The 85,985-nt window shown below is 26.3% G+C and carries 65 protein-coding genes, 4 tRNA genes, 1 rRNA gene and 1 riboswitch (1 of these 71 only partly in view); of the genes, 15 read left to right on the top strand and 55 right to left on the bottom strand.

What is annotated here, in order from left to right; all coding sequences use genetic code 4:
- Window positions 1–78 precede the first annotated feature (78 nt).
- The 4 genes from ACQW0Y_RS00625 to ACQW0Y_RS00610 form a co-directional block, all read right to left on the bottom strand.
- Window positions 79–609, bottom strand: a complete 531-nt coding sequence (locus tag ACQW0Y_RS00625) for a hypothetical protein (protein WP_427867271.1) — start codon at window positions 607–609, stop codon at window positions 79–81.
- A 151-nt stretch (window positions 610–760) separates the two neighbouring features.
- Complete coding sequence (locus ACQW0Y_RS00620; RefSeq protein WP_427867270.1) at window positions 761–1,489, bottom strand: hypothetical protein; 729 nt, start codon at window positions 1,487–1,489, stop codon at window positions 761–763.
- Window positions 1,490–1,678: 189 nt separating this feature from the next.
- Window positions 1,679–2,317: a hypothetical protein gene (locus ACQW0Y_RS00615; RefSeq protein WP_427867269.1), complete on the bottom strand. Its 639-nt coding sequence runs from the start codon at window positions 2,315–2,317 to the stop codon at window positions 1,679–1,681.
- Window positions 2,318–2,325: 8 nt separating this feature from the next.
- Window positions 2,326–3,036 (bottom strand): YgjP-like metallopeptidase domain-containing protein, encoded by a 711-nt coding sequence (locus ACQW0Y_RS00610; RefSeq protein ID WP_427867268.1) that lies wholly within the window; start codon window positions 3,034–3,036, stop codon window positions 2,326–2,328.
- Window positions 3,037–3,197: 161 nt separating this feature from the next.
- On the opposite strand from ACQW0Y_RS00610, the gene rpsT reads away from it, so the two are divergent.
- Window positions 3,198–3,461: a 30S ribosomal protein S20 gene (rpsT, locus tag ACQW0Y_RS00605; protein ID WP_427867267.1), complete on the top strand. Its 264-nt coding sequence runs from the start codon at window positions 3,198–3,200 to the stop codon at window positions 3,459–3,461.
- A gap of 45 nt (window positions 3,462–3,506) precedes the next feature.
- Here the strand turns inward: rpsT and rsmI are convergent, their stop codons facing one another.
- From rsmI to dnaX, 6 genes are read right to left on the bottom strand one after another with little or no spacing between them, the layout of a single operon-like run.
- Complete coding sequence (gene rsmI / locus ACQW0Y_RS00600) at window positions 3,507–4,211, bottom strand: 16S rRNA (cytidine(1402)-2'-O)-methyltransferase (protein WP_427867266.1); 705 nt, start codon at window positions 4,209–4,211, stop codon at window positions 3,507–3,509.
- Complete coding sequence (locus ACQW0Y_RS00595) at window positions 4,201–5,079, bottom strand: DNA polymerase III (protein ID WP_427867265.1); 879 nt, start codon at window positions 5,077–5,079, stop codon at window positions 4,201–4,203. Before ACQW0Y_RS00595 ends, rsmI begins: the two co-directional genes overlap by 11 nt.
- Complete coding sequence (tmk, locus tag ACQW0Y_RS00590; protein WP_427867264.1) at window positions 5,079–5,720, bottom strand: dTMP kinase; 642 nt, start codon at window positions 5,718–5,720, stop codon at window positions 5,079–5,081. Before tmk ends, ACQW0Y_RS00595 begins: the two co-directional genes overlap by 1 nt.
- Before the next feature lie 13 nt (window positions 5,721–5,733).
- Window positions 5,734–6,324: a toprim domain-containing protein gene (locus tag ACQW0Y_RS00585; RefSeq protein ID WP_427867263.1), complete on the bottom strand. Its 591-nt coding sequence runs from the start codon at window positions 6,322–6,324 to the stop codon at window positions 5,734–5,736.
- A complete protein-coding gene (locus ACQW0Y_RS00580) occupies window positions 6,324–6,617 on the bottom strand; it encodes a YbaB/EbfC family nucleoid-associated protein (RefSeq protein WP_427867262.1) in 294 nt (97 codons plus the stop codon). Before ACQW0Y_RS00580 ends, ACQW0Y_RS00585 begins: the two co-directional genes overlap by 1 nt.
- 9 nt (window positions 6,618–6,626) lie before the next feature.
- Entirely contained in the window at window positions 6,627–8,642 is a 2,016-nt protein-coding gene (gene dnaX / locus ACQW0Y_RS00575) for a DNA polymerase III subunit gamma/tau (RefSeq protein WP_427867261.1), read from the bottom strand.
- 137 nt (window positions 8,643–8,779) lie between these two features.
- Between dnaX and ACQW0Y_RS00570 the strand changes: the two genes are divergently transcribed.
- Window positions 8,780–9,292 (top strand): hypothetical protein, encoded by a 513-nt coding sequence (locus ACQW0Y_RS00570; protein ID WP_427867260.1) that lies wholly within the window; start codon window positions 8,780–8,782, stop codon window positions 9,290–9,292.
- A 1-nt stretch (window position 9,293) separates the two neighbouring features.
- Window positions 9,294–9,728, top strand: a complete 435-nt coding sequence (locus ACQW0Y_RS00565; RefSeq protein WP_427867259.1) for a bis(5'-nucleosyl)-tetraphosphatase — start codon at window positions 9,294–9,296, stop codon at window positions 9,726–9,728.
- 28 nt (window positions 9,729–9,756) lie between these two features.
- Here ACQW0Y_RS00565 and secA read toward each other — a convergent pair whose 3' ends face one another.
- The 13 genes from secA to ACQW0Y_RS00500 form a co-directional block, all read right to left on the bottom strand.
- Window positions 9,757–12,351: a preprotein translocase subunit SecA gene (secA, locus tag ACQW0Y_RS00560; RefSeq protein WP_427867258.1), complete on the bottom strand. Its 2,595-nt coding sequence runs from the start codon at window positions 12,349–12,351 to the stop codon at window positions 9,757–9,759.
- Window positions 12,352–12,446: 95 nt separating this feature from the next.
- A complete protein-coding gene (locus ACQW0Y_RS00555; protein WP_427867257.1) occupies window positions 12,447–12,638 on the bottom strand; it encodes a hypothetical protein in 192 nt (63 codons plus the stop codon).
- A 4-nt stretch (window positions 12,639–12,642) separates the two neighbouring features.
- Window positions 12,643–13,677, bottom strand: coding sequence for a carbohydrate ABC transporter permease (locus tag ACQW0Y_RS00550; protein WP_427867256.1), 1,035 nt, complete (start codon window positions 13,675–13,677; stop codon window positions 12,643–12,645).
- Window positions 13,619–14,644: a carbohydrate ABC transporter permease gene (locus ACQW0Y_RS00545; RefSeq protein WP_427867255.1), complete on the bottom strand. Its 1,026-nt coding sequence runs from the start codon at window positions 14,642–14,644 to the stop codon at window positions 13,619–13,621. The genes ACQW0Y_RS00550 and ACQW0Y_RS00545 overlap by 59 nt, the downstream gene beginning before the upstream one ends.
- On the bottom strand, window positions 14,644–16,590 hold the full coding sequence (locus ACQW0Y_RS00540; protein ID WP_427867254.1) for an ATP-binding cassette domain-containing protein: 1,947 nt from the start codon (window positions 16,588–16,590) through the stop codon (window positions 14,644–14,646). Before ACQW0Y_RS00540 ends, ACQW0Y_RS00545 begins: the two co-directional genes overlap by 1 nt.
- Before the next feature lie 12 nt (window positions 16,591–16,602).
- Window positions 16,603–17,562 (bottom strand): thermonuclease family protein, encoded by a 960-nt coding sequence (locus ACQW0Y_RS00535; RefSeq protein ID WP_427867253.1) that lies wholly within the window; start codon window positions 17,560–17,562, stop codon window positions 16,603–16,605.
- A gap of 49 nt (window positions 17,563–17,611) precedes the next feature.
- Complete coding sequence (locus ACQW0Y_RS00530; protein ID WP_427867252.1) at window positions 17,612–19,744, bottom strand: P68 family surface lipoprotein; 2,133 nt, start codon at window positions 19,742–19,744, stop codon at window positions 17,612–17,614.
- Between the two features lie 191 nt (window positions 19,745–19,935).
- A complete protein-coding gene (locus ACQW0Y_RS00525) occupies window positions 19,936–20,811 on the bottom strand; it encodes a hypothetical protein (protein ID WP_427867251.1) in 876 nt (291 codons plus the stop codon).
- A gap of 17 nt (window positions 20,812–20,828) precedes the next feature.
- Complete coding sequence (locus ACQW0Y_RS00520) at window positions 20,829–21,785, bottom strand: MAG4530 family protein (protein ID WP_427867250.1); 957 nt, start codon at window positions 21,783–21,785, stop codon at window positions 20,829–20,831.
- A gap of 450 nt (window positions 21,786–22,235) precedes the next feature.
- The gene (locus tag ACQW0Y_RS00515; protein WP_427867249.1) at window positions 22,236–23,480 is read right to left on the bottom strand and encodes a hypothetical protein; all 1,245 of its coding nucleotides are present in this window, start codon (window positions 23,478–23,480) and stop codon (window positions 22,236–22,238) included.
- On the bottom strand, window positions 23,410–27,972 hold the full coding sequence (locus ACQW0Y_RS00510; RefSeq protein ID WP_427867248.1) for a hypothetical protein: 4,563 nt from the start codon (window positions 27,970–27,972) through the stop codon (window positions 23,410–23,412). Before ACQW0Y_RS00510 ends, ACQW0Y_RS00515 begins: the two co-directional genes overlap by 71 nt.
- 168 nt (window positions 27,973–28,140) lie before the next feature.
- Complete coding sequence (locus ACQW0Y_RS00505; RefSeq protein ID WP_427867247.1) at window positions 28,141–28,974, bottom strand: hypothetical protein; 834 nt, start codon at window positions 28,972–28,974, stop codon at window positions 28,141–28,143.
- Between the two features lie 111 nt (window positions 28,975–29,085).
- Window positions 29,086–29,170: transfer RNA gene (locus tag ACQW0Y_RS00500), tRNA-Leu, on the bottom strand.
- A gap of 173 nt (window positions 29,171–29,343) precedes the next feature.
- Between ACQW0Y_RS00500 and ACQW0Y_RS00495 the strand changes: the two genes are divergently transcribed.
- Entirely contained in the window at window positions 29,344–29,829 is a 486-nt protein-coding gene (locus ACQW0Y_RS00495; protein WP_427867246.1) for a dUTP diphosphatase, read from the top strand.
- Window positions 29,830–29,877: 48 nt separating this feature from the next.
- On the opposite strand, the gene tsf is transcribed toward ACQW0Y_RS00495, so the two are convergent.
- From tsf to arcA, 3 genes are all read right to left on the bottom strand, one after another.
- Entirely contained in the window at window positions 29,878–30,756 is an 879-nt protein-coding gene (tsf, locus tag ACQW0Y_RS00490) for a translation elongation factor Ts (RefSeq protein ID WP_427867245.1), read from the bottom strand.
- Between the two features lie 29 nt (window positions 30,757–30,785).
- Entirely contained in the window at window positions 30,786–31,643 is an 858-nt protein-coding gene (gene rpsB, locus ACQW0Y_RS00485; protein ID WP_427867244.1) for a 30S ribosomal protein S2, read from the bottom strand.
- 287 nt (window positions 31,644–31,930) lie between these two features.
- The gene (gene arcA / locus ACQW0Y_RS00480) at window positions 31,931–33,163 is read right to left on the bottom strand and encodes an arginine deiminase (RefSeq protein WP_427867243.1); all 1,233 of its coding nucleotides are present in this window, start codon (window positions 33,161–33,163) and stop codon (window positions 31,931–31,933) included.
- Window positions 33,164–33,524: 361 nt separating this feature from the next.
- On the opposite strand from arcA, the gene rpoE reads away from it, so the two are divergent.
- From rpoE to ACQW0Y_RS00460, 4 genes are all read left to right on the top strand, one after another.
- Window positions 33,525–33,794: a DNA-directed RNA polymerase subunit delta gene (rpoE, locus tag ACQW0Y_RS00475; protein WP_427867242.1), complete on the top strand. Its 270-nt coding sequence runs from the start codon at window positions 33,525–33,527 to the stop codon at window positions 33,792–33,794.
- A gap of 33 nt (window positions 33,795–33,827) precedes the next feature.
- On the top strand, window positions 33,828–34,670 hold the full coding sequence (locus ACQW0Y_RS00470) for a class II fructose-bisphosphate aldolase (protein WP_427867241.1): 843 nt from the start codon (window positions 33,828–33,830) through the stop codon (window positions 34,668–34,670).
- 17 nt (window positions 34,671–34,687) lie between these two features.
- Window positions 34,688–36,022, top strand: a complete 1,335-nt coding sequence (locus ACQW0Y_RS00465; RefSeq protein WP_427867240.1) for a thermonuclease family protein — start codon at window positions 34,688–34,690, stop codon at window positions 36,020–36,022.
- 80 nt (window positions 36,023–36,102) lie between these two features.
- Window positions 36,103–36,196 (top strand) — tRNA-Ser (locus ACQW0Y_RS00460).
- Window positions 36,197–36,285: 89 nt separating this feature from the next.
- On the opposite strand, the gene argS is transcribed toward ACQW0Y_RS00460, so the two are convergent.
- A complete protein-coding gene (gene argS, locus ACQW0Y_RS00455; protein WP_427867239.1) occupies window positions 36,286–37,911 on the bottom strand; it encodes an arginine--tRNA ligase in 1,626 nt (541 codons plus the stop codon).
- 50 nt (window positions 37,912–37,961) lie between these two features.
- On the opposite strand from argS, the gene cysS reads away from it, so the two are divergent.
- Together cysS and rlmB are read left to right on the top strand one after the other, a co-directional pair.
- Window positions 37,962–39,170, top strand: coding sequence for a cysteine--tRNA ligase (gene cysS, locus ACQW0Y_RS00450; RefSeq protein ID WP_427867238.1), 1,209 nt, complete (start codon window positions 37,962–37,964; stop codon window positions 39,168–39,170).
- Window positions 39,170–39,865: a 23S rRNA (guanosine(2251)-2'-O)-methyltransferase RlmB gene (gene rlmB, locus ACQW0Y_RS00445; protein WP_427867237.1), complete on the top strand. Its 696-nt coding sequence runs from the start codon at window positions 39,170–39,172 to the stop codon at window positions 39,863–39,865. Before cysS ends, rlmB begins: the two co-directional genes overlap by 1 nt.
- A gap of 50 nt (window positions 39,866–39,915) precedes the next feature.
- Here the strand turns inward: rlmB and arcC are convergent, their stop codons facing one another.
- From arcC to ACQW0Y_RS00425, 4 genes are all read right to left on the bottom strand, one after another.
- Window positions 39,916–40,851 (bottom strand): carbamate kinase, encoded by a 936-nt coding sequence (gene arcC, locus ACQW0Y_RS00440; protein ID WP_427867236.1) that lies wholly within the window; start codon window positions 40,849–40,851, stop codon window positions 39,916–39,918.
- Window positions 40,852–40,853: 2 nt separating this feature from the next.
- On the bottom strand, window positions 40,854–41,897 hold the full coding sequence (argF, locus tag ACQW0Y_RS00435) for an ornithine carbamoyltransferase (protein WP_427867235.1): 1,044 nt from the start codon (window positions 41,895–41,897) through the stop codon (window positions 40,854–40,856).
- A gap of 276 nt (window positions 41,898–42,173) precedes the next feature.
- Window positions 42,174–42,641, bottom strand: a complete 468-nt coding sequence (locus tag ACQW0Y_RS00430) for an MscL family protein (protein WP_427867234.1) — start codon at window positions 42,639–42,641, stop codon at window positions 42,174–42,176.
- An 18-nt stretch (window positions 42,642–42,659) separates the two neighbouring features.
- Window positions 42,660–43,058, bottom strand: a complete 399-nt coding sequence (locus ACQW0Y_RS00425; RefSeq protein ID WP_427867233.1) for a hypothetical protein — start codon at window positions 43,056–43,058, stop codon at window positions 42,660–42,662.
- A gap of 119 nt (window positions 43,059–43,177) precedes the next feature.
- Between ACQW0Y_RS00425 and ACQW0Y_RS00420 the strand changes: the two genes are divergently transcribed.
- Window positions 43,178–45,001: a ribonuclease J gene (locus ACQW0Y_RS00420; RefSeq protein ID WP_427867232.1), complete on the top strand. Its 1,824-nt coding sequence runs from the start codon at window positions 43,178–43,180 to the stop codon at window positions 44,999–45,001.
- 14 nt (window positions 45,002–45,015) lie between these two features.
- On the opposite strand, the gene recO is transcribed toward ACQW0Y_RS00420, so the two are convergent.
- The 7 genes from recO to ACQW0Y_RS00385 all read right to left on the bottom strand — a co-directional run bounded on the left by recO (window position 45,016) and on the right by ACQW0Y_RS00385 (window position 52,633).
- Window positions 45,016–45,687 carry a DNA repair protein RecO gene (gene recO / locus ACQW0Y_RS00415; protein ID WP_427867231.1) on the bottom strand — a complete coding sequence of 224 codons (672 nt, stop codon included), beginning with the start codon at window positions 45,685–45,687 and terminating at the stop codon, window positions 45,016–45,018.
- Window positions 45,688–45,723: 36 nt separating this feature from the next.
- Window positions 45,724–45,827 (bottom strand): 5S ribosomal RNA (gene rrf, locus ACQW0Y_RS00410).
- Window positions 45,828–45,951: 124 nt separating this feature from the next.
- A complete protein-coding gene (gene whiA, locus ACQW0Y_RS00405; RefSeq protein WP_427867230.1) occupies window positions 45,952–46,809 on the bottom strand; it encodes a DNA-binding protein WhiA in 858 nt (285 codons plus the stop codon).
- A gap of 84 nt (window positions 46,810–46,893) precedes the next feature.
- Entirely contained in the window at window positions 46,894–48,360 is a 1,467-nt protein-coding gene (lysS, locus tag ACQW0Y_RS00400) for a lysine--tRNA ligase (protein WP_427867229.1), read from the bottom strand.
- A gap of 37 nt (window positions 48,361–48,397) precedes the next feature.
- A complete protein-coding gene (hinT, locus tag ACQW0Y_RS00395; protein WP_427867228.1) occupies window positions 48,398–48,721 on the bottom strand; it encodes a histidine triad protein HinT in 324 nt (107 codons plus the stop codon).
- An 8-nt stretch (window positions 48,722–48,729) separates the two neighbouring features.
- Window positions 48,730–50,460 (bottom strand): HinT-interacting membrane complex lipoprotein P60, encoded by a 1,731-nt coding sequence (locus tag ACQW0Y_RS00390; RefSeq protein WP_427867227.1) that lies wholly within the window; start codon window positions 50,458–50,460, stop codon window positions 48,730–48,732.
- A gap of 1 nt (window position 50,461) precedes the next feature.
- The gene (locus ACQW0Y_RS00385) at window positions 50,462–52,633 is read right to left on the bottom strand and encodes a HinT-interacting membrane complex protein P80 (protein ID WP_427867226.1); all 2,172 of its coding nucleotides are present in this window, start codon (window positions 52,631–52,633) and stop codon (window positions 50,462–50,464) included.
- Between the two features lie 221 nt (window positions 52,634–52,854).
- Here ACQW0Y_RS00385 and ACQW0Y_RS00380 point away from each other — a divergent pair, with 221 nt between their 5' ends.
- Window positions 52,855–53,616: a hypothetical protein gene (locus tag ACQW0Y_RS00380; protein ID WP_427867225.1), complete on the top strand. Its 762-nt coding sequence runs from the start codon at window positions 52,855–52,857 to the stop codon at window positions 53,614–53,616.
- 57 nt (window positions 53,617–53,673) lie between these two features.
- Here the strand turns inward: ACQW0Y_RS00380 and ACQW0Y_RS00375 are convergent, their stop codons facing one another.
- From ACQW0Y_RS00375 to ACQW0Y_RS00330, 10 genes are all read right to left on the bottom strand, one after another.
- On the bottom strand, window positions 53,674–53,976 hold the full coding sequence (locus ACQW0Y_RS00375) for a hypothetical protein (RefSeq protein WP_427867224.1): 303 nt from the start codon (window positions 53,974–53,976) through the stop codon (window positions 53,674–53,676).
- Entirely contained in the window at window positions 53,977–54,897 is a 921-nt protein-coding gene (locus ACQW0Y_RS00370) for an ABC transporter ATP-binding protein (protein WP_427867223.1), read from the bottom strand.
- Window positions 54,897–63,260: an FtsX-like permease family protein gene (locus ACQW0Y_RS00365; protein WP_427867222.1), complete on the bottom strand. Its 8,364-nt coding sequence runs from the start codon at window positions 63,258–63,260 to the stop codon at window positions 54,897–54,899. The genes ACQW0Y_RS00370 and ACQW0Y_RS00365 overlap by 1 nt, the downstream gene beginning before the upstream one ends.
- 121 nt (window positions 63,261–63,381) lie before the next feature.
- A complete protein-coding gene (gene rsmG / locus ACQW0Y_RS00360) occupies window positions 63,382–64,101 on the bottom strand; it encodes a 16S rRNA (guanine(527)-N(7))-methyltransferase RsmG (protein ID WP_427867221.1) in 720 nt (239 codons plus the stop codon).
- Window positions 64,073–65,044 (bottom strand): ribose-phosphate pyrophosphokinase, encoded by a 972-nt coding sequence (locus ACQW0Y_RS00355; protein WP_427867220.1) that lies wholly within the window; start codon window positions 65,042–65,044, stop codon window positions 64,073–64,075. Before ACQW0Y_RS00355 ends, rsmG begins: the two co-directional genes overlap by 29 nt.
- Window positions 65,045–65,186: 142 nt before the next feature.
- A complete protein-coding gene (gene mgtA, locus ACQW0Y_RS00350; protein ID WP_427867219.1) occupies window positions 65,187–67,979 on the bottom strand; it encodes a magnesium-translocating P-type ATPase in 2,793 nt (930 codons plus the stop codon).
- A gap of 193 nt (window positions 67,980–68,172) precedes the next feature.
- A complete protein-coding gene (locus ACQW0Y_RS00345) occupies window positions 68,173–68,916 on the bottom strand; it encodes an ATP-binding cassette domain-containing protein (protein WP_427867218.1) in 744 nt (247 codons plus the stop codon).
- A gap of 106 nt (window positions 68,917–69,022) precedes the next feature.
- The gene (locus tag ACQW0Y_RS00340; protein ID WP_427867217.1) at window positions 69,023–69,988 is read right to left on the bottom strand and encodes a lactate/malate family dehydrogenase; all 966 of its coding nucleotides are present in this window, start codon (window positions 69,986–69,988) and stop codon (window positions 69,023–69,025) included.
- Window positions 69,981–71,324, bottom strand: coding sequence for a glucose-6-phosphate isomerase (locus tag ACQW0Y_RS00335; RefSeq protein WP_427867216.1), 1,344 nt, complete (start codon window positions 71,322–71,324; stop codon window positions 69,981–69,983). Before ACQW0Y_RS00335 ends, ACQW0Y_RS00340 begins: the two co-directional genes overlap by 8 nt.
- Entirely contained in the window at window positions 71,314–71,649 is a 336-nt protein-coding gene (locus ACQW0Y_RS00330; protein WP_427867215.1) for a hypothetical protein, read from the bottom strand. Before ACQW0Y_RS00330 ends, ACQW0Y_RS00335 begins: the two co-directional genes overlap by 11 nt.
- Window positions 71,650–71,758: 109 nt before the next feature.
- Window positions 71,759–71,846: riboswitch (TPP riboswitch) on the top strand.
- 43 nt (window positions 71,847–71,889) lie between these two features.
- On the opposite strand from ACQW0Y_RS00330, the gene cypl reads away from it, so the two are divergent.
- Window positions 71,890–73,041, top strand: a complete 1,152-nt coding sequence (gene cypl / locus ACQW0Y_RS00325) for an ABC transporter thiamine pyrophosphate-binding lipoprotein p37/Cypl (RefSeq protein ID WP_427867214.1) — start codon at window positions 71,890–71,892, stop codon at window positions 73,039–73,041.
- A gap of 344 nt (window positions 73,042–73,385) precedes the next feature.
- Window positions 73,386–74,699: an ABC transporter permease subunit gene (locus ACQW0Y_RS00320; RefSeq protein ID WP_427867213.1), complete on the top strand. Its 1,314-nt coding sequence runs from the start codon at window positions 73,386–73,388 to the stop codon at window positions 74,697–74,699.
- A 44-nt stretch (window positions 74,700–74,743) separates the two neighbouring features.
- On the opposite strand, the gene ACQW0Y_RS00315 is transcribed toward ACQW0Y_RS00320, so the two are convergent.
- The 6 genes from ACQW0Y_RS00315 to ACQW0Y_RS00290 form a co-directional block, all read right to left on the bottom strand.
- Window positions 74,744–74,819, bottom strand: a tRNA-Lys gene (locus tag ACQW0Y_RS00315).
- A gap of 3 nt (window positions 74,820–74,822) precedes the next feature.
- Window positions 74,823–74,909 (bottom strand) — tRNA-Leu (locus tag ACQW0Y_RS00310).
- Window positions 74,910–75,038: 129 nt separating this feature from the next.
- Complete coding sequence (locus tag ACQW0Y_RS00305) at window positions 75,039–77,138, bottom strand: DUF885 family protein (RefSeq protein ID WP_427867212.1); 2,100 nt, start codon at window positions 77,136–77,138, stop codon at window positions 75,039–75,041.
- 82 nt (window positions 77,139–77,220) lie between these two features.
- Window positions 77,221–77,772, bottom strand: a complete 552-nt coding sequence (locus ACQW0Y_RS00300; protein WP_427867211.1) for a hypothetical protein — start codon at window positions 77,770–77,772, stop codon at window positions 77,221–77,223.
- Between the two features lie 219 nt (window positions 77,773–77,991).
- A complete protein-coding gene (locus tag ACQW0Y_RS00295; RefSeq protein WP_427867210.1) occupies window positions 77,992–80,724 on the bottom strand; it encodes a DUF885 family protein in 2,733 nt (910 codons plus the stop codon).
- 189 nt (window positions 80,725–80,913) lie between these two features.
- Window positions 80,914–83,634, bottom strand: coding sequence for a DUF885 family protein (locus ACQW0Y_RS00290; protein ID WP_427867209.1), 2,721 nt, complete (start codon window positions 83,632–83,634; stop codon window positions 80,914–80,916).
- 433 nt (window positions 83,635–84,067) lie between these two features.
- Here ACQW0Y_RS00290 and gpmI point away from each other — a divergent pair, with 433 nt between their 5' ends.
- Window positions 84,068–85,585 (top strand): 2,3-bisphosphoglycerate-independent phosphoglycerate mutase, encoded by a 1,518-nt coding sequence (gene gpmI, locus ACQW0Y_RS00285; RefSeq protein ID WP_427867208.1) that lies wholly within the window; start codon window positions 84,068–84,070, stop codon window positions 85,583–85,585.
- A 69-nt stretch (window positions 85,586–85,654) separates the two neighbouring features.
- Here the strand turns inward: gpmI and ACQW0Y_RS00280 are convergent, their stop codons facing one another.
- Window positions 85,655–85,985, bottom strand: the end of a protein-coding gene (locus tag ACQW0Y_RS00280) for a dimethylarginine dimethylaminohydrolase family protein (RefSeq protein WP_427867207.1). 455 nt of this gene lie beyond the right edge of the window; the window shows 331 of its 786 coding nt (coding positions 456–786); its start codon lies off the right edge, out of view; its stop codon occupies window positions 85,655–85,657.

The following is an 85,985-nucleotide window of genomic DNA, read 5'->3' as shown; positions in this document are numbered from 1 at the left end:
TATTTGTATTCGAACTATCTAGTGATAACTTAGCAGCTTTAGCTTTATCTAGAGCGTCTTGAACTTTTTGTTTTTTATCTAAGTAAAATTCAGGGGTTTTTCTTCTTCAGATGCACTATCAACTAGATTTTGAATTCTAGTTAGTTCAGAATCTAATTCATTTTTAATACTTTCGTACTTATCTTCAGCTAATTCATTTGTTGAATAATTTTGTGCTTCAGTTCTTTTAGCCTCATATTGTTCTTTAGCATCATCAATATTTGTATTCGAACTATCTAGTGATAACTTAGCAGCTTTAGCTTTATCTAGAGCATCTTGTAATTTAGCGGTAGCATCATCATAATCTTTTTGATTACTAAAAGAAGTAATAGTCGATTTTATTGTTTTTTCTTCATCTTCTAATTCCTTTTTAATTTTATTGTATTTATCATCTTTTATATCACTCGCTAAGAATACATCAATGTCAGATATTTTTTTGTTATATTTACTTTTATTTATATTTTTTTTGTTTGCATTCGAAAACAAGCTACATGTAGTAACAGTTAATGCAGCGGCAGCAATAACATTAGCTATTCCAAGCCACATTAATATTTTTTTAGATTTTTTCAATTTTAAATTTTCTCCTTTTTATTTCTTCTTTTTCATATTTTATTACTTTTTGAAAAAAAAAAAAAAAGACCTTGTTTTATAAAGAAAAAAATAAAATCCGAACACTTTTGTGCTCGGGTTTTATTATTCGAATAATATTAAATATTAATAACTAAATATTGTTTGTTAAACGTAATGAAATTAAAATAATGTTTGCAACAATTAAAATTGTTAAAATTGTAAATAATATTCAGAATGCTTTTCTGTCTTTTTTTGATGTTCCAAAAATTGAAGAATTTGATTTACATGCGCAACCTGTGCATGAGCTTTCAAAACCTGTTATAACATACTCAAATGATTTTGAAGATTTACCTTCGTGTTCTAAATGATATGTAACAACAACTGTATTTCCAACTTGTGCAATTTTTTCAACAACTGTTGTGTATTGTGATGTTGATTTAACGTCAAGTGATGAAATTTGTGAAGCTTTTCTTAATGCTACATTTTCAACAAAGAATGTTGTTTTAGCAGCTTCTTCATTTAAGTTTACTGAAACTTTTTTAGCTTTCTTAGCAGCTGGAGCTGGTTTATCAACCAAGTCTTCTTTTTCGATGTATTCAATAGCTTTTTCGTTTTGAACTTTTTCAGCTAAAATTTTGTCAACAATAACACGTGCTTTAGTAATGTTAACACTACCACGGTAAGCTCCGTTTTGGTGGAATCATACACGTGTATCATTTTTTGTTTTTTCACTAACTCTGATAAATTCTAAAACTGCATCAACAAATTCTTCAAAGTTACCTGAAATTTTTTGGTTAGCTTTTTTGAAGTTGAAAGATACTTTTTTATTTTCATCAAATTTTTCAGAGATGTAAAATCTTTCTAATGTGCTTTTTGCCATTTTGTCTCCTGTGTGTTTTTTGTGTAATATATTTTTATACGTATACAATTTAAATTTTAAAGAAAAAATAAAAAAAATAACAAATTTACATAAAATTCGTTATTTATTGACTAATTATTGCTAGAATCAATCTTTTTCAATGGATTGACCAGTAAAAATCAATGTATTGAAATCAATTATAAAAGACTGTTAATCAATCTTTTTATTTGTTAGTAATTCATATATTTTTTCAACATTTTGAATAGTCAAAATTGGTTTTAGACTCTTTTTAATTTCATACATAAAATTACATAAATCACTAACTTTGGTATATGCTAAATGACCAGGATAGTTATTAATTTCGAACTCTTTAACATTATCAAAAATTAAAACTCCTATTACCGGTAGGTTGTTTGGTAAAAGTGGTAAAATATCTTGAATATTTTTATTTAAACTTCAAAATAAATTATTAATACAGTATTTAACTTTATCAGTGTGTAAAAATCATTCACGACTATTAAAATCACCTTCTAATAAATTACCTGAATCATCTACTTGATTTAAAACAAATAGACCATAACTATTAATAATAATGTGACCAGATAAAACAAAATCACTTTTATTAATTTTATATTTTCCGCCTTCAATAAACTTACTATTATGAATAAAGTTATTTATTTTATTAACTTCTTGAAACAATAAATTTTTCTCAGAAATTGTAAACTCTTTTTCGGTGTTGGCTTTTTTCTTGTTTTTAAAATGTCGAACAATGAAATATATATCTAAAGCAAGAATAATTGCTGTAAAGCAATATATTACAATTAATATTATCACCATTTGTGTTTCCATAAAACTCCTTATTTTAAAATATAACTATTTAATTTTTTTCTAATGTCTTTCCAATTATCCAAATATTTGCTTAATAAGTTTCAGAATTCTTTTGAATGATTAGCATGAACTAAATGACAAATTTCATGATATGCTACATATTTAATCATTTCATCACTAAAATACATTAAATCAGCACAAATATTTAAAGTCTTAGTTCTAATGTTTATTGATGCCCATGATGTTTTCTTTTTTAATATTTTATAAGTTAAATCAATTGTTTTTTGCAAAATTACCTTAACTGCTTCTTCTGCAAAAAATTTAAACTTAATTAAAAGTTTTTCTTTTAAAAAATTTTTAATTTTTTCTTCTATTGTTTTGATACTATAATCTTTAGGAAGTTTTAAGTACACAAATGAGTTATTTACCTTAAAAATTATAAAATTACTTGTTATATCATAACTTATTAATTCTCCAAAGTAATAAAAACTTTGATTTTTTGTATTAATTTTTAATTTTTTTTCATTTATAAAGCGTGGATTTTTTATTGCTTTAGTAATTGACTTAACTAGAAAATTCTCAAATCTTGAAGTATCTAAGTGTTTAGGATTTAATCTAAAAATTAAATGGCCAGATTCAAATTCAAAATAAATAGCTCTAGCGGATTTGATATAAAAAATATAAATCTCGTATTCTTTATTATTTATTATTCTTTTTATAGTTAGATCAGGACTTTTCATATAAGAATATTTTAATAAAATTAAAATAATTTGCTATTAATTGATTAAAAACATTAGAAAAACTTAATTTAAGCAAAAAAACTTATTTAAATATAAAAAAAATGTTTTTTTTATGTAAAATTATGTATGCTAATTAATTTTTTAGCAAGAAAGGCAAAAAAATGGCAAATATTAAATCAAAACAAAAAGCAATATTATCTAACGAAAAAGCTAACGCACGTAACTCAGCTATTAAATCAACTGTTAAAACAGCTATTAAAAAAGCTAAATTAGCAGCATCAGCTAATGATGAAAAAGCAGCTGAATTAGTTGCTAAAGCACACCATGAAATTGATAAAGCTGTTTCAAAGGGTGTTTTACACCAAAACAATGGTGCAAGAAAAGCTAGCCGTTTAGATGCATTTATTGCTAAATCAAAAAATTAATTTTTTTGAACCAATTTATTTAAAAACCGGATAATTCTCCGGTTTTTATTTTGCATATTTATTAATCTTTACATGTTTTTCTTTTTTAATTGCAAAAACTAGAACAAACTCACCTTTGATAGGATCTTTTTTAAGTGTCTCTAAAACTTCTAAAGGAGTTCCTTCATAATCTTTTTCATGCAACTTCGTTAATTCTTTACACAAGTAAAGATTTACATTATCGCCAAACACGCTATTAAAGTCCTCTAAAGTACTTATAAGTTTATAAGGTGAAACATAAGAAACATAAATTCCCTCAGTAATCTTTTTTAGTTGATTAATTCTTTCACCACTTTTATCTTTTAAAAAACCGATAAAACTAAATGTTGAACCTAAGTTAGCTTTAATAAAAGCATGTGTGAATGCTGTAACTCCCCCGATAACATCTACAAAAATATTTTGTTTTTTAGCTTCACTCACTAAATTAAAACCAGGATCAGAAATGCATGGCATTCCAGCATCAGATATTAATGCTACATTCTTACCAGATAATATTTGTTCGATTATTTTTGGAGCTAATTGTTTTTCATTAAACTTATGATAAGCCACTAATTTTTTATTATTAATTTCAAAGTGCTTCAATAATTTTTGGCTTACTCTCATATCCTCACACAAAATAAGATCAACTTCATTTAAAATACGTATGGCGCGGAAAGTAATATCTTCTAAATTGCCAATTGGTGTACCAACTATATATAGTCTAGATTCCATAAAATTCCTCTAATTTTAATAATAGATTACTTTTTTGCAAATTAAAATTTGCTGCTTTACTTATATTATTCTTTACTTCTTTTAATAAACTAATAATTTTATATACTGGAATATAATCAAATGATTCTTGTTTAATTTTAAAATCTTTAAGAATATCTAAATCTTTTATACCTTTTTTAATTTTATAAATATCCATAAATACCATTATTAGAAAATTTAAAATTATTTCCTTATTATCATAGTTAAAATTAATGATTAATGATTGAAGAAATAAGAGTGGGTTTTTATAAGACAAACTAATTGATTTACTTAAATCGTTAAAAATAGAAATTAATTCTTCATTGTATAGAGTATTTGTTGCCTTAAAAAAACTAGCAAAAGGTTTAGAATTATCAATATTTTTTTCATCATTTTTATGATTAATTTCAATAATGAAAGCACGTGATTTAATTGTTTTAATTACTTGCGATATAAAATTACATGACATTACAATAATAGTGTTATAAGGTGGGTTTTCTAAAAACTTAAGTAAACTATTTAAGGAATGTTGTGTTCCATTTTCAATATTAGATATAAATAAAATTTTTTTCTTATTCTTAAATAAAATTGACGTTTCTGTAGTTTCATTCATTGAATCTAAAATCATTTGTTTATTAATTGTTTGATTTTGACCATCGATATAAAAATAAAGTTCACCAAATTTTATATCACTAAAATTCTCAAAATTATCATAATTTATCTGAGAAATAAAATATAAAAAATATTCATCAAAACTTTTAATGTTTTTTGATGAAAGTAAATAAACTTGACTTAATTTATTTTCCTTAAGAGAATTATCAATTATATTTTTAAAAATAGAATCGATCATTATAATACGTTTTCTTTTTTAAGAATATCTACTACTTTATTAAATAGTTCAATAATTGAACAATTAGCATCAATAATACGATATCTCTCAGGATTTTTAGCTATTACTTTTTTATAAGATTCACGCAATGAAACATAATAAGAAATATCAGAAGTTTCTAGGCGGTCCATTCCTTCGCGCATCTTAGTAATTCTTTCGACTGAAATAGAAGGTTCTAAATCAAAGAAAATTACAAAATCAGGTTCAGTTTGATTAGTTGCTATTTTGTTAATAATTTCAACATTTTCTAAAGTAGCATCACCTAAAACACCTTGATAAACATATGAGGAAGTTGTATATCTGTCAGTTATTACGTGTTTATTTTCTTCTAAAGCAGGTCAAATACCTTTTTCTAAATTTAAACGACGGCTAGTAGCAAATAAAAGTGCATCTACCATTGAACTAAATGAGTTTTCATTATCTAGAATTAATTGTCTAATTTTCTCAGCTTCTTTTGAAAATGCTGATCCTGGTTCTCTTGTAAAAACAAAATCATCAATTAAGTTCTTTGTAATTAATTCATTTTTAAGCATTTGAATAATTGTTGTTTTACCTGAACCATCCATTCCTTCAAAAGCGATAAATTTTCCTTTTCTTTGCATAAATAACCCCTTTTTATATTTTTCTTTTATTTAAAATTGCTTGTTTTAATGATATTGTATCAACTGATTCGATGGCCATTCCAAAGGGAATTCCAATTGATAATTGATAAACATTTTTGTTTTTAAATTCGTCACGAATTCTTTTTTCTAAATATTTCATTGTAATTTGGCCATTTAAATCAGTATTTAATGCCAAAATTATCTCTTCACTTTTAGCAACAACTTTTAATAAATGGTCAATTTTTTCTAATGTTTCATTGCTAATTTGTTTTAAATTGATTGAATCACTAAAAACAAAATACTTACCTTTTTCTATATCAAGTGATTCAATTTTTTCAATATCCAAACTATCCTGTACAACAAATATCTTCTTGTTTCTTTTGCTGTCTGAACAAATATCACATATTTCTTGTTTTGCATAAGCTAAACATTGAGAACAAATTTTAGTTTCATTTTTTAAAGAAATGATATCTTCGAATAATTCTTTTGTATTTTGAAGTTTGTTTTCAAGAAAAAAAACCACGATTTTATTTGCTTGTTTTTTTGAAATACCTGGAATTCTTTTTAAGGATTCAATAATTTTTTCTTTAAGTTCTAAATTCATTAAAATGGTAATCCGTTATTTGAATATTTGCTACCAATTTCATCGTAAGCAGCTTCAATTTTTTCTAGCGCTTCATTAACAGCTAACATTACTAAGTCTTGAATTAATTCAGGATCTTCAGGATCTATTAAAGCTTCATTAATAATAATTTCAGTTATTTTTCTTTGGCCATTCATTGTTACTTTAATACCTTGTTTTTCAACAACAAAAGATTGTTTAGCAACAACTTGTTCATCTTTTTCCATTTCACTTTGGATTCTTTTAGCGTTTTTTAACATTTCGTTTATATTCATATATATCTCCTATTTTTCTTGCTCTTTAACAATATCTCCGAAAAGTTTCTTTGCAAATTCAACATTTGCATTCACTTTATTTTTATACTTATCTAGTTTTGGTAAACTAAACATTTTTACTTCTTCATTTTTTAATTTAGATCAGTTTTGTTTACAATTTTGAATTGCCATTTCAACTTGTTCTTTTGTTACGGCAACAACATTTGTATATCTTCCAAAAATACTATTAATAGCTTCTATAAAATCTTCATTGCATCTTTTTAAATTCAATTCATGAACTTTAAAAATATCATCACTTCTTAAAACGATTAAATCTTCGGTTGCAAAAAATATTTTAAAGCCTTTAATTAAAGAAACAAGGTATTCGTATTCTTTTTTTATTCTTTGTTCAATCATGTTGTAATACATTGTATCTAAATCTTGTTTATTCTTTGTTCCATAATCATATAAATTAAGTTTTATATACTGGAAAATAAATGCAAGGATATTAACGTCATTTTGATCTAATTCTGGTTTTATAATATCAACAGTTTTACTAAAATTTTCATTATCAAATTCAGTAGTAATAATATCATTTAACAAATCATCATTCTCATATTCTTTTGTTGTTTCAGCAATTAAGATTTCAGAAGTTTTTTCTAAAATATTATCGACATTTATCTCGCTGATTCCATTTTCTTCTAGTTCTTTTTTTACCTCATCTATCTTGATATCTTCACTAGTTTTAAAAGAATTAGAAATACTTTTTAAATTAAAAATAGAATTAAAGTTTTTGTGATTTTCTAAATTATCTTCATTTTTATTATTATCATAATCATTAACTAATTGGAAATCATTTGTATCTTCATAAGTTTCGCTTAGCAATTCATTTTCTTTTGCTTCTTTAAAATTGCTTTTAGTTTCAACTTCTAATTGCTTATTTTCTTTATTAATTGATGGTAATGATTTATTCTTGCAAGAAGCCATCTTTAATAAATTTAATTCAACTATTTCCCTAGGAATATCACTAAATTGTGAATCCTTAATTGTTTTTTGAATAATATCAATATATTTAAATAGTAGCTCATCATCAATTTTTAATTCAATTAGTTTCTCTTTTGGGGCATATTCTAAAAGTGATTCTTGATTTGTTTTACTAAACACAAAGTAATCTTTTAATGTTTCGAAAATTTGTAGAACTATTTTTTCAACACTAGCACCATTATCGATTAAATAATTAAATTTATCTAGCATCATTTTATGTTGATTAGCACTTATACATTTTATTAAATATCAAATATTATCAAAGTCAACAATTCCATATAATTCTTCAATATCTTTTTTGGTAATCACTTTATTAGCACAATAAATTGCAATTTGGTCAGCAATACTTAATGTATCTCTAAAACTACCATTACCTAAATTAACAATTAATTTAATAGCGTCTTCTTCAGCCTGAATGTTTTCTTTTGCAAAAATATCAATTATTTGTTTAATTAATATTGGTTTATCTATTTTTTTAAAATTAAATCTCTGCACACGACTAAGAATTGTCAAAGGAATTTTTTGGGGATCGGTAGTTGCCAAAATAAAAATGGCGTGTTTAGGTGGTTCTTCTAATGTTTTAAGTAAAGCATTAAAAGCTCCTTTGGATAACATATGAACCTCATCAATAATGTAAATTTTATATTTACCTTGAGTTGGTAAATGTTTAATTTTTTCCCTTAGTTCACGAATATCATCAATCCCTGTATTAGAAGCAGCATCAATTTCGATAATATCCATATTTTGATCCACTGTTTCAATACAACTAGCACAAGGACTAGCATCGGTTCTATGTGTACAGTTTATCGCATTAGCAAAAATTTTGGCAGTTGAGGTTTTTCCATTACCATGCGGTCCACAAAAAAGATAAGCATGAGTAATTTTATTTTCTTTAAGAATATTTTTTAATGTATCAATAATATGTTGTTGACCATGCACATCTTCAAAAGTTTTTGGTCGATATTGACGATATAATGCTAAATATTTATTTGTAAGCGACATTATACCTCCTAAAATATAAATATATTTTACCAAAATTCAAACCTATAAAAGGCTAAAAGCCTTAATTTGTTTTTTATTTATTTTTAGGTATTTAAATTAAGTAAAAAATCAGTGTTTTTCCATATATAATAATTATTATGAATAAAGTTGATCGTATTATAAAAGAACAAAAACATAAAAACTTTTTTACTTTTTTTATTTTAACTATTATTTCTTTGGTGGTTGCAATATTTCAAGTAATAGCTATTAGTTTTTTAAAACACAACATGGGAAAAAGCGTGTTTATAGGCATTTTAGTTATTGTGGTTTTATCTAATATTTTAATTTTATTTACTGCTTTTAGTTATTTTCCTATCTTTAAAGAACGAAGTAATTTATCACACCAAAAATTGTTAAAAGTTAATTTTGGTTTAATTATTTCACTGATGGTTTTTGCTGTTATTTTTGTAATTTTAATTTTCCTATTAAATGGAATTAATCAATCTTTAACCAAAGCTTTTGAAGAAAAAAATATGCAAGAAATAACCAAAAACATAAGTTTTTTTAATAAAATAAAAATTATTAAGTTAATTTTAGATTCTATTTTAATTTTAAATATAATTTCATTATTATCAATTAATATTTTTATTAAAAATAAAGGTGGCATTTAAGATGAGAAACGAAAAATCTTGTGGGGCGGTAGTTTTAAGAAATAAAGGGTCTAAAGCAGAAGTTTTACTAGTACAACAAAGAGCAGGTCATTGAACTTTTCCAAAGGGTCATGTTGAAGGAAATGAAACTGAAATAGAAACTGCTTTAAGAGAAGTTAAAGAGGAAACAAATTTAGATGTTGATATTATTGAAGGTTTTAGAGAAATAACTAGTTATTCCTTTATTAATAAAGATAGAGAAAATGTAAATAAAAACGTGATTTTCTTTTTAGCAACACCGAAGAATGATGATAAAAAAAATCGTCCTGGAGAAATCGAAGTTGTTGATTGATTTAGTATTGACAAAGCTAGAGAGCAAATAACTCATGATGCAAATCGTGAAGTTTTAGAAAAAGCGCTTAACTTTTACGTAAATAATTGTTGAAAATATAAATAATAAAAAAGATGAATTAGTTTCATCTTTTTTACTGTTCTTTATTTTCTTTTAAACCTAATAAACTTTCTAATTTTATTTTAAACTGTTTTAAAACTTCTTGTTTTTCGGTCTTTAAGATTTCTTCAACTTCCTCTTCATTTTTGCCTTCAGAAATTAAACGTTTCTTTTCTGAATCAAGTAAGAAATTGATAAATTGATTTGCTGTTTCAAGGCTTTCTTCATTATTTTTAGAATCGTTGTTATTATTAACTAATCATGGAAAATCAATTTGGCTATTTGAAGAAGGAAGACCTTCATAATTATTTAGTAAATTGATACTACATTCCATAGCGATTCGATCGGTTAATTCCTTAAATTTCTTCGAACCTAATTTAGTATAAATTTGATATGGATTTTTTTGAGCATATTGAACTAAATGAGTACTACGACGTAATTTATCCATAATATTAATATGGTCTTGTCATCCGCTATCAAAAACATTTAGAATAATACTTCTTTCCGATTTAACCAAAGATGTTAAACCATATTTTTCAATAATATTTTGTCTTAAAGTGTCATATTCTTTTTTTCAAATTGAAAAAATATAGTTAATCAATTCTTCTTTATCCATTTTTCTAATTTCTTCGTTTGTAAATTTATGTTGTGTTAATAACATAAAGTTTTTATTTAAATAATTAGAAAAGTTTTCAAAATCTAGCGTGTCATTTTTTTGTACAAAATATGGGTTGTTAACAATTTGTTTTACAGCAACCTGAAACATCTTATGAATAATTGAACCTAAATCATCACGTTGTAAAATTAAATCACGTTGTTCATAAATTAGGTCACGTTGTTGTCTAATGACGTCGTCAAAGTTTAAAACGCTTTTACGGCTATCATAGTTAAATCCTTCAATTTTCTTTTGTGCGCGTAAGAAAGCTGAACGAATTGATTCACCAGGAATTGGGTCTGAACCATACTCTTTAAAGATTTCTTTTCATTTATCTTGAACAGAAAATCTTAGAATTAATTGGTCATCTAAAGATAAAAAGAATTTTGTATAACCTATATCTCCTTGACGGCCTGAACGTCCTTTTAATTGGTTATCAATCCGACGTGATTCGGCTTTTTCTGTTCCTAAAACATATAATCCACCATTTTCAATAGCTTCTTTTGTAGGTTTAATATCCGTACCACGACCAGCCATGTTTGTTGCAATTGTAACTGCACCAGCTTGTCCTGCTTTAGAAATTATTTCTGCTTCAGAAGCATCTTGCTTAGCATTTAAAACAGTATGTGGAATTCCTTCTTGTAATAAATATTCGTGTAGTATTTCTGAATCTTCAACTTGAGCAGTTCCGATTAAAATTGGTTGTTTACGTTGGTATGCTCTTTTAACTTCTTTAGTAACAGCTTGTCACTTAGAATGCATATCAACATAAATTTCATCTTTATCGTCAATTCTAACAACTGGTTTATTTGTTGGAACAACATTAACACGCATATTGTAAATATCAATAAATTCTTTTTCTTCGGTTTTAGCAGTACCAGTCATACCACTAATCTTTTTAAATAATCTAAAAAAGTTTTGATAAGTAATTGTTGCTAAGGTTTTAGTTTCTGATTCTACTTCAACTCTTTCTTTTGCTTGAATGGCTTGTTGTAAACCTTCTGAATAAGCACGGCCTTCCATAATACGCCCAGTAAAGGAGTCAACCAATTCAATTTTGTCATTTCTAACTATATATTCAACATCAAGTTTCATAACTTTATGTGCTCTTAATGAGTTTTGAATTCGATGCACTAGTTCAGAATTTTCTAAGTCATATAAGTTTTTAAAATTAAAATACTTATTTGCTTTTTCAATTCCTTGATCAGTTAAATAAACTGATTTTGATTCTTCATCAATAAAATAATCATCGTGGTTAAGAGTTCTTACAAAAAGATCGGCGATTGTATACATTGTACTTTCTTCTTGATCGCCACCAGAAATAATAAGTGGAGTTTTAGCCTCATCAATTAATATCGAATCAACCTCATCTAAAAGAATATAATCTAGTCCTCTTTGTACTTTTTCTTCTTTTGACATAACCATATTATCACGTAGATAGTCAAAACCTAATTCAGAGTGAACTGAATAAACAACATCACAAGCATATGCTTCTCTTTTTAAATTTGTATGCATTTGTGCTTTATTAATTCCAACAGTTAAACCTAAAAACTTAAATACTTGCCCCATCTCTTCAGCATCACGCTCAGCTAAATATTCGTTAACAGTTGAAACAATAACACTATTACCACCTAAAGCATTTAAATAAACTGGAGCAATCGAAGTAATTGTTTTTCCTTCACCTGTTTTCATTTCAGCAACCGAACCAAGGTCGAGAATAATACCACCAATCATTTGCACATCATATGGTCTCTTACCTAAAATTCTTTTTGTAGCTTCTCTGGAAACGGCAAAAACTTCAGGTCTGATATCATCCTGAGTTTCCCCTAGTTTAATTCTTTCGCGAAATTCTATAGTTTTATGTTTTAACTCTTCATCTGTTAATTTAACAATACTTTCTTCTAGTTGGTTTATTTTCTTTAATGTATGTTCAGCTATACGCATTTCTGTTGATTTAAATTTAAAAAATTTCATAATTTAATATTTTATATTAAATTTACTAAAAATAAGCAAATTAAAAGTAGGCCTTATTACAAAAGCCTACTTTTTTTAAATTAATTTTATGATATTTAAGTAAATAATCTTAATGTATCTTGTTGAAAAATAGTGTATACACCCTTAATCAAACCATAAATTATAAATGCTAAAGCGATAAGACCGACTACGACAACTAGTAAAATTCCAAATATATTTAAAACTTTTTTCACAACTTTTTTATTTTTTTGTTTTTTACTTAATTCACTGTAATTTTTGTAATCCATAATTTTATCCTTTTGTAGCATTTCCTTGTCTTGAAATAGCAGCCATTATTCTCTTTCTTAAAATAAAGTATACAACTATCATAGGAACAACAGCTAATAATGTAGCAGCCATTCTTACTGATAAAATAGTTTGAATTTGTCCTGGGGCTACTTCATGTTTACCTGTTGTAAATAATCACAAGTTAATTGGTGCATAATATCCTGATGTTTCACCAGGTGCTGAATCTCATAATAATGCTGGTCATGTATATGAGTTTCATGATGCTAAAGCAGTCAAAATAATAACTGTTCATGTTGTTGCTTTAACCATTGGTAGAGCAATATTGAAGAAATATTTTAATCCACTAGCACCATCAAGCATTGAAGATTCCTTAACTGAGTTAGGAATAGCCTCAAAAGCATTTTTGTACATATAAGCATTAAAGATTGATGTAGCAAACGGAACTATCATTGAAACAATTATTAATGGATTTTTTTGTCCAATTCATCCCGCTTTAGATACTAAGGTATATTGTAAAGAAATAAGTGTAATTTCTGGTATAACCATTAATGATAATAGCATTCCAAAAAATGCTTGTTTTCCTCTTCAATTTCTCATTGATAATGCATAGCCTAAAGAAATTGCAAAAAATAATCTAACTACAACTGATACAGATGTAAAACCTGCTGTAAATACTAAAGATTGTAAATATCCTTCTTTAATTGATTTCGAAAAGTTTGATCAATTAAGGCTTGTTCCTAAAAAACCTCTAAACTCTTTACCTGCTTGAATATATTTTGAGTGATCAAATGGTCATCAAGCAATTTTGAATCCTTGGTCCTCATAAAATTTAGGATCAACTAATGATTGTTCAATCATAAAATAGAATGGAAGAATTATTAATAAACTAAAAAACGTTAAAATCGAAATCTTAAATGATCAAGAAAATATTTTTCCCCATACATTAGTTGTGCTGTATGGTTTTGTCATTAATTCTTGTTTAGATTTTAAAACTGATTTTTCTCTTTTGTATCTCAGCTTTAAGCTTGTTAATAACATTTTTTTCTCCTAACTTAATTTTTAGTTTATAAATTGATGAAACTGATTTTTTTAGAGTATATGAAACAAAAATACCTAAAATAAATAGAAATACTGAGGCTGCCATGGCTCTTCCAAAACCTGTAGCCGCAAATCTTACTGATTGAAAAATATAAATTAAAAGAGTTGTTCCATTTTCAGCTATAGCTTGGCTGGCATCATTGTTATATAAGGCCAATGGAAAGACTTTAATACCATTAATAATTCCAATAGTAAATAAAAATGATATTGTTTTTTGAATTGATGGTAATGTAATTTTAAAAAATTGTTTTGAACTTGAGGCACCATCTATTGCTGAAGATTTATATAAGTCAGGATTAACCGAAAGCATTGCAGTTGTAAGAATTAAAACTTGAAATGCCAATCCTCCTCAAATACCTCTAATTAAAATAACAATAAATGGGTTTCATCTATTTCCACTACCATATAGTAATGGGAAAATAGCACCTTCTGTTGATTTACCAAATAAAGCAGTGAAGGTTAGAGAAATAGCAACTGCTCCAGTCATATATGGTAAGAAAAATACAGTTTGTCAGAAACTTCTTGCATATTTTCTTACAATCATTGAAATAGCTGAACTTATCAAAATTGAAATTGATAATCCAATAGGTAATGCAACTACTGCATATAACAATGAGTTAACAATTGCAACTTGAAATTTAGGATCATTTAAAATTCCAACTTTTCCAGATTTTGAAGATAATTCATAATAATTACCTATTGATCAACCATAAGAAGTAAAAGTGGTTTGTGATCTGAAAGAACCTATAATAACAAATATAAATGGAATAATTACCATAAAAAGTAAAACAAATATTGAAGGTAGCATTAATACAAAAGGTTTTCAAAATGGTGTTCTTGTATTTAAAATGCTTAATGCTTCACCTGTTTTTTTAATACGGTATTTTTTTCAAAAATATGTATTCATTAAATTCTTTCCTTTGAATCTACATCAAACATATGGTAAAGTTCTTCTCTTTTGATACGTAATTTAACGTTTTCCCCAATTTCATACTTAGTTTTATTACCTAAGAAAACGTTAGCAATTCTATCAATATCTTTAATATAAATTTGTGCTTGAATTTCTTTTCCTAAATATTCAACCAATCTAATGTCACCAGTGATGATTCCATTTTCATCTTCTACTAAAGATTCTCCACGGAAACCTAAATCAATTGTTTCTTTATTGTAGTTTTTAGGTGCTTTTGTTAATTTTTGACCTGCATAGTAAACATATCCATTTTTTACAGGTGTTTCAAAAATTGTCATTTCAGGCATACCTAAGAATTTAGCAACAAATTCATTTTTAGGAGTTAAATATAATTCCATTGGTGCTCCAATTTGTTGAACCTTAGCAGTTGACATACAAATAATCTTATCGCTAATAGACATAGCTTCTTCTTGATCATGAGTAACAAAAACTGTTGTTATTCCTAATTCTTGTTGAATTGAACGTATTCATTTTCTTGTTGAGATACGTAATTTTGCGTCTAAGTTCGACAACGGTTCGTCTAGTAAAAGAATTTTTGGTTTTTTAACAATAGCTCTAGCAATAGCAACACGTTGTTGTTGGCCACCAGATAATTGTGTAGGTCTTTTACCTAAATTCTTTGTAATTTCAACTCTTTGAGCAACATCTAAAACATCTCTAACAATAGCCTCTTCAATTGTTAAAACATCCTTACCTAAAATTTTAATTTCTTTTTGTATTTCTTCTGGTAATAAAAGAATTAATTCGTTTAAAGATTTCTTAAAATTAAAAGTTTTAACATTGTTTTGTTCTAGAATAGGGAACAGTAATTCTTTAACTATAGTTGAATATTCAGATTCTGTAATTTTTTTAACAGAACTTAAACGAGCTTTTATTTCCTTTATTTCTTGATTTAAAGGATCTATTTTTTGAATAGAAAGTTTTTCTTGTAATTTTTGTTTAGCAATTCTTATTTTTTCGTTGTACTCTTTTTTAGTTGAATTGTATTCTAAAACATATTGTTTCTTTAGTTCTGAAATTCTTTCTTTTAATTGTTTTTTGATATCAGAAATTGCTAATTTATTTTTTGATTTTATTTCTGAAACCTGTAAACTATAATTTGAAGTATTTTTTAAAAGTACTGATTTTTCTTTTTCTTCTTTAATAACAGAAATGTTTTTAATTAGTTCTTTATTTAAAATATCAATATCGTTTTTTGCATTATTCTTTTCTTCTTTAATATTTTTTAAAACATTTTTAGTTAAGTTTGACAATAATGCTGTTTTCTTAGTAAGAATAAAATTATATTCATTTAATTCATTATCAATGATATTATTATATGCTGTTTTTAATTCAGTTAAATAATTTCTTGTTTCTTTTGGGTTATCAATAGTGTGATATAGTTTTGTTCTAGTTTCAGAAATTTTAGCCTCAGGAACATTAAAATGTTTGAAAATTAATTCAAATATTTTTTGTTGAGCTAATTTTGATTTTTCGATTGTTTCTTCTTTTCAATGTTTATCATTCATTAATGGAAATGCGATATTGTCATAAACTGTCATATGAGGATATAACGCATAATTTTGAAATACTAATCCAAGTTCCCTTTGTTGCGGTGAAAACTTAGTAACATCAACTCCTGAGAAAAATAATTTTCCAGAAGTAGGACGTAGTAAACCTGATATTGCGTTAAGAGTTGTTGTTTTACCAGAACCAGAAGGTCCTAATAAAGTAACTAACTCTCCCTTTTCAATGACAAAAGAAGCATTATCTACTGCTAACGATTCACCAAAGTCAATGACTAAATCTTTAACTTCGATTGCAGGCACTAATTTTTTTGCTTGATAACGTTCTTTTGAAAAGCTATGAATATCACTTTGTGTTAATTCTTTTGCTTTTTTCATTTTTTTCCTTTTTTATTTTTGTTTTATTGATTTTAAAAATTCATAAATATTATTTTTAGGATTACCAAATTTTGCTCTGTTTTTCTTTTCAATGTTAAATGGATATAAAAATTGATATGCATCACTCATTAATGTTGAACCATGAGCAATATATTCTTTTGCTAAATCCATTGGTAAATTAAATTTAATGTTAATTTGTTGATTGTTTAAAGTAATATTAACACCTTCATTAACATAAAAACCTTTTTTATTAATATAACCATGGTTAAATGCACGCGCTACAAATGGTAATAAGTATGATTTAACTGAAGATTTATCAATGTTATTAAAATCACTAATAAAAGCTGTTAAGTCATTATTATTAATTCTTGGTAATGTTCATCCATTAGCTAGCATATCGATACTAAAATTCTTTTTAAAACCTTCTCCAAAAAACAAGTAAGCAATTTTTCTATCATAAGAACCATCTGTTCAATTGTCAGAAATTAATCTTACGTTAGTTCCAGGCTTTAAAATAGTATCAACATATTGACTATCTATATTTGAAAGTTTCTTTTCTCTCTCAGTAACATCTTTAACATTTTGTTCTAAAGTATCAATTAAAGGTATTCTGACTTTTACCTTATCACCGACATTAAAAGCTTTATTGCTTTCTACCAATTTATTTTCAATTAAAACCTCAACTGTATCTCCATCAAAAATTCTTGTAATCTTTCCATCAACAGCAGAAAATTTTTCTCATAATGTTTTTGAAACAATCCGCTTTTCCCTTGTTTCAAAATTTATAATTTCTTCTGTTTCAATTGTAGTATCAAAAATGCTACCAACTTCATCTATTTTTTCTTTTTCAATTACAAAAGTATTATTTAAATTTAAATTATCAAAAAATTCTTGATTCTCATTTGAACATGAAATAGCCACAAAAGGTATTGATATAATTGGAGTTGTTAGAAATAAAGATATTTTTTTCATAATTTCCTTTGTTAAAAAACAACACAATAATGTGCGTTTTTTATTTTAATTATTTAAATAATTCGTTTATTTTTAGTAAAAATTGTTCAAATGTAACTGTTTGTTTGTTTGAAACAGCTCCGGTAATTGTTCTACCAGCTGTTCCAATAGCGTCTCTTAAACTATCTGATAAAACAGATGAAACATCTTCTGCAGCTTGATATTCATTAGGATTTGTACTAATTAATTTAAAGTTTTTATAAGCAATAAATGATGCTCTATTTAATTGTTTGCCTACTTCTTCATCAGTTTGTGAAAAATAAGAAACTGTTGGAGAAATGTATGAACCATATCTATTAAATCCATCAATGGCTTTTATGTTATTAAATGTAGTAGCTTTATCACCTGATCCAAAAGTTAATGAGTTAATATTTTCTTTAAATAATCATTCCACAAATAAAGTTGTGGCTTTATCTTCTCTTTCGTTAGCATGAATTAAAACTAATGATGGACCTTGAATAAATACAGATTTCTTATCTTCAGATGATTTTACTAATGGGGTACTGATATGATAAGATTCATCAAAATTTAATAATTTATCTGATGATAATTTTTCCTCTTTAATAATTGATTTATCAATTAATACATATTTTTTAGCATTATCTTTAAAAATTTCACCCAATTGAACAACTTTTGTTTTTTGTTCATCCTGTAATTCAATTTTTTTATCTTTTGAAAGAATTAAATTATTACCATCAAAATCAGCTTCCAATAATCTTAAATTAACATTTTCATCAAATTTAGAAGTAACTTTAGTTTGAGATTCAGAATCCTTAAATTGTCTATCAAATTTGCCGACTTTTTGACCTTCAGAAAGTTCATAAGCATAAATATTGTTTGTATATTTTCCTGATTTGAATTTTAAAACAATATTTTTTGCAGTTTCTTCATCTGTTGGTTTAGATAACTTAATTGGAGGTTGAATGACGTTTTTAAGATCATTAATATAGAATGTGCTTTTTTGCTCAGCTGTTTCATTAACAAAAGTATGACCATAACCGGCAGTTGAACCAATACTAATAGCCATTTTGTGTTTGGTTAGTAAATTTGACCCATAAGATCCGCCTCCACCTATTCACAATGCTCCTGTTTCAATACCATCATAAATTGTTTTTAAAAGTTCTCTAAATAAATTATTTTGCGCAGTTCCTTTTTCTTGAAATGAATGGTAATCATAACCACCAGTTATAATATGTTCTGGAGAAGGAGTAATATATTGTTTTGATTTATCTCCCTTTGATTTTGCAACGTTCATAACATTAATTACTGATGCTAAAGAGTCAATACCAATAATAGGTTTTGTTAAATCATTTGGATATAATCTTTTAGCAGCTATTGCAAACTTAATTAATGAATCATATTCATAAAACATTTGATCAGATAAAGTTAAACTCATTTCTTTAATTGCTTTATGGGCAGCAGTAATATCTTTTGCCTTTGAATTTTCTCAATCCTTATCAACTTGAGCTGAATCGGTTGCTTGTTTTTTTTCATAAGAATCAATAAATAAATTTATTAATTTAATTTTATCTTCTCCGCTTTCGGTAACAACTCCATCAACTGCTTTTAATTCCTTTAATAACTTACCTAATACAATCATATTAATTGATTGCATTTCAGAAGAACGTGAAAATGGAATAACTCATTTTTCTTGTTTTTCAACATTTCCACCAATTTCATCATTAACGTGTTTAAAAGCTTCTTCTATTCCTAATCCATTATAAACCTCTTCAGAAACAGATAAATTCATATCATGTTGAGCTAGAATAGAAGCTGCGGTTGGATAATTAACCATAATATTTCAAAAGTCTGCTTGTTCTTTAGCATTCAATTTTGTACTTAATGTACCTGTACTATATCCGTTAGGTTGAAAATGAATTCCAACAGGTAAGTATCCTTTATTAATTTTTTCTAATTTTTCTTCATCTGAACCAGAATTTAATCACTCATTGTATGCAGCAACAATTGTTTTTAATCCAACACCTTGATTACCATTTTCTGAAAAACCAGTAGCAATCTTTAAAATTCCATCATCATGTTGTTCAAATCTTGCAGTTGATGTTCCACATGAAGCCGATGCTAAAGGAAGTGCTAAGGCTGTTAAACCACTAACCGATAGCAAAATTTTATTTATTTTTTTCACATTTCGCCTTTCATATTTTTAGTAAATTGCAATAAAAAACACAACAAGAATTAGTTAAACTAATTCTCGCTGTGAAGTTGTGAAATCTAAGTTATTAATTTTGTAATTCACATAATAATTGTATTATATTTTTTATTTATAAAATAAAAATAATTTTAATCATTACAAAAATATAGAAAGGGTTTGGTTAATTAATTATAATGATTTGTATTTTTTATTATATCTTCTCGATACTTAGCCATACTTATTTTATATTCATTATCAAATAAGCTAATATAATTGTTAATATTCCTATTTATTATTGTATATCAAATTCCATATGTTTCTTGAACAACTGTTTTTTGCGTATAGTGAATAAAAGTAATTATTTCAGTTAAATTATCCTTATTTTTTATTTTTAATCTTATATGAGTAAAATATGGTAAAACTTTTTGATAATATGTATTTGATCTACTCTCAAAATAGTTTATTACATGATGTAATATTTTAACTGTATAATCAATGCTTTTTTTACAAATATGTATAATTTTACCTACTGTTGTAGTAGACATAGCTTTTGTTACTCCATCAAAAAGCTTTGAAATTTTATAAATATGGTCTAAAGTGTCTTTATATCAATCTCCAGCATAATATTCATATCATTCAATATCTTTCTGAACTTTTTCAAAAAGTTTTGCATAATTGACAAAATTTTTAAATTTTATTTCGCCTGCATCAATAATGTCTAATTTAGTAAAAAGTTCGTTTTGTATTCTCTTAAATAATTCATTATTTATATCAATTAATATATTTTCAACATATGAACTAGTTCTAAATTTTCTATTTTTTGTTGGATTAGTTTTTTTAGGAATTCTTTCTCTTTCTATCTTTTTTAATCTTTCAATTATTTTATTTTTTTCATCTTCTGTTAAATTTTCATTATTATATTTTTTATCTAATTCGTTATCCAAAATTATTTTATCTAGTTTTTGCTCATTTTCTTCTATTGCGGCCTTAAGTAAACTTTTGGCAATTTCTATTTGTTTTTCAAATGTTTGATCTGATTGAATTTGTGTGTTAACTATCATTTAATTCTCCTATTAAATTATTTTTTCAATTTAAATAATAAATAACACCTTATATCTAAAGGGTTATATTGTAATTTTTGAGCCATGTTCTTTGAAAAAATATCAAACTCTTTTCAAAAATCTGGTTTTAAGTTGTTGTTTACATAATATTCACGAAGATTATTATTTTTATCATTATTTAATATTTCATTTCATATTTTTTCTTTATTAGATAATAACTTAGAAATTTTAGATATTCTTTCTTTAATTTTTTCATCGAAAACTTTTTCAAGATAATTTCCCTTAACAAAAAAGTTAAAAAAGTTCATATTTAATAGATTTAATCAATAATTGTTTTTAAAAATTATTTCAAGTGATAAGTTCACGTTTTTTATCTGTGTTGTAATTCTTTTTTTATAAGGAAAAAAGTAATAAACAAAATAATTACTTAATAATAAATAGTTTAATGATTCATTCACTCTTTTTATGTCTTTAAATTTATTCTCATAGTTTGAAAATAATCATATAATATCGATGATTATTGTCAATATTTTTGAATTATCTTCTTTTTTCAATAAATGTTCCATTAATTGAAACAATTTCATAGCAATTTGTCAAAATAAATTACATTTTTTTATTATTCCACTATTATCAACATATTTATCTAAAATGACTTTGGTTGGCAATATTTCTATTTTAACTTTATTACATTGACACCTAATATAAGAAATATCAAAAATATCAACTAAAAACTCAAAACTTGATATGTTTTCTCTAAATTTTTTTAAATTTGTTGTCGGGTCAGAAAAAAGCAAATCAATATCATTAGGGTTTCTTCAAAATGGCTTATTTAGAAATGCTAAGGATGCACTGCCCTGCAAAACAACGTTCTCTTTTAATTTTTCAATTATTTTAACAGTCTTATTTTTATTATATTTTTCAATTGTATTATTTACAAAAACTTTAGTATTTTTTATAAATAAGATTTTTGACAATTTGTTTAATACAAAAATATGATTAAAAAAGTTATTCTCTAAAGTTTTTCTATTAATAAAAATTACTATAGAAAAAATGAGAATAACCTTAAATAAAATAAGAAAATTTAAAATTGTTTGAATAACAATAAAATATAAATTTAAATTAGTAAATACCAAGTTTAAAACAAAAGAAATAAATAATTCTATAAAGATTATTAAAATTACAAAAATTAATCTTTTAAATATATTGTGATATTATTTGTCAATTAAGCTATTTCAATAGATGTTACTAACTCTTATTTTAAATCTGTTTAAATTCATATACATTTAATTATATATTTCACATTTTTTAAAAATTATAAAATTTTATAAACTCAAATTTTTATACATTTTTTGTACTAAATATAATAAAAAAGTAAAATCAAAGTTTTAAATTTGACTTTACTTTTTGTTATGTTTATCTAATAATTAAGATTTTAATATGTTTTGATAATCAGTTTCACTTTTTTCTAGTTGTGTTTTAATTCTTTCAATTTCAATATCTAGATCATCGTCTTCCATTTTTCATCTTTGATTATTTAAATTATTACCAACAAAAAATGTATTTAGTTCTTGATCTAGTCTATTTTTTAAATCATTAAATTTGTCACCACCGTCGATTGCATTTTGAATTAGCAAGTTATATTTTTGATGATATTCTACGATTTTATTCATTTTTTGTTGACGTTTTTTAAATGATTTATAAATGGTTACAACTTCATTATCTAATTTTGATATTTGGGTTTTATAGAATTCTTCTGTTTTTAAACTTTGTTCTTCGACTCCATCTTTTATTGATGATAATTTTTCTTCAATATTTTTAGCAAAAACCCCTGTTGGATCTTCGCTTCTAACATCTTTTTCTTGTTTTTCGGCTATCAATAAAGCTTTTTCTCAATCTTTTTTGGATTTTTCTAATTTTATTTTTTCAAAACTTTCTCTTAATTCAGAAACACCCGAATTATATAATGAGCTCTTTTTTGAAATTTCTTCCTGTAAATTCGCTTGATTAATATATTCTTTAATTTCATCAAATTTATTTTTTAAAATTTCTTTAATATTTTGATGTTCTTCACTTAATAAATCATCATCTAAATATTTTTGAACTTCTGATTTTAAAATAAATCAAAGGTTTTCAGCTTTTAAAAAATCTTCATTATCATAATTTCATTCTTCAACCATTTTTTTAACATTTTCAACAACTTGATCAATTTCATCTAGTCTATTATTTAATTCTGATTGAGACAATTTTCTTAATTCTTCTTGTTTTTCTGGAGAAACATATTGCTTACTTATTTTATTAATTTTCTTAGCTAGATTTTCAAAATCTAGTTCATAAGCTTTACGTTCAAAGCTTGTTAATCAATTATCATAAAATACAATTCGAGAATCAGTTAAGTCACGACCTATTTTTAAGTCTTTAGCCGAAAGGTAAACTGATTCTAACTGATCTATCATTCCTTCGTAGAATGTTTTATCTTTATTCGACTCATTTCTAACTATTTCTTCGATGTCGGAAATTTGTACATCTAAAACTCTTTTAATATCGTGATATAAAAATTTACTTAAATCCTTGTTTGAAAATTTTTTAACCTCTTCTAATTTATTTTGATAATCCTTGCCTAGCGGTAGATGAATTCCCTGATTCCTGGGCATCTTTTCCGGCTTTTTCATTTTGGGCATGACGTAATCATTGATTTAATTCCGCTTCTTTTTGATCAAATAATTCTTTGGTACCTGGTGATGAAATTACGTCATTTTCTATTTCGTCAATTTTACTTTGTAATTCATTTTTTATTTGTAAATATTTAGGTTGGTTAAGTTGTTCTTGAATATAATTTTGAGCATTTTGCTTTGCTACTTCATATCTATTTCTTGCTTCATTAATTTCTAAACCTAAATTATCAATATCATAACGACGATTTCTTGCATTTTGTACCGCTTCTTTTAATGCTGAAATTTTTTGATTTCAAAAGTCTTCGGTTTTAGATTCTGCTGAAGCTTCAGAAACCTCGTTTTCTATTTGCGCAATTTTACTTTTTAATTCTTCTCTAATTTCTGAGTAGTTTGTTTCAATTATGTCAGTATCTGCAAAATTATTAGCTTCATTTAATTTTTTTTCATAAAGATTTTTAAAATGGTCTTTTTCTTCAGATTCAGATGATTGTTGGTCTAAAAATCTTTTTTGATTCAAAACTTCTTCATACGCTCCAAATAAAATACTTAAAGCACTTCTTATATCATGTAAAGTATTTAATTCGTTTTCAGCATCTGCTTTTTTATTTTCTAATTTTTCTTTTAGGTTTTTGTAAATATCTTTTGTACCTAATTCAACTAGTAATTCATCTACTTTTATCTTAAGAGTATTATATCTATTAGTTAATTTAATTAACTCAATTTCTTCACTAAGTTGTGCAGCTTTATTAACTATTTCAGAAATTCTTTTTTGTAAATCGGCATTATTTAAACTAGCGTGTTTTACTAATTCATCATCATTAAATACTCTTTCAATTTCACTTTGAATTTTTGTATGAATGTCAGTTAATTCAGAATCATTTTTAGATCATTTTTCTAAAACTTCATATTTTTCTTTAACTTCAAGTAGTTTATTTCATAAAGATTCTCTAAATTGTACTTGACTTGGTGTTTCTACTAAAAGTTCATCTAATAATTTAATTCCTTGGTCAATTGATTCAGGATTTGTTTTATCTAAACTATTTTTAATTTCTTCAATTCTTTGTAATAGATAATCTCTGAAATATGCATTTCTGAACGCACCCATAATTTCTGAACGATAAGCTTTAACTTCTAACTCTTTATTTCTAAGTGCTTCTCATTTTGTTTTAGCTAATTTGGCTAGATCAAATTTTTCTTTAGTTTCTTCAATTAAATCTTCTAATTTTTCAGTTGCAGATTGATAATCTTCTTTTGAAGAAGAATCTAAAATTGTTGCTTTAATTGCATCAACTTTTGAATCAAAATCATTTTTTAATTCTGAATAATCTTGTGAACCTAATTCATTAGATAAAATTTTTGCTGCATTAACTTGTGCTTCATATTTAGCCTTAGCATCTTCTAAACTTTGATTTTCTTTATCTTTAGCTCTTTTTGCTTCTTTTGCTTCTTTAATTGCATTCTGAATTTTTAAAGTGGCTGCTTGATAGTCATTTTTAGTTGATGAAGTATTAATTCCTTGTGAAGCACCTTCAATTTCTTGACTTAATTTTTGTTTAATTTCATTATATGCACCATTTTCACCTAATTTTCCAACTAAATCTTCTGCAGATTTTTTAGCTGTTTCATAAGTAGATTTTGCTTTTGCTAATTCGGCTTGTTCAAGGTCTTTTTCTTTTTTACCTTTTTTTGATAATTCTAGAGCTTCTTCTAAAGCGGGGTTTTGTTCACTAAATCCAATATAATTACTTTTTTCAATTTTTTCTTCACAATCAAAAATTTTTCTTTCTAACTCGATTTTGATATCGTTGTAAATTTCATTTTTACTTAATTCTTGGATTAATGCTTCCGCATCTTTTTTTAGATCTAAATATTTACTAATTGAAATTAATAAAGTTTCAGCGACTGATTCAATATAAATTACTCTATTTCTTAAGTAATCAATTTTTTGTTTTCTTGCATCATGTGTTAATGCAGAAAGTGTTTCCTTAGCTTTAGGTCTAAAATTATCTTTAATTAATCATTGAACTTGATCTTTAATATAAGAGTAATATTTGGTATCAGCAATACTCTTATCTAATTTATTTGCTCTTTCAACAAGTTCATCAAATTCAGATAATCTTAAATCTTTTTCTTCTTTATCTTTTCTAGCTTGATCTAATGCTTTATTTAATTTATCAATTTTGTCTTGATAAAATTCTTTTGTTTTTTGATCTTCACTAGAATTATTTACTCCCTCTTCAACTGCTTGTGTTTTTTGTTCTAATTGATCTTTTTCATAGTTATAAATTTCTTTATCAGAATTTAAATCATTATTAGCATAATCTTTAGCTTCTTTTAATTTATCCTCATAAAGTTTTTTCATTCCTTCTGGAGAATTAAGTTGTTGATCTTTAGCTTGAATTTCAGCTATTGCTTGCGCTAAAGCATTGCTTAATTCTTGAGCTGCTGAATCATAAGAAGTTTTAGTATTACCAGAAGCCATTGCTTCTGCTAATTCTTTTTTAGAAACTAATTTATTTTTAATTTCTTTGTAGTGTTCTTTATTAATTGAGTTATCTATTTCAGATAATTTTTCATTAACTAATTTAAGTTGTTGTAAATAATTTTGTTTAGCCTCTAATAAATCGAATTCCTCTTGAAATGCTAAAATATTAGCAACAAGGTCATTTACAGTTTGTTCTAAAACTTGGTTATTTGCTAAACCATGATTCGTTAATTCATCATTAGGGAATAATTCATTAAATTTAGTATTAATTTTCGCTTTTAAATCATTTAAATGATCTTTACCTTCTACATTTTGTTTTAATGTTTCTAATTTAGCTTTTTCATCTAATAATTGTTGTCATAAATTATCTCTAATAGCAGCTTTGCTTTGAGCATGTGTTAAGAAATTATCTAAATCTCTAGTTGCTTTTTGCAATGCCGAAATATTTTCTAAATCAATTGTAGTTTGAATAGAGTTAATTTGATTTTCTAATTGGTTAGAAATTGAACCATATTTTAAATTAGCAGAAATTTCATTTTTATATTGTAATGCTTCATTTAACTTTTGTTCATATAAAGTTTTAGCTGATTCTAGTTGTTCTAAATTGTTTTTTCTTTCTTCAGTTTTTTCTTTTATAACTTCAACTAAATCTTCTAATTTTCCGGTAGCGTCTTGATAATCTTTTTTAGTTGATGTATCAGTTATACCATTTTTAATTTCAGCTATTTTTTGATCTAATTCGGCTTTAATATCTTCATATTTTGGCTTATTTAGTTCATTTGATAAATCTTCGGCTTTTTTCAATTGTGATTTATAAGCAGCTTTTACTTGATCTAAGTTTTGCATTTCGTTATTTAATTCACGTTTTGCTTCTTTAGCTGTTTGAATTGCATTTTCTAAATTAGTTATTGCATTTTCGTAATCAACTTTGGTTGAATTTTCATTTAAACCAGAATCAATATTATTTAGTTGTTCAGTTAAATTATCTTTAATATCTTTATAAATAGGATCAACGCTTAATTCTTCAATAAGTTTTTCAGCTTTTGCTTTCTTTGCTTTATATGCATTTTTAGCATTTTCTAATTCAACTAATTCACGGTCTTTTGATTCTCTATCTTGTCTTGCTGTTTCAATAGCTTCACTTAAGTTTGAAGTTGCGTTTTGGAATGATTCTTTTGTTTGATTTGTTATAACTAAATTAGCAGCTTCAGAAATCTTTTGTTCTAATGCGTTTTTAATATCGTTATATTCGGGTTTAGTTTTTAATTCTTCAACTAAAGCTTTTGCTTCTTGAAGTTTATTATTAAAGTTATTAATTGCATCTTCTAAAGTTTCATTTTGATTATCTATCGCAGTTTTTTCATTATTAGCAACTTCAATTGCTTTATTTAATTTCTCAGTTGCAGCTTTGTAATCTTCTTTTGAACTGTTGTCATTAATATTCTTTGTTGCATCAGCGATAGCTTTTTCTAATTTGTCTTTAACAGTTTTATATTTGTCATCTGTTAATTTAGATGCTAAATCTTCTGCAGATTTTTTAGCTTTTTCATAGTCTTTTTTTGCTTTATCTAAAGAACTGTCATTATTATCAATTTGTTCTTTATCTTTTTTAACTTCTTCAATAGCTTTGCTTAAATTATCAGTTTGTTTATCATAATCTTCTGCTTTACTATCTTTAGTTATATTTTTATTTGCTTCATCTAGTGCATCTTGTAGTTTTTTTCTAATATCTTTATATTTAGGATCTTGTAGTTTATCTATAAGTTCCTTAGTCTCATTTACTTTTTCCCCGAATTTCTTTTTTGAAAGTTCTAATTTATTTTCTGGGGTAGATTTTGGTTTTTTCAAAATTCCAACAACTGTGGTAGCTAGCGCTGCTGTGGCTGCTGCTGTTAAGAATGTTAAACCAATTATAATTTTCTTGATTTTTTCAATTTTACCTCTCAAATTATGTGTTTGTCTGTTGTATTTTGCAAAATATATTTTTTCAAACTTATTGTACACTAATTTTAATTTATTAAAATTTAAAAAGGCGTTTTATTGAGGGTTTTTGGCAAAAGGGGAAAAAATGTCTTTTTTTTAACTTAAAATAAGACATTTTTTGTATAAAAAAGAAAATTGTAACTTTTTTAATAAAAAAACCACAAAGCATGGTAATGGCTGTGGTGGTTTTTATCTTTTTATTAATGAAGAATTTAAATATTTAAATTCAAAATTATTAAATGAAAGTAAGTAAAAATCATTAAAACTGTTATAGTCTTTTACTTTATTTAAAATGTAAAATTCATAAATTGTAATAGAAAATGAAAGAGAAAAAATGTTTGCTAATAATATTATTAATATTCTTGTGATTGCAGAAATTGGTACATTTTCATCTTGCTTTTTATATAAAATGACAATAACAGCAATAAGAATTGAAGATACAATTAAAGGAAATAGTATATCTAAAAATACGATTCTTGTAATTGCAAATTTTCTTTGACTATTAAAATTAGGGGTAATAAATGAGTGCATTGCAAAATCGCTGTCAATTTCATTTATTAAATTTTTATATTGAGGTGAAACTAATGTATAACATAAAATATCGGCAACTAAGTTCGTAAAAGCACTTTTTGTCATTTGCTTTGTTTCTTTAGTTTTTTTGTAACGTTCATTAGGTATTTTACTATCTTTAAAGAAAACAAACTTAGATTTATTTCGCAATGAGTTAATATACGAATAGTAATGAAAATAGTCTTTGATATAAAATCTTTTTAATAAATCTAAAAAGACAAAAGCTAATAATATTGATAAAATTCCAGAAATCAAACCAGCTAAGATACTAATTGTAATATCATTAAAAAGCTTAAATCCACTATCTGAAGAATATTTATTTTCAAAAATAGCCACCATATAAGTGATTAAAAATCACACCATTGTAATTACTGAAAGTAACAAAATTAAATGTCAACTTGAATGTAATTCATGTTTTTTAATCTTTTTTAATTCTTGTTTTTTGTTGTTCATTTTATTCCTTAATTATGAAATTATTTAACACAATAATTATAATAAAAAAATACTTATATTAAATAAGTATCTTTCATGATAAGTAAATCGGTAATTTATTTTGTAATTATATGGTGCTCCAGACTCGACTTGAACCAGCACGGCTCCTAACCGGTTGATTTTGAGTCAACTGCGTCTACCATTTCGCCACTGGAGCTTTTAAAATAGCATTAATATTATAAATTATTATTAATAATCTTGTATTTTTTTTGTTAGATTTGCAATATAAAAAATAAATTTATAACTTTGTTTTTTTACAAAAAATAAGATATTAAAAAAATAATATAAATCTTAATTTTATTATTGTTAATGGATTATAATTTTTAAACTATGAATTTAAAAGAAATTTTTGAATCACAAAAAAAATTAGATAAAGCTTTTTCAGACAATATTTCAAAGAAAGACGAAAGATATTTTGACACTAAAATTGTTATCGCTTTATTAGTTGAACTTGGGGAGTTTGCTAATGAAGTTAAAGCATTTAAATATTGAAAAAAAGATAAAAGAATAAATTGAACTAAAATGCTAGAAGAATTTGCAGATGGAATACATTTCATTACTAGCATATCTCACCCTTTAGGTGTAGAACCAAATTTAACCCCTTTTATTAAGCATAAAAATTTTAGTCTTCAATTAGCATATACATATAAACTATTTACTAAACTATTAACTCACAAAGATCAAGTAAGTGCCTTAAGGGCCTATGAAGCATATCTTGGTCTTGGAAAACTTGTTAATATTAATGAAGAAGATATTATTAATTCATATCGTGAAAAAAACAAGAAAAATTACGAAAGAATAGAAAATAAATATTAAAAAATTAACCTCAAATAAAAAAGAGGTTAATTTTTATTTAAATTATTTTTATTTTGCCATTTGTTCAGCAACTTCAGCTGCGAAGTCAACAGTCTTTTTTTCGATTCCTTCGCCAACTTCAAATCTTTTAGCATTAATCAATTTTAATTTTGAATCTTCTAAGTATTGCGCTACAGTTTTGCTGTCATCCATTACAAATGGTTGGTATAGTAAAACACCTTTTTCATTTAATTCTTTTCTTAATAAACCAGCTTTAATTGATTGTTGAATTTTTTCTGGTTTATTAGCTAATGCTGGAGAAGCATCTAATCTGTCGTGAATTTCTTTTAATTCGACTTCACTTAAGCATGATTCAAATAAATGTGATGGGTTTAAAGCAGTAATATGCATTGAAATATTTCTTAATGCTTCTTGGTTTGAACCTTCACCAATAATAATTGTTGCTACTCTATTATTTGCATGTGTATATGCCGCAACAATTTCGCCTTCTTTAGCAACATATTTTAATGATCTTCTTAAAGTGATTTTTTCTCCAATTTTTGCTGTTAATAAACTTGTGTGGTCTTCAATTGAAACACCATCAATTTTAATAGCTAATAATTCTTCGTTTGTTGAAAAATCATTAGTAAATAAAGCTTCACCAATTTTGTTTGCAAGTTCGATAAATAATTCGTTTTTTGAAACAAAGTCTGTTTCAGAATTAAGTTCGAAAATAACAGCTGTGTTATCTTTAACTAATGCTCTTACAATACCTTCAGCAGCAATTCTTCCAGCTTTTTTAGCAGCCTTTAAAATTCCTTTTTCTTGTAATCAATCGATTGATTTTTCAACATCGTTATCATTAGCTTCTAAAGCTTTTTTAACATCTAAGAAACCTAAATTTGTTCTTTCTCTTAATTCTTTAATTTTATTTAAATCTACTGACATAATTTACCTCTTTTTTAGTTTAGTTAGCTTTATTTGTTTTCTTGTGTTTTTGATTCAACTGGTCTACTGAATTTTCTTTCTTTTGTTTCAGCTGATCTTGGATCTTCTGGTAAAACAATTTCTTCGTTTGATTTGTAAGCGAATAATTGTGCTTCACCTCTAGCAGCAGCAATAGCATCTGCTAAGATGGTAATAATTAAAGTTAATGATTTTGCTGAATCATCGTTTGCTGGAATTACAAAATCAACTAAATCTGGGTTCGAGTTTGTATCGTGAATAGCAAAAACTTTTAATCCTTTTCTTTTTGCTTCTCTAATAGCGATTTCATCTTCAATTGGAGATGCAACAATCATAACTTGAGGCATTTGAGCTTTGTTAGCTAATTTTCTAATACCACCTAAGTTCTTTTGTAACTTAGCAATTTTCTTGTCGTTTAAAAGACCTTCTTTTTTGGTGTAACCTTTGTAACCATTTTTTTGTAGTTCTTCTAATCTTTCTAATTCTTTAACACTTCTAAAAATTGTTTGTGAGTTTGTTAAAGTTCCACCTAATCAACGTTCTGAAACATAAACTGAGTTTGTTCTTGCAGCAGCTGCTTCAATAGCTGATTTAGCTTGTTTTTTTGTACCTACTCAAATAAATGAAATTGGTTTTTGAGCCATTTTATTTAATAGTTTGTAAGCATATTCTAATGTTTTTTGAGTTTTAGCGATATCAATAATATGAATACCAGCTCTTTTTCCGTAAATGTATTGTTTCATTTTTGGGTTTCAACGACTTACTCTGTGTCCAAAGTATGTTCCAGCTTCTAATAATTTTTCTCTTGAAACAATAACTGGTTCTGTTGAAACTGTTGTTTTTTGTTCAACTTGTTTTTGTTCTGACATATTTTTTCCTTTTTATAAAATTGTTTGTTTTTTAGCTTCCTATTATTTCTAACAATTAACACCATTTTTATTGGCACATGCAATTGAATCCATAATAGTGTTTGATAAATTAATTTAAATTGAATAATTTATCGATACTTTTTTATATATAAAAAGTACTTTAATATTTTAACATAAAATTGATTTTATAAAATACTTAAATTATTATTTATAAAATAATAAAAAATATCCCCAGCAAGTGCTGGAGATTTTTAATATATAAAATTAAATAATTTTATAGTAATTTACTATCACTTAACATCTTTACGTGATAAAGGCATTGACATACAACGAGCGTTACCCATACCTAATGATAATTGGTTACCGTGGAATGGAAGAACTTTAATACCTGCAGCTTCTAGAGCAGCGTTTGTTTTTTCGTTACGTGAGTAACCAATTACAACACCTGGTCTAATTGCTAAGTAGTTTGTACCATCGAAGTGTGTTTCTCTTTCAATTTCCATTTGTGAAGCACCTTCACCTGCGATAGGAATTAAAACTGGTTTTTTGTTAATGATTGATTGTAATAATCCTTCTAGAGGTAATCCGTTTTCAACTGGTTGTGGTTCTGCTCCACCATTTACTAAGTCGTAATCTCAGAATTTAAATACGTCATTAGCGATTGGTGAGTATAGGAATTTGTCCTTGTCTAACATTGTTAGTCATGTGTCTAAGTGCATTAAGTTTGTTCATTTTGGAACGTTAATTGCAACAATACGTTTGAATTCACATTCTTTATTAGCAACAATGTTTTTAGCTAATAAAGTAACTGTTTGTAAGTCAGTTCTTTCAGAAACACCAACTACTAATGTGTCATTGTTGTAGATAAATACGTCTCCACCTTCGATTGATAATTTTAGTGAAGGGTCGTAGTATCATGGAGTATTAATTAGTTTAGGGTGATTTGAAAATACAAATCTTGAGAATAATGTTTCACGTTGTCTAACTTTGTAACGCATGTAGTGGATTGTTACACCATTACCTACTGATGCAAATGGGTCACGTGTGAAGTATAGGTTTGGCATTGGGTCAACGATTAATTCGTGATCTGCTTCGATACCTAAATCGTATTTTGTGATCCCTGCCATCATGATTTCTACTAATTCTCTTGATGTTTTTTTAGCTTTTAAGAAGTTTCTTACAACTACTTTGTGTTCTTCTGATAGAACTGGTTCTGAGTCTTCTAAGAATTCTTCGATTAATTTATCTTTAGCCTCTTGTGATGCTAAATCATATGTTTCAGCAACTAAATCAGTTAATTCAACAACATTGATGTCGTTTGCTTTTAATTCTGCTACGAATTGTTTGTGTTCTTTTCTAGCATCGTGGCTTTCTAAGATAGCTGAGAATAATAATTCATCTAGTCTAGCTGGTGTAATGTAGTCAATTTCACGTCCTGGTTCGTGAACTAGAACTGATTCTAGTTCACCAATTTCTGAATAAACGTGAATTCCTTTAAATTTACTGTCAAATACAGACATTGGGTTTTCCTTTCAAATAAATGATGTTATTTATGTATAAATAAGCTAGTTCCTTATAATGATAAATCGCTTAATTTATACAGTTATATTATACTACTTTTTTATTTTTTCTACTTTTAGGCCTATTTTTAAAAGAAAAAAGTCTTTTTTGTTGTTTTTAAAAAATATTTTTCTTTAATTTTTTTAGTATTAAATTATTTTTTAACCTAATTATTAGTTGGAATTTATATTTTTTAAAAAATACAAACTATATTTTCACTAATTTATTTTATAATATATTAAATATTATTTTTTATAGTTATAATATACGGATATAAAATAATAAATAAAGTGATTAATTCATTACAAAAGAGGGATTATTATGGCCGAAAAAGAACAATACAAAACATTACTTGATGTTGCCGAAGAAATTTTACAAAAAAAACAAAATTTAGACTTCTATAAATTATTTGACTCAATTCAACAAGTATTATTTGAAAGATGAAGAAACGAAAATGATGAAAACGTTTCTGATGAACAAATATTATTAAGAAAACGTGGTGAGTTATACCGTTTATTAACAGTCGACGGTAGATTCTTTCACAATATTGATGGTACTTGAACAACAATAAGACCTGATTTTAAAAACTAGTCTTTTTTTATTGACTAGTTTTTTTATTTTTTTATGTTAGTTAATGCTAAAGAAATTTTAAAAAAAGCTTACAAAAATAAAAAAGTTGTTTTTCACATCAATATAAATAATTTAGAATGAACTAAACAAGTTTTACTTGCTGCAAATGATTTTAATAAACCTATCATTTTAGGTGTTAGCCCTTCAGCTGCTAAATATTTTGGTGGCTATAATGTTTGTTACGCAATTGTTAATTCATTAATCAAGGATTTAAATATTACTACAGATGTATGTTTACACTTAGATCACGGTAGTTACGAAGATTGTCTTAAAGCGCTTGAAGCAAATTTTACTTCGATTATGTTTGATGGTAGCAAAATGTCTTTTGAAAGAAATTTAGAATTATCAAAAAAAGTTTTTGAATTATGTAAAGAAAGAAATGTATCCCTAGAATGCGAAACCGGCAGAATCGGAGGAATTGAAGATAAAATAGTTAGTGAAGTTGTCTACACCAAAATTAATGAAGCTATTGCTTTTAAAGAAATTGGTATTGATATGCTTGCTATTGGAATAGGCAATATTCATGGCGAATATCCTAAAGATTGAAAAGGAATTAATTTTGATCTTTTAAAGGAAATTAATGATGCTGTTAAAATGCCGCTAGTTTTACATGGTGGATCAGGTATAAGTGACGAAGATATAAAAAAATGCATATCTTACGGTATTACTAAAATAAATATTAATACTGAACTTCAAATAGAAAATGCAAAAGCAATAAATGAGTTCATTATTAATAATAATATTATGGAAAACAAAAATTATAATCCAAGAAAACTATATAAAAAAGCAAATGAAGCTCTATACAACAAAACAAAAGAGTTATTAAATAAATTTTAATTGCGGGGAAGAAATTTATGAAAAAAGGAACTAAACTAATATTATCAGGATTGGCTACATCATTTGTTCCATTATCTGCTATTACTTTAATTCAATGTAGCAATAAAGAAGAAAATGAAATAAAAGAAATTCAAGAAAAAATAAAAAGTTTGGATAAAGAAAATCCAAATATTATTGATAGTGCGCTTTATTCTTATGCAAAAGCTGTAATTGAAAGTTCACCAAAGGAATTTTTAAGTCAAAGATCTAAATTTTATATTAAGAACCTTTTATCTTTATTAGAATTTACAAAAAATTCACCTGTTTTACTTGATAAATTACCAGAAGGTTTAGAAAAATCAGAAGAAAAATTAAGAGTAATTTATGATTTATTTTCTTTTATTGTTAATATGGAAGGCTTCTTAGAAAAAAGTGAAGTACATAAAATAACACCTGATTTTTTAGACATACGTGAAGTCTTAACTAAAAAACGAGTTTTTAGCATAGAAGAATTTGATAATGTTGTAAAAAGATTTATTGTTTTAAATAAAAAAGTTAGATCTTTAATTAATAAAAAGATTCCTAACTGAGATAATTGAAAAATTGCAATTCTTAAATTAAAATATGGTTTTCTATTTAATCCTGATAACACAATTAACAATGAAGATCTTGATAATATATACAAAATAGAACCAAGTCCAGAACCTCAACCAAATCCTCAGCCAGAACCGCAACCAGAAGATAACAATAAAGAAATAAAAATTTCAAATGAATTTATTGTTGTTAATGGCAAAGAATATCATTTTTCAAATAGATTTCAAGAAGGTCTTGTTACCGAAGTTAGATTAATAGATGTTAATGACGGCGATACAGCAAAATTTAATAGCATTTCAAGTAATGAAACAAATAAATTTAGATTTTCAGGAATTGACACACCTGAAACATGATTTAAAGATAAAAATGGGGACTTCCAGCCAACAACTGGTAAACAATATAAATATGGTACAATAGCAAAAAAATTTACTATATCTAATCTTGAAGAAGCAAAAAGAATTTGAGTTATTCCTCAAACAACAATTAGTGAAAAAAATACTGATGAAGGAAGATTTTTCTTTGATCCCTACGGAAGAATCGTCGCGATAATTATTATTGAAAAACAAAACGGCGAACTTATTTGCCTTAATAATGAATTAATTAAAAATGGTCATAGTAAAGTAGCATATATTACATTAGATTCAAAAAACAAATATTACACTAAAAATGAAAATTATTATCATTGAATTAAGAAAAGCGAAAGACAAGCAAGAGAAAACAAAATAGGAATTTGGGGTGATAATATTAAAGAAATATATCCACCAAAAGGCAAAAGATAAGAAATTTTTAAGTTTCTTATCTTTTATTTCTTATTTTCTCATGATATTAGTATATAATTTACATTGCTTAATTAAGGTATGGGTAAGTACTCAAGTGGTCGAAGAGGCGGTCCTGCTAAGACTGTAGGGGTGTATAAAGCACCCGCGGAGGTTCAAATCCTCTCTTACCCGCCATTTTTTTTATACATTTTTTTAATTTATAAAAATTGAATTATAAAAACAGCTCCGAAAAAATATTAGAGCTGTTTTTATATATTATTAAATTACATTTTTTCGGGAATATCTAAATCCATCAACTTCATCGCATCTGCTAACACTGTTTTTACTGCTTTAACTAAAGCTACGTAACTTTCTTCATTTGGTGAATCAATAACTTTAACATTTGAGTAGAATGAATTAAATGCCCCGGCTAATTTTAGTAAATATGGAGGTAATAAATTAACCTTATATGTTTTTGCCATAGTTGCAATTAAATCTGGATATTCTTTCAATTCTGAAACTAATTTTTGTGAAAACTCATCATTTAATTCGGTTGCTTTAGGATTTTCATAATTAAATTTTTGTAATAATTGAGCACAACGAGCATGTGCATATTTGATAATGTACATTGAGTTTGTTTCGTCGGCGCTTGTAACTTTTTTAATATCAAAATCAATTTTTGAATTATATGATCTTTCAATTAGGAAAAATCTAATTGCATCTTTTCCAACCTCATCCATTAATTCTCTTAATGTTAATGAAGTTCCAAGACGTTTAGACATCTTAATTTCTTTACCATCTTTCATAACTCTAATTAATTGGAATAAAATAACTTCTAATTGATCTCTACGACATCCTAAATCCTCAAAAGCAAATTTTACCCGTTCAACATAACCTGAGTGGTCAGCTCCTCAAATATCAATTATCTTACCTTTTTCAGGATCTTCTAATTGTCTAAATTTTTGTTCATGGTAGGCAATATCTGCACATAAATAAGTTGAGTCACCATTTCTTTTAATAATAACTCTATCTTTATCATCTTTTCCACCTTTTGTAGTTTGCAATCATGTTGCACCATCTTTAACATAAGTGGTTTTTAATCTTCTAATTGCTGGTCAAACTAGATCTTTTTCATATTGAGCCTTTTCTGACGTGTATAAATCAAATCAAACTCCAAACTTTTGTAAATCTTCTTCAATGTTTTTTAAAGCAATTTCTCTACCAAATTCTCTAAAGATTGATTCAATTTCTTTAGTGTATTCAACATTCTTATACTTATCTTTATGTTGTTCATAAAAGGCCTGTGCAAATTCAATATTATCTCCACCACGGTATGCGTCTTCTGGTAATTCGTATGAAGGATTAAAAATTTGTTGATATCTTGCAAAAATTGAAATTGCTAATTTATTCATTTGATTTCCGTAATCGTTAACCAAATATTCCCTAACTACTTTATGGCCGGCTTTTTCTAAAATATTACATAATGTTGCTCCAATTGCTGCATTTCTTGCATGACCAATATGTAAATATCCTGTAGGGTTTGCTGAAACAAATTCTACATTTATTTTTCCTTTATTCTCTTTTGAAAAACTTCCATATTCAGAACCTAACTCATTAATTAAATTAACAGTATCAGCTAAAACTGAATTAGATACTCAAAAGTTAATAAACCCAGGCTCAGCAACTTGGATTTCACTAATTTGTTTATACTTATTTAAATCAATATTTTTTACAATTTCTTTAGCAATTTCAGTTGCCTTTTTTCCTAATTCTTTTTGCAATGTTAACGCAATGTTTGTAGAATAATCTCCGTAGTTTTTTGCCTCTGTCAATACTACTGTTTTATTTATTTTTAATTTGTCTAAAGCTTCATTGATTGAGCTTATAATAATTTCTTTTGCCGTTTTCATATTTTATTATTATATAATAAATTTACCCTTTTTCATATATAATGTTTTTTATGAAAAAATATTATTTATGCGGTCCAACCGTTTATAATTATCCACACATTGGCAATCTAAGACCTACAGTAACTTTTGATATTATGATTCGTGCTCAAAGATATTTAGGAGAGCAAATTTTTTATTTAAACAATATTACAGATATTGATGACAAAATTATCAATAAAGCAATTGAAGAGAATAAAACTGAGAATGAAATAGCAAAAAAATACGAAGAATATTATTTAAATTTATTTGAAATTTTCAACTTAGAGAGACCTAACAAGATAGTTAGAGTAACAGATTCTTTGCAAGATATGTATGATTATATTCAAAAAATGATTGACAAAAAAGCAGCTTATCAAGTTGGTGGCAATGTTTTTTTTGATGTTTTAAAATTTAAAGAAATTTATGGTTCAGTAAGTAATCAAAAAATAGAAAACTTAATTAATGAAGAAAATAATGAACTTAACAAAAAGAATGTTCAAGATTTTGCTTTATGAAAAGAAACTGAAAAAGGAATTAAATATGATAGTCCTTTTGGTTTAGGTCGTCCAGGTTGACATACCGAATGTAGTTGTTTTATTGATAAATATTTTAATGGTGAAACAATTGATATTCATGGTGGTGGCATTGATTTAATTTTTCCACATCATGAAAATGAAAACATTCAACATTATTCTATTTATCAAAAACCAATTTCTAACGGTTGAATACACTTTGGAACACTTAACTACAAAAATCAAAAAATGTCAAAATCTATTGGTAATTTGATTTTTCCACATGACTTTATTAAAAAATATGATCCAGATACATATAAACTTTTAATATTAACAACAAACTATACTAAACCAATTAATTTGACAGATGAAATCTTTGATTCTTTACAAAAAACTATTAATAAGTTTAAAGTTATTAATAATACTATTCAATTAAAAGACATTAATTATGAAAAATATGATAAAGAAAGAGTGGATGAAGTAATTAAAGCAGCAGCTGATCTAAACTTTTCTTTTGTTTTTAAGGAAATAATGGAACTTTCAAAAAAAGAAGAAAATTTTACAACATTAGTTAAAATTATGAAATTATTAGGTTTCCAATTTCCTGATTCAAAAGTTTCACAAGAAATGAAAGACAAATATTTGGAATGAAAAACATTTGTAGAAGCAAAAGACTATGAAAAGGCTGATGAAATTAGAAAAATATTAAAGGAAAACAATTTAATTTAATGAAAAATTTTATTTATGGTAAAAATTCTGTCTTAGAAGCTTTAGAAAATAATTTTCCAATTATAAAAATCTATTTACTAAAAGGTTTAGAAAATAAATCGATTAAGTTTAAAAATATCACTTATCTTTCAATGAATGAAATGAATAAAATAACAAATGGCAACCATCAAGGCTATATCGCTGAAATCGCACCTTTTAATTATCATGATATTCATACAATTTTGAAAGATAAACCTGAAACCATATTAATTTTAGATCATATACAAGATCCACAAAATTTTGGAGCAATTATAAGATCTTCTAATGTTTTTGGAATTAAACATATTATTATTCCAAAAGATCGGAGTGTTGATGTTACCCCATCTGTTTTAAAAACATCATCTGGTGGATTTAAAAATGTAAAAATTATTAAAGTAACAAGTTTATTTGAGTCTATAGAGTTTTTGAAAAAAAATGGTTTTTGAATTTATGCAACTGCTTTAAATGAAAAAGCAAAAATTATTTCTAAAACTAATTTCAGTTTTCCTGTTGCCTTAATTATAGGTAATGAAGGTTCAGGAGTTTCTAAAACTTTATTAAAACATGCTGATGAAATAATTTACATTAAACAAGATAGTGAGGCTGTTCAATCGCTAAATGTATCAGCCGCAACTGCAGTTTGCTTATATGAAATTTTTAATCAAAAAAATAAATAATAAAATAGCCGGGATTAAAAATCCCGACTTTTTTATATATAAATTTAAAATTAATTTAAAGTAACTTTTGTACCTATTTTTTCGGCAATAATGTCTTCTAAATCTTTTAAATCTCCGATGAATGCAGCTTTTCCGCCTTCTTCAACGAATTTAATAGCAGCTTGTACTTTTGGTAACATGCTTCCTGGAGCAAATTGTTTTTCTTCGATGTATTTTTCTAATTCAGCCTTTGTTGCGTGTTTTAGATCTTTTTGATCTGGTTTTCCATAGTTTACTTTAACATAATCAACTGCTGTTAAAACGATGAAGTAATCAGCATTTGTTAAGGCAGCCATTTTAGCTAAAGCAAAGTCTTTGTCGATAACACCATCAACACCGTTGATGAAACCATTTTCATCTTTAACAGTAGGGATACCACCACCACCACCAACGATAACTGTAGCACCTGAGTTAATAGCATTTTTCATTTGGTTAATACCAACAAAGTTGATTGGTTTTGGAGAAGCAACAACTTTTCTAAATCCACGTCCAGCATCTTCAACAATAACACTATTTGGGTTAGCAACTTCTGCTTCTTCTCTTGAAGCGAAAAATGGACCAATAGGTTTAGTTGGGTTTAAGAAAGCAGGGTCTTTAGGATCTACTAAAGTTTGTGTTAAAAGATATAAAACTTCTTTTTCTTCAACACCTTCTTCTTTGAATGCATTAGTAATAGCATTTACCATATGGTAACCAATGTAACCTTGTGACATAGCACCAGCTTCTGGTAAAGGAACTAATGGTGATTTAGGGTTAACTGAAGCAGCACTTACAAAGCCGTTAAAAATCATACCAACTTGTGGTCCGTTACCGTGACCAACAATAACTTCGTGTCCAGCTTTAACTAGTTCTGCGATTTTTTTAGCAGGAATTTTAACTAGTTCTTTTTGTTCTGCTGGGTTGTTTCCTAAAGCATTTCCGCCTAAAGCAATAACAATTCTACTCATAATTAGTATCCTATTGTAGCTAGAATAACTGCTTTAATTGTGTGCATACGGTTTCCAGCTTGTTGAATTGATTTGTTGTATTTTGATTGGAATACTTCGTCAGTAACTTCCATAGCACCTGTTGCAACAACTGGGTATTTTGCACCAAGTTTTTCTTTAATTTCAGCTGAGAATAAAGTTTTGTCATCGTGGAATGCTGGTAAGCAGTGTAAGAAAATAACGCTTTCTTTTGCTGCTTTCATCATAGCCATGTCAACTTGGAAAGCACCTAATTCTTGAATACGAGGTTCAAATAATTCAAATGGTTCACCTAATGATACTCAAACGTCTGTGTAAATAGCATCTGCATCTTTAGCAGCTTCTAATTTGTTATCTGAGAATGAAACTGATCCACCGTTACGTTCAAATAATTTTTGAACTGCTTCGTAAACTGCTTTATGGTCTGGACCATTTTTAACAATTTCTCATTGTGCTTTTGGACCACACATAACAATGTGTACACCAAAGAATGCAGCACCGATCATTAATGAACGAGCAACGTTGTTTTTAATGTCACCTGAGAAAACAATTTTCTTTTCTCTTAGGTCTCCAACAAATTCTTTAAATGTTAAGTAGTCAGCTAACATTTGTGTTGGGTGTTCAGCATCGGTTAAACCGTTTCATACTGGAACACCTGAGTATTTAGCTAAAGCTTCAACATCTGATTGTTTGAATCCACGGAATTCAATACCGTCGTACATTTGACCTAGAACCATAGCTGTATCTTCAACTGATTCTTTTTTACCAAAGTTTGATCCTGTAGGTCCGATGTATGTACAGCTTGCTCCTAAATCAGCAGCAGCAACTTCGAAAGCACAACGTGTTCTAGTTGAGTCTTTTTGGAACATAATAACAATGTTTGATCCTGTTAAAGGACGGTTGTTAACATGTAATCCTTGCATTTTAGCTTTCTTTAATTCTCAAGAAAGATCTAAAAGATAGTTAATTTCTTCGGTTGTGAAGTTTAGAGCTGTATCTAAACTACGACCTTTTAAATTCATTGGCATATAATAAATCTCCTAGTATATTTGTTTATATGTTTTTTATTTTTTTTAGATAGACTTTTAATTTTTAGTGTTTTTAATTTATTAAATAAAACACGTTTAAATTATAACAATTTTTTTATCTTTTTACTTTTTTGGCTACTTTATTTATTTTTATAAAATAAATTAATGTTTTGACAAAAAAATATAATAAAAAAGTCAACAATTATACTTGTTAACTTTTCTTGAATAATTAATATTTTTAAATGTTTTTAAATCTAAAAAAAATTATTTTATTTTTTATTCGTTTAAATTTTCTTGCTTATTTTTAGATAATTCTTTATTCATTTTTTTAAGTTCTTCTAAAATAAGTTCTTCAGTTGTTAAAACAACTTCTTCCTCTTTTTCTTCTTCAATTGGTAATTTTTTAGCCTTGTGATATTCAATTGAATTTTTAATTAAATAAAATACAAATAAAGTTATAAAAATAAATGTTGATACGATAATAAATTGAATTAAAGCGGCTAAAAATTCTCCTAAAAGAATATTGCCAACTTTAATTTGTTTAACTTCTTGGACATTAAATAAAGAAGTAATGGCCGCCATAATAATATCTTTTGCTAAAGAAGATACAACAGCCCCAAAAGATGCCCCTAATAAAAGCCCAATAGCTAACATAAAAATGTTGCCGCGTTTTAAAACAGAGTTTGCATCTTTAAATGATTTTTTAAAATATTTTCTTTTTTCTTCTAATTCTTTTTTAGTCATTTTTATAATCCTTTTGTACTAATTTTCTATTGTTCTTTTTTTAGCAATAATACCAATGTTTCCAATTCAAGAAATAACTCATAATATTGGGAAAATAGTAGTAATAAATAAAATGATTTTACCAAATGTTTGTTCTTTTCAACTTGCTATTGATAAAACAATAACATCAAGAACAAAAGTTAAAAATCTTACTCCTAATCCAACTATTAAAAGTATTCCTCAAGTAGAATTTTCTTTAAATGCTTTTTTAAGGTCATCTAATAAAACTTGCATTCCGTCGTTTGCATAATCACGAGAATTATCTTGCATTATTTTTTCAAGTCCTCTATATAAAAAATAAATACTAATTGCTAAAATAATTACTAATAAAAATTTAATAACTAAATTAGCAAGTGATAATGATCTTTCTTTTGTCATTTAAAATCCTTTTCTTGTTTTTTGTTAATTATATATAACTATAATTATAATATTTGTTAAAATATTTAAAATATAATCTTATTCTTTTTAAAAAAATAATCAATTATCGGAGGATTTTTATGAAACCAACAAAAATTTTTGGTTTAGGTGGAATGCAGGAAATAGGTAAAAGTACTTTAATTATTGAGTATGACCAGCAAATTTTTATTATTGATACCGGAATTAAGTTTTGCGATAGCTTTGTTACCGGAATTAATGGATCTATTCCTGACTTTACATACTTAACCGAAAATCAACATAAAATTGAAGGCCTTTTTATCACTCATGGTCATGAAGATCATATTGGTGGAGTTCCTTATTTAGTTCAACAAGTTGATGTTAAGAAAATTTTTGCGCCAAGAATTGCAATTCAATATTTAAAACTTAAGTTTTCAGATATGAAAATAAAAACCAATGTTGAATTTATCGAAATTAATAAAGATTTAGTTGTAAACTTTGGTGAATGTTCAGTTGATTGATGAACTGCACAACATTCAATTCCTGATGCCTTTGGTGTTAGGGTTAAAACACCGAATGGTAGTTTAATGATGACTGGAGATTTTAGATTTGATTATACTCCAATTGGAAACTTAACTGACTTTTCAAAATTAAAGAAAATTGGGGAAGAAGGTTTAGACGTATTATTTTCAGATTCAACTAATGCCATGCGTCCGAACCACTCTCCTTCAGAAAGTGATATTCTAAAAGATATCAAAAAATATATGTTAGAAGCTGAGAAAAAAATTATCGTCACAGCATTTGCTTCTAACCTAACAAGAATTAAAGCAATAATTGAATTAGGTGCTTCTTTAGGAAAAAAAGTTATTGCTTTTGGTCGTTCAATGATAGATAATATTGACATTGGTCGAAGATTAGGATATATAAATGCTCCGGATGAAGTGTTTATCGATAAAAAACATCTTTCAAAATATAATGATAATGAATTATTAATTTTAACTACTGGTTCACAAGGTGAAGAAATGGCTGGTTTAGCTAAAATGTCTTACGATAAACACCCTAATGTTTCAATAAAACCAAAAGATACTGTTATTTTTTCTTCTAGCCCTATCCCAGGAAATAGATCAAAATGTGAATTACTAGTTAATCGTTTATATAAATTAGGAGCAATTATTAGAGAAAATGGTGTTGATGGATATTTACATACATCAGGTCACGCTTATAAAGACGAACATCGTAAAATTTTCGAATTAACTAAACCTAAATACTTTATGCCATATCATGGTGAATTTAGAATGAGCGTTGTTCATGGTTATACTGCTGTTGAAAGTGGGGTTAAACCAAACAATATCATTATTGCAAAATTAGGTGAAGTTTATTACTTAGAAAATCATAAGATTTCATTATCAGATGAGAAAGTGTACTTCGGTCCAGTCTTTATTGATGGAAACATTCTTTCAAAAACTAACTCACAAATTATGAAAGAAAGAATGGAACTAGGACAAAATGGTTTTGTTCATGTTATCGTTGCTATTAATAAAGAAAAGAATTTAATTTTAGGCAAACCAAGAATAGTTTCACGTGGAGCCTTCTTTGTTAAAAATTCTTTACAATTAATCGAGGAAGCAAAAAGACTTGTTCATGGTGCAATTTTATATACAATTAAAAATGAAAAAGATTGAACAATACCTAAAATTAAGCAATTAATAATTGACCGTTTAGATCCCTACTTTTATAAAAATAAGCGAAGAAATGTTGTTATTATTCCAACTATTCTACTAACAGATCAAGCCGAAGAAAAAAATGGCAAAAATGAAGAGGAAAGTAAAAAAACTAAATCTGTCAAGCAAAAAATAAAGGTAGCTAAAATTCAAAAAGAAGTTGCTGAGAAAAGAAAAGCAAAAATAAAGAAAAATAATAAAAAAGATAATGAAAAATCTGCTTAAAATTAGCAGATTTTTTATATTAAAGAACTTAATCACTCAATTATTAATAAGTTAATTTTAACACTTTCTTCTTCGTTTATATTATTCTTAAAATAATCAAAGTTTTTATTTAGCCAATATAAAGCTTTTAAAAAGTTAATTTCCTTTGTATTTTTGGAGTGTTCTAAGCAAAGAAAACCGCCTTTATAAAATTCAAAATCAATTATATTATCTTTATTTTTACATTCAACACAATGTTCAAAATTAGGTTTAAATCCAAAAACTTCAAGTAAGCATAATAATATAAAGCTAAAGCTATGATTTGGTTTTGTTTCAACATTATTTAAAAAAATATTATATCTACTAATAAATATTTCAAGGCCTTTACTATTAATTCTATTTAAAAAAAATAAAGTTTTTTCATAAATATTTTGTAAAGTAGGTTTAATCGGAAAATAAGAAATTAAAGTTGCTCTTTTAAGCGTAGAAATATGATCAATAATTTTAGGTTTAATTATTTCTAAATTTACTAAACCTAAAATTGGTAAATTTCTTATATTTTTAGATTCTACTTTTTGAATTCCTTTAGCAAATAAAAATTTAATTCCACTAGATAATAAAACCTTTACTATAGCATCATTTTCAGCAAAATTTTTAATATTTAAAATTACTCCAAGTGTTTCGTATTCTTTTTCTTCCATAACCATAATAATTTTACTTTTTAAATCTCAAAAAGAAATAAAAAAAAGCAACGACCTATCTTCCCTTACGGTATTGTCGGCACGGAAGGTCTTAACTGCTGAGTTCGGAATGGAATCAGGTGGGCCCCTTCGTTATGGTTGCTACATGTAATATTATACAGAAAAAAAATTTTTTGTTTTATTTTTAAAAAATTTTTTATTTAAAATTTAAAACATTGGCGTTCCAGTTATTTCTGCTTTTACAAAAATATAGCTTTTTTGCTATATTTCCTAACTTTTTTTGTCATTTTTAGATAGTTTAGAATGGTATTTTAAAACTTTATTCTTAAGTTTAATCAAAGCATGATTTAACGAAGATCTAGATTTAAAAATCTGGTTTTCCGCTAACAAATTAACCAAATCACTTAAACTACTATCTAAATTTGCTTTTTTTATTTTAAAGAATTTTAATTCTTCTTTTGTAAATAAATTTGTCAGTTTATTCTTAATAATATAATCATAATTTTCTAAAAACAACGTGTTTGCATTAGCTATTCTTTGTTGATTATAAATATCAAAATTGGTTATTCGATTAATATTATTATAATAATCTCTTTCAATTTTATATTCCTCTAATTGGTAATAAGAATTAATAGCTTCAATAGCCTTTAAAAAATCACATATATGATCAATTTTTTTAAGATAGATTAAAAACTTATTTTGTCTCTTAAGCAATTTAAATTCTAAATTATATTTATTTAATGTAGTCAAGCACTCTAATGCTTTATCTAAATCATAAAACTTCAATTCCAAATGGTTTGATGGACTTTCAAAGTTAGAAATAGAACCTGAGGCTAAAAATATCCCAGAAAAGTAATCTCTTTCATATTTTAATTTTAGATTGTTAAATGTATCTATATCAATTAATAAATCATTTTTATGTTCTTGAGTAAAAGAAATATTAAGATCTTCTAGTATTTTTTTTATAAAATCAAAAATGCTTTTATTATTTATTATTAATTTAAAATATAAATCCTCTTTTTTTGAAGTAGCAAAAATTCCACTTAACAAGTTTAGTTTATCTTGTTTTTTAAGTGGGCGACTAATTAACTCTTCTTTTATTTCTTGTGTAAATGTCTTATTTTCCATATTTTAGTTATATTATCTTAGCATAAATTAATAAATTGATAATAAAGAAAAAAATATGCCTTTTAACAAAGCATATTTCAATTATTATTTAATGTCTTTTAATTGTGGGAATAATAGAATATCTCTAATTGAGTCGTTTTGAGTTAAAAGCATTACTAAACGGTCAATACCGATACCACAACCACCTGTTGGAGGTAACCCGTATTCTAAAGCATTGACGAAATCTCAATCAATTTCGTTAGCTTCTTCATTGCCGTTTTCTCTTTCATCTAGTTGAGCTTCAAATCTTTCTAATTGGTCAATAGGGTCTGATAATTCAGTAAACATATTAGCAAATTCTTTTGTTCCAATAAATAGCTCTGCTCTTTGAGTAAATCTTTCGTCATCTAATTCTTTAAAAGCAAGTGGACTAATTTCAATTGGGTGACCATAAACAAATGTTGGTTGTATTAATGTTTCTTCAATGTATTTTTCAAATAAATCATTAATAACGTGACCTAGTTTATAGTATTTTTCAGTCTTAATTCCGTGTTTTTTAGCTAATTCAATTGCTTCTTGGTCATTTAATTTACGAACATCAACGCCAATTTTTTCTGAAACTGCATCAACCATGTTAATTCTTGCAAATGGATATTTAAATTCAATATCATAACCATTAAATTTAACTTTGTCAATGTTTAATTTCTTAGTTAAATGTTTAAACACACCTTCAGTTCTTTCCATCATACCTCACATATCTGAATATGCTTCATAGAATTCGATTGAGGTGAATTCTGGGTTATGTGTACTATCAACACCTTCGTTTCTGAAAATACGTCCAATTTCATAAACTCTTTCTAAGCCACCAACAATACATTTTTTTAATGGTAATTCAGTAGCTATTCTTAAATAGAAATTACGATTTAAAGCGTTATAAAATGTTATAAATGGTTTTGCAGCAGCTCCACCTAAAATCGGTTGTAGAACTGGGGTATCAACTTCTAGATAGTCTAAATTATCAAAGAATTCTCTAACACCTTTAATAATTTTAGTTCTTAAAATAAAAGTGTTTTTTGATTCTTCATTAACAATAGTGTCAACATAACGGTGTCTTCTTCTTTCTTCAGGGTCAACTAAACCATGATATTTATCTGGTAAAGGTTTTAAGGCTTTAGTTAATAAAGTAATTTTTGATGCCTTAACCATTAAAGCTTCGGTGTGAGTTTTTGAAACAAGACCTTCAATACTGATAATGTCGCCTAAATCTAGTTGTTTTAAAACTTCTGATGAAACTTCATCTAAAGTTTTTTTATCAACATAAATTTGCATGCTTGCATTACGGTCTTGTAATACTAAAAATGGTCCACGTTGAGCAATTACTCTTCCATTAAAAATAACAAACTTATTATCAGCATCAATTTCTTCTCTAGTTTTATCTGCATATAATTTTTGAATTTCAATTGAAGAAATTGTTGGTTTAATTGTTGAATTGAATGCTCTAATATTTTTCTCAGCTAAGCTTGAAATTTTATTTCTTCTTATTTGTTCTTGTTCTGAATATTTTCTTTCCATATTATGTAAAATCCTTTCTTAAATTTTAATTTGAATTTTAGTCGTAGTAAGGAATAATATGAACATGAGTTCTAAAAATTGCTTGGCCTGCTGATTCATTATTATTTACAACTAATCTAAAACCAGAAGCATTTAATTTTTCTGTCTGTTCAACTGCTAGTTCTCTAGCTTTTAAAATTAATTTTGCAAGATCCTTATCCTCAATATCGTATAAGTTTTCTGAAAATTCTTTAGGAACAACTAAAAAGTGCCCTTTTTCTTCAGGATCTATATCTAAAAAAGCGATAACATCAGCATCTTCATAAATGATTGAAGCTGGTATTTCACGGTCAATAATTCTCTGGAATGTATCTTTTTCCATGATTTCTATTAAATTAATCCTTCCACTTTAAATAATTCTAAAACAATTGAGTTTAGGTCGGTTAGTTTAAACCCTAAATTGTCTAATATGTATTTATTTGCTTCTCTAAATAATGTATTTCCTTTTGAAGTTGCAAGATAGTTTGCAAGAATGTTTTGTTGATCATTTTCTTTTCAAGGAGTATTTTCAAAAGTTAATACTTTCTTTTCTTCATTTTCATTTTTTAAGTTTTTAACTTGTTTGTTCATAAATAATGGTGAAATTTTTACAACATAAGAAGCATCGATTGCATTATTTTTAACCATATCAATGAATGTTGGATATTTATCTAAATTATATGCATTACCTTGAGTTTCATCTACAAAGGCATTATTAGTGTATTGAAGTTCACTACTAAAGTCATAGAAGTGTCTTGCTCCTAATTCTTTAACACTTAGTCTCATAGGAGCTCTTAAAATTTGGCCACTAAATGTTATTTCTGATTTAAGTTCAAATTGTAATGTGTATTGTTTAGAATCTAAATTAACTGTTTTAGTAAATATTTTTTCATTTGTATTATCTCTTGTCAAACCATCAAATTCAATATCTCTTGCATTAAATGATTTTAATTTAGTTTCATCACCTTGTTTAGCTTTAAGTTCAGCTGTGGCCTTCATTTTTGGCAATTTATTTTCTTGGGCTAAGATTTTAGCTAACTTAAAGTAGTCTTGATCTAAAACTTTTTTAGTTGCTGGATCAACAAATCCAAAAATTGGTGATTCTAATTTTTTAAGAGCATAGAATGAATTTGTTAAATCTCCTGTGCTTTCCCCATTGGCACTAATTCCCTTAAAAGCACGTAATTTATCTAATTCAAAACCTTCTGAAGTTCCAGTTTTTAATAAATATTCTTTATTTTTTGCAACTGGGTTATATTCATATTGTTGTGCATTGGTTGGATTATATGAAGCCAAATTATTAAAGTCTTCGAAAGTTGAAACATTTGCTTTTCCAATTCTTAGATTCATATCTCTATTATCAGTAAATGATCATTTTTGAATTAATGGATTTTCTACTAAATATTTAATTAAATATAAGTTATCAGCAGAAAAATCTAATGATGCATAAATATCTTTCTTAAGTTGGGTAGTTGAATCTTTTTTCATATCTTCAGCTAAACTTACTTGATATTTATCTAATCCATTTTCATTATTTGCTAAAGTTTTAAATTCTTGTCTTGACTTTAATAAGTAAATTTTTGAAACTAATAATTTTTCTAATTCAAGTCTGTAGTTTAATGATAAGAATTTTGAATGTTCCATTAAAAAAATAAACTCATCTTCGCTTGGTAAATTTTCTGGAGCTGGATTATAGTTTGTTGTATCAATATTTAACTTAATAAATTCGTGTTTGATATTTCAAAAAACTTGAGCATCGCCTTCTAATTTTCAAGTAGCGTAATATTTAAAAATATCATATAAATCTTTATGCAATTGATTTTCTTTATTTTTAATTGCTGATAATATTTTATTTTCACCTTGAATGTTTACTAAATCATTAGCATAGAATTTTTCTAAGTAAGTATCAACAACTGATAAAATGATTTGATTTTTTGTTGTTTGTTGTTTTAAAAATCCTGATTGATATCCTGGAGTTTCACTATTCCCGTTATTACTTGAATTATTACATGAAACTAAAATAGGAGTCAATGCTAAAGTAGCAGGTGATAAACTTAATGTTATTTTTGTTAATTTATTCATCTTATTCTCCTTTGCTTTCAGTATCTAAAACATACTTAACAATAATATTGAAGATATATCCAACAATGTTATCAGTTGTATGTGGTTCAATCTTAAATTTATTTGTTCCATTATCAACAGAAAAATCTTTAACTAAATTATCGGTAATTTGTTTTTTAATAAATTCCTTAATTTGACTGTATTTTTTACTTACGATAGAAGCCTTGTTTGTTTGTTCTAGTGTCTTAATATAGCTTAGTGCACCGTTAATATCATTATCATCAAAATTCTTTTCTTTATCAGAATCTACTGGTGTAAATTTTTGTTCTTTTAAATAGTTTTTGAATGTTTCTTGAGATAACAAGTCATCAATTTGATATGAAGAATTTAAGATTTCAGAAAAAATTGATCCTAAATCAAATAATTCGCTTGTAAAAGTGTTCTTGTAATTTGCTTTTGATTTGATTGCTAAATCCTTAACAATTAGTTTTTGGACCGCCTCAACTGTTTCGAATTTATGCAAGTTTTGAATTAAAATTCCTTTAGGGGTAACAGAAACAAAGTTTTCTCCAACTTTGTAAACTGCATCAACTTTATTATTAGGATTTCCGTTTGTAAATACTTCTTTGAATACATCACCAAATACTTTATTAAATGTCTTTTCTTCCAAATTATTAATTAATTTTTCTACTTCACTATTATATTTAGCAAATTCTTCAACATAATTATCTGTTTTAGCTTTTGAAACCGGTTCTGCTGATAAAGCATTTTCCAATTTTGTTTTAAAACTATCTTCTAATTTTGCAAAGTCATCAAGTCCTTTTAAAGCATCAATTAGTTTAGTTTTCAATGTTTTAAATAAATCTTCTTTTTCTTTGTATTGATAGATACCTGTTGTATCAGTAGCGTTTCCTAATAAAATTGATAATAAAGTAAAATATGAAGAAGGTTCAGAAGATGAAATAGCTTGCTTTAAGTTAACAAAACCTTTTGACCCAAATTTAGATGCATTTGATTTATCTGCTGATAGGTATTCAATTAATCTTTGATCATTTTTAGCAGTTCTTTCGTCTTCATTTGTAATATTATCATTCTTAATTAATGTGCTAAAACCTTTAAATCCGTTTAATCCATCAATTGCTAATTTAATTTTTACTTGTGTATCATTTTCGACATATGATGAGAATTTTAGTAAATTAATAATTTCTGCTTTTGTAACGATTCATGGTTTTTCAGCACCAGTTTGATCTTGATGAGCTGATAAAGAAAATTCTGATAAAATCGCTTGTTTTTTATCAATTCATGGTTTTATAAATCTTTCTGGATTCTTAAATTCCTTAACAAATGATTTAGTTACAAACATAGGAATTTTAATTGATGCTTGTGAGTTAGTTTGTGATTCAATTGAATCTTCTGATGGTAAAACATAGTTTTTGTTTTCAACAGCAAAATCTAAGTGAATAGTTTCGCCTTTTTTAGCAATTTCCACTTTTTTACCGTTATATTCATAGTAAACATCTTTATTCGCAACTATTCCATTTTTTAAATCATTATAAGTTCAATCTGTATTAACTTCAGTTCTATATCTACGGTAAGCATGTTTGTTAATCTCAATATTAACTTTATGTTCTAAAGCTTGACTTTCATTTTTAGATGAACCTCATTCTGGTCTAGAAAGTGCTTCTAAGAATTTTTCTTCTCATTTCTTTTCAAGTCCGTATTGTTTTTGATATTGTTTCTTTAGATCATCTAATTCTTTTTGAATTTTTTCTTTAACCTTATCAATTGAATCTAATGCAAAAGTCTTTTCATCTGCTTTTGCCTTGTTTGCATTATAAACAGCTTGATATCATAATGAAGCTTCGTATTCTTTTTCATATAAGTACTTAGCAATATTTTTTTCAATAGAATCAAAGATATTTTTATTCTTGTTTGTTAAAGATGGAGCTTTATCAAGTTCTTTATATTTAATTTCTTGCTTAGTTCCATCTGGTAAGGTAATAGTTAAGATTAAACTTTCTGGTTCTAAAATTGGAGTTGGTAATGGAAGTGCTTTTGACGCTTGTACTAATGGAATTGATATACCGGCTGCTAAAGCGGCTGAAATAGCAGTTGCTCAAAAAGTACCTCAAAGAACTTTTCTTCTTTTAGCTTTTTGTTCAGTTGTTTTAGTTTTTTTAATTTTCTCTGACATGTTTGCCTTTCATAAAATTATTTTTAACATTCAAAAAATTGTTAATTATTCATATTTAATTTTATTAAATAAGAATACAAAAATTTTACCACTTTTTAACTTTATTTTATTTAACAAAAAATTTAGTAAAAAAAATGCTTAAATTAAGTTGAAAAATAAATTATTTTCTTCCAGTTTTAGATAAATAAGAAAAAATTATTGGATTCTATATAATTTAATATATGACTAAAATTTTTAAAAATAAACTGGCAATTTTAAGTGAATTTATTGATATTTGTAATGAACATAGCCTATGATATAGTCTTGATAATGAAAGTTTGTTAGCTTTAGTTAATAACCTTGATTTTTGAGAAAAAACTGATCATTATGAGGTTATTATGACATTTGAATCATATGAAAAATTAAGAGAATTATATCCAAATAAGATTTTAGACTCAGTAAAACATTCTGATTATTATTCATTACAAAATAAATTTGTTGAAAATATTAATAACATATATGAAGATTGCCCATTTATTGATATTAATCTTATTATTCCCACATCAATTGAAAAAATTAGAAAATTTTATAAACATAAGAATAAAAGTATTTCGTACCACCAATTTTTTGCATCTATTAACTACACAAATATCCCTAAAATTAAAAACAAAATATTTATTTCTAAAATTATAAAAAACTTCCAAAGTTCTTTAAATTATAAGGATTTTATCAATCAATTACATGATGATAATTATGAAGGTTTTATTGTAACTTCACCTTTAATTAATAAGAATTTTTTAACAAAATGACTTACAAATACAAACTACAATTTAAGAATTTTTGAAAAAGATGGTTTAAAAATTAATGTTATAAATGAATATCAAAGTTACTTAAAAAATATTTTTGGTAGTGAATGAAAAGAAATTAGAAACCTAGATTTAAAATATGACTTTATTTCATGTACCGGAATAATTAATCATGAAGAATTTAAAGAAATAGCATAAATATGTAAAAAAAATAATAAAAACCAGAGATATCTACTCTGGTTCTTTTTTTATTTTTTATCTTTTCGATTTATTTTCAGCGCTTCTTTTTCAGTCAAGAATTCTTGCTATTAGGAAAATAATTCCAGATACTATTATAGTAAATATTGCTAAAATGCAAAATACTAATAAAACCTTAGTAAAGTATGAAACTAAAACTAATAGGAAAATTAGAATTGGTAATAATGCTGATAATGAACAATATGAGGTAGTAATTAAAGCTTTCTTAATTGGTTTTTTAAATAGGAAAGCAGAAATAGTAATTACTAATGCTGAAAGTCCAAAAGATAGAATTAAAAATACTATTGTTATTATATCCATTTAAATCTCCTTTTTATTTTTCTCAATTAATCATTTACGATCTTGTAATATTATATCTTTAATGTGACCTAATTCTAAATAAATAACTTTATCAGCCATTTGAGCTACATCAGGGTCATGAGAAACAATGATTATTGTTGTTCCGTAATCACGATTAATTTCTTGTAAAATTTTTAAAACAATTTGACCAGTTTTTTCATCAAGGGCCCCAGTTGGCTCATCAGCTACTAAGATATCAGCGTTTTTAGCAATAGCTCTTAGAATTGATACCCGTTGTTGTTGCCCCCCAGACATTTGTGATGGATATTTAAACATACATTGTTCTAAATCAAAATCTTTAAATAACTTTTTAATATCTAAATGTTTTGCTTTATCTTTTTGTAAGTATGCACCAGTTTCAACATTGTCATAACTATTTAAATTTTGCAATAAATTATAATTTTGGAAAATAAATGAAATGTTGTTTCTTCTAAAAAGTGTTTGTTTTGAATCACTTAAGTAAGGTAAGTTAACATCATTAACAATAACCTTACCACTGGTAGGACGGTCTAAAGCACTAATTATATTTAAAAGTGTTGATTTTCCTGAACCAGATTTACCATATAAAATTGCAATTTCACCTTTTTTAATTGAGAAAGAAATACCTTTTAAAACATCAGTTGCAACATTACCTGATAAATAAGTTTTTTTAACGTCGCTAACTTCAACAATATTACCTTCAGAATTTTTTTCTTTTTCTAATCCATCTTTTTTACGTGGTTTGTTATTAGCTAATTTATATTGTTTTAAAGTATTTTTATCCAACACTTTAACAGTTAAACCTTCGTCTTGAATTTCAAAAGGTTTATCGTGTTTATGAATTTCAATTGGATTTAATTCATTTAAATTATTATGTAAATCTTTTTTATTTTTTCTTGGCATTATTTTCCTTTCAGAGCATCAACAGCTTTAACTTTATTTAAACTCTTTCATGTTGCCATAGATGTTAAGATAAATACTGTTAAGCAAATTGTTGCTGAAATAATAATTGTTGAGTAATGTAAAACTAGTGGAAGAATAATTTGTGATGTCGCCATCATAAATGCATTAAAGACTGATATTAATAATAATGTAACAGGAATCATTAATAAGCAGGCAAAGATAATTGTTGGAACAAAGTTAGCAAAGAATAATGAAATTTTTTCACGGTTTGTATAACCTAATACTGAGAATGTTGCTATTGATCTTTGGTTAGATGCAATCATAATGTTTGTAATAACAATTAAAATGATAATTGAGATTAATAATGACATAACAATAAATGCAATTAAAATAATATTAACAGTTTCTGAAATTCCAGAAATAAATCCTGCTTCAATGTCTTTACTATTAACATCAAATGAAGCACCAAACATTATATTTTTACCATAAATTGTATCTGGTTGTGTTCCATAGAATTTAGTTAGAATAGAACGTGCCATATTCTTAAATTCTTCATTCGAATTAGCTTCCTTAACAATTTTTTGGAATTTTGTTTCGTTAATATTTAATAATTTAAATAAAACATCTTTGTAATTTAAATTTGCTTCGGGGTGAGCTTGATTATAAGCGTTAACATTATGTTCATATACTGAAACGTAGTTAATATTTTCATCTGAAATAAATATTCTCTTAAAGAATTCTCAAACAGTTTGATCGCTAGCGCCATCTACTTCGAATGTTGCTGCAGCCCCTCAGAATCCGGTTGATGAATATGTTGTTAATGTATCAATGGTTTGGACAGGAGTAATATCATTTGATAAGATACCATTAAATGCTTCGTATTTTCTATTGAATAGTTTGGTTAATTCTTCTTTTTTACTTGGATTTAAATAAATTGCATTAACTAACTCTTGTTTACGTGCATCTTTTAGACGTTTAGTTAAAGTATCATAACCTAAAATCTTATCTAAGATATCTTTTCTTGTAATCATTTCGGTATTAATATATGTTTCAGAAATATCAATAACCTCAAATGTATATTTAGTTTTTGGAGCCTTCTGGAATAAAGCGCGATGGCTAAATCGATCAACGTGATTCAATAATTCTACTTCAATTCTTGATCCGATTGATAAACGGTATTTTTTCTCAGCTACAGTGTTAATAATTAAAGGAATTGGTGTATTTTCTTGATATTTATATTTAGCAAGTTTTTCTTGTAGATTTTCATTTTTATTATTATGCATTGAAATAAACTTACTATCTTCATAATATCCATAAATCTTCATTTCTTTATTGTCGTACAATGTTTTAGCATAAGTGTATTTTTCATTTGTTGTATTATTTCAATAAATACCACCAAATGATACAAAGAAATCTAACTGATCAATTTTACGGTAAGCATTAACTAAGAAGTTTCTATATTCTTGACGATATCTTGAAGTTGAAACAGCTTTTGGTTTATAGTATGTTTCATTTACTGGATCTCATTCAACAAATTTAAATTGTTCACTAATACGTCCAGTGTTTTGTTCATTTTTATATCTTCCTGAATGAATGAAGTAGAAGAAACTGGTTCTATTACTCATATCTTCAGGTTTATTTTCAGCTAAATCTTTCTGGAATTTTTCTAAATTATTTACAGCAATAATATCGTCTATTGAAGAACCATTAACATCTAAATAATTTTCTTTATTCTTTAATTTTTTAATATCAATTAAGTATTGAGTATTTTGCATTTGTTTTGAAACACGTTTGAAAATTTGTGCTACTCTGGCTCTTTGTGTTTCTGGCATATTTGCATATGTAATGTCTCAAGGACTTAACTCAACAGATAAATCCATTAGAATATCTAGTGATGACTTAGTTAAAACCGTTGGTGCATAAGGACGTTGAATAACGTCGGTATTAAATGAACTACCTGGTCTTAAGAAGTTAGGGTTAGAGTAATCTAATTGACTTCCATTTGATGATGAATTTCCTGCTAAATCATTAGGAACATATAATAATGAATTAATGTCGTCTTTATTATAAGTTACATAAGGTCCACCTTCAGTTGTTGGACTTTCTAAATCTAACTTAAATTTATATAAACGGTCTTTATATGTTTTAGTAATTGCTTTATTAAAAATATTATTTGAAGATAAGAAGAACATTGAAATTAATGATGTTGTTGAAAAGGCTAAGAATAATGAAAACATTTTTCAGAAATTATTTAATGCCATCGAAGCTATAAATCTTGCTTTGATTGGTAATTTTCTAAACATTGCCGAAACTCTTTGTGCAAAGTTTCCAACACTAACCTCAGTTAATCCACTCATTAATTCAATTGGTTTTTTCCGAACTGAAATAGCTGTTATGATAAAGATTAATAAGCTGACAAAAATAAATGGAATAATCGTCGTTCCTAAAATTGCCAGTGCATGAACCGGAATAATATTATTTTCCAGTGTTCAGTAAGATGATAAAACATTCATTGCCGGTTTTTGAAGAGCAAAACCTAGAATATATCCACCTAATGAACCGATAATTGCTGGTATTCAACCAAAAGCACAAAATGCTAACGCAATTTTTGAAGTTTTATAACCTTGTGCTCTTAAAATACCTACAACCTTGTTTCTTGCTTCAATATATCTCTTCATAATAAAGTAGATAATGAAAGCTACTAGGATTGTTAAAACAGTAATTAGATATAAATTTGCATTTTTAATTGAGTTAACAATTGATCTAATTGTAACAATTCTAATTTTTCTTTCAGGGTTAATATTATCTAACTCATCTCTTAAATATACTTTCTTAAATGAGTTTGGATTTATTCTATTTATATCTTCACTAAATTGTTTTTGAAGTTGTTCAGGGTTTTTGTTTTCTAAAAATCTTCCTCTTGCATCAGTTGGGGCCTTAACAAGTGCATATGTTTTAATAGCAAATGTTGGATATGCTGAATAGATACGTTCAAATCCTTTTGAGTTAACATAAACAACCGCTTGTGAATTAGTATCAACTTGAATATTTTCTTCGTTAATTACAGGATATAAATAATCAACACTTGAGTCAATACCGATAATTAAATATTCTTGTGTATTAACCTTAACCTTGTATTTATTATCTAAAGAAGCAATAAATAATTGCATCGCATATGGGTTTGATAAATATTTACTAATGTCACCAGTATATACTTCTTTTCCATTTTTTGAAGCATAACCATAGTTAATTTTAGCTACATATGAACCAGAATCAGAATATGAAATTAAGTTTGATATTTGAATTGGTTCAATAATTTTGTAAAGAGATTTTTTAATTGATGAAGTAACATTAATCCCAAAAATTTCTAGTTCATTACCGTTTTCATCCGTTAATAATTGGTTAAATAAGTAATTAAAGTTTGATAAGTCTAGATCAACTGCAGTATCGCTTTTTGATTCAATGTATTGCACTGAACTATCGAATTTTTGAGTTAGTCCTTCAATTTGATATAGGATATCTTGAATATTTGAAGATTTTAAATTGTTTAACATCTTTTTAACAATATAAGCAAGATTACCCTCATTTGGATTAGGGCTTAAAGCATAATATAAAGGAATCTGTGGGAAACTTAAAAGAGTTAAAGGATTTAATAAGTTTTTAGGAATATTTAATAAGGATAAATGGTTACTTAAGTTTGCATTTTGTGTTGCCATCTTAAATGCTAAATCAAATTCATAATCATTATTAATTAATGGTTTTATTGCTGTATTTTCTTCGTTTGTAGCTAAAAATGAATCTAAGAAAGTGACTAAACTTCTGTTATAGAAAGTTGCCATTTGCGAAGCTGAAGCAATGTAACCAAAATTGTAAGTTAATTCGTTTGAATTTTTAACTAATAAATCTAAAATCTTATTTATAATATCTTCTTTAATTTCTGCATAAGCTAAATTAGATTTGAAGGTATTAATTGCTGTTGAGTTTTTTAGTAATTCAACCAATTCTTTATTTGCTAAGTTTGTATGTGCATGTGCATAAGGAATTTTTAATAAAGTGGCTTTATATTCGCTATCGCTACCTAAAACACCCATACTTGGAATTGGGTTTACAACTTTATCATAATTAGTCATCTTAGATGATATTTCTGGGTTAAGTGCTAAATTATAAATTTCTTTTAAAACTAATTTAATTTGAGCAAAAGATAATGTTTTATTAAATCTTTTTTCAATAATTCTTTTTCCAGTTTTTTCATCAATTGTTATTTTATCTTCTAGTCTTTCTATTCTATTTAAGAAATAAGCAAGCTTAATTCAAAGACTATATAGAATAAAATTATTCTTAATAATTGAGTTTTCACCTTCGCTCATAAATGATGAAGCAAAATATTTTGCTAATAAATTATGTAATGTCTTCAAGATTTCAATATCATCTTGTTTTTCTTTATTATTAACATCGATTATTGCTGATAAATAAGCTAAATCTCCATATGAACCCGGTTGTAAGTTATTATCTTCTAAAACAAAATTAAAATTGTTATTCTTTGGTTTTAGATTTTTTAGTTTCAATAATTGAACAAATTTATAATATTGTTCCAACTTACTTAATAATGTTTCTAAATTATTTAGCTCAATTTCATTAATAAGTGCTTCATTTTTGATAAAGTCAAATTCTGATTTTGTTAATTTTAATAATTCATTATTTGAAATTGCTTTATTTACTTTAAAAATAACTTTTTGAATATCAACTAAATCGTATTTATTTATTTGAACATTATATGAAGAAGGAACACTAGCTTCACTAACATCATTTGGAAATGCTAATTTAGGTAAGATTGCTAAATCAAGCAATGAAACTTTACCTTCTTCAGTTGTAGGAATAGCAATATTTAATTCTTTTATAAAATTATCTGTTTTGTTTGAGAAGTTAAATATTTTAATTAAAGCATTTTGAATTTGAATAATCTTGCTTGAAGAAATTTCATTTTCCCTAGCTAAATTTAATGAAGACATAAATGCAGCTAGATAATCAGATTGGTTTAAATATTCTGTATTATAGTCATTATAAATTTTATTATTTGCTGTAATTGGATATTTATTAACCTTAATTAATTTATTTAAAGAAGTTGTAAATTGTTCAACACTAATGTTTGAAAAAATACTAAATAAACCTTCATTAATATTTGCATATGAACCGTTTTTGTTAGCATCTAAAGCTTTAAAGAATTTCTTAGCTTGTTCTTTGGTTTCGTTGCTTAATTCTTGGTTTGCATTCTTGTATGCATTAACTCATTTTGAATAATAACTGCTTGTTTGATCTGGATTTAGAATTTTTCCAAAATCAACTAAGTTAATTAAATCTTTAATTGCATTTTTAAATTGACTTTCCTTTACAGAACTTAATAATGAAATAATCATTCTTTCATGTGACATCGTTCAATATGTGTCATTTACCGCTGTAAAAGGTTTATAAGGATGACGGTCGTATCAATCATTAATAATTGCTGAAAATTTAATAAAGTCTATTGATGAAACAATATTACTTAAAATATCAAAAATTCTTTCTTTATCCTTTACATAAATAAATAAATCTTTTAATGATATTTTTAATTGAGGAATAATGTAAACTTTTGAGAAATTAAAGATTGCACTTAATTTATTAATTTGCGAAACTAAATAATTATCTCTTTCTTCAGTTGTTGAACCTGAGGCTAGATATTGTTTCTTAAAGTATTGGAAAATCTTATTAAAGAAATTATGAATAAAGGCATTTGCATTAATGTTAATGTATTCTAAGTTTTGATTATTCTTTTGATTTAATGGCTTAACTAAAAACTTAATAACATCTAATAATGTTTTTTCTAAAATAAATGAGTTTGTTTTTCCAATAGCAAGTAGCGTATGTAGTCCATTAGCTTCAACAGAATCAGAAACAGCTTTGAATAAACGATAAATATCTTTACGATCAAATAATTTAGCTAAATCTGTATCAACAAAAACTGATTTTAAACGTTCAACTAATGTTTTAATTGTATTCTTTTGCGTAATTTCGGTTGTTAAATCATTTGAAATAGATCCAAAAGCAATTGGTAAACTAATTGAGTTTTTAAACTGATTATTAACTACTGCTCACCCATTTGGACCAATTTCACCACGAACAGTATAATCTTGCTCAACTAAGTAGTTATACACTTCATCAATAGTTAAATAATCTTTATTATTAATTAAAACTTTATTTCAAACAATTTCATCTGTAAATCCATCAATGTTACTTTGTGTTAAGAACACATATTTATTAGGGCGAGGCATAGCAATGGCTCCAACAATAGTTGAACCAAATTTTCTTTTCAATTCAGGTGTAGCTGTTGTTAGAGTTAAAATTTTGCCATTTAACAATGTTGGAATTTTTGTTTTTTCTAAAAAGTCATAATAATTTTCAAATCTTATATCGGCATTAAAGTAATTGATATTAGGAGTAAAGTTTTTGAAAATCGCTTCTACTAATGATCTTGTATAAACTGAAGGGATTTTTTGAATCTTATTACTGTTTTTATCTGGTTTTAATAAAAACTTATCAACGTTTTCATTTGAAATACTTGAATTTAATAATGAAGGATTTAAAGTTTCATTATATAATCTACCAACATTGTTTTTAAATCCAAGAATTTTCTTATCTTTATCACCCATATCAACAAAGTGAAATACATTTTTCTTTGCATTTTCTTCATTAACGGTTTCGACAGTAATTGTTTTTCTAATACCCAAATTATCTGCTCCAACAGTGCTTTCGATATCTTTTAAAATTGAAGATCTAGCAAAATTTAAAGCACCATTTCTAATAAAGTTTTGGTGTTCATTTAATTTTTCAACATTTGAAGCATATAAAAATTGTTCTTCACTTGGTTCAGCATCTGAAACCTCATTAAATTCGATTTGTTTAATGTTTCATAAATTTATTCTTTCTTGATTTTGCTTTTCAAGAGGAATATTCTTATTATTTTCTCCACCATTTCAAGCTTCTTTAAAAGTTATATTTAAATCATTTTTGTCAATCGGAGTGGTTTGAACAAATGTTTGCTTGTATTTATTACCGATTGAATATTTAATTGTTGTGGTTTTATCTCAATATGAGAAATATAATTTAGTCTTATATTCTTTAGGATTGTTTTTACTAAATTGTTCAATAAATTTGAAGTATGAACCTTTTCAGTTTGATTTTTCTTCATCTTTTAATTCATTTCAATTTAAAACATAACGATATCAATTATAAGAAACTAATTTTTCTGTTCTTTTAATTCAATCTTCTGGAATTTTGTAAATTTGATTAGATTGTAATTCTTGTAATAAAGGCGCGTCTGATTCAACTTTGTTAGCATCAATAAAATCGCCTAATTTAAATGTGTTAATTAACTTATCTTCATTAATAACGTTTCATTCATTTGTTTGTTTATCATTTTGAAGTTTAATTTTTGCATTTTGATAAGAATTATCTTTAAAGTATCATTTTTGATTTGTTTGGTCTTTTTCAAAACCCATAAGTTCTAATACTTTTTCTGAAGAAATGACATATAGTACACCTTCAGCTTTTCAATTATCATAATCTTCGGTTAAAAATGATGCTTGTTTTGTTTTGGTATTCAAAAATAGTGGAGAAGCTTCAATAACAGAATCTTTTACTGTTTGTTGACCAAAAGGACCCTTAGGACCATAAGCAATAGTTAAAATATCGCCTAACTTAACATTATTTTTTAAAGTAATAGTATCGTCATTATTTATTTTAGTTTTATTAGTTACTAAAACATATTTATTTCCCTCTTTACGAAATACTCTAAATTTACGATTTTCTCCTGAAAAAGTAAATTCTCTAATTTTATTTGGGTTAGGGTTTTCTTTATTGATTTCAAAATTAACACTAGTAACTCGACCAGATAATTGTTCATAATAAATTTTTAAAAAGTCTTCAGTTAATAAATAATAGCTATCATCAACATTTCAACCTTCGATAGTATCTTTAATTTTTATATAGTTTTGATCTTCACTTGGAAAATTAATTGTATACGAAACATTTGAACCATTTTTTGATGATTCAAATTGTATTGGTGAATTGACTAATGTGTTGTTATCTTTATCCACTTGGTTATAACCTTGATGAGGGATAATTCCTGATGGATTAATATCTAAATCTACCGTTAGATCATGTAATTTAGATACCTTATCATAGGCATTAATTGTTCTTGAATATGAGGTTTTAACATCATTTAATAATGTAAATAAAAATGTTGTTAAAAATATTAGTATTGTTAAACAAACTAATGTAACCTTGTTTTTAGCTAAAGATCTAAAAACTTCTTTAAATAGTCTTTTCATAATTTACCTTTCCATGTTTGGATAGTACAATTATATAGTTTATTAAATAATTTATTTAATAAAGAAGAAAAAAGAAATAAAAAATAAAAACCTACTTTATTAAAAAAAGTAAGTTTTTTCATTATTTTTTAAGATTATCTTTAATAATTAAAGCTCATTTCCTTGGAATAAAATCTGGTGTTTTTGAAGTTTTTTGATAATAAACTAGGACGTTATTTATACTAAAAAAAGTTTTTAAATCTAAAGCATTATATTTAATCTTTAAATTGTTTTGAATAAAACTTGAATTATCAATTTCCTTCTGAAAACTAGTTGATTTTAAAAAACAAAATGTAGAATTTAATTTACCTAAATGGTGAGATATTTCTACTAAGTTTTTTAATTCAGAAACCGCTCTAGCGCTAATAAAATCAAAAGTTTCATATTCTTTTGAATCTTCAGCTCTTAATTTAAGAACTCTAACATTTTTTAAATTACATTTTGAAATAACCAAATTTAAAAAGTTAACTCGTTTTTGCATTGGTTCATAAATAGTTAAATCAAAATTTGAATTATAAATAAAATAAGGAATAATAGGAAAACCTGCACCTGAACCTATGTCTAAAACATTTTTTTGATTTAAGTTCAAAATCTGATCATTAATGTTTTTAAAAATTAATATTGATTCAATAATCCCTTCTTTTATCAGTTTTTCACCATAAAATCCGGTTAAATTATATTTTTGGTTTTCTTCTTCTATTAAAGAATAATAGACTCAAAGTTTAGAAACTATTTCATTATTAGTTTCTCCTAAATATTCATTAATTAAATTATTAAACTCTTCCGTTGCTATAGTCTTCATAAATTTCACTAATTGAAGTATTATTAATATTTGCTTCGATAACTAATCCTAAAAATTCAGCCATTGATAATTCTTTTAATTTTTTAAAATGTGAAAGATGAGAGTGATCAGTTGAATTTGTAATAATTACCTCATCGATAATTGGGTTATTTTCAAACATTTCAAAACCTCTTGAAAATAAGCCATGAGTTGCAGCAATAATAATTTTCTTTGCTCCTTGTGCCTTTAAGGTTTCAGCTGCATGAATAATTGTTTCGCCAGTATCAATAATGTCATCAAAAATAATTACATTTTTATCCTTAACGTTACCTAACACACCCATAATTTCAGAAACATTAGGACCGGTTCTTCTTTTATCAATAATTGCAATCTGTTCATCACTATCTAGTAATTCTGACAATTGTCTTGCTCTTACAGCTCCACCGTGGTCAGGTGAAACAATAACAAATTTGTCTTTTCTTCCTCTTAATTCTTTTGAAAAAATAAATTGGCCTCTTAAATCATCAACGGGAATATTAAAGAAACCTTGTATTGAAGCATTATGTAAATCTAAAGTAATAAGTTTGTCTGCTCCAGCTGTTTCTAATAAATCTGCAACTAATTTTGCAGTAATTGGATGTCTACCACTTGTTTTACGGTCTTGTCTTGCATATCCATAATATGTAGTTACACAAATAATTCTTTTAGCACTTGCTCTTTTTAATGAGTCAATAAAAATTAATAAACTCATTAAATTGTCATTAACTGGTTTACCGGTATTATTGATAATAAAAACTGTTTTGTTTCTTACTGTTTCTTCAGGGTAAATAAGTTGTTCACCATCAGCAAAAACTATTTTATTAATTGGTTTAATTTCCTTATTTAAGTACTTTCCAATTTCTTTAGCTAATTTTTGGGAATTATCCATTCCAAAAATAATTACATTGTCTTCTGCTTTATTCATTTTATCTTTTTTAATTATTCCTTTTTTTAATTTTTACATATAAATTTTAATATATTAAATATTAAAGTTAATGTTTTTGCTACTTTTGTTTTTAAAATTAGAATAATTTAAAAATAAGCCCTATTAAAGGCTTATTTAATGATTATAAAAATTGTTTGTATATTCTCTTATATATTTTCTTTGTTATTAAAACTAAAATAGTATATGTAGATAATAAAAGCGCTAATCAAGCAAAAAATTCTGCTGGTAATGGTGATAATTGTAGTGAATCATTTACTTTTGGAATATAAGGAAGTGCTGTAACTATACCAACACCAACTAATGTGGAAATAATAACTGGTGTCGAGGCATTTGATTTAAACATTGGAACTTTATCTGTTCTTAATAAATGAATTACAAATGTTTGAGTTCACATTGAAACTACTAATCAACCAGATCAGAACATTAATTTAAATGCTTTTTGTTCTTCTGGTGTCAATTTAGTATAATCACTAATACTACTAAATGTCGAACCTTTAATTGCATTTGGTATAACTACAAAGAATAATAAACAAAATGCCATGATATCTACAATTGAACTTGCTGGTCCAAACCATAACATAAAGCGCCAGATTGACTTATGTCCCCATTGCCGCGGTGATTGAATAAATTCTTTATCAACATTATCCCATGGTATCGTTCCACAACAAAAGTCGTAAATTAAATTTAAGAAAATAATTTGTACTGGTGCCATTGGGATAAAAGGTAACATTGCTGAAGCAATAACAACACTAAAGATATTTCCGAAGTTTGAAGATACTGTCATTTTAATATATTTATTAATATTAGCGTGAGTTTTTCTTCCTTCAATTATTCCAGTTGCTAAAACATTTAAATCTTTTTCTAAAAGAATTATATTTGCTGATTCTTTAGCAATATCAACAGCTGTATCTACAGAAATAGAAACGTCTGCTACTTTCATTGCTGGTGCGTCATTAATACCATCTCCCATATAACCAACAACATGCCCATTTTTTCTTAAGATGGTAATAATTCTTGCTTTTTGATCAGGACTTAATTTTGCAAATATTTGTGTTTTTTCAACCTCAATTGCTAATTCGGTGTCCGATAATTTTGAAATATCTTTACCTAATAAAATTCTTTCATAAGGAATTCCTACTTTAGAACAAACAGCTTTAGTTACTAATGGATTATCTCCGGTTAGAATCTTAACCTCAACACCTAAATTATGTAGCTTTTTAATTGCATCTTCCGCTGAATCTTTTGGTGGGTCAAGGAAGGTTAAATAACCAATTAATGTCATATCTTTTTCATCGGCAACACTTAATTTACCAACGGCATCAATATGAGATTTCTTTGAAGCGACAGCAACAACTCTCATACCTTCTTCACTAAATTCTTCTACTTTATTTAAAACTTTACGTACAACCTTTCTATCTAAAGGCACTACTTTTCCATCTAAATAAATTTTGTTACATACATTAATAATTTCTTCAACTGCGCCCTTAGTAATTAAAGTTACCTTATCATTTTTTAATGATTTAACAAGAACAGACATTCTTTTTCTATTAAAATCAAAAGGAACCTCGTCAATTTTTAAATAATGAAGTTCTAAATTATCTAAAGATTTTTCTTCATCAGCTAAATCTAAAGTACGGTTAATAATTGATTTATCAAGTAAATTTTTTAAGCCTGTTTGATAATATGAATTTAAAAATGCATATTTTAAAACATGGGCATCTTCTTTACCATTAACATCTAGATGACGTTCTAAAATAATTTCATCTTGAGTTATAGTACCAGTTTTATCAGTACATAAGATATCCATTGCTCCAAAGTTTTGGATAGAATTAATATTTTTAACGATTGTTTTGGCTTTTCCCATAGCCATTGAACCTTTTGATAAACAAGCGGTTACAATCATTGGAAGCATCTCTGGTGTTAAACCGACGGCAATAGAAATCCCAAACAATAAAGCATTTATTCAAGCCGCATTACCTTCTAATTTTTGGTGCATTAATCCAACAATTAAAAATACCACAGGAATAACTGATGCAATAATAATTGTTAACATTATCGAAATCTTCTTAATTCCTTTTTCAAAATTAGTAGGAACTTGTTTTTCATTAAGTTTAGATGCAACTTTACCAATAAAAGTATCATTTCCGACAACTAAAACGATTGCTTTTGCTGAACCTGAAATAATATTTGAACCCATGAAAGCAAGATTAGGACGATCAGTAATATTATCATAACTTTTGCTTTTATCAATATCTCCGTATTTTTCTATTGCATCACTTTCTCCGGTTAGTGAAGATTGTGAAACGAATAAGTCTTTTGCAGATAAAATACGAACATCACCAGGAATTATATCTCCGGCTGCTAAGTGAACAATATCACCCACAACAATTTCATCCATTGGAATTTCCTTTAAAACTCCATTTCTCTCAACAAGACACGTTGTTTCAATAATTTCAATTAATTTATTAGCGCTTGAAGCAGATTTTTGTTCCTGGATAAAATGAATAATACTACTTGCAAAAACGATAATCAAAATAATAACAACAGTTATATAATTAACTTCATCTTTCTTTGATTGTGTAATTGGCAAAATAATATCAACAACAGCTGAAACAATAGCTAACACAAAAAGAATAATATTAAATAAGTTAAAGAAAGATCTAACTAATCTTTTACCTACAGTGTCAGATCCTTTTTTAGTAATCTTGTTAACACCATATTGATCTCTATTTTCTTCAACTTGGTCTTCGTTTGAAATACCATATTTAGAAGTATTGTATTTGTTATATAAGAAATCTAAATCAGCATCTGAAGCTTCTAATAATCTTTGATTAACTAAATTTCTCTTTAAATCTTGTTTACTTAACTTTGAATTTTTATTTTCTAAAAGTTGAATATTAGTTTTTTTACTCATGTTACCTCCTTTTTTATTATTGACAAAGGGGTGCTTTTAAACGATTAACAAAATGTGCTTAGTGAAAACACATTTTGTTTACTAGTTCGATCGCTACTTTGCACTTCCATTAAGTCACCTTTCATTTTATGTATAAATTTTACCCCAAAGAGTTAATTAAAAATTAAAAAAGTTATAAACGTGTTGTTTATAACTATGATTCGTATAATTTTTCCATCTCTTTTTTTGTTAAGTCTTTAGGATTTCCAATTTGAATTAATTCACCATTCCGAATAAAAATATATTTTGTAAAAAACCTTTGAATAATATTTAGATCATGAATATTAACTAAAATTGTTGTTTTGTAGTTTTTATTAATACCTTTTAGAATATTCATAATATCTTTTGATGTTTTAATATCTAAAGATGAAGTTGGTTCATCAGCTAAAATAATCTCTACTTTTTTTAATAACAGTTTAGCAATTTCAACACGGTGTTTTTGTCCACCCGAAAGATCAGACACCTTAGTGAAAATCTTATCTAATATGTTTAAACTTTCTAAGACTTCAAAAATTTCTGTTTTTTGTTTTTTAGTTAGTATTCTAAAAAAAGCAAAAAATTTGTTTTTATATGATGGATAAAAATGAAGAATATTTTCATAAATATTTAAATCTTCAATCAAATTAGTTTCTTGCGAAAGATAACCAATTTTTTTAACAACGTTTTTTCATTGTTTATTAGTTAATTTATCAATATCAGATTCTTTAATAAAAATATTTCCTGACTTTGTTTGCAGTTGTTTTAAAATCGCATTAAAAATTGTTGTTTTTCCAGCTCCGGACTTACCAATAATTGCAATCATATCACCTTTTTTAATTGATAAATTTAATTCTTTTAAAACAAGTTTTTTATCTTTTTGGTAAGAACCTGAGTAATTAACAAAATCTATATTTTTCATATCAAATATTATAATTAAAATAAAAAATAAAAATAAATATAGCAAATTTCAATTTTGCCAATTTTAAGTTGGGTGATTCAAATTGAAATTTACTATATATTTTTTATTAAAAATCTGGTTCAATACCTAAATTATTTAAAATTTGTAAAACAGTTTCTTTCATTTCTTTTGAATAAGTATCAAACATAATTTGTTCATCAATTTCTAATCTTATTTTTGGTAAATGACGATAACCGTTTTTTCCCAAAATAACAGGTAGTCCAAAATAAATTCCACTATTTGTATATTCTTTTGGTAGCTTAACACCTAATGAATATACTGATTGACGGTCAGTTAAAATTGATTGAGTTATTTCTGCCAAGTTTTCACCAATTCCGAAGTTAGTTATTCCTTTTCCAGTAATAATTTCAAAAGCCTCATCTTTAACTTTTTGGTTCAAATTATCTAATCATTCTCTTGTAATAGTTCCGTTTGCTAATCAGTCTTTTAATGACCCTAGTCCAATTCTCATTTTTGAAAAAGGGATTAAACATCTTGCTCCGTGTTCACCGATAACAAAGCCAGTAATTGAACCTGCTTTAACATTTATTTTTTCTGATAAGAATTTTTTCATTCTTGCTGTTTCAAGGATTGTACCAGATGAAATAACTTTACATGCTTCAAATTTAGTAACTTGTTGGTAAACAGAAGCCATAATATCAACTGGATTAGAAGCAATAATAGTTATTCCCTTAAAACCTGAGTCTTTAATTTTTGTAGCAATATCAGCAATTAATTTAGCATTATCTGTTAATAATTCTAATCTATCTTTAAGAACACCATCTTTTGGTTTTACAGAAGCTGTAATTACAACAATTTCCGCATCTTTTAAATCTTCATAACCACCTGCTTTGAATGTTGAACCATTATTTGCCATTGAACAAGCAGCATCATTTAAATCTTTTGCTTGTGCCTTAGCATATTCAACAAAAGCATCAACCAACACATAGTCAGCCTCAATTCATTTATTTAAAGAAGCATATAGAAAAGAAGATCCTACTGCTCCAACACCAATAATTCCAATTTTAGTCATTTTTATTTCCTCCAATTAAATCTGTAATTTTTTTATTCATCTCAATATTATAAGTCTTTAATCCAAAATCTTCAAAAGGATCTAACTTCATTAAATAAGAACTCATAATTGCAGCCCGGTGAATAAATGCTATTAATCAACCCAGAGTTTTATCTTCCAAGTCCTCGATAAGAATTTCAAGAAATGGTATTTGATTGATTAAATGGTAATCTTTTACAACTTGATTTAACAATTTATTTATTTTATTATAAGTTTGTTTCATTAAGAAACTTAAATCATCACCTTCAATGTCACTTGTTATAGCAATATTAAAATCATATAAAGGATTTTTAATAATTAAATGTGTATCAAACATCTTTCTTTGTTTGTTAAAAAAAAGATTAGCATTTGCTTTTGTCTCAGAAGGTTGAATATATGAATTAACACAAATCCCCCGATAACTTCGATATGAAGTTGAATTTAAATACATTGAAAAAAGATCAGCAAAGGCTTTATAAGTTTTTGATCCAACAATAATATTTTCTAATGAAAAAATGTCTTTCTCATCACGATTTTTTGTTTGCTTATTAAAAATATATCTAACTAGAGCATATTTATAAGCCGGATTATTTTCTAAAGAAGTATTACTATAGAATTCGTTAGCTTCTTTTGCTCCTTCTATATACTCATCAATATCAATATTAGCACAAGCTATTGGTAATAAAACTGCAGCTGAATAATTTAAAAATCTTTCAGTAGTATTATCTAATAAAACTAGATGATGATATTTTCTCGTTTGCACTAAGTTAAATAACTTTCCATAATTATTATTAGTTGTTACAAAAATATATTTTATAGCATTATTTCTTCCAACTTGATTATTAAGTAAGGAAATTAATTCTCTAAAAATAATTAGACTTTCAAAATCTTCGCCATTTTGAGAAATAATATTAATAGCAAATGACCTATTTTCTAAATATTGAATTAATTTAGCTACATCAATTCCATCATAGCTTTCATCAACAAAAATAATTTCTATCTTTTTGTTTTTCTTTGCACTTGAATTTGCTAAATTAATGATTCCTTCAGATTGCATACAAATATGTCTAGGAGCAATAACAACTAAAGTGTCAATTTTCTCATTTCAAAAAAACTTAACAATGTTCTTAATTTTTAGATAGTCGTTTTTTTGAATACATTTATCAACTTCAAAAAAACCTAAATTTTTCTGTCCAACCACTTCCTTAAGTGCAATTTTTTGATTTAAATTATTAATAATTTCTTTATATTTACCTTCAAATACTTCGGGTTGAATCACTTTATCGGAAATAAAATTAATTTTACTTTTAATCGCCATAATTAATTCCTTTATTTGTAAAATCTAATAATGAATCAAATTTTGCTTCCTTCTTATCTAATTTAAATTTAAAGGGATTACGTAATTCCTTTGGATGAATTTGTTTGAAAGATAATAACAATTCTGAATTTGGTAAGATTTCAATAATCTTAAGTTCTTTTATTTCATTTAACTTAAACATTAAACTTAAATCATTAACAAAATAATCACTAACTTCTGAAATATTTAAATAGCCAATTGTTGCTTCTTTAGTAATAAAAGTAACAACTTTTTTTGAAACTTTTATCACCTTAGCCTTTATTATTTGATTAATTGAATAATTCATTACACCTCTTTATTAATATATTAAATTATATATTTTAAAATTTAAAATTTAATATATCTTTATAAAAGAAGATAAGATTAAAAAACTTTTAAAATTTAATATAAAATTTTTTACAGAACAGGGGTGCTTTAAGCTGAGAAATACCCTCATTAGCTGATCCAGGTTATGCTGGCGTAGTGAGTTTCTTTTTTTAGCATCCCTTTGTATCTAAAGAATATGAAGGGATTTTTTTATAAACATATGAAACACAAAAAAATTAGTTTACTTTTAACATCAGGTGCTTTATTATTATCAGCACCTTTAATAGCAGCATCATGTAATCAAAAAGATGATATCAATAAAAAAACAGTATTAAACTTTGCTGTTAATGCACCATGATTCGGAAATAACGAACATAATTTTTTCAAAGAAATTATTAAAGAGTTTGAAAAACAAACTAAAAGAAAAAGCGAAAGTGAAGTTAAATACATTGCAGAAAATAATGACCTAGTTTCTTTAATAAAAAAAGGAACTAGTAGTATTGCAGTTTTAACTACACCTCTGTTTGTTTTACAAAGTAAAAACTTAAAAAATAATAATATTCTTCCAATTCTTCAAACAATGACAAGAGCTTTTAAATTTGACAAGAATTTTGAAGATAAATATAGTGATGGATCTGAAAATGATAAATTAAGAAAAATTGCTAAAAATCTGCAAGATTTATTTGATGCTAAACCTTATGCTGAATGAACAAATGAAGAATATCAATGAGATGGCAACATATATAAATATTTTTATGGTGACGAAGATGAATTAGTTGAACATTATCGTGGTTTAGTAATGATTCAAGGAACAGAAGAAGAAAGGGAAGCAATCAAAAATGCTTGAGTTGCAAAAGATTGAAATACTTTTAGAAATTTCGGAATAATAACTGGAAAACAAACAAGCGGATCAAAATACATTTTGCAAGAAGCTTTATTTAAAAAACATTTTAATTTAGAGGGAGATAAATTTGTTTCATTTGCCGAAGATAAATTACATAACTCAGATAAATATACAGTAGATAAGGCAAAAAATATTGCTAAGGGAGCACTTAAAAAATATCACATTGTTTTTGATGAACTTGCTTCTTTTGCATATACAAATAATAAAAAAGGTGTTTACTATACTCCTGAGGATGCAAATGTTAAGATTGAATTTTTAACAGCAACAGATCCTTTGAAATATAACATAATTGCCCTTGATAAAAATGCTTTTTCAATAAAAGAAGTAAACGCTTTAAAAAATATTATAATTAACATATGAAGGGATAAAAAGGATGATTACGGACCTACTGTCGGATTCAATGGTTATAAAATAATTGAAAATCCAGAAACAGAGGTTATTTCACCTTATGATAATATATTTAATTAAAAATGACATTAAAAAATGGGTTTTTTAGAGAACATTTGCAATTAAACAACACTATTTTGAAGAAAGGGCCTTTTCGTCTTTTTTGAAAAATAGGTTTTTTTGTTTTTATTGCTTTTTTAATTAGTATTTCAATTTATATTGTAAATTTTAGTTTTTCCAATAATGGTTTGAGCCTTTTTTTTGAAAGTTTAAAAGATTTTTTTAATCCTAGTTCTTTTAGTTCGACATATAATCATAATCTATTTTACATTTCATTTACTTTCCTATGAAATAGTATTAAATTAGTTTTTTTAAGTACTTTTTTTGGTTTTGTTTTTGCTTTTTTAACGGCTTATTTTTCTAATATGAAAACTAATTCTAAATATATTGCAATACCGGTTAAAGTTTTTGTAATTTTCTTAAGAATTTTTCCTGAATTATTTTTTATATATTTATTTAAGATTTCATTTGACAAAAATTTAGCTATTAGTTTAATTTATTGTTGATTTACCTGACTTTGATTACATGAGTATTTTTCACAAACGATAGAAAATGCTAACTTTAATATCTTTTATCATATATCTAAAGCAAAAAGTTCAAAATTTCGAGCTTTCTGAATTGAAATTTGACCACAAATAAGAAAGAAATTTATAAGTTATTATTTTTATGCTTTCGAAACAAATTTAAGATGATCTGCTATTTTAGCTAATTTAGGTTATTTAGGAATGGGAATTCTTATTAACCCACAAGAAAACCCAGTTAATTACTCACAACTTTTAGTTCCTTTATTAATATTAGTAAGTTTTTTATTTTTACTAGAAATTATTAGTGAGTATTTTAATAAATTCTTTTTTGTCTCAAAAAGCAGTAATAACATTAGTTTTAAAAAATATAATAATAAAAAAATAATTAAAAGAGTTTTAGCTTTATTCTTTATTATCATTGGAATCACAATAGCAATAATAACAATTCAAAATTTAACTAATCAACATTTTCATAAAACAGAAACTTTATATTTTTTCAAGAAAATGTTTCATGGTGATTGAACACAATTAACTTGAAACTTTAGTGATGATGGAATTTTTTGAATATTATTACAATTAATTGCATTAGTCTTTTTAACTTTTATATTAGTTTACATTATCTCTTATTTTAGAATGTTATTAATGGCTAAAAAATTGGTAGGAAAACCATTAGGAATGTTTTATAAGTATTTTAATATTTTTATAAGATCAATTCCAGTAGTTATTTTATTCTTATTAATTTCAAATCTATTTAACGAATTTTCAGCTGCTTTTGTTTTTGCTTTTGCAATTCATAGTTCTGCTTCTTTATCAAGAAATTTATATCAAACAATTAATAATGTTAGTGAAACAAAAATTTTAGAACTAAAAAAATTAAAATATACTAATTTTTGAATTTATAGAAACTATATTAGACCTAAAATTAAGTTGGATTTTATTACTTTTGCAAGTTTTGAATTAGAAAAAATAACTCGTAATTTTATTACTTATGGTTCACTTTCTTCATCATTATTAGGCCAAAAAGCTAATTTATCACGCGCTAAAGATATTGGGGATATATCGCCTTATTTATGAATTGGGTTTATTATAATTGCTTTTATTAATTTATTTACATACCTAATCAGAGTTAAACTAACTAAGCAAAAATGAATATAAAAAAAACAGGATTAACTCCTGTTTTTTAAGTCAGTCACCTGAAATGGTACGCCCTAGAGGATTCGAACCTCTGACCCAATGGTTAAAAGCCATTTGCTCTACCTTCTGAGCTAAGGGCGCTTCTGGTGCCCAGAACTGGACTTGAACCAGCACGGCCATTACAGCCAACGGATTTTAAGTCCGTAGCGTCTACCATTCCGCCACCTGGGCATTAAATAAATTTAATGCTATATTATTATAATACTTTTTTATAAATTTGCAAAAAAAATTTTTATTTTTAATTTATCAAAAAAAATACTAAAAACCAGCGCTTTTTTTGCTGGTTTTTAAATTAATAAATTATAAATTGCAATGTTTTTCAACAATTTCTTTTAAGGTCTCAATTGGTAAAACACCTGTTTCTAATAATAAATCAAAGAACTCTTTAATGTTTTCTTTATTTGAAACGAAGTCTTTTCTTGATAAACCTTTTGATTTACGTACTCTATCATATAGTTTTAACATTGCTTCTTTACCTGAGTTATATGATGTTGCTTGACCAGGTAGGTTTAAGTAACGTCTTGATTCAGAAGTAATGTCGCCAATACCTAAAGCAGAGTTGGCTTTTAGGAAGTTTCTTACATCTTGAATTGATGCTCCAGCAGGTAAGTCTTCTTTTCCTGTTACTTGACCATGTATTGCTGTATCAACTGCACGTCTCATGTTATTTAATTGAGCTTGATTTAAAGCGCCATAGTATTGCAACATGTTAGCTAGTTCAACTGATTTTAGAGTATGTTCTTTATCATCTTCTATTGGTTTAACTGATGAAACTAAGTTTCAATAAACCCCACCATGTAATTCTTTCATACCGTTTATTTCTTCTGGAGTTACATCTTTTACTTCTTTTGCTTTAACAAAATTTGTAATACCTTTTGCAAATTTGAAGTCTTTTGGTAAAGCATAGTAATCATTATTTTCAAAGTTAGGTGTTCCATATAAACCGGCTTCGATTCCAAATCATTGCGTAAATAGAGATCATCCATCCTTGTAAGAAGTGTAATTAAAGATATTACCAACTGTTAAACCATCTACTTTTTTAAGAAATTGTTTTGCATAATAAGTTTGGGTATGATGTCCCATAACGCTTTCATGATTTGCAAAAGATGTTACTGATCATTTTGGTAGGCTGTAATATGGGTCAACATTAAACATAAATGAACCAGAAGTATTTTTTTCAAAATGAATTTCTGAGTTATATGCTCCTACTCCACTTTTCTTACGCAATGAATAGTTATAGGTTTTAATACCATATTTTGGAACTTGTTTAGAAAAGTATGTAAGACCTTCTTTCATTGTTGTATCTCTAAATTGATTATATCCCTTAAATGCTTCTAAAGCACCATAATAGAATTGTTTGTTAGTAATTGAACCATAAGTGTCTTTTGAATCTTTTAGAAAATCATATCCAAATTCTTTTAAGTTTCTTCTTGCTTCTGCCAATTCGGGGTCGTTTTCTAATTGTGTTTTTCTTTCATCGGTATAGTATGAAGAATCTTCACGCCCAAAGAAGAATTCTTCTTGATTCATTCATACGTTAAACGCTTCTAAATTAATGTCACCTAATTCGTTTCTTATATTTAAAGTAACATGATTTATTTTATTTTTGCCTATACCATCAGAGTCATATTTAACTGTTGGTCTTCATTCTTCGTTATCATTTCCAGTTATCAATCTAGCTATAGCTTTTGCTATTAGTTTCATATTCTTAGTAGTTGTTTTTGTATCATTATAGCCAGAATCAAATATTTCTTGCGCTGAATCACTTGATGTTGTAGAAAATTTTAGAATTGAATCATAAATTTTCTTACCAGTTGTTGTACTTTCTGAACCAAGTATTGCATTTAAACCAACATTTTTAGCATTCAAGTCTTTATGAGTTAAACCTAAACCATAAATTGTGACTACTTCATTTTTTTCTTTATCAAATATTTCAATTGAGTTTTCCAATTCTAGGTTACCATTATTAGTTTTACGAACTTTTAAAGTTTCAATATTTTCACCTAATCCATGCTTTGAAGCCTTGTAATATTCTGTTGCATAAAATTTATGAAATTTCTTTGTTAGAGAATCAAGAGTTTTGTTTGCATCAATAATTTCAACAACACTTTTTTCATCATCTGTTCCTTTATAGAATTCTAGCAATTGTTTTCAATAGAAATTGTATAAAAAAGCCTTAACGTTATTTTTAATAGCAACTTTTGATAAAACAATATTTGATTCGATACCTTCCTTGAGAAGTTTTTGCATTTTACTTGCTTTTAGTCTAGTCATTCGATTAATTGAATTATAAAATGGATTTAATGGATATGCCAAAGAATATCCTGCTTCAAAATAAGCGCCTAATAATCTGCTTTGTGATAAGTAGGTTGATTTGGCAATCTCTCAATCATATTTCAACCCTCTAACTCAAGCAGTTAATGTAAGATCTAAATTATTTTTGTTTATTTCATCAAAATTATCTATTCATTGTTGATAGAAATTAACAATTTCTGCAACTTTTTTCTTTCTTAGGGTATTTTAAATCAATTTGTTTGCCAAATTCGAATTGATCTTTTTTGTATTTACGATATGCTAAAACAATATATTTTGCGGTATATTTTAAAATTGCAGGATATTCCTTAGCATTACCATTTTTTGCTATATCTCTTAATGGTTCATAAATAGCTTCGTTGATTACCCTTTCATAGTTTTCTTTTAACTTATTTACTTCTTGTAAAAGGTTATCCATTTTTTCAAATTTTGCTTGTGCTGAAGGAGTTTTTTTATCATCGATAGCATCATATTCAGCTTGAAGATTTGCTAAATCTTTAGATTTCTCATCTAATAATTTCTTATATTCAGTATTAGCTTTAATAACATCTTGTTCTGCTTTTATATATTTGTCTTCTAATTCTTTATTCTTGTCTGTTTTCCCAGTATCTGTTGATCTACTTTTAATAGCAATTGGGATTATTGCTAATAAACCAATTGTGACAACACTGCCTGCTACAATCCCCGATATCATAGCAGCTTTCTTTGCTTTTGGAGTCATATTCAAATTTTATATTCCTTTACTTTTAATAAAACATATAGTTTTGAAAAAATTCCTGTTTTTTTATAAATATAAACAGGTAACTTAATTGTAACCTTTTAAAAAGTAAAAATGAGTTTTTATTTTTTTGGCAAGAATTCTTCACATTTTTTGCTGTTTTTATACAAAAAATATATTAAAAACACCGCCTTTGTTATGCGGTGTTTTTAAAATTATTTATTATAAACCGTAATGTTTTTCAACAATTTCTTTTAATGTTTGAAGTGGTAAAGCGCCTGTTTCTAGTAATAGGTTTAAGAATTCTTTAATGTTTTCTTTATTTGAAACGAAGTCTTTTCTTGATAAACCTTTTGATTTACGTACTCTATCATATAGTTTTAACATTGCTTCTTTACCTGAGTTATATGATGTTGCTTGACCAGGTAAATTTAAGTAACGTTTTGATTCTGAAGTAATGTCACCAATACCTAAGGCTGAGTTGGCTTTTAGGAAGTTTCTTACATCTTGAATTGATGCTCCAGCAGGTAAGTCTTCTTTTCCTGTTACTTGACCATGGTAAGCTGTATCAACCGCACGTCTCATGTTACGTAATTGAGCTTCATTTAAAGCACCATAGTATTGTAACATGTTAGCTAATTCAACTGCTTTTAGAGCGTGTTCTTTTTCATCAGAAATAGCATTAACAGAAGAAACTAATTTTCAGTATACACTTCCGTGTAATTCTTTAATTCCGTTGATTTCTTCTGGAGTTACATTAGCAGCTTCTGTTGCTTTTACAAAGCTTGTAATTCCTTTTGCGGTTTTAAAATCAGATGGTAATGCATAGTAGTCTTCGTTTTCGAAGTCTGGTGTTCCATATAATCCAGCTTCGATTCCGAATCATTCCATGAATAAAGCTCATCCTTCTTTGTAAGAAGTATAGTTAAAAATGTTTCCAATTGTTAAGCCATCGATTGTTTTTAAAAATTCTTGAGCGTAGTAAATTTGGTTGTGGTGTCCCATAACACTTTCATGGTTAGCAAATGATGTAACTGATCATTTTGGTAAGCTGTAGTATGGATCAACATTAAACATGAATGCACCAAATCCGTCTTTTTCTACTTTAGCACTTGAATTATAAGCGCCGACTCCAGAATCACCACGTCTTGAATATTCATAAGTTGTAATACCATATCTAGGAACTTGTTTAGGGAAGTATGTGAAACCTTCAGCCATTGTTGTATCTCTAAATTGGTTATATCCTTTGAATGCTTCTAATGCTCCGTAGTAGAATTGTTGGTTAGTAATTGAACCGTAAGAATCATTTGAAGTTTTTAAGAATTCATATCCTAAATCTTTTAAGTTTTTCTTAGCATCTTCTAAAGTAGCATCATTATCTAGTTCTTGTTTCTTAGCTTCACTATAGTATGAAGAATCTTCACGACCAAAGAAGAATTCTTCTTGGTTCATTCATTTATTAAATTCAATTAAATTAATATTTCCTTCTTCATCTCTAATGTTTAAAGTAACATTTTCAACTTGACCTGATCCTAAACCGTCAGCATCATATTTAACAGTAGGAGCTCAAACACCTTTTTCACTTCCAGTAATTAATTGTGCTATGGCTTTTGCTGTTAAAGCCATGTTTTTAGAAGCAGTTTTAGATGTTTCATAACCTGATTCAAAAACTTCTTGTGAAGAATCATTTGATGTTGTAGCAAATTTTAAAATTGCATCATAAATTTTCTTACCAGTTGTTGTACTTTCTGAACCTGGAATTGCATTTAAACCAACATTCTTAGCATTTAGGTCTTTTTCGGTTAAACCTAAACCATAAACTTTAACTACTTGATTAGTTGAAGAATCAAATACTTCAATTGTGTTTTCTAATTCATTTAATGTGTCATTTGATTTAAATACTTTTAATTCAGCAAGGTTTTCACCAATACCATGTTTTGAAGCTGTATAGTATTGTGTTGCATAGAATTTGTGGAATTCTTTTGTTTGTTGATCTACTGTAGTATTTGCATCAATAATATCTGCAACACTCTTAGAATCTTCACTTCCTTTAGAAAATTCTAATAATTCTTTTGTATAGAATCTTGATAAAATTGCTTTAACGTTATTTTTGATAACAACTTTTGATAAAACAATATTTGAAGCTAAACCTTCTTTTAGGTTTGCTAACATTTTTGCGGCTTTAGGGCCTCTAATTCTTGTGACTGTATTGTAAAATGCATTAATTGGGTAAGCAGAAGCTGGTCCTCATTCCAAATAAGCACCAACTAAACGGCTTTCTGATGCATATGTTGATTTAGCAATTTCTCAATCATATTTTAGACCACTTACTCATGCTGTTAAAGTAACATCTAAATTTTTGTCACTAATCTTAGCAAATGAATCTATTCATCCTTGGTAGAATTTATCAATTTTTGCGATATCTTCTTTATTTGGGTAGTTTACGTCAACAGTTGCTTTAAATTCACTTAGTGATTTTAAGAACTTCTTGTATGATAAAACAACATATTTAGCTGTATATTTGAAATTCTCTGCATTATAACTAGCATCACCTTGTTCAGCGATTTCTTGTAAAGAAGGTAAGATTACTTCAGCAATACTTGCTTCATATAAAGCATCTAATTTTTCAATTTCTTTATCTAAAGTTCTTATTTCAGCAGCTTTTTGTTTTGCTTCAGCTGAATTTTTATCTTCAATTGCTTCATATTCAGCTTCAAGGGTTTTTAATTGTTCTTTTTTAGCATCAATTGTTCTTTTTTGTTCAGCATTATCAGTAATTGCTTTTTCTTCAGCCAATTTGAATTTTTCTTCTAATGATTTATTTTTTTCAATATTAGCCTTGTTAACTAATGCTTTTTGCGCTACATATGGAATAACTGGTAATAAAATTGGTGCAGCAATAGCAGCACTAACAACACTACCAATAATTAAACCTTTTTTTGTTTTTGGGGTCATAATAAAATTTAAAAATCCTTTTTTAATTTAAGTTATTTTTATAAAAATCTTTATAAATTATTACCTGTTTAAAATAACAGGTTATTTAATTCTATCTAATAAAAGATGAAAAAATTAAATTTTGTTTTGCAATTAAAAATGTATATTTAAAAACACCGCGGTTTTTCGCGGCGTTTTTAAATTTATTTATTACAACTTGTAGTGTAATTCAACGATTTCTTTTAGTGTGTCAAGTGGTAAAGCACCTGTTTCTAATAATAGGTTTAAGAATTCTTTAATGTTTTCTTTATTTGAAACAAAGTTTTCTCTTGTTAAATATTTTGATTTACGTACTCTATCATATAGTTTTAACATTGCTTCTTTACCTGAGTTATATGATGTTGCTTGACCAGGTAGGTTTAAGTAACGTTTTGATTCTGAAGTAATGTCACCAATACCTAAAGCTGAGTTAGCTGTTAAGAATGCTCTTACATCTTTAATAGATGCACCAGCAGGTAGGTCTTCTTTTCCAGCTGATAAATCACCATGGTAAGCTGTATCAACTGCACGTCTCATGTTACGTAATTGAGCTTCATTTAAAGCACCAAAGTATTGTAACATGTTAGCTAATTCAACTGCTTTTAGAGCGTGTTCTTTATCGTCGTTTATTTCATTTTGTGAAACTGCTAATTTTCAGTAAACTCCACCGTGTAGATCTTTAATTTTTGCTACTTGTTCATCAGTTACTTGTTCTTTTACTGTGGTTGTTAAGAAGTTTGTAATACCTTTTGCTAATCTAAAGTCTTTTGGTAATGCATAGTAGTCTGTGCTTTCAAAGTCTGGCGTTCCATATAATCCCGCTTCAATTCCAAATCATTCCATAAATAGAGCTCATCCTTCTACATATGAAGTATAACTAAAGATATCACCAATTGTTAAGCCATCAATTGTTTTTAAGAATTTTTGAGCGTAGTAAATTTGGTTGTGGTGTCCCATAACACTTTCGTGGTTAGCAAATGAAGTTACTGATCATTTTGGTAAGCTGTAGTATGGATCAGCATTAAACATAAATGCACCAAATGCATCTTTTTCTACTTGAGCTCTTTCGTTATATGCTCCAACCCCTTCGTCTCCACGTCTTGAGTATTGATATGTTGTAATACCATATCTTGGAACTTGGTTAGGAAAGTATGAAAATCCTTCTTCCATTGTAGCATCTCTAAATTGGTTGTATCCTTTAAATGCTTCTAATGCTCCATAATAGAATTGATCATTTGTAATTGAACCATATTTTTCATTTGATCCTTTTAATGGTTCATATCCTAAGTTCTTTAAGTTTTTAATAGCATCGGCTAATTTAGGATCACTTTCTAATGCTTGTTTAACTTCTGGAGTATAGTATGTTGATTCTTCACGACCAAAGAAGAATTGTTCTTGGTTCATTCATTTATTGAATTCAGGTAAATTAATATTTCCTTCTGCATCTCTAATATTTAAAACAGTGTCAGCAGCTTCTTGTTCCCCTAAACCATCAGCATCATATTTAACAGTTGGGTTTCAAACACCTTTATCTGTTCCGGTAATTAATTTTGCAACAGCTTTTGCTGTTAAAATCATGTTTTCTGAAGCTTTTTTAGATGTTTGGTATCCTGATTCAAATACTTCTTGAGCTGAGTCATTTGATGTTGTAGAGAATTTTAGAATTGAGTCATAGATTTTCTTACCGGTTGTTGTACTTTCTGAACCTTTAATAGAGTTTAACCCAACATTTTTAGCTGTTAAGTCTTTTTCTGTTAATCCTAAACCGTAAACTTTGTATGTTTTGTTATCTGTTTCATCAAATACTTCAATTGTATTTTCAACTTCTTTATAAGTATTAGCTTTTAAAACTTTTAGATCTGCTAAATCTTCACCTTGTCCATGATCTGAACCTTTGTAGTATTCATTTACATAGAATAAATGGAAGTCTTTGGTTTCTTTATCTAATGTAGTATTTGAATTAATAATATCAGATACTAATTTTTCAGTTTCTGTTCCTTTAGCAAAAGCTAATAATTGTTCACTGTAAAATGCTGATAAAAATGCTTTAACGTTGTTTTTAATAACAACTTTTGATAAAACAACATTTGATTCTAAACCTTCTTTTAAGTTGTTTAAAACTTTAGTTGCTGTAGGCCCTTTAATTTCACTAATTGTGTCATAGAATGCATTAATAGGATATGCATATGATAGACCTCATTCTAAGTATGAACCAACTAAACGGCTTTCTGAAGCATAAATTGATTTAGCAATTTCTCAGTCATATTTTAAACCATTTACTCAAGCTGTTGATGTAACATTTAAGTTATTTTTATTGATTTTGTCAAATTTGTCAATTCAGCTTTGGTAAAATTCACTAATTTTTTCAACGTCTTCTTTATTTGGATAGTTAACATCAACTGTTTCACCAAGTTTTGCTAAAGATGCTTTAAAATCTGCATAAGCTAAAACTACATATTGTGCAGTATATTTTTCGTTTTCTTTGTTAATTGTTGCATCACCTAGTTGAGCTAACACTTCTGTTGCTTTATAGGTTGCTTCTGTTTTAACTTCTTCTAAATCTGCTTTTGCTTTTACTAATTCTTCTTTTTTAGTGTCAAGTTCAGCTTTTTTAGCTTGTGCTTCTGGTGTTGTTTTGTCTTCAAAGGCGTTATATTCTGCTTCTAAGGCTTTAATTGCGTCTTCAAGGTCAGCAACTTTTGTATCTAATCCACTGTCAGCAATAGCGTTTTCTACACGTCTGTCAAAAAATGCTTTTGGATTGTTTCTAATTTCTTTATTTACTAGTGTGTGTTGCACAGCATATGGAATTAATGGTAATAATATTGGAGCAGCAACTGCACCACCAATAATTCCACTAAGAATTAAAGATTTTTTTGCTTTTGGACTCATAATAAATATATTTATTCCTTTTTTAAATTTTAAAATTTCTTGATTTGATTTATATTAAATAATAAATATAAAAAATGTATAATTGTTTATTTCAATGAATATATTGAAATTTGTTTGAAAGTGAGGTTGATTTAAAAATAAAAAATATAAAGTTTTACACCTGTTATTTACTAATATATTTGATAAAAAAGATATAAAAATTTAATATATAACAGGTGTCTTAATTATATAACTTTATTGATACAAACCTTAAAAAATGGCACTTAAGCCTTCTTTTTCCCATTTTTTCTATTTAATTAATATTTGATAATATGATTTTAAATATTTTTTGTATTAGAATTTTTATAGTTTAGTGTTAAATATAAACCTAAAAATTAAAATAAAATTTCTATTTTAAATAAGTCAAATTCACAATAAATTAAAGGGGTAATAAATGAATAATAAAAAGAAAATAATTTTAACAATAATTGATGGGCTTGGTTTAAGAAAAGAGACACAAGGTAATGCCTTTGCACAAGCATTTCATCCAATTTTCGATTATTTATTTGCAATGTGTCCTAATTCAGTTTTACAAGCTTCAGGAGAATTTGTTGGCCTTCCTAAAAATCAAATCGGAAATTCAGAAGTTGGTCATTTAAATATTGGAGCCGGAAGAATTGTTTACACTGGACTTTCTTTAATTAATAATGAAATTAAAACCGGTAATTTTAAGAAAAATGAAGTGTTAAATGAATTAATTGATGATTCAATTAAAAACAATACAACGTTACATTTAATGGGTCTTTTAAGTAATGGCGGTGTTCATTCGTTAGATAATCATTTATTTGAAATAATAAAATTAGCTAATGAAAAAGGACTTAAAAAAGTTTCTATTCATATCTTTGGTGATGGTAGGGATGTTAAACCCCAATCAATTAATGATTCTTTAATAACATTAAATCAGTTGTCTAAAGATTTTAATTATCCAGTTTCAAGTATTTCGGGCCGTTTTTATGCTATGGATCGTGATCAAATTTTTGAAAGAAATGAACTTGCTTTAGAAGCTATCTTAGGCAAAAGTCAAAATGTTTTTAAGGATGTTAATGCTTATATAGAAGAACAATACAAAAAAGAAATATATGATGAATTTTTTATTCCTGCTCAAAATGAAAGAGGCTTATTTTTAAAAGAAAATGACAATGTTATATTTTTTAATTTTAGACCAGATCGAGCAAGACAACTAAGCCATTTAATTTTAAACAGTAATTTATATAATTATCAACCTAAAAATAATATAAAAGTTAATCTATTTGCTTCATTAATGAAATATGAAGGAATAGATTCAAAAATAGCTTTTAAAGAAATGGAAGTAAATAATCCTTTAGGAGAAGTTATTGCTAATAATAATTTAAAACAATTAAGATTAGCCGAAACACAAAAATATGCACATGTAACTTTCTTTATGGATGGCGGAAAAGAAATAATTTATAAAAATGAAGATCGAGTTTTGGTTGATAGCATCAAGGCTGAATCTTTTGCAGATTATCCACATATGTCAGCCAAAGAAATTACTGATGAGTTATTAAATAAAATTGAAGATTATGATTTTGTAATTATGAACTATGCTAATCCAGATATGGTTGGACATACTGGTAATTTAAAAGCAACAATAAAAGCTATTGAATTTTTAGATGAACAATTTGAACGTATACTAAAATACGTTTCAGAAAATAAAGATAAAGTTACCTGATTTATAACTGCTGATCATGGTAATGCTGAAGTAACAGAAGATGAAAATAATAAGCCAGCAACAAAACACACTAATAATCCGGTTATGTTTATAACTACCGATAAAACAATTGAACTTAACAATGGTTCTTTATGCGATGTTGCTCCTTCTATTTTAGACTATTTAGATATTGAAAAACCTAGCGAAATGACAGGAATTAGTTTAATTAAAAAATTTAAATAAAAAAAGTTAATAAAAATACGGCAAAGTTTTTAGGCTTTGTCGTATTTTTTAGATTTTTAATTAATTTAATTAAAATCTTAATGATAAACAGCTTAGTCCACCGTCTAATTTTTTATATTCAGATGTATCACAGGTTATTACTCTGTAGATTCCTAAGTCTTGAACTGCTTTTAAAACATTTGGATATCCTTCGGGAACAATAACTGTTTCATTTACTCAAATACAGTTTGCTGCATATCCTTCACTTTTATCTACAACGATTTGGTTGAAGTCTTTAAATGTTGGATAGTGTAAGAATTCACCTGAAATTAATAAGTTATTGTGTTCTAAGTAGTTAACACCTGTTTTTAAGTGAAGCATTTCAGTCATTGGAACTGGGATGCATTTTTTACCTACGCTT

The organism is Mycoplasmopsis arginini (assembly GCF_965278885.1).
GTDB classification, from domain to species: Bacteria; Bacillota_I; Bacilli_A; order Mycoplasmatales; family Metamycoplasmataceae; genus Metamycoplasma; species Metamycoplasma arginini_B.
This window is presented reverse-complemented; position numbering and strand designations above follow the sequence as displayed.